The sequence below is a fragment of the Stenotrophomonas sp. 01N47 genome (assembly GCF_056399165.1).
Map to the genome: position 1 here is coordinate 1 of NZ_JBFTQU010000004.1, position 114996 is coordinate 114996.

Below are 114996 nucleotides of genomic sequence, written 5' to 3' on the forward strand. Positions count from 1 at the left end.
AAGAGAAAAAAGAAGAGCAAAAGCAAAAACAAACGCGGCCCGGTGGCCGCTTTTTTCATGCGCGCAGAACCCACGAGCGCAGCGACCCGCTGTTGCTCTTGATCTTCTTTTTTCTTCTCCGTGGGCTGGCCGCACACGGAAACTGTCAGGGGCCGGGCGGATGGGCTGGGCAGGGGACGCCGTGAACCCACCGCCCCCAGCCAAACCAGCGCTTTCTGCGACCAACCCACGAGGGGCTGCGCCGTTCGCAGGAACATCACTTCGCCGGCGACACCCACATGTCGATGACCGCACTGAACACTTCCGTGCCCGCGCGGTCGCGCACGCTCACCGTCACCGGCAACGCGTAGCCTTCCGCTGCCACCACGATCGGCTGCGCCGGCAACGCCACCGCGTGCAGCGTGCCGCGCGCCTTGGCCAGGTACTGCACCTGCATGCCCTTAGGGATCCAGCGCATGCCCTTCGGCAGCGACGCGTCGACCATCAGCCCGGCGGTCAGCTCGGCCAGGTTGCACATCGCGATCGCGTGCACCGTGCCGATGTGGTTGCGCACCCTGCGGCGGTCGGCCAGCGTGCCCTCGCAGCGGCCGATCTCCAGGCGCGTGATGCGCGGGGCGATGCTGGCGAAATAGGGCGCCTTGAAGCACACCGCGCGCGAGAACAGCCAAGTACCGGCAGGCCAGCGCTGCAGGCGGTGATAGAGCGAAAGCAGGGGCGTGGACATGGCGGTTTCCGGTCGGCGGACAAAGCGACGGCGGGCCAGGCCCGCCGTCGAGGCAACGCGTGTCGCGGGCGATCAGGCCGCCTGCGAGTGCGGGTCCTTGTTCTGGCGGTCGTAGTAGCTGGCCGCGCGCAGTTCGTGGGTGTCGAAGTCGTCCACGGTGATGGTGTCCAAGGTCAGCGTACGCAGCTCTTCCAGCAGGCTGCGCTCGTCCTGGGTGATCACGCCTTCGGCCACGGCCTCGTCGAGCTGGCTGTTGAAGTCCAGCGCCTCGATGCCCTTGCTCTTCAGCGCCTTCAGGAACTTGCGCTCCACCGGCTCGGCCATGATCGCCTTGCTCAGGTAGCTGTTGATGCGGCCACCCGGGTTGTTCTCGCACGGGGTCAGGAACACGCCGCTGGCGAGGCGGTCGCGGGCTTCGTTCGGGGCCATCAGCAGCGCAGCCACGCGACGGCTCAGGCGGTCGCCGGGGGCCTCGGCACGACGGCCCAGCGGGAAGATCAGTGCCCACATCAACCAGCCGATCGGACGGATCGGGAAGTTGCGCAGGGCGGCCGACAGCGATTCCTCGATCTTGTGCACGCTGTCATGGAAGGCCCAGGCCAGCAGCGGCTGGTCCGCCTGCGGCGCGCCTTCGTCGTGGTAGCGCTTGAGCATGGCGCTGGTCATGTAGACATGGCTCAGCACGTCGCCCAGGCGGCCGGACAGCGATTCCTTGAATTTCAGCTTGCCGCCGAGCGTCATCATCGAGATGTCGGCCATCAGCGCCAGGTTGGCCGAGTAACGGTCCAGCTTGCGGAAGTAACGGCGGGTATAGGCATCACCCGGGGCAGCGCCGAAGCGTGCGCCGGTCAGGCCGAACCAGAACGAACGAACGGCGTTGGAGATGCCGTAGCGGATGTGGCCGAACAGGCTGCGGTCGAAGTCCTGCAGGCCGGCACGGGTGTCCGGATCCTGCGCGGCCTTCATTTCCTTCAGCACCCACGGGTGGCAGAGGATCGCACCCTGGCCGAAGATCAGCAGGCTGCGGGTCATGATGTTGGCGCCTTCCACCGTGATGGCGATCGGCGCGGCCTGCCAGCTGCGGCCGGCGAAGTTGCGCGGCCCCAGGATGATGCCCTTGCCGCCGATCACGTCCATCATGTCCGAGATCACTTCGCGGCTCATGTTGGTGCAGTGGTACTTGGCGATCGCCGACGGCACCGACGGCACGTCACCGCGGTCCACAGCAGCGGCGGTGGCCTGCGACAGCGCGCTGATCTTGTACGCCTTGCCACCGATGCGGGCCAGCGCTTCTTCCACGCCTTCGAAGCGGCCGACCGACAGGCCGAACTGCTTGCGGATGCGCGCATAGGCACCGGTGACCGCGGCACCGGCCTTGGCACCGCCGCTGGCGGTGGAGGGCAGGGTGATCGAGCGGCCCACGGCCAGGCACTCGTTGAGCATGTTCCAGCCCTTGCCGGCCATCGCAGCGCCACCGATCAGCTGGGTCAGCGGAATGAACACGTCCTTGCCGCGGATCGGGCCGTTCTGGAACGTCGAGTTCAGCGGGAAGTGGCGACGGCCGATTTCAACGCCGGCGGTCTCGCGCGGCAGCAGGCCCAGGGTGATGCCGATGTCGCGGGTCTGGCCGATCAGGCCATCCGGATCGTACATGCGGAAGGCCAGGCCGATCAGCGAGGCGACCGGCGCCAGGGTGATGTAGCGCTTGTCGAAGGTCAGCTTGACGCCGAGCACCTGCTCGCCGTTCCACTCGCCCTTGCAGACGATGCCATAGTCGGGAATCGAGGTCGCGTCGGAGCCGGCGAACGGACCGGTCAGGCCGAAGCAGGGCACTTCACGGCCATCGGCCAGACGCGGCAGGTACTGGTCCTTCTGTTCCTGGGTGCCGTAATGCACCAGCAGTTCACCCGGGCCCAGCGAGTTGGGCACGCCGACGGTCGAACTGACCACCGAAGACACCGAGGCCAGCTTCTGGATCACCTTGTGGTGGGCCAGCGCGGAGAAGCCCAGGCCGCCGTATTCCTTCGGAATGATCATGCCGAAGAACTTGTTCTTCTTGATGAAGGCCCACAGTTCCGGCGGCAGGTCGGCATGGACGTGGGTGATTTCCCAGTCGTTGACCATCGTGCACAGCTGTTCGACCGGGCCATCGAGGAAGGCCTGTTCTTCGGCTGTCAGCTGCGGCTTGGGGTAGTTCAGCAGGATGTTCCAGTCCGGATCACCGGTGAACAGTTCGCCTTCGAAGCCGACCGAGCCGGTTTCCAGGGCGATGCGCTCGGTCTGCGACAGCGGCGGCAGCACCTTGCGGAACACCTTCATCATCGGGCCGGTCAGCAGCGGCTTGCGGATGAACGGCAGCAGCAGCGGCACGACGATCACGGCCAGTATCGCGGCAGCGACGATCGTGGCGGTCTGGTTGACGTAGGGGATGAACCAGCAGGCCACCAGCAGGGCCACGCTGATCAGCGTCCAGGTCAGCAGGCGCATGCGGTGGTAGGCGACGAACGCGCCTGCCAGCAGCAGGGCGAGGAAGGGAATGACGAGGCTCATGAGCGTGCTCCGGTGACGTGCTCGTTTATGGCGGACGAAGCTGCAGCATCCGCTGCGGGCAACACGTCCAGATAGTCCAACACAGTAGCGGTAAAGGCGTCGTTGTCATCACCGGCGACCATGTGCGTGGCCTGCGGCAACTGTACGTGGCGTGCGTGTGGCGCCAATGCCAGGAATTCGGCCACCGTCTGCGGGGTGACCAGGTCGCTGCGGCCACCGCTGACCAGCAGCAGGGGGCACTTCACCTGGCGCGCGGCCTCGGCCAGTGCATCCTGGTGCTGCTCGCTGTCGCGGGCCAGCTCGGCCACCAGGCGGGGGTCCCAATGCCAGCGCCAGCGGCCATGGCCATCTTCGCGCAGCAGGGCGCGCAGTGAATCCTCGGATTTGCGCGGGCGGTGCGGCACATAGGCCGAAATCACATCGGCAGCCTGCGACAGCGAGGCGAATCCTTCCGGGTGCGCGGTCATGAAGGCGAGGATGCGTTCGACGCCAGCGGTATCCCAGCGCGGGGTGATGTCCACCAGCACCATGGCCGAGAACAGCCCGGGCCAGCGCGATTCGGCCAACAGGCCGAACAGGCCCCCCATCGAGGCCGCCACCAGCACCGGCGGTCGCGGCTGCTCGCCGGCAAGCACGATCAGGTCATCGGCGAACTGCTCGCCGTGATAGGCCAGATCGGCTGCATTCCAATCGGAATCGCCATGACCGCGGGCGTCGTAGGCCAGCGTCTGCAGGCCAGCGGCCGACAGTGCTTTGGCCGTGGTTGTCCAAGCATGGCGGGTCTGGCCAAAGCCGTGTGCGAACAGCACGCGCCCGCGACGGCCGGAGGTGCTGGCAGTTGCAGCCAGCGAGGCGCCGTGGGCAGCCTCCAGGCGCAGGTCATGGAATGCAGCGGGAGTAGGGGACATAACCATACTCGTTAGTATGGATTGCTTCTGCAGGAAGTCAATACTGCACGGTATGGTGCGCTGCAGGAATCCCTTCTGGCCCGGTTGTCGACGGTTTCGGCCGCAACCGCGTACTGCAACGAACCCCGGCGTATGGTTAAATCAGCAAATGAATCAACCTGACGCTTCCGCCGGCGAACCGCGTGCCGGCCGCAACAGCCGCCTGAGTGCCGAAGACTGGGCCCAGGCGGCCCTCGATCTGATTGCCGAGCAAGGTGTCAGCGCCGTCGCGGTGGAGCCGCTGGCGCGCCGCCTTGGCGTGACCAAAGGCAGTTTCTACTGGCACTTCCCCTCGCGTGATGCGCTGCTGCAGGCCGCGCTGGAACGCTGGGAACTGTTCGAGCAGGAACAGGTGTTCGGCAGCCTGGAAGACGTGCCGGACCCGCGCGTGCGCCTGCGCCAGCTGTTCCAGATGGTGGCGCACGAAGTACAGCCGCACATCATCTACAGCGAGTTGCTGAAGGCGCTGGACCATCCGATGGTGCGGCCGGTGATCGACCGCGTGTCGCAGCGGCGGCTCGATTACCTGATCGCCTCGTTCCGCCAGGCGGGCCTGAGCTCGACCGATGCACGCCATCGCGCACGCCTGGCCTATGCGGCGTATGTGGGCTTCCTGCAGTTGTCGTTGCAGCTGCAGCAGCCCAAGCAGGCGCGCGAGGACTTCGAAGCGTATGTCGAACACCTGATCGACACGCTGATTCCGAACGGCTGAGGCGTTCTTCATCGCTGGATGCAGAAAGGCCGCGGCAATGCCGCGGCCTTCTTCTTTGGTGTTGACGCCAGCAACGTACGTACAAAAAACAACGGCCCCTTTCGGGGCCGTTGCTGCATCAGCTGATCACTGGATCGATCAGAACTTCTGCTTGTACTGCATGTACATGTAGCGGCCCGGCAGGTCGTACTGCGGGTCGAACATGTTGTACGAGGTCGAGTACGAGACCGGCGGCTGCTTGTCCCATGCGTTGTTCAGACCCAGCATGATCGTGCCCTTCCACGGGGTGTTGTAGCGCACCTGGATGTCGTGGTAGGTGGTCGATGCCATGTGGTTCTTGCCGTTCTGGCCGTCGGAGCAGTAGCCCACCAGGTCGGAGTCGCGCACCGGATCGAACGGACATTCTTCGGTCATGCCCGACTTGTAGCGCAGACCGTAGTTCACGCCGAAATCACCGTAGGACCAGTCGACGTACAGGTTGGAACGGATGCGCCAGTACGGATCCTGGTCGAGGTAGCGACCGGCACGGCCGTCGACCGGAGCATCTTCGGTGGACTTGGTGTCCCACTTGGACAGATAGGTGCTGTCCCAGCTGACGGTGAACTGGCCGAACGAGGTTTCCGGCAGCTTGTACAGGACGCCCACATCCCAGCCTTCCACCTTGTACGAGGACAGGTTCTGCAGCGGCATGTCGACGTTGGTGATGGTATAGCGCTGGGTCGCGGTGCCGTAGGTCGGGTCGCGGGTGATCAGGCCGCAGTAGGCTGCCTGTTCCTGCGGTGAACCACCGTAGCAGCGATCCATGATGTCGCCGATCGCCGGACGGGTGATGGCGTCTTCGACCTCGATCTGCCACCAGTCCACGGTTACGTTCAGGCCGGTAACGAAGCTCGGGCTCCACACCAGGCCCAGCGTCTTGCTGGTCGAGGTTTCCGGCTTCAGATCAGGGTTGGACTTCCAGGTGAACGCTTCCGGCGTCTGCTTGTTGGCGCCGCTGCCGGCACCCGGCTGCTGGAAGTTCGCCGGTACGCCTTCAGCAGCGCACTGCGCAGCCACCGCACCGGTGCGACGACCGCTGGAGGCCGAGCACGGATCGGCATAGGTTTCGAACGAATCGGCGTCGCCGCGATACAGGTTGTTGATGCTCGGCGCACGGAAGCCTTCGGAGTAGTTACCACGCACCATCAGGTCATCGATCGGCTTCCAGCGGAAACCGAACTTGTTGTTGGTGGTGTTGCCGAAGTTGCTGTACTTCGAGTAGCGCGAAGCCACGCTGAAGTCGAGCAGCTTGGCACCCGGCAGGTCAGCCAGCACCGGGATCGACAATTCCAGGAAGAACTCGTCCAGGTCGTAGGCGCCCTTGGTCGGTGCCGCGCCGTTGCCGGTGCTCAGGCCAGCGGCAATGAACGCGTCCGGATCGAACTGGCCACTTTCCTTACGGCCTTCATAACCTGCTGCGAAGCCCAGCGCACCTGCCGGCAACTGCACGATTTCACCGGAGATGTTGGCGTAGTAGCTCTTGGAAACCAGGCTGGCCGAGTCATGCGCGGTGAAGGAGGCGTAGTCCAGTGCTTCCTGCGAGATCGAGCCCAGCCCGCCCAGCGGATTCATCGGCACACAGCCCGGAATGACAGCGCCGGCTGCGGTCAGACAGACGGCCTGGCCACCCTGCATTGCCGACGGGCCATAGGCTTCGTTCAAGCGCTGGACGTTGAACAGGCCGTAGGTCAGGTCGTTCTGGTCGGTCTTGTCGTAACGGTAGCCGACGTCCCAGTCGAAGTTGCGGTCGGCGAATTCGAAGAAGCCCTCGAAACCACCGTAGAAGTGCCAGTTCTTGACGTTCTGGTTGAACGAACGGCCGCCGGTTTCATTGAAGCGGCGATTCACGCCGGTCAGGTCCTCGCCGAACGGGTTGTACATGCTGCTGGCGCTCAGGCGACGGCCGGTCACCGGCATCGCCGCGAGCAGCTGCTCGGACTTGCGCTCGTTGTACATCGCCTCGGTACGGAAGGTGATGTTGTCGGTGACGTTGTAGGAACCGGTGGCGAACAGCGAGGTGCGTTCCTGCGGGGTCAGCAGGTAGTTGTCCGGCGAGGTGTTGTAACCATGCACGTCGCTGTCGAACGGGGTCTGCACGCCGTTGATGAGTACATAGCGCTCGTCATCGCGGATGTAGGAGCCCGGGATACCGGTGCTGCTCTGGCCGCCGAAGAACGGCGGGCCACCGGCTGAGATCTTGCGATCACCAGCCATCACGGTGCCTTCCTTCACGTAGGACACGCCGAGCACCAGCGACGCGCGGTCGGTGGTGGTGCCGATGGTGAAGTCGGCCGCTTCGCGCTCGCCGTCGCCCTGGCTGTACTGGCCCTTGTAGAAGTTCGCTTCGGCGCCGTCGAAGTTCTGCTTGGTGATGATGTTCACCACGCCGGCGATGGCATCCGAACCGTAGATGGTCGAAGCGCCGTCCTTCAGGACGTCGATCCGCTCGATCATCGCAACCGGGATGGTGTTGAGGTCGACGCTGCCATCCAGGCCGGTGGTCCAGCGACGGCCGTTGACCAGCACCAGGGTGCGTTCGGCACCGAGGTTGCGCAGGCTGATGCCGGACGTACCGTCGCCGCCATTGTTGAAGGTACGGTTCAGTGCGGCACCGTTGGCGGCAACGCGCTGCAGGATGTCGGCGACCGAGGTCACGCCCTGCTTCTCGATGTCGGCGCGGGTCAGGCTCAGGACCGGCTGCGAGGTTTCGATATCGGTGCTCTTGATGCGCGAACCGGTTACCGAAATGCGATCCAGGTTGGTCGCTTCCTGCGCCTGGGCTGTTACGGACGTCGCCGCACCGGCGATCAGCGCGACGACGACAGCGTCACGCAGCTTGTTGGACTGGAAATTCATTGGCTCTCTCTCTCCAAGAAATCTTGGCTGGGGTAGTGCCTGCGCGGCGGGGCCAAAAAAGAAGGCTCCAAAATCGCGAGGCTGAATCGATAGTAACGGCCCTTCGCCAAAAATTAAAGCTGTGTTAATTCACACTGTGGTTACACATGAATGCGCCTTGATTTCTTTTATTTCAACGAGTTATCGGGATGTGCGAAGAGGCGCAACCGCGCCTGCCTGCCCTTGAAGCACAAAAAAGTTTCAGTTGATGCATGTCGTGATGTATCCGTTTGTAACGGATGAGTGCTTTTCGCACTTGACAGATGCGTCCAGAAACAATTCGGGCGCCCCAGGGCGCCCGATGTTGAACACTGCTTGTTACCAGTCGATGAGCGGCTACAGATCCTGCTCGTAGCGCACGTACGGCACGGTGCCGTCATCGTTGCTTTCGTTGCGCGGGGAGAACGGGTTCTTGCCGCGGCTGATGACGTTCTCCGCGCCGACGGTGAGCTGGCCGGACCACGGGGTGCGCCAGGTCAGGCCGATGCCCAGGCCTTCCCATTTGCCGGGCTTGCCGGGAACGTCAACCACGCGACCGATGATGCTGCCACTGAAATTGCCGTAGCCGGCGCCCAGGCTCAGGCTCTTGCTGTCCCAGCGGTCGACGATGGCCGGCGAGGCGTCAGCCAGGGGTACCAGGCGTGCCTTGGCATACGTGCCGGCGATGGAGACAAAGCCTTCGCGACCGATGTTCTTCTGTGCGAACACCGTCAGGTCATTCTGTTCGGCGCGCAGCGAGGGAGTCTTGCTGGGCGTCGCCAGCCAGGCGGGCAGGGTCTCGCGGCCAGTGCCGGCAGTGATTCCCAGGCGGCCGGTGCCACGGTTGAGCGCGGCGGTGCCGGTCAGGCGCCGGTTGGAGCCGATGGCGTCGTCCTCGTCGCCCAGGCTGGCCAGCATGCAATGGCTGGCCAAGCCGCTGATGCTGGAGCCGCTGCTGCTGTTGCACAGCAGGCCCAGCGAGTCGCCCGAGGAAAGGCCGAACGCAGCATCGAGCGAATTGCGGCCGAAATGCCAGCGTGCGCCGACGGCCTGTTCACCGGTCGGTTCCAGATACAGCAGGGCCTCGACCTTGCCACTGCCCTTGTTCCAGACCGGAATCACGGTGCGGGTGTCCTTGCTCTGCGCATGCACGCCCGTGATCGCGCCAAGGGCGATCAGCAGGGCCAGCGGTAGACGCAGGAAGGTACGCATCGGACCAGTTCAGACAGGGACGGACAGTGAAAGTTCCCGCTGGGACGGGAACTCGATCCTAGGGTGTTTATGAATTCTTAACAAGCCTTGTTCCTCCCCAGATACAAGACTCATTCGTTTTTACTGAAGACGTTCAGGTGCCGGTACAGCCCCCTGGGCACCGTGGAACAGTATGCCGAACTCCGTCAACGGAAAGTGATACTCCTGTCCGCAGAATTCGCAACGTACGTCCACCGCGCCGGTGTCTTCGGCAGCGGCACGGGCCTCTTCCTCGCCCAGCGAGAACAGCATCGAGGCGACCCGTTCACGCGAGCAGGAGCAGGCGAAGGACAGGGCCTTGTCACCCACCAGCTCTGCCTTCTCCTCGTGGAACAGGCGGTGCAGCAGTTCCTCGGCAGGGGTGGCCAGCAGCTCGGCCTTGCCCAGGGTGTCGAACAGTGCGCTGGCGCGGGCCCAACCGTCGTCGTCGCCCTCGTCGCCAGGCAGCTTCTGCAGCAGCAGGCCGGCAGCGCCGTCGCGGCCGGCGGCCAGCAGCAGCCGCGTCGGCAACTGCTCGGACTGGCGGAAGTAGTCCTCGAACGCTTCATCCAGTTCCGGCGCGGTCAGCGCGACCAGGCTCTGGTAGCGCTGCGGTTCGCGCGGATCCAGGCCCGGATTCTCGATGGTGATGGCCAGCAGGGCACCCTGGCCCAGATCGGTCAGGTCGCGGGGGGCGTCACCGCCCTCGGCCAACTGGACGATGCCGCGCAGGGTGCCGGCGGCGGTGCATTCGGCGAACAGGGTGCGCAGCGCGGTATTGCTGCGCAGCTGGATCGACAGGCGGCCGTCCACCTTGGTGTGGCCGGTGAACAGCGCCGACGCCACGCAGGCCTCGCCGAGCAGCTCGGTTGCACTGTCCGGATACTCGCCGTGGGACTGGATGTCCTGCCAGGTGGTCTGCAGGCGCACGTGGACGCCACGGACACCGGCGTCGGGGAGCAGGAAACGGATAAGGGAATCGGATTGGGCGGTCATCGGCTCACATCGCGCGGAAACAGGGATGGTTGCCGGATAATGCGCCGACAACCAGGCATAAGAAGGATGCACCAGTAATGGGGGCAGGGGGAGAGCAGGACAAGGTAGTGGCCGCCGCCGACACGGCGCCGCGCAGGCGCTGGCGCTGGAAGCGGCTGCTGTGGCTGCCGGTGCTGTTCGTGGCTTTCAGCTGCCTGCAGGTGCTGGTGCTGCGTTTCATCGATCCGCCGCTGTCCACGGTGATGGTCTGGCGTTTCGGCGAGGCACTGGGTGAAGGTGACTGGTCCTACCGGCTGCACTACCAGTGGCGGGACCTTGACCAGATGGCGCCGAGCCTGCCCATCTCGCTGGTGGCCGCCGAGGACCAGCGCTTCCCTGACCATAGCGGATTCGACCTGCAGGCCATTGAAAAGGCGCGCGACCACAACGCGCGGGGCGGACGCCTGCGCGGGGCCAGCACGATCAGCCAGCAGGTGGCCAAGAACCTGTTCCTGTGGCAGGGCCGCAGCTGGATCCGCAAGGGCCTGGAGGTCTGGTACACGGTGCTGATCGAAGCCTTCTGGCCGAAGCAGCGGATCCTGGAGATGTACGCCAACATCGCCGAGTTCGGCGACGGCGTGTATGGCGCACAGGCGGCGGCGCAGACATTCTGGGGCAAGGACGCCGTGCGGCTGAGCCCTGCGGAGAGTGCACGTCTGGCGGCCGTGCTGCCGGCGCCGCGCCGCTACAACGCGGCCAAGCCAGGCCCCTACGTGCAGCGGCGTGCGTCGTGGATCCAGCGCCAGGCAAGGCAGCTGGGTGGAGCGGGGTATCTGGCGGAAGACTGAGGGGCACGAGCGGTGCTGGTGGTACCTCGGTATTCGTACGGCAAGCAGGTGCCTGGAACCGTTGACTGACGGGCTGCGCGCCCGTCAACCACGTACAATCGCGCGATGACTCGCGAACGCCTTACTTTCGTCATCGCCGCGCACAACGAGGAACTGGCACTGCCCCAGCTGCATCCGCGGCTGTGCGCGGTACTGGATGGCCTGGTCGGAATCGATGGGCACATCCTGTACGTGGATGATGGCAGCAGTGACACGACCTGGTCGTTGATCACGTCGCTGGCCCAGACTGACCCGCGGGTATCGGCCCTGAAGCTGTCGCGCAACTTCGGCAAGGAGGCCGCGCTGACCGCCGGCCTGGACCAGGTGCGCGAAGGCGCGGCGATGATCCTCGACGCCGATGGCCAGGACCCGCCGGAACTGGTGCCGCAGTTCGTCGAGCGTTGGCGGGAGGGCTACGACAACGTCTACGGCACCCGCCTGGTGCGCGACGGTGAAAGCTGGAGCAAGCGTGCGACCGCGTCGATGTTCTACCGGGTGATAGGCCGCCTTTCGCGCACGCCCATTCCGGCCGATACCGGCGATTTCCGTTTGTTGTCGCCGCGCGCGCTGAGCGCACTGCGCGAGATGCGCGAACGCCACCGGTTCATGAAGGGGCTCTTCAGCTGGGTTGGTTTCCGCCGCGTGGCGGTGCCGTACCACCGGCACGCCCGCTTGGCCGGCACCAGCAAGTTCAGCCTGTGGCGGCTGTGGAACTTCGCACTGGAAGGCATTACCGGTTTTTCGACGGTCCCGCTGCGGGCGGCCACCTACATGGGGCTGGCCACAGCGGGCGTTGCCTTCGTATTTGCCATCTGGGTGATCGCGAAGGCGGCGATGTACGGCGACCGTGTGGCCGGGTGGCCGACCATGATGGCGGTGATCCTGTTCCTGGGGGGCGTGCAGTTGATCGCGCTGGGGCTGATCGGTGAGTACCTGGGGCGTCTCTACGAGGAATCCAAGCAACGGCCGTTGTACCTGGTTGACGCATGGTTGGCCCCTTCCGTGGCAGACTCGGACCTGCAACCCACCCTGGGAGGGCAGGCAGATGACGTCGGTACGGCAACTGTTGGACGGCAAGTCCCCTGAAGTGCATGCGGTCGCGCCTGGCGCGGCGGTGATCGATGCGATCCGGCTGATGGCGCAGAAGGGCATCGGTGCGGTGCTGGTGATGGACGGACCCCGGCTGGTCGGGATCCTGTCCGAGCGTGATTACGCACGCAAGATCGTGCTACACGATCGTTCGTCGCGCGATACCGCTGTGTCGGAAATCATGACCGCGAAAGTAGTGACAGTGAGTCCCGCTGAGCAGGTGGAACACTGCCTGCAACTGGTGACCGATTACCGCATCCGCCATCTGCCGGTGGTCGAGGGCGGGCAGGTACTGGGGGTGATTTCCATCGGTGACCTGGTGAAGTCGGTGATCGATGCGCAGCGGCGCGAGCTGGATCAGCTGCAGCAGTACATCGTGGCGGGGTGAGTTCTGTCGCTGGCGGGCCTGCGGCCCGCCGGCCCGCTTTTTCAAGCAACTGCCAAAGCCAAAGCCAAAGCGGCGCCTTCCTGATACGCCGGGGAGGCGTCGGGTGCGGCTGGGCAGGACACGCCGTAAACCCATCCCTGGGGGCTCGGTCGGCGCATCCATGCGCCTCACGGTCCTGCCCAGCCGCACCCGATGCCTCTGGACACGTTCCTGCGAGCGCGGCGGTATCTGCCGTTGGTAGATGCCAACCTTGGTTGGCACTGCTTTTGATTCTGCTTTCTTCTTTTGATCTTGAATGCCTGCTCTCGTTTCGCGCGCGCAGGAAACTGTCGGGAGGGTGACGGGTGGCCCAGGCAGGACCGTTGGCGCCATGGATGGCGCCATCGAGCCCCATGGGTGAGGGCGCTTTGCTTGCGAAGCACTGCTTCGCAAGCGGCCGAACGCACAGCCGCCAGCGGCTGGGCCGGACCGCGGAGCGGGGTTTACGGCGTGTCCTGCCTGTCGCCTTGCTCCGGCTTGCCGCATTGAAATTCAAGGCGCCGAACACCCGCTCTACTTCGCGTAGTGCCCACCGCAGTCGGCATCCTTGCCCGGCCCCAGTTCGATGGTGGCCAACAGTGCCGCCGGCGGCGCGATGCTGCCCAGCGTCAACGCCACCGCACCCCGGATACCCAGAGCCTTGAAGTCCGGGCGGAACGACGGGTCCTTGAAGGTGCCGCCGATGCGCAGCGGCGAGCGCAGCACCAGGATGCTCCTGTCCTTCGGCCGTGGCTTCAGCAGCAGGTCCAGTGTTTCATCGCGCAGGCTGACATCGCCCTCGCCGAGGATGATCGTATCGGTGGTGTCCACTGCCATCGACCGGGTATGCATCAGGCCCTCGCGCACGCCGAAGTCGGCGAAGGCGCAGCGCAGCGGAATCTGTTTGTCGCCAGTGAACAGGAATTTCAACGACTCGGTGATGTCCAGTCCCGCCACTTCCATCAGCAGGTTGCCGACATGACCGCGGCCCATGCCCAACGCCACGTTGCCGCTGCTGCTGCCGAGCATCGCCGCGATCGAGTTGCCGTTGCCGGTCAGATCAATGGCGCCACTGATCCCCCCCTTGGCCTGCTCGGCCAGCTTGGCATCGGGGAACAACTGGCCCAGCTGCACGCCGCGCACGCTGGCTTTCAACGAGGTTGCGATCTGCGGGCGACGTGCGTCCATGCGGATCGTGCTGCGGATGTCGCCGCCAGCAACGCCGAAGTTCAGCGGGTCCAGCCGCAGTACACCATCATCCAACAGCAGGTGTGCATCCATGTCGTCCAGCGGCAGCTTCGGCGCATTGATGCGCTGGGCCTTCCAGCGTACGTCGGCATCCATCGCGCGAAGCTTGCCGAGGTTGTACGGGGTGGCAGGCAACACCTTTGCGCTGGCGGCCACACGTGCGGCCTCGGCCCGCTGTTCTGCATTGGCGGTCTCGCCGCCACCGGTCTTCGGGGGGGCACCGATGAAGCCTGCAAGGTCATCGAAATCGAGGCGGCGCGACACCAGGTTCGCGGTCATCCGGGGGCGTTCCCTGGAGACATCGAACTGCACATCGCCGCCCAGGTCGCTGTCGCCGACTTTTCCGGTGAAGCGCTCGTAACGCCACACCTGTTGATCACGCTTCAGCCGGCCATCCAGTGCGTAGGGCGGGGAGGGCGGAATGGCGATGCCCAGCAATGGATACAGATCGGCCAGGTCTTGCCCGCTCAGCGCGAACTGCAGGTCGAACACCTGCAGCTGGAACGGGTTGGTCAAGGTGCCAGTGGCGACGGCATGGGTCGCGCCAGCGCGGCCATCCAGATGGATGCGGAAAGGATGGGCGCTGTCGGTCAACTCCAGCGGCGATTCGGTGCCGCCGCTCAGGATGAAGGGATTGCCCCGCCAGCGGCCCTTGCCGGCCACCAGCAACGGTGGTGCAGCGTCGACCTGTTTCGGTTGCCCGCTACGCACGTTCACCAGGATGTCGGTGCGGCCGAGTGCGTCGAGGAACTGCAGGCGACCATCGTCGATGTGCAGGCGCTTGAGCTGCGGTGTGGTGCCGCCCCTGCTCTCGCCGAGGAAGTTCCAGTTGCCCGGGTCGCCCTTGCGTGGAGCCGTCTCGAGCAGCACGTCAGGGCGGGTCAGGCGGATCTCGGGCAGTTGCACGTTGCCGCGCAGCAGGGGCCACACCCGCACGTCGATCTCGACCCGGTCTGCGCTGGCCATGCTCGGCTGTTTCGCCCAGGGCGCATTGGCGAAAGTGAGGGTATCGGCGCGCACGGTGGTGATACGGCCGAGGTCGACATCCAGGTTGCCGATGTGCAGGGCGCGCCCGGTGCGCGCCTGTACCGCACGTTCGACCGGGCCCTTGAACCAGTTCCAATCCCAAAGGGCGATGAGGACCAGGATCGCCGCGAGCAGGAACACCAGCACGGCCAGCCAGCGCTGCCCGCGTGGGCCGGGGCGACGCAGACGCCAGCGCGACGCCTTGGAATCAGCAGGAGCAGAGGCAGCATTCACACCACCATGGTTGCCCCGTCGGGGTGGACGGGGCGCGAAGCGATCATATGCATCGTGTGCAGAGCCGGTGCCTGCTCGCCGGCCAGGGGCCTGGCGTTACCCTCAATACGGGATCACAGCACCTGTCGGGTCACGGCGACGAAGTGGCAGACGCTGCCACCGATCACGAACAGATGCCAGATCGCGTGCGAATAGGGGATGGATTCGCGGTGGTAAAAGTACGTGCCCAGCGTATAGGACAGGCCGCCGCCGAACAGCCAAGCCAGGGTGCCACCATCGATCGAGGCCCACATCGGCTTGATGGCCACCACCACCAGCCAGCCCATGGCGATGTAGATCACCGTGGACAACAGCTTGAAGCGGCCGGTGTAGAACAGCTTGAACACCACGCCGCCGAGCGCCAGCGCCCAGATCGCGGTGAACATGCCCCAGCCCCAGGGGCCGCGCAGGCCGATCAGGGTGAACGGGGTATAGGTACCGGCGATCAGCACATAGATCGCGCAATGGTCGAACACCTTCAGGCGGCCCTTGGCCTGCGGGTGCTGGATGGCGTGGTACAGCGTGGAGGCGGTGTACAGCAGCAGCAGGGCGATGCCGAACACGATCGCGCTGGCCAGCTGCCAGCCATCGCCGTAGATCGCAGCCAGGGTGATCAGTACCGCGCTGGCGGCCAGGGCAAGCACCGCGCCCAGCCCGTGGGTCAGGGCGCTGGCAATTTCTTCACGGATCGAAACAGCGGAAGTCGTGGACATGGCATGGGCATCGTCTGCAGGGAGGGGGACCTGCACCCCCCTATCATCGCCGCGATGGCGGGCGCGTGCACCCCCGCCACCGTATGGTCGCTGCAATCAGTTACCGGTGACCGTATGCGCGGCTTCGCGGGTCGCCGAGAAACGCACGTCCGGCGCACGTTCCTGCGCCAGCTGCAGGTTGACCCGGGTCGGCGCCAGGTAGACCAGGTGGCCGGCGGCATCGAGGGCCAGGTTCAGCGCGTTCTTCTCGCGGAACTCCTCCAGCTTCTTCTCGTTGCTGCAATGGACCCAGCGCGCCGTGGTCACGCTGACCTGCTCGAAGGTGGCTTCCACGCCGTATTCGTCCTTCAGGCGGTAAGCGGCCACATCGAACTGCAGCACGCCCACCGCACCCAGGATCAGGTCATTGCTGGTCAGCGGACGGAAGAACTGGGTGGCGCCTTCCTCGGACAGCTGTGCCAGGCCCTTCTGCAGCTGCTTGAGCTTGAGCGGATCGCGCAGGCGGGCGCGACGGAACAGTTCCGGGGCGAAGTTGGGGATGCCGGTGAAGGTGATCGCCTCGCCTTCGGTGAAGGTGTCGCCGATGGAGATCGTGCCGTGGTTGTGGATGCCGATGACATCGCCCGGCCACGCCTCGGCGGCGATTTCACGGTCGCTGGCCATGAAGGTCAGCGCATTGGCCAGCTTCATGTCCTTGCCGGTACGCACGTGCAGGGTCTTCATGCCGGCAGTGAACCGGCCCGAGCAGACGCGCATGAAGGCCACGCGGTCACGGTGCTGCGGATCCATGTTGGCCTGGATCTTGAACACGAAGCCGGTCAGCTTCGGCTCCTGCGGGGCGACTTCGCGGCCGGTGGTGGAGCGCGCCTGCGGCGACGGTGCGTGCTCGACGAAGAAGTCCAGCAGCGGCTGCACGCCGAAGTTGTTCACGCCCGAACCGAAGAATACCGGGGTCTGCTTGCCGGCCCGGTAGGCCTGCAGGTCGAACGGGTGGCTGGCACCCTGCACCAGTTCCAGTTCGTCGCGCAGGTCGGCCAGCATGCGCTCGCCGATCTTCTCGGCCAACCCGGGCGAATCGATCGACGGGAAGATGGTCGAATCCTGACGGGTGAAGTTGCGGCCCTGCTCGTACAGATGCACTTCGCCGGTGATCAGGTGGACCACGCCCTTCAGGCGCTGGCCCATGCCGATCGGCCAGGTGACCGGTGCGCACTGGATGCCGAGCACGCTTTCAACCTCATCCAGCAGGTCGATCGGCTCCTTGCCCTCGCGATCGAGCTTGTTGATGAAGGTCATGATCGGGGTGTCGCGCAGGCGGCACACTTCCATCAGCTTGATGGTGCGCTCTTCCACGCCCTTGGCCACGTCGATCACCATCAGCGCCGAGTCCACCGCGGTCAGCACGCGGTAGGTGTCCTCGCCGAAGTCGGCGTGGCCCGGGGTGTCGAGCAGGTTGATGATCTTGCCTTCGTACGGGAACTGCATCACCGAGGAGGTGACGGAGATGCCGCGCTCCTTTTCCAGCGCCATCCAGTCCGAGGTGGCGTGGCGGGCAGCCTTGCGGCCCTTCACCGAGCCGGCCATCTGGATCGCGCCTCCGAACAGCAGCAGCTTTTCGGTCAGCGTGGTCTTGCCGGCGTCAGGGTGGGAAATGATGGCGAACGTGCGGCGACGCGACGCTTCGGTGGCGACTTCGGACATGGCAGTGGCGCCCGCACGGGGCGCTTTTCAAAGAGATAAGCGCCCGATTATACCGGCCTGCCGGCGTCGGCGGGTCAGCGCCCGGCGCTGGCGTCGCCGCTGCCCTCACGGGCGAAGTGCAATTCGCCCTGCGGGGCGAGGATGCGCACCGGCACCGAACGCAGGCCCATGCCCCGGTTGAGCTGCACCACGAAGTGCAGGTGCGGGGCGGTGCTGTAGCCGCTGTTGCCGGACAGGCCGATCGGCTGCCCAGCCTGCACGGCCTGGCCGGGACGCACGCGCATGCCGCCGGCCTGCAGGTGGGCGTACATCGCCATGCTGCCGTCGCTATGCAGGATACGAACGAAGTTGGCGCGTCCGGCATCGCGTTCACGGTCCAGGCCATTGCCGCGGAAACCGTCCTGTACCTGCATCACCGTACCCTCGCGGGCGGCCAGGACCTGCGTTGCTTCGGACAGGGCAAAGTCGATGGCGTCGCGGTTCTCCTCGTCATCGTGGCTGAACCGGCCCTGCGGCGCCTGGTCCACGCGCAGCTGGGCAGCCTCGAACGGCAGGCGATAGGCGACGTCTTCGGCGCGCGCGGCCGGATTGCCCGGCACCGACTGCAGACGAAGATCCAGTGCCTTGCCGTTGGCAGGAGAGGGAAGATGGCCCACTACCAGGCTGCCGGTGGCCTGCACCAGTGACTGCAGCGGCAGGCCCTCGACCTGTGTGCCGGGGGCCGCGCGCAGCTCGATCTGCACCGGGCCGGACAGCGGATTGTCGATCCGCGCCTGCCACTGGTCGCCCAGCGACTGCAGGCGGAGATGGGCCATCGGCGCCGCTTGCGGCGCCGCCTCGGCACTGGGCGCAGCTGCAGTCGTTGGCACCAGTCCCCAGCCCTGGCGCCAGTCGGCGGCGTTCGCGGGGGCGCTCGCCAACAGGGGCAGCAGGAGGCAGGACAGGGGCAGGCGGCGCATCGGAGGCTCCAGCGACATGGACCGACGGGACTCTACGCAAGCTGTCGGGACGGGGGAAGCGTGGGGGCTTCGCATTCATCCATCTCTTTATCCGTATGAAGGGATTGACATGCCCGAAAAGGACTGGCATCGTGGCTCCACCATCGAGACCGGCAGAGGGACAGGCCCTTTGAAGCCGGGGCAGCCCGCAGACGCGAAAGCGCCTGCGTAGGTGCCAAATCCTGCGGGGACCGTGGCGTCCACCGAAAGATGGTTCGAACCTGCACCCAACGTGCACTTCGAACGCGAGCCCCGCGAAGGCTCGATGGCCGATTTCCCTACCGGAACCCGCCATGAGCTTCGCCACCAGCACCGTGCTTCGCCCCGAACCCTTTGTCCCCGTCAGCGTGCCGGTCGATGACCGCGTGCACGCCGAGCGCGGCGAGTTCGCCGCTGTGCTGTCGATGCGTCATGCCGGCCCTTGCCCGGTACGCCTGCGCTACGAGTGGGTCGGTCCCGTCAACGCACCGGTGGTGGTGCTGGCCGGCGGCATTTCCGCGCACCGCCATGTGGCCTCCAATGCGCAGTTCACCGAGAAGGGCTGGGCCGAAGGCCTGGTCGACAGTGGCCGCGCACTGGATCCGCAGCAGCTGCGTGTGCTCGCGTTCGATTTCATCGGTGCCGACGGCGCGCTGGATGTGCCGATCGATACCGCAGACCAGGCCGATGCGTTGGCACTGCTGCTGGACCACCTCGGCATTCGCGCGCTGAAGGCATTCGTCGGCTATTCGTATGGTGCGCTGGTCGGCCAGCAGTTCGCGATCCGGCATCGTGCCCGGGTACGCCAGCTGGTGCTGGTCAGCGGCGCACATCGCCCGCATCCGTATGCAGCTGCCTGGCGTGCGCTGCAGCGCCGTGCCGTGGCGCTGGGCCAGCTGCAGTGTGGCGAAGACCACGGCCTGGCACTGGCCCGCCAGTTCGCGATGCTCAGCTACCGCACGCCGGAAGAATTCGGCGAGCGCTTCGACGCAGCACCGGAAGTGGTCAATGGCCGCGTCCGTGTCGCCGCCGAAGATTACCTCGACGCCGCTGGCGCGCAGTACGTGGCGCGCACGCCGGTCAATGCCTACCTGCGCCTGTCCGAGTCGATCGACCTGCACCGCGTGGACCCTAGCGCGATCCTGCCGCCGACCGTGGTGGTTGCCGTTGAAGGCGACCGCCTGGTTCCGCTTGCCGACCTGGTCGGTCTGGTCGAGGGACTGGGCCCACGCGGCAGCCTGCGCGTGCTGCGCTCGCCCTACGGTCACGACGCCTTCCTGAAAGAAACCGATCGCATCGACGCGATCCTCGCCACCGCCTTCCGCACTTCTGGAGAGTCCGCATGAGCCTGCACGCCGCTGAACCGTCCTGTTGTCGCACCACCGCCGCCGTCCGCGCCGGCATCGATAGGGATACCGCCCATGGCGCGGTCACTCCGCCGATCGTGCTGTCGTCGAACTTCAGCTTTGAAGGCTTCGGCAACAAGCGCCAGTACGACTACACCCGCAGTGGCAATCCCACACGCGACCTGCTGGGTGAAGCGCTGGCAGAACTGGAAGGCGGCGCTGGCGGTGTGGTGACCGCCACCGGCATGGGCGCGATCAACCTGGTGCTGAACGCACTGCTGCAGCCCGGCGACACCCTGGTGGTGCCACACGATGCGTACGGCGGCAGCTGGCGCCTGTTCAACGCGCTGGCGAAGAAGGGCCATTTTGAACTGGTCACCGCCGACCTGACCGACCCGCGCGCGCTGGCCCAGGCCCTGTCCACGCAGCCGAAGCTGGTACTGGTGGAAACCCCGTCCAACCCGCTGCTGCGCATTACTGACCTGCGTTTCGTGATCGACGCGGCGCACAAAGCTGGTGCGTTGGTGGTGGTCGACAACACGTTCCTGTCGCCGGCATTGCAGCAACCCCTGTCGTTCGGTGCGGACCTGGTGCTGCACTCCACCACCAAGTACATCAATGGCCACAGCGACGTGGTCGGCGGTGCGGTGATTGCCCGCGATCCCGCCGTGCACGAACAGCTGGTGTGGTGGGGCAATGCACTGGGCCTTACCGGGTCGCCGTTCGATGCGTTCCTGACCCTGCGCGGCCTGCGTACGCTGGATGCACGCCTGCGCGCGCACCAGGAAAACACCGCCGCGATCGTGGCGCTGCTTGATGCGCATCCTGCGGTGGCCAAGGTCTACTACCCGGGCCTGGCCGATCATCCGGGCCACGCCGTTGCCGCGCGTCAGCAGAGTGGTTTCGGCGCGATGCTGTCCTTCGAACTGGCCAGCTGTGCCGGCGATGATCCGCATGCTGCTGTACGTGCGTTCGTCGATGGCCTGCGTTACTTCACGCTGGCCGAGTCGCTGGGAGGCGTGGAAAGCCTGATCGCACACCCGGCGACCATGACCCACGCCGCAATGACTGCCGAAGCACGCGCGGCTGCGGGCATCAGCGAAGGCCTGCTGCGGCTGTCGGTTGGCATCGAAGGCGAGCGTGACCTGCTGGCGGATCTGGGCGCTGCACTGGCACGCGCCGAGGCGGTGATCGATGCGGTGGCGCGCGGCAAACAGGTGGCAGACGCATGAGCGCTTTGCCTGTCGAGATTCCGCTGCTGGGGACCGGCCGCCTGGCGCTGCTCGGAACCGGCACCGTCGGTTCCGCCTTCGTACAGCGCTACCAGGCGCTGCAGGCGCGTGGGCTGGAACTGCCCAGCGTGCAGTGGCTGGCCAATTCACGCACGGCGCTGGCGATCGACCGGGATCTGGCGTTGCCGCTGGAACTGGCACGCCGTGCGCCGCGTGATGGGCAGAGTTCGCCACCGTGGGCCAGCGCTGAAGGGCTGGAGCGTGGTGACGTGGTGGTCGATGCCACCGCCAGCGAAGATGTAGCGGCGCGCCACGTGCAGTGGTTGGCGCGCGGTGTGCACGTGGTGACCGCCAACAAGCTCGGCCGTGGTGCGCAGCTGTCACGCGCGCAGGCCATCGCCGATCGTTGCGCCGACAGTGGCGCGCGTTACGGCGACAGCGCCACCGTCGGCGCCGGCCTGCCGTTGCTCAGCAGCCTGCGCGCGCTGGTTGCCGGTGGCGACCACATCCATGCCATCGAGGGCGTGCTTTCCGGCTCGCTGGCGTGGCTGTTCAATCGCTATGACGGCCAGTCGCCGTTCTCGGCGGCGGTGCGTGAAGCGCTGGCGGCCGGCTACACCGAGCCGGACCCGCGGCTGGATCTTTCCGGCGAGGATGTGCGCCGCAAGCTGTTGATCCTGGCCCGCAGCAGCGGATTGGCGCTGGACGCGTCGCAGGTGCAGGTCGATTCACTGGTGCCGGATACGCTGGCTGCGCTGCCGCTGGAAGATGCAGTGAATGCGCTGGAGCAGCTGGATGCACCGCTGCAGGCGCGTTGGCAGCAGGCGCGCGACAACGGTCGGGTGCTGCGTTTTGTCGGGCGCGTCGATGGCCAGGGCGCGCAGGTGGGCCTGCGTGAGCTGGCTGTCGACCATCCGCTGGCGCAGGGCGCGGGCACCGACAACCGCGTGGCCATCCACAGCGATCGCTATCGCGCACAGCCGCTGTTGATCCAGGGACCGGGCGCTGGCGCGGAAGTGACCGCAGCCGCGCTGCTGGATGACGTGCTGCGGATCGTGGGGTGAGCGGCTGATCGACGCACTGCAGCCAGGCATGGCCTGGCTCTACCGAGGGCGTGTGTAGCGCCGGGCCATGCCCGGCGGTTATGGAACCTCAACGCGCTTTGAGCACCTTCAACAACGCCGCATTGAACTGCTTCGGGTCCTGCACCTGCGGCGAATGGCCCAGTGCTGCGAACTCGACCAGGGTCGAGCCGGGTATCGCCGCCGCTGCCGATTTGCCCAGTGCCGGGTAGTTGCCCAGCGTCGCCTTCAGTTCGGGCGATGCCTGGTCACGGCCGATCGCCGTGCGGTCCTTCTGGCCAATGAACAAGGTGGTCGGCACCTGCAGGTTCTTCAGTTCGTAGACGACGGGTTGGTTGAACACCATGTCCGACGTCAGCGCCTGGCTCCAGGCCACCTGCTGCTTGCCCGCGCCTTCGTACATGCCCGACTGCATGCGCGCCCACGGTTCATACGCCGGCTTCCACTTGCCGTCGTAGTACACCTCCAGCTGGTAGCGGCGGATGCTGTCATAGCTGATGTTCATTTCGCCGGCATACCACGCGTCCACGCTGCGCCAGGGCACGCCCAGCGCCTTCCAGTCTTCCAGCCCGATCGGATTGACCAGCGAAAGACTGCGCATGTCCTGCGGATACATCAGCGCATAGCGGATGGCCAGCATGCCACCCATCGAATGCCCGACTACGTGCACCGGCACGTCACCCAGTTGCAGCTGCTGCAGCAGCGCATGGGTATTATCGGCCAGCTGCCCGAAGGAATACTGGTAGCGCTCGGGCTTGCTCGATTTGCAGAAGCCCACCTGGTCCGGCGCGATCACCCGGTAGCCTGCCGCCACCAGCGGTTTGATCGTCTCCTTCCAGGTCGCTGCGCAGAAGTTCTTGCCATGCAGCAGCACCACCACGCCGATCGGCTTCTTCTTCGGCGCGACATCCAGATAGGCCATTTCCAACGCCTGGCGCTGCGATTCCAGCGCAAGGGTCTTCACCGGATAGCCGTAATCGAACCCCTCCAGCCGCGGCCCGTAGGCTGGCGCAGCGAGAGCGGACAACGGAACGCAGGCAAGCAAGGCAGCAGCAATCACGCGCATGGGACATTCCGGGGCAGGGGATGTCTGAGCCTAACCGGAAAGCGGGGACGGTGTTGTCCGACAAGGAAGCACTCTGCAGAGCCAGGTCGATGCCCGGCCCTGCAGTGGAGCCAGGCCATGCATGGCTGCGCCAATCATCAGCACTCGATGACGTTCACCGCCAGCCCGCCGCGGCTGGTTTCCTTGTACTTGTCCTGCATGTCGCGGCCGGTATCGCGCATGGTCTTGATGACCTTGTCCAGCGACACCTTGTGCTTGCCGTCGCCGCGCATGGCCATGCGCGAGGCATTGATCGCCTTCACCGCACCCATCGCGTTGCGCTCGATGCACGGAATCTGCACCAGGCCGCCGATCGGATCGCAGGTCAGGCCCAGGTTGTGCTCCATGCCGATTTCCGCCGCGTTCTCGATCTGGCTAGGGTTGCCGCCCAGCGCCGCGACCAGGCCACCGGCGGCCATCGAACAGGCCACGCCGACCTCGCCCTGGCAGCCCACTTCGGCGCCGGAGATCGAGGCGTTTTCCTTATACAGGATGCCGATCGCCGCCGAGGTCAGCAGGAAGTCGAACACCCGCTGTTCGTTCGCGCCCGGGCAGAAGCGGTCGAAGTAGTGCAGCACCGCCGGCAGTACGCCCGCCGCGCCGTTGGTGGGTGCGGTGACCACGCGGCCACCGGCGGCGTTTTCTTCGTTCACGGCCAGCGCGTACAGGTTGACCCAGTCCAGCGTGGTCAGCGGGTCGCGCATCGCCGCTTCCGGCTTCGACGACAACTCGCGGTACAGCGCCGGTGCGCGGCGGCCCACTTTCAGGCCACCCGGCAGCACGCCTTCCTCACGGATGCCGCGCGCCACGCAGGCCTGCATCGCGCTCCAGATCTCGCGCAGGTTGTCGCGGATCTCGTCTTCGCTGCGCCAGCATTTCTCGTTCTCGAACATCAACTGGGCGATGCTCAGGCCGCTGCGGGCGGTCTGCGCCAGCAGCTCGTCGCCGCTCTTGAACGGGTAGGGCAACGGCGTTTCATCAGGCACGATACGGTCATCGGCCGCGTCGTCCTGGTTGACCACGAAGCCACCGCCGACCGAATAGTAGTCGCGGGTGGCCAGCACTTCGTCATCGGCGTTGTACGCGGTGAAGCGCATGCCGTTGGTGTGGTAGGGCAGCTTCTGCCGCTTGTTCAGGCCGAGGTCGCGCTTTTCGTCGAAGGCGATCTCGTGCTGGCCCATCAGCATGATCCGCTTGCTGCTGCGGATGCGTTCCAGCGTGGACGGGATGATGTCCGGGTCGATCAGGTTCGGGCGCTGCCCTTCCAGTCCAAGCAGGATCGCCTTGTCGGTGCCGTGGCCGCGACCGGTCAGCGCCAGCGAGCCGTACACATCGGCACGGATGCGCGCGACCTCTCCAAGCTTGCCCGGGTCGAGCAGCCAGCGATGGATGAAGCGCTCGGCGGCCCTCATCGGCCCGACGGTGTGCGAGGAGCTCGGGCCAATGCCGATCTTGAAAACGTCGAACGTGCTGACAGCCATGGTTGCCGTACTGCGGGTACCGGGAGAGACCGCTATTCTAGCGGTTCACGCCGCACTTCCATGACTGCGGCGCAGCATTTCCGCCAAGGGAGCAAACCCCGGTGTTGACCCTGTTCCAGCGTGACGACTGCCATCTGTGTGACATGGCCCTGGCCGAACTGGCCAAGGCACGGGCGCCAGAGTTCGAATCGGTGTTCCTCGATGACCAGCCGGCGCTGGAGGCGCGCTATGGGGCGCGGGTGCCGGTGCTGCGCGATGAGCGCGGTGGGTGGGAGCTGGACTGGCCATTCGATGCGGCCACGGTGCAGGCCTGGCTGGCCACCGAGCGGTAGTGCCGGCCGCTGGCCAGCGGCTGCCTGGGTCCATGTAGTTGCCGGCCAGCGGCCGGCACACTACAGGAGGTGGCCGGGGCCGTGCCCCGGCCCGTTGCTCATTTCGCGTCGAACTTCACGATCGTGCTGATCGCGGTTTCGTCCGGGATGGTCTTGGTATCGGCCCAGTCGCCGCCGCCGACACCGAAGTCCAGGCGCTTGACCGTGGCTTTGCCGGTCAACACAGGCTGCGCGCCGGGCTTCCAGGTGAAGGTGAAGGTGACCGGCTTGCTCACGCCGCGCAGTTCCAGCGTGCCATCGGCGGCGAACTGGTCGTTGCCGAGCGCGCGGAAGCCCTTTGCGGTGTAGCGCGCGGTAGCGAACTTGCCGACGTTGAAGAAGTCCGCTTCCTTCAGGGTCGAGTCGCGGTCGCTGTTGCCGCTCTTGGCGCCGGCCAGGGGAATAACCACGTCCAGCGAACCTGCGGACGGATTGGCCGGGTCGAAGCTGAGCTTGGTGGCAAAGCCCGGGAAGCTGCCGGTGAACACTTCACCATCGTATTTGGTGGCAAAGGCGAGGAACGAACCGGCACCAGGTGCCTGGGTGTAATCGGCGGCGAGCACCGGTGCGGTGGCGAGCATGCCGGCAAGGGCGGCAGCCACGGCGGCCGGGGTGGTCAGTTTCAGGTTCATTGGTCAGTCCTTCTGGGGAGGGGCAAGCCAGCCACGCGGCAGCATCCGGGACAGGGTGGCATCGCGCTGGAACATGTGGTGGTAGAAGGCAGCGCCGGCATGGGCCAGCACCACCGCGATCAACAGCCAGAAGCCGTATTCGTGCAGGGTATGGGAAACCGCCACGACCTGCGGGTCCGGTCCGCTCAGCTTGGGCACGTCGACCAGCCCGAACCAGCGGAACGGGCGCAGGCCACTGGCCGAGTCGTACAGCCAGCCCGACAACGGGATGGCGAACATCAGCACGTACAGCAGCACATGGGTGGCGCTGGCGATGCGCTCCTGCCAGCTGGGCACGCCCGGTACCGGCTTGGGGGCACCGGCATACAGGCGCCAGCCCAGGCGCAGCACCACCAGTGCCAGCACGGTGATGCCGATCGACTTGTGCGCGGTATAGACCCAGAAATACTTGGGCGTCTTGGGCAGCTCGCCCATGGTCAGGCCGACGATGCCCAGGGCGAGGATCAGCAGTGCGATCAGCCAGTGCAGGGTCTGGCTGACACTCCCCCAGGCGGCAGGGGTGTTCTTGGCGGTCATGAAGGGTCCTTGGTGGCCGTCTGGCTGTCGGAGTGGGGTTGAGGCATGGGAGTTCCCGGAGCGTCGCTGCGGTCGAGGGTGGCTTCAGCCTCGATCCGCACCTGCACCGCATCGCCGATCACGCCAGGCCAGGCGGTGATGCCGAAGGCGCGCCGGCTCAGCGTCGTCGTAGCGGAAAACCCCGCAGTACGCCGGAACGGTGGTAGCGGGTAGCGTTTGATCTGGTTCAACGTCACTTCCAGCGCGACCTCCTGGCTGACCCCGCGCAGGGTCAGGGTGCCCAGTACGCGTGCATGGCGGGCGTCGATCGGTTCGACATGGCGGGAGACGAAGCGGGCGGTGGGGAAGCGGTCGCCATCGAGCAGGCTGCGCGCCAGCGTGGCCTGGTTCCACTTGGCATCGCCAAGGTCCAATCGCGCTACCGGAATCTCGACGTCCAGCGTCGCCTCGCGCCAGTTGTCGCTATCGAAGTGCAGTTGGCCCTGGCTTCCGGAGATCGTGCCCAGTGCCTGCGAGTAACCGGCATGGTCGATCGCGAACAGCACCCGGGTGTGCACCGGATCGATGCGGTAGGCATCGTTGCCCGCCCAGGCGGGGGCGATGGCAAGCAGCATCGGCAGCAGGGCCAGGCAGTGGCGCATCGGCGGGGGCTCCGGGAAAAAGACCGTTCGATCATACCCACAGCCCCTGCGCAACGCTGTGTGCACGGCTGCAACAGTTCGTGGTGCCGATGTGGCCGGAAACAGGCTGTTGCAGCGATGGCTGCAGCCCTGTGTGACAATCGGCACAGGACAGGGGGTTCAGGATGACGAGCGGCTGGCGCCGGTGGTGCCAAGGCATTGCAGGAGCAGGTCTGGTGCTGTTGGCGCTTTCGGCTGCAGCGGCGACCTTGGACATGGCCGGTGAAACACCGCGCCTGCGCCGTTTCGGCGCGGCCGAGGGATTGCCCTCGCGCATGGTGGTGGCGCTGGCCGAAGACCGACAGGGCCGCGTGTGGGCCGCCACCGACGGCGGCCTGGCCCGCTATGACGGTGGGGAGCTGCGGGTCTGGCAGCACGACCCGGCACAACCGGATTCACTGCCCGGCAACGAGATCGAAACCCTGCTGATCGACCCGCTCGACCGGGTGTGGGTTGGCATCAACGGCAAGGGAATGGCCCGCCTGGATGCCGACCGCGAGCGCTTCAAGACCTTCGAGTCCGTCACCGAAGGCTGCCAAGGGCAGTTCTGGACCTTGGCCTATGCCGAGAACGCGCTGTGGATCGGCAGCAGCAGCCATGGGGTCTGCCGCTTCGGCGAAGACGGCTCGTTGCGCCATTTCCAGCATGATCCGGCACAGTCCGGCGGACTGCCGAGCAACACGATCTTCAGCAGTCTGGTCGACGCGCAGGGACGGCTGTGGGTGGGAACCGAAGCCGGTGTGGCGCGTTGGAACGGCCACCTCTTCGAGGCCGTGGCACCGCGGGAACTGAAAGCGGTCAGTGTGCTGCGGCTGAGCCGCGATGCCGATGGCGCGATCTGGGTCGGTACACAGAACGACGGCCTGTACCGCATCGATGCGCAGGATCGGGTAACGCGACCGGCCTGGTCCGACAGTGCCCGCCTGCGCTCGGCACTGGTCCTGGCCGACAGCCACGGAGGCTACTGGGCGGGAACCTCCGATGGCCTGCTGCGTGGTGACGGCGAGGTGTTGCGCAGGCTGGAAGGGGACCGTGGCAGTGGCTTCCTGACCGGCCATAGTGGCGTGCTCGACCTGCTGCAGGACCATGAGGGCGGGCTCTGGGTAGCACTGTTGACCCAGGGTCTGGCTTACCTGCCGCCCGACTGGCGACGCTTTTCGACCTGGTACCAGTTCGACGGCAAGCCGCTGGACAGCCAGTACCTGTTGAGTGCTGCCAGCGACGGTCGCAGCTACTACGTCGGATCTGCCCATGGCGTTTACCAGATCGATGCACAGGGGACGTTGAGCCTGCTGGCCAGCGACCGCGAACTGGGCAGCGGCGCGGTGTGGTCGGTACTGCCGCGTCCCGACGGCAGGCTCTGGCTCGGCCGCGCGGGGCGCATCAGCGTCTACGATCCGGCCACCGGTGTGCTGCGCGACTGGCGCATTGGCGGCGGCGCCGATCTTCGGCAGCGGATCGACCTGATGCGGCAGGCGCCCGATGGCACGGTATGGGTCTCGGTAATGAACCTGGGCCTGCAACAGCGAAGTGCCGATGGCCGCCTGTTGCGCAGTTTCGACGGGGCTACGCTGCGAGGCAGCACTGATGCGCCGGTCGAGCAGATCCGCTTCGATGCTGCCGGGCGGGCCTGGGTGGTCGGGGAGATGGGCATCTGGCGCGAACAGGGGGAGCGCTTCGAAGCAGTACCTGGCGTTTCCAAGGGGCCCATCTACGATCTGGTATGGATCGATCCCCGGCAGATGTGGATCGCACGCCAGGGCGCGTTTGAGCGTTACCAGTGGGATGGCCTCAGCCTGCGCCTTATCCAGCGCGTCGATGCCAGTGCCGGCGTGCCGCCGGTCAGCATGGGAGGGCTGGCCCTGGCCGGCAACGGGCAGTTGTGGGCGACGACGCCCCGTGGCCTGCTGCGCTGGGATCCGAAACAGCGTCGCCTGCAGATCTTCAACGAGCGCGACGGCCTGCTCGATGCCGAGTTCACCGGACGCCCGCCGGCGATCGCTGCCGATGGCCGGGTACTGGCCGTTACCCAGACCGGTATGGTGGGCTTCGATCCGAATGCCGCCGACGCCGAACTGCCACCGTCGCAACTGGTGATCGCGCAGGTTCGCGTCCGTCGCGATGATGCGCGCGGCTGGCAGCCCCTGCCGACCTCCGGTCTGCTGTTGCTGGGGCCCGATGACCGTGATCTGCAGATCGATGCGCGGCTGCTGTCCTACGCCAGCCCGCAGGGCAACCGCTATCGGTTCCGGGTGGAGGGATACGACCAGAACTGGGTCGAACAGGGCGGGGATGGCCAACGCACGTTGTCGCGGCTGCCACCCGGGGCCTATTCGATCGAGGTGCAGGCCGCATCGGCCAGTGGCCCGTGGACGCCCTCGCAGCAGCTGCACATAAAGGTATTGCCCCCCTGGTGGCGCAGCAGCATGGCGATCTTCGGCTATGTGATGCTTGGCTCGCTGTTGCTGTTGGCACTGCTGTGGTTGATCCGCAGGCGGTTGCGGCGGCGGCAGCAGTGGCAGTTGACGGTGCACAAGCAGCAGATCGCCGAGCAGGCATCGCAGGCCAAGAGCCGCTTCCTGGCGACCCTTGGCCACGAGGTTCGCACGCCGATGACCGGCGTACTGGGCATGAGCGAACTACTGCTTGCCACCGAACTTGACCCGGTGCAGCGCAGCTATGCCGGCTCGATCCAGCAGGCCGGCAGCCATCTGCTGCGCCTGGTCAACGACGCGTTGGACCTGGCACGGATCGAGGCCGGCCGACTGGAACTGGACATCCGGCCGTTCGACCTGGGCGGACTGCTGGACCAGGTGCAGGCGCTGATGCAGCCGATGGCGCAGCAGCGCAGGCTGGCCTTCCAGCGTGAGGGGGACCTGCCAGGCCCGATCTGCATCAGTGGCGATGAGATGCGCATCCGCCAGATCCTGCTGAACCTGCTGGGCAATGCGATCAAGTTCACCGAGCGCGGCCATGTCGGTCTGGCGGCGCGCCTGGACGAGAACGGCGGCATGGTGACCTTCGAGGTCAGCGACAGCGGGCCGGGCATCAATGCCGAGCAGCAGCAGCGCCTGTTCCACCGCTTCGAACAGGCGGATGGCCCGCGTACCGCCTCGCGCTATGGCGGCAGTGGGCTGGGCCTGGCGATCTGCCAGGAGCTGGCGGTGGCGATGGGCGGCCGCATCGATGTCGACAGCCAGCCGGGACGTGGTGCACGTTTCGCCGTGCGGCTGCCGCTGCCATGGAGCAGGCAGCAGGCCTCCAGCGATGGCGAGGTGGCGTTGCCGACGCTGCCTGCACTGCGGATCCTGCTGGTCGAGGATGATGCAACCGTTGCCGAGGTCATTGCCGGCCTGCTGCGCAGCCGGGGCCATGAGGTGGTGCACGTGCTGCATGGCCTGGGCGCGCTGTCGGAGATTTCCACCGAGGGCTTCGATGTCGGCCTGCTCGACCTCGACCTGCCTGCACTCGACGGCACCGCCATCGCCCGCCAGCTGCGCGCGCTGGGCTACGAGTTGCCGTTGGTGGCCGTTACTGCGCGCTCGGACACCTATGCCGAGACGCAGGTGCTTGCGGCCGGATTCGATGGTTTCCTGCGCAAGCCAGTGACCGGCGATCTGCTGGTTGCGGCGATCGCCCAGGCGCGCAGTAAACGCCAGATCATCAGCTGAGTACGGCATCCTGCGGCGTGAATCCCGCAACTTTCGGTTTACCATGCCGACGCCCACGGCGTGGGCATCATCAACAGCAGCGTGAGGAGGCCATCGGTGGTGTATCTGCGGGCAGTGACGCTGCTGATGCTGCTGCTGTGCTGCCTGGCGCCCGCTGCCGCGCAGCCGGTGCCGCCTTCGCCGCGGCAGGTCACCGTGTTCGATGGGTTGCCATCCAACACCGTCAACCGCATGGCCGAAGACCGCTACGGCTACCTGTGGATTGCCACCAACGATGGCCTGGCCCGCTACGACGGGCGCAACTACCGCATCTGGCGTTCCGAGGACGGCCTGCGCGACAACCGCATCTGGAGCGTGCTGGTCGATGCCCGCAACGAGCTGTGGATCGGCACTGAAAATGCCGGCCTGGTGCGGATGTCGGCCGACCGCCGACAGCTGCGCTTCTATGACCGCAGCAGCCAGCCGCTGATGGGCAGCAACACGATCTGGAGCCTCGCTGCGACGCCGGATGGCGCGATCTGGTTTGGCACCCACGAGGGCGGCCTGTATCGACTGGACAACAATGATCGTCTGCAGCGGTTCCTGCCCGAAGCGAACAACCCGCGCAGCGTACCGGCCGCATCGGTACCCTACCTGGCCACGCTTGCCGACGGCAGCCTGTGGGTCGGCACCAAGCATGGCGTGGCGCGCTGGACCGGCACCGATTTCGAACGCATCGGCGGCGATCTGGTGCCCAGCCTGCTGATCAATGGACTGACCGCCGAACCGGATGGCAGCCTCTGGATCAGCACGCTGGCCGGGGCCACCGTGCGGCGCCCGGATGGCCGTTTCGAATCCGTGCCCTGGACATTGCCGGCCGGCGACCAGGTGCTGGGCATGATGCTGCGCGACGAGCAGGGCGGGCACTGGCTGGATACGCGCAGCGGCCTGGGCCGAGGCATCGATGGCCGGTACCAGACAGTCCCGCTGTACAGCGCCATCGCCCGCGGCCTGGTGCGGCCGAACTGGACCGGCGCCTATGAGGACCGCGAAGGCGGCATCTGGCTGGCCAGTACCAATGCCGGCCTGTGGCACCTGCTTCCGCGCTGGTGGCAGTTCTCGGTGTTCTCGCGGCTGGAGGACGATCCGTCCTCGCTGCGCAATTCCTATGTGCTGGGTACCAGCCCCTCCAGCAATGGTGACGTGTGGACCGTCGGCAGCCATGGCGCGCTGGATCGTTTTAATCCACGCACGGGCGTGATCGAGCAGCACCGCACCTTCGTCAACGGCATGCACTGGCTGACGTCGGTGCGCGAAGACCGGCAGGGACAGGTATGGGTGGGTTCGACCGACGCCTTGATTCGCTACGACCCGCGTCGGGGCGAGCTGCGGCGCTGGGGGCGGGATTCCGGTGCGGATGCGACCATGGAGGGCAACATCGAGGCGATGATGACCTGCGATGGCGACAGCCTGTGGTTGATGCTGGCAGCGGGCCTGCAGCAGCGTGACCTGGATGGGCATGTGCGCCGGCAGCTGGAAAACGGCCGGGATGGTCTGCAGGCCGGTCAGCTCAATCTGGACGTGGAGTGCGGTCCGCAGGACCGGATCTGGCTGGCAAGCAGTCGCGGCCTGCTGCAATGGCAACCGGATGCGCAGCGCTTCCAGCCGGTGCCTGGTGCGCCGGCCACGGCGGTGTATGCGCTGCACGTCGGCAAGGACGGGCAGGTCTGGTTGTCCGAGGATGGTCGCCTGTCGCGGTATCTCTGGAGCCAGGGCCGGCTGGAAAGGCAGGCGGTGGTGGGCGCCGAGCAGGGCTATCCGGCGATTTCCGCTACCGGCCTGGTGGTCGACGCGCAGGGCGTGGCGTGGGCCACCAGTGCCCGTGGCCTGGTGCGGGTGAGTGCCGATGGCGAAAGCGTGCGTCTGTACGGGGTGCACGATGGGCTGCCCAGCCAGGAGTTCCGCGAGCACACCCTGATCGCCACCGCCGCTGGGCGCATGGTGGCGGGTACACCCGCCGGTGTGGTGGTGTTCGATCCCGAGCAGGTGCGGCCTTCCACCCGGCGCGCGCCGCTGGTGATCGAGCGGGTGGAAGTGCGCCGCAACGAGCAGCTGCTGGACCTGACCCATGACACGCCGCTGCAGATCGCCGATGGTGACCGCGACCTGCGTATCGTCGCGCGCTTGTTGTCCTTCGCCGATTCGGCTTCCAACACCTACCGCTACCGGTTGGCCGGCTACGACCCGGATTGGGTCGAGGTGGGCCCGGCAGGCGAGCGCCTGTTCTCGCGCCTGCCACCCGGCGCCTATCGGCTGGAAGTACAGGCGCGTTCGGCCGACCACGTGTGGTCGCGGGTGCAGACCCTGGAATTCCACGTGCAGCCGCCATGGTGGCGCAGCTTGTCCGGCCTGCTGGTGCTGGCCTCGATCGGGTTGCTGCTGACCAGCTGGTTTGCCTGGTTGTACCGGCGCCGGCTGCAGCGCCAGCACGCCTACCAGCTCGCCCTGCACAAGCAGGATCTCGCCGAACATGCATCGGCGGCCAAGACGCGCTTCCTTGCCAATCTCGGCCATGAAATCCGCACGCCGATGACCGGGGTGCTGGGCATGAGTGAACTGTTGCTGGCCTCGCCGCTGGATCCGCAGCAGCGCGGTTACACCCAGTCGATCCGGCATGCGGGTGAGCACCTGCTGCATCTGGTCAACGATGCGCTGGACCTGGCGCGGATCGAATCGGGGCGCCTGGAGCTGCAGTCCAATGCGTTCGCGCTCAATCGCCTGCTGCAGGATCTGGCCGCGCTGATGGGGCCGCTGGCTGCACAGAAGGGCCTGCGGTTCGTCCTCGACAACCAGTTGCCTGCAGGGCTGCAGGCGACCGGTGATGCGATGCGGGTGCGGCAGATCCTGCTCAACCTGCTGTCCAACGCGGTCAAGTTCACCAGCCGCGGCAGCATCACGCTGCACGCGCGTTGCGAGGAAGGGCCGCGTGGATTGCATTTCGAGGTGCGCGATACCGGTCCGGGCATCAGCCAGGAGCAGCAGCAACGGTTGTTCCGGCGCTTCGAGCAGGCTGACGGCGCGCGCACTGCCGCGCAGTACGGTGGCAGTGGCCTGGGCCTGGCGATCTGCCGCGAGCTGGCACTGGCCATGCAGGGCCGGATCCGGGTGGAAAGCCAGCTGGGCAGCGGTACCTGCTTCGGTGTCAGCCTGCCGTTGCCGCTGCAGCAGGTTGCCGCCGGCGAAGATGGTGCCGGCAGTGATGCCGCCGCTGCTGTGGTCAACATGCCGCCGCTGCGGGTGTTGCTGGTGGAGGACGATGCGACCGTGGCCGATGTGATGTGTGGCCTGCTCACCACCCGCGGCCATGAGGTGATCCACGCTGCCCATGCGCTGGCCGCACTGCGTGAAATCAGCGCGGGTGATTTCGACGTCGGTCTGCTCGATCTGGATCTACCGGGCCTGAGCGGTTTCGAACTGGCCCAGCATCTGCGCAACCAGGGTTACACGCTGCCGCTGCTGGCGGTGACCGCGCGCACCGACCCTGATCTGCAGCAACAGGTGGAAGCAGCCGGCATCGGGGGGTTCCTGCGCAAGCCGGTGACCGGTGAGCTGCTGGTGGAAGCGATCGCCCGCGTGCTGGGGAGGTAGGGGTTCGGCAGGGCTGCGCCCTGCACCCGCCGAATCAACGGCAACGGCAACGTCAAAAGCGGGCGATCCGTGGGATGGCGGGGTGGGCCCGGTGGCGGGGGACGCTGCAAGTACGTCCCTGTAAGCTCGGTCGCGCCATCCATGGCGCTCACGCCCCCGCCACCGGACCCACCCCGCCTTCGACAGATTTTTGCGATCTGTCGGAACGGCGTTCTGTGTTGCTGTTGGTGGGCGGCACGGGAACGGCATGGGGTCAGATCCGTTTCCCGCAGGAAAACGGACCTGACCCCAGAATTATTTCGATATCTGACAGAGATTCATCCACGCATGGCGTGGATCTACCAGACGTCGGGAAACTGTCGGAGGTGGGGCGGTGTCGGATTGCGGGGTGTCAGCCGCATGGATGCGGCTGCCAAGCCCCCATGGATGGGTTTACGGCGTCCCCGCAATCCGACACCGCCCCGCCATCCCACGGAATACCCGCTGTTGCTGTTGTGCTGTTGCCGTCGCCCTTGCTTCGGCCTCTGCAGGTGCAGGGCGCAGCCCTGCCGAACCCTCTACTCCGCTACTTCTTCTACCTGGCGCGGCTCGGGCTTGGTGTCGGGCAACTGCCAGAAGATCAGCGTCGACGTGAGCGTGATCGCGCCCACGCACAGGAACGTGGCATGCAGTGCCGCCGTCGCGCCATGGCCTTCCAGCTGCGTGCCGAACGCGGCCAGGAGGCTGCCCGCAGCGGCGGCACCGAAGCCGGCGGCGAGCATCATCACCATCGACAACAGGCTGTTGCCGGAACTGGCGAACTCGCGGTCGAGGTCGCGCAGGGTGACGGTGTTCATCACGGTGAACTGCAGCGAATTGACCGCACCGAAGAAGGCCAGCTGCAGCAGGCGCACGGACAGGTGCTGGCCCGGTGTCATCAAGATGAAGCTGGCCATCGCCAGGCCGACCAGCACGGTGTTGGTCATCAGCACGCGGCGATAGCCGTAGCGTTCAACCAGTTTCACCGCCAGCTTCTTCGACACCATGCCTGCGGCGGCCACGGGCACCATCATCAGGCCGGCGTTCATCGGCCCGAGGCCAAGGCCGACCTGCAGCAGCAGCGGGATCAGCATCGGCATGGCACTGCTGCCGATGCGTGAGAACAGGTTGCCGAGAATGCCGATGCGGTAGCTGGGCACGCGGAACAGTGCCAGGGAGAACAGCGGCGCCGTTGAGTTTGCTGCGTGCAGCCAGTAGCCGACCAGCGCGGCCAGGCCGGCCACGGTCATCAGCATCACCAGCGCGTGTGGTGTGCCGAGCCCGGAAATTCCATCCAGTGCCAGCGACAGCACCACCATCGCAAAGGCCAGCATGGCGTAGCCGCGAAGGTCGAACCGGGTGCGGTGGCTGGCGTAGTGGTCGGGCATGATCTTCATCGCCGCGATGAAGCCGATGACACCGATCGGCAGGTTGATCAGGAACACCCAGTGCCACGAGGCGATCTCGACCAGCCAACCGCCCAGCGTGGGGCCGATCAGCGGACCCACCAGTGCGGGAATGGCGATGAAGCTCATCGCACGCAGGAAGTCCTCGCGTGGCACCGATCGCATCACCGCCAGGCGCCCGACCGGCAGCAGCATCGCGCCGCCGATGCCCTGCAGTACGCGCGCGGCCACCAGCTGATGCAGCTGCTGCGCCATCGCGCAGGCCAGCGAGCCGAGGGTGAACAGGATGATCGCCACCAGGAAGGTGCGACGGGTGCCGTAGCGGTCGGCGATCCAGCCGGAGGCGGGAATGAAGGTGGCCACTGCCAGCGCGTAGCTGAAGACCACCGACTGCATCTGCAGCGGGCTTTCGCCGAGGCTGGCCGCCATCGCCGGCAAGGCCGTGTTGACGATGGTCGAGTCCAGCATCTGCATGAAGATCGCCAGCGAAACCAGCCACAGCAGGGGACGCTGGCGGGTGTAGGTCGATGGCGCTGTGGACATGGGGCGTGGCCGGTGCAACGTGGGGGCGCCATGATCGCGCACTGCGGGTCACGGCGCGATCAACATCGCGCCGTGACCGCATGCGGGATGTTCAGCGTTGGCTGTGCGCGTGCACCGCGTCGACCAGCACCTGTACATGGGCCGGGTCCATGTCCGGCGACATGCCATGGCCGAGGTTGAACACATGGCCCTCGCGCGAACCACCGTTGCCGGCGGCATAGGTGTCGAGCACACGTGCGGCCGCTGCGGCGATCGCATCGGGCGTGGCATACAACGTGGTCGGGTCCAGGTTGCCCTGCAGGGCTACGCGGCCACCGGTGCGGCGCAGCGCTTCGTCCAGGTCCAGCGTCCAGTCCAGGCCGAGCGCATCGGCGCCGGTCTGCGACAGCGCTTCCAGGTGCAGGCCGGTGCCCTTGCCGAACAGGATCAGTGGCGTGCGCTCGCTGCCTTCGCCGCGCTCCAGGCTTTCGGCGATACGCTGCAGGTAGCGCAGCGAGAACTCGCGGTACATCGCCGGCGACAGCACGCCGCCCCACGTGTCGAACACCTGCAGTGCCTGCGCACCGGCGGCGCGCTGCGCGCCGAGGTAGGCAATCACCGCGTCGGTGGTTACCTCCAGCAGGCGGTGCAGGGCCTGCGGATGGTTCAGCGCCATCGCCTTGATGCGCGCGAAATCCTTGCTGCCGCCGCCTTCGACCATGTAGCAGGCCAACGTCCACGGGCTGCCGGAGAAACCGATCAGCGGCACCTGGCCATCCAGTTCGCGGCGGATCAGGCGCACCGCGTCCATCACATAGCCCAGATCCTGCTCCATGTCCGGTACCGCCAGCTTGGCGATGGCCGCTTCATCGCGCACCGGGTGACGGAACTTCGGGCCTTCGCCTTCGACGAAGTACAGCTCCAGGCCCATGGCATCGGGAATGGTGAGGATGTCCGAGAACAGGATGGCCGCGTCCAGCGGGAAGCGGCGCAGCGGCTGCAGGGTGACTTCGCAGGCGATCTCCGGATTCTTGGCCATGGCCAGGAAGCTGCCGGCCTTGGCCCGGGTGGCGCGATACTCCGGCAGGTAGCGGCCGGCCTGGCGCATCAGCCAGACAGGGGTGCAGTCCACCGGTTCGCGGCGCAGGGCGCGCAGCAGGCGATCGTTGCGGAGAGGGCTGGTCACAGTGGGCATTCCTTGGGCGAAATGGGCAGCGGCGCAGTCAGTCGCCGTGCGAAAGAATCTGGAAGCCCCGATGCAGTTCGGCATCGCGGGCCTTGTCGTAGGCGTGGCGGGCTTCGTCGGCCGTCAGGTACAGCTCGCGCCGCAGCTGCGAGCGGGCGCCGACGCGGCCGGATTCACGCAGCAGTTCCCAGCCGCCGAACAGGTCCGGGACCAGGGTCAGGCGCAGGAAGCGCGGTGCCTGGGCACCGTCGGCGGGTTGTTGCAGGTGGACGTGCATGGTGTCGATTGTAGCGGGGGTGGTGTGACCCCTGCCGCAACGCTGACCTGGTAGTGCCGGCCGCTGGCCGGCAACGTCATGAAGGTCGGCGGTGTAGCGTGGATGCCGGCCAGCGGCCGGCACTACCGCTCAGTGGCCGCCCAGCACCTTCAGTACCGCCGCTTCATCCACGTCCGGTACGACTTCGGCGCGGCCCATGCCACGCCACAGCACCAGGCGCAGGCGGCCGGCTACATTCTTCTTGTCCAGGCGCATGCGGCCGAGCAGGGCCTGCGGGTCCAGCCCGGCGGGAATTGCCACCGGCAGGCCAAGCTGTTCAAGCAGCGCCTGCAGGCGCACCCGGTCGGCGTCGTCGGCCAGGCCCAGGTGGGTGGAGAGGCGCGCCGCCAGCACCATGCCCACTGCTACGGCTTCACCGTGGTTCAGTGCATCGCGTCCCGGTGCGGAGTAGCCCTGTTCGGTTTCGATGGCGTGGCCGAAGGTATGGCCAAGATTGAGCAGGGCGCGCTCGCCCTTCTCGAAGGGATCGCGCTCGACGATGGCGGCCTTGTGCCGGCAGCTGCGGGCGATGGCCTCGGCGATGACCGCATCCTCGCCGGCCGCCAGTGCCTCGGCATGCTGCTGCAGCCATTCGAAGAACACCGCATCACCCAGTGCGCCGTACTTCACCACTTCGGCCAGGCCGGCGCGTAGCTCGCGCGGCGGCAGGGTGGCCAGCACGCGGGTATCGGCGATCACCGCACGCGGTGGGTGGAACGCACCGACCAGGTTCTTGCCGGCCGGAATATCCACGGCGGTCTTGCCGCCCACCGAGGAGTCGACCATCGCCAGCAGCGTGGTTGGCAGCTGCACGCAGTCGACGCCGCGCATCCAGCAGGCCGCGGCAAAGCCGGCGAGGTCGCCGACCACACCACCACCGAGGGCGAACACGCAGGCATCGCGGGTCGCGCCGAGCGCGGCCAGCGCCTCGATGACCGAGCCGAACTCGGCCAGGGTCTTGGAGGCTTCACCGGCGGCCAGCACATGCTCACCCACGATCAGGTCCGGGCGTGCGGCCAGCAGCGTCTGCCTGACGGCATCCAGATAGCGCGGAGCAACCTCGCTGTCGCTGACCAGCAAGACATGGCGGCCACGCACATGGTGGGCCAGTGCGGCGCCGTCGGCCTGGGCGCCGGCACCGATGGTGATGGAGTAGGGACGGTCGCCGCCAACGGCGACCTGCAGCAGGGCAGGGGAGGTCATGCAGTGGGGTCCTGTCGCTGCCAGTGCGTGGCCAGCTTGACGACAAGCTGGGCAGTGGCATCGGCGGCGGTAAACGGGTCGGTATCAAGAGTGACATCGGCGAGGTCGCGATACAGCGGGTCGCGATGCGCGGCCAGATCATGCAGCACCTGTTCGCGGTCCGGCCGCTGAAGCAGTGGCCGGGCCTTGTCGCGTGACAGGCGCTCCAGCTGGGCTGCGACGCTGACCCGCAGGTAGACGACAAAGCCTCGCTTGGCGATCAGGGCGCGATTGTCCGGGTCAAGCACGGCACCGCCACCGGTGGACACCAGCTGGCCACGGCCGGCCAGCACCTGCGCCAGCGCCTGGCGCTCATGGGCGCGGAAGCCTGCTTCGCCGGAATGCTCGAAGATCGTGGGGATGCTGGCCCCGGTCGCATCGACGATGGCCTGGTCGACGTCGACGAAGTCCAGCGTGAAGCGCTCGGCGAGGCGGCGGCCGATGCAGGTTTTACCGGCGCCCATCGGGCCGATCAGGATCAGGTTCGGAGCGGGATTCATGCCCTCTGATGCTAACACCTCCGTGCCTTGGCCTTTACGTTCTTCACGTCAGGGTGGAGGTTCCTGCGGGGTTTCCCGCGCCTGAAGGAGTGCCTGCCATGTCGGTTGCCAAGGTCATCGAAATCAATGCGTCCTCGCCCAAGAGCGTGGAGGACGCAGTGCGCAGCGGTTTGAAGAAGGTGTCCGGGACGGTCAAGGGCATCCAGGGCGCCTGGATCAACGAGACCAAGGTGGTCACCGACGGCAACGGTGAGATCACCGAATGGCGGGTGAACCTGCGGGTCACCTTCCTGGTGGAGTGAGGCTGCTCAGCGCAGCCCTTGCACCTGGCGCTGGGCATCCAGCGCCACTACCCGGTCGGCAATGGCCGGCAGCGCACGCAACGCCTGCCGGCTGACCCGCTCGTAGTACTGCACGAAGCGCTCCAGCTGGGGCCGGTTCATACCGTGCCGCCCCGGCTGGGCCGCCTGCAGGTTCTGCTCCTGCTGCCAGCGCCAACGCGGCACCACCGAAAAATCAGGGGGTTGCAGGAACCACAGGCGGTCACAGCGCTGCCACAGCGCCGGATAGTCGCGGGCCAGCGCCTGGTTGCACCAGCGCCGCCAACGGCCATCGGCATCGGCCTCGCGCTCCAGGGCGTTGAGCGGGACATCCAGTTCGGCATCGTCCTGCGCCGGGGTGCCCAGGAACCAGCCTTCGAACACCAGCAGGTCCAGCGGCGTTTGCAGCTGCGGCCACTGCGCTTCGGGCAGGCGCTCGTCGGCCAGCTTGTCGAAGCGGGGCAGGGCCAAGGGCTGTCGTGCTGCCACTGCGTCCAGTGCCGCATGTGCCAGCGGCAGGTCGTGGGTGCCCGGTGGGCCACGGGTGATCAACAACGGATGTACTTGCCGGGCCAGACGCTGGCGTTGTGCGCGGGTCAGGTAGACATCGTCGATGGACAGCGTTGCGGCGTTCAGGCCACGCGCCTGGGCACGGGCAACCACCTGCGCGGCCAGCGTCGATTTGCCGCTCCCCTGCAGGCCGCTGATCGCCAATACTGGAACGGCTGTGCTGCTGCCCAGCGCGTCATCCAGCGCCTGCTCGACCACTGTTTCGGGGAATCCTTTCACCTGGGGCATGTACGCAGCGGCGACCATGCCGCCACAATAGCCCAAACCGTGTGAGAAGAATGCTGTCATGAGCGACCTGTACGCCGAAGCCCTGTCGACCTTTGCCGCCCTTTTCGAAGAAGCGAAACAGAGCCGCGAAGTCGAGCCCAATGCGATGACCGTGGCGACCGCCGATGTGCAGGGCCGGCCATCGGCGCGCACCGTGCTGTTGAAGGCGTTCGACGAGCGCGGCTTCGTGTTCTACACCCACCTGGACAGCCACAAGGGCAACGAGCTGCAGGCCAATCCGCAGGCGGCGCTGCTGTTCCTGTGGCGCAGCCTGCGCGAGGCCGGCATCCAGGTGCGCATCGAGGGACGCGTAGAGCAGGTGGCCGATGCCGAGGCCGACGCGTATTTCGCCAGCCGTCCGCGCATGAGCCAGATCGGCGCGTGGGCGTCGCTGCAGTCGAAGACGTTGAACACGCGCGAGGAGTTCGACGCACGCGTTGCGGAGGTCGAGGCGCGCTTCGAGGGCAAGGACGTGCCGCGCCCGGACGGCTGGAGTGGACTTCGGGTGGTGCCTGACCGCATCGAGTTCTGGTACGGCGCGCAGTTCCGCCTGCACGAGCGCTGGTGCTACGAAGCCGGTGCCGAAGGGCGCTGGAGCAAGCGCTTGTTGTACCCGTAAGGCACCGTGATGCAACGCGTGCCGCTGTATCGCGTGGTGGTGTTCGTACCGGTGCCTGCCCTGGAGGCGGTGAAGCAGGGCATCCTTTCGGTGGATGCACTGGTGGCCGGCGATTACGAGCACGGCATGTGGTGGTCCGCGCCGGGGTTCGAACAGTTCCGGCCACGCGTGGGTGCCATCCCCACGCGGGGCGAGGTGGGGCAGACCGAGGTGGTCGACAGCGTGCGGCTGGAGTTCTGCCTGCCGCGCGATCCGCAGCGGCTACAGCGTATCCTCGAGCACGGCATCGTGCCGCATCACCCGTGGCAGGTGCCGGTGGTGCAAGTGGAAGAGATCGAGCTGCTGCTGGCCAGGTAGATCCACGCCATGCGTGGATGGAAAGGTCGGTATACCTGCATCGTAGGGTCGAGCCTGTACGACTGCCATTGTTCCAACGCGTACCACTGCGAGAGCCGTTTGTCGCGAACGGACCGGCCCGCTTCATCTGCGAGCAGGCCAGCAAACGTCACACTCGGACTGATGCCCTCGATTTCCGGAGTTGCCATGTCCCCTTGGCGTTGCCTGTTTGCCGTGCCATCGCCGCGCCAAGGCGTGGAAGCGTTCCTGTTGCTGCTCGCCCGCATCGTGGCCGGCGTGATGTTCTGCGTATCCGGCTGGAACAAGCTGTTCACCGACGCCGGGCGCGAGCGCATGGTGCACACGCTGGTCGATGCGGGCATTCCATTTCCGGTACTCAGCGCGCCGGTGCTCGGGGCCATTGAGTGGATTGCCGGTGGCCTGTTGGTGCTGGGCCTGTTGACCCGCCCTTCGGCATTGCTGCTGGTGGCGATCTGCGCGGTAGCGGCGCTCACCGATGGCATTGCGCGCATTCCTGCGGGGCTGAGCGTGCCGGATTGGCTGAGCTGGTTCTTCTACCTGAGCGAAGTACCGCTGGGCGTGCTGCTGCTATGGGTTGCGGCCGTGGGCAGTGGACGGTTCGCCATCGAAGCGCGCGCGGTGCTCCAGTAGATCCACGCCATGCGTGGATGGGGTACTCGGGAAAAAGCGGTGCGAACCAAGGTTCGCACCCACCAGAGATCGGTTGGCACCCACCGGGCATCGGTTCTGCACCAACCAGACGGCAGGATGTTACAACCCCTCCGCGCGCAGCCACCGCCACAGCGTGGTGCGTGACACACCCAGCGCCTGCGCCATGCCTTCGCGGTCATTGCGGTGTTCCTGCAGCAGCGCTTCCATCTGCGCACGCGGCGGGCGCTTGCCGTTGCTTTCCACTGGCAGTGTGGCGGCGCCTTCGCTCACCAGCTCCGGCGCCAGCTGCAACAGGCGTGCTGCATCGATCAGTCCTTCACCGGGCTGCCAGTGGATGCGCAGCCTATCCACCAGGTTGCGCAGTTCACGCACATTGCCCGGCCAGTCGGCAGCGCTGAGCAGGGCCAGCGCTTCTGCATCCAGCGGTGCATCGATGCCGCGCAGTTCGCGGAAGAAGTGGGTGGTCAGCAGCGGGATATCGCCTCGACGCGCACGCAGAGTGGGCAGTGCGATGCGCAGCGCGGCCAGCCGGTAATACAGGTCGCGGCGGAAGCTGCCAGCCGCCGCGCGCTGCTCCAGCGATTGCAGGGTGGCGGCGACCACGCGCAGGTCGACCGGGGTCGGTTCGGTGGCGCCCACGCGCAGCACTTCGCGTTCTTCCAGCACCCGCAGCAGGCGGGTCTGCAATGGCAGCGGCAGTTCGCCTATCTCGTCCAGGAACAACGTACCGCCATCGGCCGCCTCGACCAGGCCGACGCGCCCCCCGCGACGCGCACCGGTGAAGGCGCCGTCGCTGTAGCCGAACAGCTCCGCTTCCAGCAGTGATTCGCTGATCGCGCCGCAGTTCAGCGCAACGAAACGACCGCGACGACCGCTGGCGGCGTGCAGCTGGCGTGCAACCAGTTCCTTGCCGGTGCCGGTCTCGCCGGTAACCAGTACGGTGCTGTCGTGCGGGGCGTACAGTGCGATCTGTGCGCGCACGTCGGCCATCGCATTGCTGTCGCCGAGCAGGGCATGCGCATCGTTGCGTGGGGCGGTGCGGCGGCGCGGAGCCGGCCGGTTGCCGCCGGAGCGGGCCATGGCCTGGGTCAGCTCCAGCGCATGCTCGAACGCCTGCCGCACCGAATCGGCCGAGTACAGCAGCACGCCGGGCAGTCCGGCCTGTTCGGCATGGTCGATGGCCATGCCGGTGCCGACGATCACTTCGATGCCGTTGGCGCGCAGGTCGGCGATGCAGTCGCGGGCATCTTCGCGGGTAACGAAGCGGCGGTGCTCGATGTCCAGGCCGAAGCTCTGCTGGAAGCTGCTGAACACCGGCACGTCGCTGGCATGGGTGACCAGGCCGATGCGTGGGGCGATGCGGCGGGCGCGCGCCAGCGCTTCCATCAGGTCGAAGCCATTGGCGTGGATCGGTACCAGCGGCAGGTCCAGGCGACCGCGCAACCAGGCCGCGTTTGAGCCGCCGGCAATCACCACGTCGCAGTGCTCGCGGCGCAGGCGCTGGCCGATCACTTCCACGGCTTCCTCGAAGCCCAGGTTGATCTGCTCGATGCGTGCGCGGCGGTCGAACTCGGGAATGACATCGCCAAGCAGGCCGGTCAGGCGCGAGACGCTGACCGTCCAGATCACCGGGCGGCCGGGGTCGGCATCGGCGTGGCGCAGGGGTGAGCGGGGCAGGTACATGCAACGGAGACCGGGAGGCGATGTTTCATGATACATCCGTTTCAATGTTTCATATGTTTCAGTGTTGCGGGCCGGTCATCCCCGTGAAATCAATCGCTTGCAGGTTGGCATGGTGTTTGCGCTTACCCCTGTGTCCTTCAACCTGGATCGCCGCATGACCGTTTCGACCCTCTCTTCCGCCGGTGCCCGCTTCCGCGAGGCGCTGGCTGCCGAATCGCCGCTGCAGGTGATCGGCGCGATCAACGCCAACCATGCGCTGCTGGCAAAGCGCGCGGGTTTCCGTGCCATCTACCTGTCCGGCGGTGGCGTGGCCGCCGGCTCGCTGGGCCTGCCGGACCTGGGCATCAACACCCTGGAAGACGTGCTGGTGGACGTGCGCCGCATCACCGACGTCTGCGACCTGCCGCTGATGGTCGACATCGACACCGGCTTTGGCCCCAGCGCGTTCAACATCGCGCGCTCCGTGAAGTCGCTGATCAAGGCTGGCGCGGCCGCCTGCCATATCGAAGACCAGGTCGGCGCCAAGCGCTGTGGTCATCGCCCGGGCAAGGAGATCGTCTCGCAGGGCGAAATGGTCGACCGCGTGAAGGCCGCAGCCGATGCCAAGACCGATCCGGACTTCTTCCTGATCGCGCGCACCGACGCCATCCAGGTGGACGGCGTGGACAAGGCCATCGAACGTGCCATCGCCTGCGTCGAAGCCGGTGCCGACGGCATCTTCGCCGAGGCCGCTTATGACCTGGATACCTACCGCCGCTTCGTCGATGCGGTGAAGGTGCCGGTACTGGCCAACATCACTGAATTCGGCGCGACCCCCTTGTTCAGCCGCGACGAGCTGGCCTCGGCCGGCGTTGCCATCCAGCTGTTCCCGCTGTCGGCGTTCCGCGCCGCCAACAAGGCCGCCGAGAACGTCTACCAGACGGTCCGCCGTGAGGGCCACCAGCGCAACCTGATCGACAGCATGCAGACCCGCGAGGAGCTGTATGACCGTATCGGCTACCACGCCTTCGAGCAGCAGCTCGATGCGCTGTTCGCCGCCAGGAAATAAGCAGTACCCTGCACCATCAAGTTTCGGAGGGAAACATGAACGATACGACCGCAACCCCGACCTTCAAGCCGAAGAAGTCCGTCGCCCTGTCCGGCACCGCTGCCGGCAACACCGCGCTGTGCAGCGTCGGCCGCAGTGGCAACGACCTGCACTACCGTGGCTACGACATCCTGGACCTGGCCAACACCAGCGAGTTCGAGGAAATCGCCTACCTGCTGGTGCATGGCAAGCTGCCGACCCGCGCCGAGCTGGTTTCGTACAAGGCCAAGCTGAAGTCGCTGCGTGGCATTCCGGCCGCGGTGAAGGCCGCGCTGGAAGAACTGCCGCCGTCGGCGCACCCGATGGATGTGATGCGCACCGGCGTGTCCGTGCTCGGCTGCGTGGCGCCGGAGAAGGACGATCACAATCATCCGGGCGCGCGCGACATCGCCGACAAGCTGATGGCCTGCCTCGGTTCGATGCTGCTGTACTGGTACCACTGGAGCCACAACGGCCGTGCGATCGACGTGGAAACCGACGATGACTCCATCGGTGGCCACTTCCTGCACCTGCTGCACGGCGAGAAGCCGCAGGATTCGTGGGTGAAGGCGATGCACACCTCGCTGATCCTGTACGCCGAGCACGAGTTCAACGCTTCGACCTTCGCCTGCCGCGTCATCGCCGGCACCGGCAGCGACATGTACAGCGCGATCTGCGGTGGCATCGGCGCGCTGCGCGGCCCCAAGCACGGCGGCGCCAACGAAGTGGCGTTCGAAGTGCAGAAGCGCTATGACAATCCGGACGAAGCCGAGGAAGACATCAAGGCCCGCGTCGAGCGCAAAGAAGTGGTGATCGGTTTCGGCCACCCGGTCTACACCGTCTCCGATCCGCGCAACAAGGTGATCAAGGACGTCGCCCGCGAACTGTCCGAAGAGCAGTCGAGCATGAAGATGTACGACATCGCCGAGCGCCTGGAAACGGTGATGTGGGACATCAAGAAGATGTTCCCGAACCTGGACTGGTTCAGCGCCGTCAGCTACCACATGATGGGCGTGCCGACCGCGATGTTCACCCCCCTGTTCGTGATCGCCCGCACCGCCGGCTGGAGCGCGCACATCGTCGAACAGCGTATCGACGGCAAGATCATCCGCCCGAGCGCCAACTACATCGGCCCGGAAGATCGCGACTTCGTGGCCATCGACAAGCGTTCCTGATCATCGCCACTGTTGCACTGCTGCATGCATCCGGCCGGCCCCGTGCCGGCCGGATGCCGTCACCGCCGTATTGCCGGCACCCGGCCCGCCACGAGCATTCCGCCAGCCCATGAATACCGATTACCGCAAGACCCTCCCCGGCGCCTCGCTGGACTATTTCGACGCGCGCGCCGCCGTCGATGCGATCCAGCCCGGTGCCTACGCCACGCTGCCGTACACCTCGCGCGTGCTGGCCGAAAACCTGGTGCGTCGCTGCGACCCGGCCACGCTGACTGATTCGCTGAAGCAGCTGATCGAGCGCCGTCGTGACCTGGATTTCCCGTGGTTCCCGGCGCGCGTGGTATGCCATGACATCCTCGGCCAGACCGCACTGGTCGATCTGGCGGGCCTGCGCGATGCGATCGCCGACAAGGGCGGTGATCCGGCCAAGGTCAACCCGGTGGTGCCGGTGCAGCTGATCGTCGATCACTCGCTGGCAGTGGAGTGCGGTGGTTTCGATCCGCAGGCGTTCGAGAAGAACCGCGCCATCGAGGACCGCCGCAACGAGGACCGCTTCCACTTCATCGACTGGACCAAGCTGGCCTTCGAGAACGTGGACGTGATTCCGCCGGGTAACGGCATCATGCATCAGATCAACCTGGAGAAGATGTCGCCGGTGATCTACGTGCAGGACGGCGTCGCCTTCCCCGATACCTGCGTGGGCACCGACAGCCACACCCCGCACGTGGATGCGCTGGGCGTGATCGCCATCGGCGTGGGTGGCCTGGAAGCAGAGAACGTGATGCTGGGCCGTGCGTCGTGGATGCGCCTGCCGGACATCATCGGTGTCGAGTTGACCGGCCGGCCGCAGCCGGATATCACCGCCACCGACGTGGTGCTGGCCCTGACCGAATTCCTGCGCAAGGAGCGCGTGGTCGGCGCCTGGCTTGAATTCTTCGGCGAAGGTGCCGCTGCACTCACCATCGGTGATCGCGCCACCATCTCCAACATGTGCCCCGAATACGGCGCAACCGCCGCGATGTTCTACATCGATGGCCAGACCATCGACTACCTGCGCCTGACCGGTCGCGAGGAAAAGCAGGTCGCACTGGTTGAGAACTACGCACGCAGCACCGGCCTGTGGGCCGATGACCTGGCCACTGCGGAATACGAGCGCGTGCTGCGCTTCGATCTGTCGACGGTGGTGCGCAACATGGCCGGCCCGAGCAATCCGCATCGCCGCCTGCCGGTATCGGAACTGGTCGAGCGCGGCATCGCCGATGCCGCCAAGCTGGAAGCCGGCAAGGCCGAGCAGGCACAGGGCCTGATGCCTGATGGCGCGGTGATCATCGCTGCCATCACCAGCTGCACCAATACCTCCAACCCGCGCAACGTGATCGCCGCCGGCCTGCTGGCACGCAAGGCCAACGAGCGCGGCCTGCTGCGCAAGCCTTGGGTGAAGTCGTCGCTGGCACCCGGTTCCAAGGCAGTGCAGCTGTACCTGGAAGAAGCGGGCCTGCTGCCGGACCTGGAGAAGCTGGGCTTCGGCATCGTTGCCTTCGCCTGCACCACCTGCAATGGCATGAGCGGCGCGCTGGATCCGAAGATCCAGCAGGAAATCATCGACCGTGACCTGTACGCCACGGCGGTACTGTCGGGCAACCGCAACTTCGACGGCCGCATCCATCCGTATGCGAAGCAGGCGTTCCTGGCCTCGCCGCCGCTGGTGATCGCCTACGCCATCGCCGGCACCATCCGCTTTGACATCGAGAAGGATGTGCTGGGCGTGGACAACGACGGCAACGAAGTGCGCCTGAAGGACATCTGGCCGAGTGATGCCGAGATCGATGCGGTGGTGAAGGCGGCGGTGAAGCCGGAGCAGTTCCGCAGTGTCTACAACCCGATGTTCAACGTGCGCGTCGAACACGGCGCAGCGGTGAGCCCGCTGTACGACTGGCGCCCGCAGAGCACGTACATCCGTCGTCCGCCGTACTGGGAAGGTGCACTGGCCGGTGAGCGCTCGCTGGCCGGCATGCGTGCGCTGGCGGTGTTGCCCGACAACATCACCACCGACCACCTGTCGCCGTCCAACGCGATCCTGGCCTCGAGTGCGGCTGGCGAATACCTGGCGAAGATGGGCCTGCCGGAAGAGGACTTCAATTCCTACGCCACCCACCGCGGTGACCACCTGACCGCGCAGCGTGCCACCTTCGCCAACCCGAAGCTGTTCAACGAGATGGTGCGCAACGACGATGGCAGCGTGAAGCAGGGCTCGCTGGCGCGCGTCGAGCCGGAAGGCAAGGTGATGCGCATGTGGGAAGCGATCGAGACCTACATGGAGCGCAAGCAACCGCTGATCATCATCGCCGGTGCCGACTACGGGCAGGGCTCTTCGCGTGACTGGGCCGCCAAGGGCGTGCGCCTGGCTGGCGTGGAGGCCATCGTTGCCGAAGGCTTCGAGCGCATCCACCGCACCAACCTGATCGGCATGGGCGTGCTGCCGCTGGAGTTCAAGCCGGGCACCACCCGCCTGACGCTGGGCATCGATGGCACCGAAACCTTCGACGTCATCGGTGAACGCACGCCGCGCGCCGAGTTGCGCGTGGTCATCCACCGCCGCGATGGCCAGGACGTGATCGTACCGGTCACCTGCCGCTTGGACAGTGACGAGGAAGTGGCGATCTACGAGGCCGGCGGCGTACTGCAGCGCTTCGCGCAGGACTTCCTGGAAGGCGCCAAGGTGGCGTAAAGCAGCGAATAGCTTGCTTGCGTCGAGTTGCCGCCATGCTGGCTTCGGCCCGCATGGCGGTGGTGATGGAGGAGAGGGGCGTTGCCCCATCTGCATGGGAACTGCGTTCTACAACATCGCCGGCATAGTCAATACTGCCTTCATTCTGCTGAGCCTCTTGGGCGTGGGCGCGCAATTGCGGTTGGTGCGCCTCCGCCGCGGACGCACGGACGCGACTGACACCGCCACTGCGGTGCTGTCGCTGAACCAGTTTACGGTCAGCTTCCTGGCTTACCTCTCCTTCTTCATCTATGGCTACAGCGTCACACCATTCAATCATTTCATTGTCTGGCCGCGGTTGCTCGCCTCGGTGCTGGTGATGGCCATCCTGGTGGAGGTCTGGCGTGACCGCCGGAGCCGCTCCGCGACGACCAGCCTGCTGACAGCCGTGCTGCTGTTGATCTGCGCACTGGCTGGTCTGGCTTGGGGCGATCGTCATGTGGATGAAGGCAGGGTGGTGGCCAGTGCGGTGATCGTGGTCATTACCGCGTTGTTGGCCCAGGGCTACGCTCATCAGATTCTGCTGATTCTGCGCAATGGCCATACCGGTGCGGTGTCGCTGCGGATGAGTCAGCTGATCCTGCTGATGGACCTGTCCACGATTGTGTTTGCCTTCGCCATGGGCCTGCGGCTGGGCTGGCCGTTGCTCCTGCTGGCTGTGGTGAGTGGCAGCACCAAGCTGGCCATCCTGTATCTGTTCCGTTGGCAACGCAGTGCGCAGGCTGACAGCCGCCGGCGGCGGCTGGCGTTGCAGTCCTGATGCTCCCTCCTTTTATTCTGTCGAGATGTCCACCATGACGTTCCTCCCGCAACTCCGTATTCCCGCTACCTACATGCGCGGTGGTACCAGCAAGGGCGTGTTCTTCCGCCTGCAGGACCTGCCCGAGGCCGCTCAGGTGCCTGGTGCCCCACGCGATGCGCTGCTGATGCGCGTGATCGGCTCGCCCGACCCGTATGGCAAGCAGACCGACGGCATGGGTGGGGCCACCTCCAGCACCAGCAAGTGCGTGATCATCTCCACCGCCTCGGTGCCGGATCACGACGTGGATTACCTGTATGGCCAGGTGTCGATCGATACCGCATTCGTGGACTGGAGCGGCAACTGCGGCAACCTCAGCACCGCCGTTGGTCCGTTCGCGATCGCCAACGGCCTGATCGATCCGGCCCGCGTGCCGCGCGATGGCCTGTGCACCGTGCGCATCTGGCAGGCCAACATCGGCAAGACCATCATTGCCCATGTGCCGATGCGCGATGGGCAGGTGCAGGAGATCGGCGATTTCGAGCTGGATGGCGTGACCTTCCCGGCTGCCGAGATCCAGCTGGAATTCCTCGATCCGTCCGACGATGGTGACGCCGGTGCGATGTTCCCCACCGGCAACTTGATCGATACGCTGGACGTGCCGGGCGTGGGTAGTTTCGAGGTGACGATGATCACCGCCGGCATCCCGACCATCTTCCTCAACGCCGCCGACCTCGGTTACACCGGCACTGAACTGCAGCCGGCGATCAATGAAGACAAAGCGGCGCTGGAGCGTTTCGAGAAGATCCGTGCCTACGGCGCCCTGCGCATGGGCCTGATCCAGAAACTGGAAGACGCGGCGACCCGCCAGCACACGCCGAAGGTGGCCTTCGTCGCCCCTGCGCAGGACTACGTTTCCTCCAGCGGCAGGGCGATCCCGGCCGCGGACATCGATCTGCATGCCCGCGCGCTGTCGATGGGCAAGCTGCACCACGCGATGATGGGCACCGCTGCAGTAGCGATCGGTACCGCCGCGGCGATCCCCGGCACGCTGGTCAATCGTGCTGCTGGCGGCGGCGAGCGCGAGGCCGTGACCTTCGGGCATCCGTCGGGCACGTTGCGCGTGGGTGCGCAGGCCGCACTCGTTGACGGCCAGTGGACGGTGTCCAAGGCCATCATGAGCCGCAGCGCCCGCGTGCTGATGGAAGGCAAGGTGCGCGTGCCGGCCGAGTGATGGGCTGGTAGTCGCCAACCTTGGTTGGCATGGAAGCGGCATCGCGCGGGTAAGGCCCAGTGCCAACCAAGGTTGGCGACTACCGATTTTTCGCAGCGTGCAACCCCACGAGGAGATCAATGATGTCCGACAGCCACACCCCATCCAACGCGCGTGCAGCCTGGGATGTGCTGCTGGTGGACATCGTCGACTACGTGCGTGACACGCGCATCGACTCGCCGCTGGCGTTCCAGACCTCGCATCACTGCCTGCTCGACACGCTCGGCTGCGGGTTGGAGGCGCTGTCCTTCCCCGCCTGCAGCAAGCTGCTGGGCCCGCTGGTGCCGGGTATCAGCGTGGTCAACGGCGCGCGCGTTCCCGGTACCAACTTCGTACTCGATCCGGTGCAGGCGGCTTTCAACATCGGCGCGATGGTGCGCTGGCTGGATTTCAACGACACCTGGCTGGCCGCCGAATGGGGCCACCCCTCGGACAACCTCGGTGGCATCCTCGCCGTGGCCGACTGGCTTGGCCGCAACGCGGCGGCGTTGCGACGCCCGCCGCCGACCGTGCATGACGTGCTGCTGGCGATGATCAAGGCGCACGAGATCCAGGGCGTGCTGGCGTTACGCAACTCTTTCAACCGGGTCGGTCTGGACCACGTGCTGCTGGTCAAGGTGGCCACCACCGCCGTCGTCGCGCAGATGCTGGGGCTGGACCGCGAGCGGATGCTCAATGCGGTGTCGCTGGCCTGGGTGGATGGGCAGGCGCTGCGCACCTATCGGCATGCACCCAACACCGGTTCGCGCAAAAGCTGGGCGGCCGGTGATGCGACCAGCCGTGGCGTACGCCTGGCGCTGATGGCCGCCACCGGCGAGATGGGCTACCCCAGCGTGCTCAGTGCACCGACCTGGGGCTTCGAAGCGGTATCGATGCATGGCCAGGCGCTGACCCTCGGCCGCCCCTTCGGCAGCTACGTGATGGAGAACGTGCTGTTCAAGATCAGTTTCCCAGCCGAATTCCACGGGCAGACGGCGGTGGAGGCGGCGATCATCCTGCACCAGCAGCTGCGCGCGCAGGGGCGAACGGCCGAGGACATCGAGCACATCGCGATCCGTACCCAGGAAGCCTGCATCCGCATCATCGACAAGCAGGGGCCGCTGCACAACCCGGCCGACCGCGATCACTGCGTGCAGTACATGGTGGCCATCGCGCTGCTGCATGGGCGGCTGGTGGCCGAGGATTACGAGGACGACATGGCGGCCGATACGCGCATCGATGCGCTGCGCGCGAAGATGACCTGCCATGAAGACCCGCAGCTCAGCGCCGATTACCTGGACCCGGACAAGCGCAGCATCGCCAACGGGCTGACGGTGCGCTTCAACGACGGCAGCGCGCTGCCGGAGGTGCTGGTGGAGTACCCGCTGGGCCACGCACGCCGGCGCGCAGAGGGTATCCCGCTGCTGATGGACAAGTTCCGCCGGCACCTGGCGCACCGCTTCCCCACCGCCCAGCAGCAGCGCATCCTGGCCGCCTCGCTGGACCCGGTGGCCCTGGCGGCGATGCCGGTGACCGACTACGTGGACCTGTACCTGCCGGGGTAGGAAGCGCTCTGGTGGGTGCCAACCTTGGTTGGCATGGGCCCAACGCCAACCGGGGGCGGCTACCCCGCCGGGCATGGCCCGGCGCTACCGTTCCGATGCATTCCTGCCGAATCCGCGTCAACGCCTTGACGCGACGCGCCTATAATGGCCTCCTCGATCAAGGAGTGACGACATGAGCGGTCCGGCACGGCGGATGCGGTGGGGATGGACGGCAGCATTGCTGGCAGGAGGCCTGTTGCTGGGCCTGGCCGGTTGCCGCAACGACAGCGGGCAGCTGCCAAAGGCCAGCGGCGAAGCCATCGCCACCAAGGCCGAGCAGGTGAAGGAGTTCACCCTGCTGCGTGCCTACCCGGACCAGAAGAGTGAAGGCCTGTCGCTGGCGCTGGAGTTCTCGCGCCCGTTGGTCGGCACCCAGGACTTCGACAAGCTGGTGCGCTTCGAAGAGAAGGTCGGCAACGATGACAGCAGCTGGACCCTGTCCGATGACGGCCTGACCCTGCGCTATCCCTTCGTCGAAGCCGGCAAGGAATTCAGCCTGGTGGTCTCGCCGGACCTGCTGGCCGCTGATGGCAGCCGCTTGGGCAAGGAACTGAAGCAGAAGGTCTTCAGCGGCGAGCTGAAGCCGGTGGCCGGTTTTGCCTCGCAGGGCAGCGTGCTGCCGGCCAAGGACAGCCGCGGCCTGCCGGTGGTGTCGGTGAACGTGCCGGAGGTCGATGTCGAGTTCCTGCGCGTACGCGAAAAGGATCTGCCGACCTTCTTCAGCCAGTACCAGCGCGGTGGTCGCCGTGGCAGCTGGGAACTGAGCAGCGACTACGAGCGCAGCCCGATCAACAAGCTGGCCGAGCCGGTCTACGTCAACCGCTTCATCCTGGGGGGCAAGCAGAACGAGCGGGTGCTGACCTACCTGCCGACCCAGGACATCAAGGAACTGCAGGAGCCGGGGCTGTATTTCGCCCTGCTCAAGCGCACCGGTGACTACGAAGGTGAGTTCGATACCGCGTTCTTCTCGGTCAGCGACATCGGCCTGCACACCCGCGCTTACAAGGACAAGCTGTTCGTCCATACCGCCGCGCTGAAGGACGGTGCATCGCTGAAGGGCATCGACCTGCGCGTGCTCGATGCCAAGGGCGAAGTGGTGCTGAAGGGCAGTACCGACAGCAACGGCAATGCGCTGCTGAACTACACCCTGGATGCCACCCACGTGCTGGTGGCAAGCAGCGGCAAGGACACCAGTTTCCTGCCCTTCAACCAGCCGGCGCTGGACCTGAGCGAGTTCGCCGTGGCCGGCCGTGACAACGCCTGGTTCGATGTCTATGCCTGGTCGGGCCGCGACCTGTACCGCCCGGGTGAGACGGTGCGCCTGTCGGCGCTGCTGCGCGACAACGACGGCAAGCCGATCAAGAGCCAGCCGGTGTTCCTGCGCCTGAAGCAGCCCGATGGCAAGACCTTCCGCGAAACCCGCGTGCAGCCGGGCGAGCAGGGCTACATCAACTTCGAGCAGACCATTCCCGCCGAGGCGCCGACCGGGCGCTGGCAGGTGGAGTTCCGCACCGACCCGGCCAGCAAGGAAGCGATCCAGGGCATGACCCTGCGCATCGAAGAGTTCCTGCCCGAGCGCATGAAGCTGGACCTGGACAGCGCGCAGAAGACGCTGAAGCCGGGTGAAGACCTGCGTCTGCAGGCCAACGGCGCCTATCTGTACGGTGCCCCGGCCGATGGCAACCGCTTCACCGCGCGCATGGCGGTGGCCGCCGAGCAGAAGCCGGTGGAGGGTCTGCCGGGCTACTTCTTCGGCGACCCGACCCTGCAGCTGCCGCGCGAAGCCAAGGATGTCATCGACACCACGCTGCCGGCCAATGGCCAGCTGCGCGAAGACGTGTCGTTGCCGGAAGAGGCGACCAAGGCGAAGGCGCCGATCGCGGTAGTGCTGTCCGGCAGCCTGTATGAAACCGGTGGCCGCACGGTCACCCGCACCCTGAAGCGGGTGGTATGGCCGGCCGCCGCACTGGTCGGCGTGCGCCCGTTGTTCAATCCGGACGACGGCGCTGATTCCAACGGCAACGCGCGGTTTGAACTGATGCGCGTGGATGCGGCCGGCAAGCCGCAGCCGGCCAAGGGCCTGAAGATCACCCTGGTGCGCGAGCTGCGCGACTACCACTGGACCTTCAACGACAACCGCTGGGACTACGATTTCACCCGCCGCTTCGAAAACAAGGAAACCCGTACCGTCGATGCCGGCGGCAGCGCGGTGGCCTTCGACTTCCCGGTGGAGTGGGGCGAGTACCGGGTGGACGTGTTCGATCCGTCCACCGGCCTGACCAGCCGTTATCCGTTCCGCGCCGGCTGGAGCTGGGGCGATGACAACCGTGGCCTCGATGCCCGCCCGGACAAGGTCAAGCTGGGCCTGGACAAGACCGGCTACAAGGCCGGCGATACCCTGGAAGTGACGGTGACCCCGCCGCACGCCGGCAAGGGCGTGCTGATGGTCGAGACCGACCGCATGCTGTACGTGCAGGATATCGACGCCAAGCCCGGTGCCACCTACAAGATCCCGGTCACCGCCGATTGGGAGCGCCACGACGTCTACATCACCGCGCTGGTGTTCCGCGGTGGCAGTGCGCCGAGCAAGATCACCCCGGCCCGCGCGGTGGGCGTGGTGCACGTGCCGATGGACCGCAAGGGCCGCACCGTGGCCGTCGGCCTGGCCGCGCCCAAGCAGATGCGACCGGAGCAGGACCTGCCAGTGACGGTCAGCGCACCGCAGCTGGCCGGCAAGGTCGCGCACGTCACGGTGTCGGCCGTGGACGTGGGCATTCTCAACATCACCCGCTTCCCGGTGCCCGATGCCGGCGCGCACTTCTTCGCCCAGCGCCGCCTCGGCATCGATGCCTATGACATCTACAGCCGGGTGATCGAGAGCTTCGACGGCGGCAGCGGCAAGCTGAAGTTCGGCGGCGACATGGCGCTGCAGGCGTTGCCGCAGGCCAAGCGGCCGACCGCGCGCGTGCAGACCGTGGACCTGTTCTCCGGCCCGGTGCAGCTCGATGCCAAGGGCATTGCCCGCATCCGCCTGAAAGTGCCGGATTTCAATGGCACCCTGCGGGTGTCGGCGCTGGTCTACAGCGATGACCAGTACGGCAAGCGCGATGTGGAAACCGTGGTGCGCGCACCGATCCTGGCCGAGGCCAGCATGCCGCGAGTGCTCGCCCCGGGCGACCGCAGCACGGTGACGCTGGACGTGCAGAACTTCACCGGCAAGCCCGGTCAGTTCAACGTGCGCGTGGACAGCGAAGGCCCGCTCAGCCTGGGCGAAGGCACGCGCAGCGTGCAGCTCAATGCCGATGCCAAGACCACGTTGAGCTTCCCGTTGTCGGCGCGCGAGGGCCACAGCGTGGCCAAGGTGCGCGTGCGTGTGGATGGCAACGGCTTCAAGGCCGACCGCCGCTACGATCTGCCGGTACGCGCGGCGTGGCCGCAGGTACTGCGCTCGCAGGTGCGCACGCTCGATCCGCTGGCGGCGGTGAGCCTGGATGGCAGCCTGATGGACGGGCTGATGTCCGAATCGGTCAATGCCCGCCTGCTGGTCAGCCCGCTGCCGCCGATCCCGTTCGCCAGCGCGCTGCAGGGCGCGCTGAACTACCCGTACGGCTGTGCCGAACAGACCACCAGCAAGGGCTACGCCGCGCTGATCCTGGACCAGGCCACGTCGTCCATGCTCGGCGCTGACGGCCTGGACGCGAAGACCCGTCGCGAGCGCATGGAAGGTGCGTTCGGTCGCCTGGCATCGATGCAGGTGGCCAACGGCAACTTCTCGATGTGGGGTGACGACGGCTACGTGAACCCGTGGCTGACCCCGTACATCGCCGAGTTCCTGCTCGATGCCAAGGACGGTGGCTTTGCGGTGCCGGACAACGTGCTGCAGAAGGCGCTGAACCGCCTGAGCGAAGACCTGCTGTCCGGTGGCAACCAGTTCTACGGCCAGGAAAAACGCGAAAGCCTGAAGTTCGCCAACCAGGCGTACTCGGGTTACGTGCTGGCCCGCGTCAACCGCGCGCCGCTGGGTACCCTGCGCACGCTGTACGACAACGAACGCAGCAAGGCCGTGGGTGGTCTGTCGCTGGTGCACCTGGGCGTGGCGCTGTCGCTGCAGGGCGATGCCAAGCGCGGCCAGGCGGCCCTTGCGGCGGGCTTTGCCAAGTCCAGCAGCGAGCGCCCGTCCTACTTCGGCGACTACGGCAGTGCCGTTCGTGATGATGCGCTGATGATCGCGCTGACCCACGAAAACAAGCTGGCCAAGCCGGCATGGGATGCACGCGCGGTTGATCTTGGCCGTGGCCTGGATGCGCGCCGCAACAGTGGCTGGATGTGGCTGAGCACGCAGGAACAGGTGGCCATCGCCCGCCTCGGCAAGGCACTGGCCGCCAACCAGAAGGCGCTGGTGGCCGGTGAGCTGGTGATCGGTGGCAACAGCGAGGCCATCGGCGAGCGCAAGCTGTTTGGCCGCAACTTCGATGCAGGGCAGCTGGCAGCGGGCGTGCGCTTCACCCCGCAGGGACAGCCGCCGATGTTCGCCAGCATCGACGTGGCCGGCATTCCGCGCAGTGCGCCGGCGCCGGACAACAGCGTGATCGGCGTGGAGCGAAGCTACTTCGGCACCGATGGCAAGCCATGGTCGCCGCGTCCGCTGAAGGAGGGCGAAGCGCTGATCGTGCGCGTCACCATCACCGCCGACAGCGAGATGCCCGATGCGCTGCTGACCGACCTGCTGCCGGCGGGCCTGGAGATCGAGAACCTCAACCTGGGCGATGCCAAGCAGTGGGCCGATGTGGTGGTGGATGGCATCACCATCAGCGACCGCAGCGAAGCGGCCGATACCAAGCACGAGGAGTTCCGCGATGACCGCTACGTGGCGGCGCTGAAGCTCTCGCGTGGCAGCAAGGCCAACGTGTTCTACCTGGTGCGTGCGGTCACTCCGGGTACCTACACGGTGCCGCCGTCGCTGGTGGAGGACATGTACCGGCCGCAGCTGCGTGGCGTCGGCCGCAGCAACCCGACCACGTTGACGGTGGTACAGCCGTGACCGTGCGGACGGGCCGCGACGGCGCGGCCCGTCCCACTGGATGCCGTGGATGAAGGTGGGATTGCTGAAAACGCGGCTGCCGCGCCTGCGGCAGCGGCTGCAACCGCTGTGGCCTTGGCTGCGCTGGGGCACGGCGAGCTTGCTGGCGCTGCTGCTGGTGCTGGATTTCGCCTTCCCGCCGCCGTTGCCCCGGCAACGCGACACCAGCACGCTGGTGGTCGCCGCTGACGGCAGCCCGATGCGGGCGTTCGCCGATGCCGAGGGCGTGTGGCGCTATCCTGCGTCGGTCGACAGCGTGTCGCCGCTGTACCTGCAGGCGCTGCTGACCTACGAGGATCGCTGGTTCTGGCAGCACCCGGGCATCAATCCGCTGGCGATCCTGCGTGCCAGTGGGCAGCTGCTGCGGGGTGGCCGCATCATCTCCGGAGGCTCGACCCTGACCATGCAGGTGGCGCGCATTCTCGATCCGCATACGCGCACGCCCTGGGGCAAGCTGAAGCAGATGCTGCGTGCGGTGCAACTTGAGGTGCACCTGTCCAAGCGCGAGATCCTCGCGTTGTATCTGGAGCGCGCGCCCTACGGTGGCACCATCGAAGGCGTGGAGGCGGCCAGCTGGGCCTACCTGGGTAAGCCGGCCGCGCAGCTTTCGCATGCCGAGGCCGCACTGCTGGCGGTGCTGCCACAGGCACCCAGCCGTTTGCGCCCGGATCGTCATCCCGAAGCCGCGCAGAAGGCACGCGACAAGGTGCTGGCGCGCATGGCCGAGCTCGGCGCATGGACGCCGGAGGAAGTGGAAGATGCGCGCATCGAGAACGTGGTCGCACGCTCGCTGCGTCCACCGCTGCATGCGGCACTGCTGGCCCAGCGCCTGCACTCGGCGCATCCGGGGCAGGCGCGGATCCAGAGCAGCATCGACATCGGCCTGCAGCGCACCCTTGAAGAGCGCGTGGCCAGCTATTTCTCCACGCTGCCCGAGCGCACGTCAGCCGCACTGCTGGTGGTCGACAACCAGACCCTGCAGGCGCGTGCGTATGTCGGCACGCTGTCTTTCGGTGATCGGCAACGGCTGGGCCACGTGGACATGGTGCAGGCCTGGCGCTCGCCGGGCTCCACGCTCAAGCCGTTCCTGTATGCGATGGCACTCGATGATGGCCTGATCCATTCCGAGAGCCTGCTGGTGGATGCGCCGCAGAGCTTCGGCAGCTATCGGCCGGGCAACTTCGACATGGCCTTCAACGGCCCGGTCAGTGCTGCCAGTGCGCTGCGCCTGTCGCTGAACGTGCCGTCGGTCGACCTGCTGCAGCGGGTAGGTGCGGCACGCTTCGCCGCGCGCCTGTCGCACGCCGGCATCCAGTTGCGCTTCCCGCCGGGCAGTTCACCCAATCTGTCGCTGATCCTCGGCGGCACCGGCGCGCGGCTGGAAGACCTGGTCGGTGCGTTTGCTGCACTCAACCGCAACGGCATTGCCGGCCGCGTGCGCTACACCGATGACGAACCGATGATCGAGCGGCGGCTGGCTTCGCCCGGTGCCAGCTGGATCGTGCGTGAGATGCTGGAATCGAACCCGCGCCCGGGTTACGGCGTTGGCACGTTCGACGTTGGCGGGCGGCCGCGCGTGGCCTGGAAGACTGGCACCAGCTATGGCTACCGCGATGCGTGGGCGATCGGCAGTACCCGCCACTACACCGTGGGCGTGTGGGTGGGGCGCCCGGATGGCACGCCGTTGCCGGGGCAGTACGGCGCGGTCACCGCCTTGCCGTTGATGTTCGAGGTGGTCGACAGCCTGCCGCGCCAACGCGGCGATGCGGCGGCCGCGCCGATGCCGGCCAGCGTGACCCAGGCAGACATCTGCTGGCCAACCGGAGAACTGGCCGAAGGGTTGCCAGCGGCACTCTGCCAGCGACGCCTGTCGGCCTATCTGCTGGACGGTGCGGCACCGCCGACGTTCCCCGAACGCGAGGCACGGCGATGGCAGCCTGGCCGCCAACGCTACCTGGCTGACGCGCGCACCGGACTGCGCGTATCGGCAGACTGCAGCGCGCCGCATGAGGAAGTCGCGCGGGAAATCGCGCGATGGCCGGCGCTGTTGTCACCCTGGCTGCCCAAAGCCACGCGCGATGCCTCACAGCTTCCCGCGCTGTCGCCGGACTGTCGCGATGATGGTCGCGAGGCTAGCGTGGCCCTGCATATCGATGGCCTCAACGAAGGCGCGACGCTGGCGCGTGCACCCAATGCCGAACACGGCGTACGCCTGCAGCTGCGCGCATTGGGCAGCGAACAGGCCGTGGACTGGCTGCTGGATGGTCGATGGATCGCGCAGACACGCGGTGCGCAGCTGATGCAGCGCGAGTTCGCCGATCCGGGCGCGCATACGTTGACCGCGCTGGCTGCTGACGGCGCCTGGACGCAGGTACGGTTCAACGTGCTGCGGTAGCGCCGGGCCATGCCCGGCGGATGTCACGTGATCGGGCACCAACCCGCCGGGCATGGCCCGGCGCTACCGGTCCACCATGAGCCGGTAGGTGCCAACCTTGGTTGGCACGCGCGGAAGCTGCCCACCAAGGTGGGCGACTACCGGGGTGTTCGCTGGCACGGTGCGGCGCTACTCCCCGATCCAGCCATCCAGCAGGTCGGCGAACTCATCGGCGTGCTCCTCCTCCTGCGCCAGGATCTCTTCCAGGATGCGCTTGGTGGTGGTGTCACTGTCGCCGATGAAGTTGATCATCTCGCGGTAGCTGTCGATGGCGATGCGCTCGGCCACCAGGTTCTCGCGGACCATGTCGCGCAGGTCGCTGCCTTCCTTGTATTCGGCGTGCGAGCGTGCGGTCAGCGTGTCCGGATTGAGGTCAGGCTCGCCGCCCAGCTGGACGATGCGCTCGGCCAGTTTGCCGGCATGTGCCTGCTCCTGCTGCGCGTGTTCCAGGAACTCGCCCTTGACTGCGTCGGCCAGCATGCCCTTGGCCATGAAGTAGTGCCGGTAGTAGCGCAGCACGCACACATATTCGGTGGCCAGCGCGTCGTTGAGCAGCTTGATCACCACCTTGCGGTCGGCGCTGTAGCTGTCGGTGATCGCTCCGTCTTCGATGTTCTTCCGTGCCCGCTCGCGCAGGGTCTGACGATCGCTGATGCCAGCGACCTTGGCGGAAGGGGAGGTGTTGCTGGCTTTGGCTGGCTTGTTGGACATGGCTGGCCGGTTTCCTCTGCAGTCAGGGTTTCAGGTGGGCAGGTGATCCAGTACGTAGTCGGCTGATGACACCTCGAACTGGCCGGGTTCCTCGATCCAGGCCGCGCGTACCGTGCCGTCCACCACGTACAGGGCAAAGCGACGCGAACGCGTGCCCATGCCGGATGAACTTGCATCCAGCTCCAGGCCAAGTGCACGGGTCAGTTCGGCGTTGCCGTCGGACAACATCAGCAGGCCGTCGGGCACGTGCTGGTCGGTGGCCCAGGCCTTCATCACGAACGGATCGTTGACCGCCACGCAGTAGACATCGATGCCTCGATGGCGGAACGCCTCGAACTTTTCCACGTACCCGGGCAGGTGGCGGGCCGAGCAGGTGGGGGTGAATGCACCGGGCACGGCGAACAGCACCACCTTGCGCCCGTCGAACAGGGCGTGGGTATCGAGGGTCTCGATGCCTTCGCGGATGCGCTTGAGGGTGACTTCCGGAATACGGTCGCCGACATGGATGGTCATGGGAACTCCTTGCTGGGTGAGGGTAGGGGCCAGGAGGGGACGGACGCGTCAAGACATTGGAAAACCCATGTATAGACCCCATCTCCGTCGTCCGCGGCGGGCTGTCAGCCACAGCATGCGGCCGGGCGATGGCAGGCGCATTGCGCTGGATCAGTCGGCCTCACCGTTGCCGCACGACCGGCGGCGTAGCATCGCCGGCGCGTAGAATGAACCCGGGGCGGCGCCACCGGCGCCGCCGAAGCGAATCGAGGTAGCTGGATGGAATTCAAGGATTATTACGCCACCCTTGGGGTGGAGCCGAGCGCGGGCGAGGCGGAAATCAAGACCGCTTATCGTCGATTGGCACGCAAGTACCACCCGGACGTCAGCAAGGAGGCCGGGGCCGAGGACAAGTTCAAGGCCATCAACGAGGCCTACGAGGCGCTGCGCGATCCCGAGAAGCGCGCGGCGTATGACCAGCTGCGCGCTCAGGGCTATCGCCCGGGCGAGGAATTCAACGTGCCGCCGAACTACGGCGGTGGCGGTTTCAATTTCGAGGAAGTGTTCGGTGGTGGTGGGGGTGGCCCCAACGGTGGCTTCAGCGACTTCTTCGAGAGCCTGTTCGCGCGCCAGCGCGGCGGCCAGGGCGCGGGCCCCGGTCCGGGCTTCAGCAGCCACGGTCATGCGCCCAACCGTGATACCCGGGCCAAGCTGTCGGTACCGCTGGAGGCGGCCTACAACGGCGACAGCCTGCGCATCACCGTCAATGGCAAGCAGCTGGACGTGCGCGTGCCCAAGGGCATCCGTCCTGGGCAGGTGATCCGCCTGGCCGGGCAGGGCAACCACGGCGGCAACCTGCTGCTGGAAGTGGAGTACGCCGCGCATCCGCAGTTCGAGGTCGACGGTCGCAACATCCTGTACACGCTGCCGGTCACCCCGTGGCAGGCGGCGCTGGGCACCAGCATCAGCGTGCCGACCCTGGGCGGAGCGGTGGAACTGAAGATTCCGGCCGACTCCGATGCCGGTCGCAAGCTGCGCCTGCGTGGGCGTGGCCTGCCGGGCAGCCCGGACGGCGACCAGATCGTCGAGCTGGAGATTGTCGCCCCGGCGGCGACCGACGAGGCGCAGAAGAAGGCCTATCGGAATCTGGCCAAGGCGTTTGGCGAAACGATCTGAAATCTGCTTCGGTGGGTGCGGGCCTCGGTCCGCACACCTTGCGGTAGCGCCGGCCGCTGGCCGGCAAAGGCGTGCCAACCAAGGTTGGCACCTACCAGAGCGGTGTGCCAACCAAGGTTGGCACCTACCAGAGCGGTGTGCCAACCAAGGTTGGCATCCACCAGAGCGGTGTGTCAGCCCTGCCCGGCGAACACCCGCTCCAGCACCTCGGACAGCTCGTCTTCCGAGAACGGCTTGGTGATATAGGCCTTGGCACCCTGGCGCATGCCCCACATGCGGTCGGTGTCCTGGTCCTTGGTGGTCACCAGGATCACAGGAATGTGCCGGGTCGCCTCATCGCGGGCGAGCGTGCGGGTCGCCTGGAAGCCATTGAGGTTGGGCATCACCACGTCCATCAGCACCAGGTCGGGCAGCTCGGCCTTCGCGGTTTCCACCCCGGCCGCACCATCGGTGGCGGTCAGGATCTGGTGCCCGAGCTTCTCGACGATGCGCTGTATCCCCAACAGCTGCGACGGTGAGTCGTCGACGATCAGAATGCGTGCCATGTTGTTCCCCGTGTGATGCCGGAAGTGTAGTGCCGGCATCCCGTTGGCGGGAGGGCGACTGCTGCCGTCCGTCGCCTGCCTGCGACGTTCAGTCGATCCGCACCACCGTGCGGCCAAGCGAGCCGCCCGCCAGCATGCGATCGAACACCGCAGGCAGGCCGTCCAGACCGACTTCGGCGGTGCAGATGCGGTCCAGGTGCTGCGGCTTCCACGCGTCGCCCAAGCGTGCCCACACTTCTTCGCGCAGCGCGCGCGGGGCATTGGCCGACGAAACGCCGAGCAGCGAGACACCGCGCAGGATGAAGGGCATCACGGTCATGTCCAGCGTCGGGCTGGCGGCCAGTCCCGCACTGACCACGCTGCCGTAAGGTACGGTCTGTGCCAGCAGGCTGGCCAGCATCGGCCCGCCGGCGTTGTCCAGGCCACCGCCAAAACGTGCCGACTGCAGCGGCCCGGTGTCGGCAAGGGCGTCACGCGGCAGCACCTCGGCAGCACCGATGCCGCGCAGGAAGTCGATCTGCTCCGGTTTGCCGCTGATCGCGTGCACGGCATAGCCGGCGCGGCTGAAGATGTCCACGGCCAGAGCGCCGACCCCACCGCTGGCGCCGGTAACCGCCAGTGGCCCAAGCTCGGGTGTCTGCCGGTTGTCCTGCAGGCGCAGCAGCGCCAGTGCGGCGGTGAAGCCGGCGGTGCCCAGTACCATCGCCTCGCGTGGGCTCAAGCCCGCCGGCTGGGCGATGACCGCGCTCGATTCCAGTCGCACGTACTGGCTGTAGCCGCCATCACGGGTTTCGCTGAGGCCACAGCCGGTGGCCAGTACCGCATCGCCCTCGCGCCAGGCCGGATCGGTGGAGGTGACCACCGTGCCGGCCACGTCTATCCCGCCCACCAGCGGGAAGCGACGCAGTATCCGGCCTTTGCCGGTGCCAGCCAGGGCATCCTTGTAGTTGACCGAGGACCAGTGGGCGCGGATCAGTACCTGGCCGGGGTTGAGGTCGTCCAGACGCAGCGGGACCAGGCCGCTGCGGTAGCCGGCGTCGTCTTTTTCGATGCGGAAGGCGGTGAACGGGGTGGTGGGGGCCATCGGCGTTGCCTGACTTCGAGGAAAACGCCACCTTACCCGGTCCGACCCCTTTCAATCCTGCCGGTCCGCCCCATCTTGTATGATCGGTAGTGGTTAACGGCTGGCGTTGCGGGAAGGGCCCGCGTCGCAGCCCACATCTTGATGGAGCGTGCATGGCCTGGAATACACCCGGCGGCAACAAGGGCGGACAAGGCCCCGAGGACAATCGACGCGGGCCGTTCGGGTCGCGCGGCGGTGGCAATGGTGGCGGCTGGGGCGGATTGCCCGGACCGCTGAAGGATCTGTTCGACGGCGGCATCCTGCGTTGGGTGGTGGCGGCAGTGGTCCTGCTGGTGCTGTTCTCCAGCTTCCAGCTGATCGGCGAACAGCAGCGTGGCGTGGTGCTGCGCTTCGGCCAGTTCTCGCGCATCCTGACCCCAGGCCCGAACTTCAAGTTGCCCTGGCCGATCGAATCGGTCACCAAGGTCAACGCCACCGAGATCAAGACCTTCTCGATCCAGGTGCCGGTGCTGACCCGCGATGAGAACATCGTCAATGTCTCGTTGAACGTCCAGTACCGCATCGATGACCCGCAGCAGTACCTGTTCGGCACCGTTGATGCCAACCAGGTGCTGGAACAGTCGGCGCAGAGCGCGGTGCGCGAGGAAGTCGGTCGCGCCGACCTCAACGCCGTATTGAACAACCGTGGCCCGCTGGCCGTGGCCGCCGAAGAGCGCCTGCAGACATTGCTGCGTGCCTTCAAGACCGGTCTGACCGTGACAGGCCTGACCCTGCAGGACGCCCGTCCGCCGGAGGAGGTCAAGCCGGCCTTCGACGAGGTCAACGGTGCCCAGCAGGTCAAGGAGCGCCTGATCAACGAAGCCCAGGCCTACGCGGCCAAGGTCGTGCCTGAAGCGCGCGGCCAGGCCTCGCGTGCCCGTACCACCGCCGAGGGCTACAAGCAGGCCGTGGTGTCCAAGGCCGAGGGTGATGGTCAGCGCTTCAGCCTGCTGCAGGCCCAGTACAAGGACGCACCGGAAGTCACCCGCAAGCGCCTGTGGCTGGAAACGGTGCAGCAGGTTTTGAGCGAGAACCGCAAGGTCATTGGTGGCGATGGCCGCCAGCTGATCTACGTGCCGATGACCGGTGATACCCGTGCCAGCACCTCGGCACCGGCGCCGGTGCCGAACCCCGATGTGGTGATGCCGTCGCTGCCGGGTACCACCGCAGTGGAAGCTTCCCGTGATCCGGGCCGGCCGGTGGGCCGCCCGACCGGGCGTTCGAGCGGCCGTGAGGAGGGCAGCCGATGAGAAATTCAATCTGGATCGCCGTTGTCGTAGCGGTGCTGCTGGGCCTGCTGGGTTCGGTGTACGTGGTCCGCGAGGACCAGACCGCCATGGTCCTGAACCTGGGCAAGGTGGTGCGTTCGGACATCAAGCCGGGCCTGCACTTCAAGCTGCCGGTGGTGGAAACGGTGCGGGTGTTCGACCGCCGCTTCCAGGTGCTGGACACCGCGCCGGCCCGTTACTTCACGGCCGAGCAGAAGGACGTCAGCGTCGACTTCTTCGCCATCGGTTACATCTCCAACGTGGGTGATTACTTCCGTGCCACCGGCGGCGATCCGCGCATCGCCAACGCCCGCCTGGCGCCGATCATCACCGACTCGCTGCGCAACCAGATCAACTCGCGCACCCTGCAGCAGCTGGTCTCCGGCGACCGCAGCGAGCTGATCGCCGAGCAGCTGAAGGGCATCAACGAAGCCGTTGCCGGGCTGGGCATGCAGATGATCGACCTGCGCATCAAGCAGGTGGACCTGCCCACCGACAGCCAGGTGATCAATGACGTGTACGAGCGCATGCGCGCCCAGCGCAAGCAGGAAGCCGCGAAGCTGCGCGCCGAGGGCGAGGAGCAGTCGCTGACCATCCGCGCCCAGGCCGACCGTGACAGCACCGTGCTGATCGCAGAAGCCGAACGCGATGCCCAGCGCCTGCGTGGTGAAGGCGATGCCGAGGCCGCACGCATCTACGGCAAGGCCGGTTCGGCTGACCCGTCGTTCTACGCGTTCTACCGCAGCCTCGAGGCCTACCGTGGCTCGATGACCGACGGCAACGGCGTGATCGTGCTGGACAAGAACGACCCGTTCCTGCAGTACCTCAAGAACGATCGCTGAGTCCGCACGGCAGTACCTCACGGGGCCCGGCCATACGCCGGGCCTCGTGCTTTTCCGGAGTTCCCCCATGAAAGATCTGTTCGCCGCCGTCTGTCTGGTCGCGGTGCTGGAAGGCCTGTTGCTGTTCGTGGCCCCCGTGGCCTGGAAGCGCATGGCCGAACGCCTGCTGGACCTGCCCAGCCCGGCCCTGCGCAGCTTCGGTGGCCTGGTCCTGCTGGCCGGGTTGAGCCTGCTGTGGTGGGTACGGCACTACCGGGGCAGGGTGGCTGACCGGCTGGTGAAGCCGCCCGTCGGAAAGGTGGCACCGGACCCCGGAAACCCGGATAATGCACAAAAGCCGGACGGGCCTCCCCGTTCGGCTTTTTCCGTGTCTGGGCCTTCCATCGCCGGCCGCTCCCCGTTTGGAGCCGCCACCCAAGCGCTGGCCAGCCCCGCTGCGGTTTACCCGTCCGCGGCCCCGATGGCCGCAACAAATAGAGGAACCCGTCATGGGTCAGTCTGTCGTAGTGCTTGGTGCCCAGTGGGGCGATGAAGGCAAGGGCAAGATCGTCGATCTGCTCACTGAGGAAATCGGCGCCGTCGTGCGCTTCCAGGGCGGCCACAATGCCGGCCACACCCTGGTCATCAACGGCAAGAAGACCGTCCTGCACCTGATCCCGTCGGGCATCCTGCGTGACGATGCGCTGTGCCTGATCGGCAACGGCGTGGTGATCTCGCCGGCTGCGCTGCAGAAGGAAATCGCCGAGCTGGAAACCTCCGGCGTGGAAGTGCGTTCGCGCCTGAAGATCTCCCCGGCCGCGCCGCTGATCATGCCGTACCACATCGCCCTGGACCAGGCGCGCGAACGCGCTGCCGGCGGCAAGGCGATCGGCACCACCGGCCGTGGCATCGGCCCGGCCTACGAAGACAAGGTGGCGCGTCGCGGCATCCGCATCGCCGACCTGCATTACCCGAAGCAGTTGGAAGAACTCCTGCGCACGGCGCTGGATTATCACAACTTCGTGCTGACCAACTACCTGAAGACCGACGCGGTCGATTTCCAGAAGACCTTCGACGAGGCGCTGGCCTTCGGCGAGTACGTGCAGCCGATGAAGTCGGACGTTGCCGGCATCCTGCACGACCTGCGCAAGCAGGGTAAGCGCGTGCTGTTCGAAGGCGCGCAGGGCGCCCTTCTGGACATCGACCACGGCACCTACCCGTACGTCACCAGCTCCAACACCACCGTGGGTGGTGCGCTGGCCGGTGCTGGCGTCGGCGCTGACGCGATCGACTACGTGCTGGGCATCGCCAAGGCCTACGCGACCCGCGTCGGCGGTGGCCCGTTCCCGACCGAGCTGGACGATGAAATCGGCCAGGGCATCCGCGACCGCGGTGCCGAGTACGGTGCCTCGACCGGCCGCCCGCGTCGTTGCGGCTGGATGGACATCGTCGCCCTCAAGCGCGCGGTGGCCATCAACGGCATCAGCGGCCTGTGCATCACCAAGCTGGACGTGCTGGACGGCATGGAAAAGCTGAAGGTCTGCATTGCCTACGAATACAACGGCAAGCGTACCGAGTACGCGCCGCTGGACGCGCAGGGCTGGGAAGAGTGCACCCCTGTGTACCTGGAGTTCCCGGGCTGGACCGAGAACACCCACGGCATCACCAACTGGGAAGACCTGCCGCCGGCCGCACGTGCCTACCTGCGTTCGCTGGAAGAGCTGGCCGGCTGCCCGATCAGCATCGTCTCCACCGGCCCGGACCGCGACCACACCATGGTCCTGCAGGATCCGTTCGCCTGAGCGACCGCTCGCTGACGTGAAGGAAAAGCCCCGCGAAAGCGGGGCTTTTTCGTTAGTGTGTACGTAGTGCCAGCAGGGAAGCGGACCGATGACCGGCGATGTCAGCGTGAAAGGGACCAGGGTGCTGCGGATCACCCTGTGGGTGTTCTGGGGCCTGTGGGCAGCCGCTTGTGTGGTGCTGGCGGTGGGCGCTGTGGCCAACCACTTGGCCTCACGCACGCAGACACTGCCGCTGGTGCTGAGCCCCGGTGCGAGCGCGGAGATCGCGGTCTACCGCTTCATTGATGATCGCCTGCGGTTGCGGCTGCGCTACGCGCCCAACGCTGCCGACCCGGCCCTCGATCCCGACGTGCTGATGCGCATCGAAACGCCCAACGAGCATGCGGATTTCCGCGCAAGCGTGCGATCTGGCCCGCCCGCGACGGAGGTCGTGCGCAGAGTGGAAACCGTTGAAACGGCGGGGTTCACCGCCGCGTACTTCGGCTATGGCCGCGGTGACGCATTGCCCCGTGGCCGTTCCTGGCTACGGGTAACCGTGCTGGAGGTGGAGCCGGCGCTGGTGGGCAGGCCGGCGACGGTCGAGCTGCAGCCGCCGCTGGATCTTCTGAAGCTGACCGACCTGGACTACATCTGGTTGTGGCCGTTCTTCTTCTGGAAACTGGCGGCACTGTTGCTGCTGATTCCAGGCATCGCACTGGTGATCTTCACCATCGCGCTGCGCAGGCAGCGCCCGCGCGTGGCGCAGGCGCCCTGAAGCAATCGTGCGGGTTGCGACTTAATCCCCTCCGTCCCCTTTTTTCAGCAGCGGATAGGGGTTGAGCGATTCGCCCTTCCACCATTGTTTTTCCGGTCCCAGCGCGTGCACTTCGAAATGCAGGTGCGGGGCTTCTGGGTTTGCGTTGCCGGTGCTGCCGACGTAGCCGATCACGTCGCCGCGCTTGATGGTCTGCTTCTCGGCCAGGCCGTCGGCGTAGCGCTGCAGGTGTGCGTAGTAGTAGCACCAGCGGCCGCTGGGTTCGAACTGGTAGACGGTCAGGCCGCCGCGCTCGCTGTCGAACAGCTTCTCGACATGGCCATCGGCCACCGCCAGTACCGGTGTGCCGGCAGCAGCCATGATGTCGATCGCATCGTGCACGCGGCCTTCGCTGCGTGCGTCGGTGAAGGTGTCCTGCAGTTGCGAGGGCGTGATGCCCTGTACCGGCAGCAGCAGGCCGGAGGGTGTGTCGCCCGTTGCTGCTGGGGCGGGCGCAGCGATTGCCGTTGTCGCCTGCTCCACGGGTACAGCACGGGCGCTGTCGGCCGCAGCGGAGGTCTGCGCCACTGCAAGGGGGCGTATACCCGCATCAGCGGACGGCGCGCCATCACGCTGCAGCCACCATCCGGCTGCCACGCCCATCACCAGCCCCAGTACGATCAGTTGCGCTAGTCGCATCGGCTCACTCCTGCATGATGACCGGTACCGACGTATCCACGGCTGCAGCCACGCGCAGCGCATCCCAGTTTGTCATGCGCACGCAGCCGTGCGATTCGGTCTTGCCGACATGGCCGGGCACCGGTGTGCCGTGCAGGCCGTAATGGGGTTTGGACAGGTCGATCCAAACCCGGCCGACCGGATTGTTCGGGCCGGGCGGGATCGTGGCCTTGCGATCGCCCTTCCTGGCATCCCAGAACAGCTTCGGGTTGTAGTGGAATGGCGGGGCCGGGTAGACGCCGAGGATCTTCCACTCGCCGATCGGCAGCGGGTCGTGCTCGCTGCCCGACGATACCGGTACCTGCGCGATCACCTTGCCCTGCGCGTCCAGCAGCTGCAGGGTGGAGTCGGATTTGTCGACCACCAGTTTGGCGGCCTTGGGCAACGCAGCGGGCGCAATATTGGGCACCTGGATGCGGCTGCCGGCCTTGCTCAGATCCACACCGGGATTGAGCGCCTTCAGCAGCTCCGGTGCAGCATGGAAGCGCTCGCCCAGCGATTCCTCCACGCTGCTGAAGCCCAGTGCCTTCAGCTTGGCCTGGTCGGCGGGCTTCTTTGGAATCGCGACGAACGGACCGGCCACGTCTTCTGCGGTCAGCGTGTAGCTGGCAAGGGGGCCGACCGAGTCGGCCTGCAGGGCCTTCCAGGTGGCGTCGTCCAGTTCGCCACTGACTGTCAGCCCGTGCGCTGCCTGGAAGCCGGACACCGCGCGGCGTTGATTGCTGCCCACTTCGCCATCGATCTCGCCCGGAGAGAAGTTTGCGCGGTCCAGAAGTACCTGCGCGTGCAGGGGCGAGCGCGCTGCCGTGTCAGGGCCGGCCTTTTCGGCGACGGGTGCTGGCAGGCCGGCGGGCGGGGGCGTCTGCGCAAAGGCGGGCGACATCAGCAGCGACAGGGCGAGCAGGGCGGGGCGGCATACGGGCATGGGCATCTCCAGGCAGATCACGCCTCCACCCTGCCCGTAGACGCTGCGCAGCCGCCGTGAAAGAAAACTGATGCCAGCATGAGCAGTGGGGCCGCGCCGCCGGGCCATCCTCCCGCCGCAGAAGCGGGAGGCCGGGTCTCACCAAGGTGAACGGCTTCCGACGCAGTCGAGCGGGAGGCGATCAAGATTCCCGGCTGGCGGGCCGATATGGGCGCATCCCCCCCGTTTTGGATTCACCCCATGAACTACTTGAGGAACGTCAGGGTCGCCTGGCGTCTTGGGCTTGGCTTTGGCCTGTTGTTGCTGCTGGTTGCCGCCGTGGTCGCCACCGGTGCCACCGCCACCATGGTGCAGAAGCGCGCGATGGAGCAGGTGGTCGAGGTCGGCGTAGCCAAGGTGCGGCTGCTGTCGGAGATGCTTGATGCCAACAACCAGATGATGGTCGTGCGCCGCGAGATGCTGATCCGCCAGGGCGAAGACCGTGCCAACGACGAGCAGCGCATCGCCGCTCTGGTCAAGCGCTACGAGGCCAGTTGGACGGCCTACCAGGCCCTGCCCGGCGATGCCGAAGGCGAGGTGATCGGCGAGACCATCGCCGCCAAGCGCGCGCTCGCCCGTCCGCTCAACAAGCAGACCAGCGAACTGATGGAACAGGGCGATTTCCCCGGCGCCGTGGCGCTGACCCTGGGTCCGGTGCAGGAAGCGGCCAATGGCTGGAACAAGGCACTGGCCGATGGCGTGGCCTATGAAGAAAAGGAAAGCCGCGAGGCCGCTGCCGAGGCGATCCGCCTGGGCGAGCGCAGCCTGCTGCAGCTGCTGGTGCTGGGTGGCGTGGCGCTGCTGGCAGGCATCGCCGCATCGGTGCTGATCGGTCGCAGCATGACCGGCCCGCTGGCGCGTGCAGTGCAGCTGGCCGAGCGCCTGTCCAAGGGCGAATTGGACCAGGAATTCCGCCTGGGTGGCCGTGACGAGCTGACCCAGCTCGGCGAGGCCATGGCCAGCGTGCGCCAGAGCGTGCAGGCCGCCATCGGCGCGCAGCTGCAGATGGCCGAGCAGCATGAAGCCGGCGCGATCCGTTACCGGATGGACGCCAGCGCGTTCCCCGGCGACTTCGGTCGCATGGTGCAGGCCACCAATCACCTGGTCGAATCGCACGTGCAGGTGCAGCTGCTGATGGCCGAGGTGATGCAGCGCTATGCCATCGGCGACCTCAGTCGCGATCTGCCCGAGTACCCGGGTGAGAAGGGCACGCTGACCCGTACCCTGGCGGCGGTGAAGCAGAGCCTGATGGCGATCAACGCGCAGATCGATGAACTGGCCCGTGCCGCGCGTGCTGGCGATTTCAGCGTGCGTGGCGACGCCGCAGCATTCCAGTACCAGTTCCAGGCGATGGTGAACCACCTCAACGGCATGATGGCCAGTTCGCAGGCCAGCATCGCCGATGTCTCCGACGTGCTGCGCGCCATCTCGCATGGCAACCTCACCGCGCGCATGGAGGGCGAGTACGAGGGCGTGTTCGCGCGCATGCGTGACGATGCCAACGCCACCACCACGCAGCTGACCGGAATCGTGCGTGGCATCCAGGTGGCCGCCGACAGCATCAACAACGCGGCACAGGAACTGGCGGCCGGCAACAACGATCTGTCGCGCCGTACCGAACAACAGGCCGCGAATCTGGAAGAGGCTGCCGCCTCGATGGAAGAGCTGACCTCGACCGTGCGCCAGAACGCCGAGCTGGCACGCCAGGCCGACAGCGAAGCGCATGCGGCCGGCGTTGCCGTGCGCGAGACCGAGCAGGCCATGGCGCAGATGGCCGCGGTGATGGGCGAGATCGACCAGTCTTCGGCGCGCATTTCGGAAATCTCCACGGTGATCGATGGCATCGCCTTCCAGACCAACATCCTGGCGCTGAACGCTGCAGTGGAAGCGGCGCGTGCCGGCGAACAGGGCCGCGGCTTTGCGGTGGTGGCCAGCGAAGTGCGTACGCTGGCACAGCGTGCCGGTGTCGCTGCCAAGGAGATCAAGGAGTTGATCGAGGACGCCGCTGCCAAGGTGCAGAGTGGTCTAGCCGTGACCGTCGAATCGGAAGCCGCCATTGCCCGCGTGGCCCAGGCGAGCTCGCGTACCACACAGCTGATGAGCGACATCGCCGCCGCCAGCAAGGAGCAGGCGGCCGGCATCGAACAGGTCAACCAGGTGGTGGTGCAGATGGACCAGGTGACCCAGCAGAACGCTGCGCTGGTGGAGGAGGCGACCGCAGCCAGCCGCGCGCTGGAAGAGCAGGCGCATGCGCTGACCACGTCGGTGTCGGTGTTCCAGCTGGAGCAGGGGGCACGCATGCCCAGCCTGCCTGCACGCGCGGCGTAAGCCAACGACAGCGCGATGTTGGATGGCGCCCTGCATGCGATGACCCGCATGCGGGGCGTCGATGCACGCAACGGTTGAGGGCCGCTAGCGCCCGCGTGCCGAGCGTTCGATCAACCAACCGGCCGCGTACAGCAACAGCAGGGTTGGCGGAACCAGCACCGCATACGCGGTCGACCAGGGCTTGCCGTACAACAGGCTGCCTGCGCCGATGGCATCAAGCGCGGCGGACTGCAGGGTGATGGGGAGTGCCATCAGGATGTAGGTACCCTTCGGGTCGGCGTCTGTCTGCGCGCCGTGGACCAGCCACGTGGTCAACAGCAGGTAGACCACGCACAGCGCAAGGCCTGTCCAGCTCAGCAGTCGTCGCATCTTCATCTGCAGGCCTCCTGTCAACGGACGTCGAAGCGGGCCTGCAGGGGCAGGCTTACATTCCGCAACAGATCCCTGACCACCACCTGCGCGGTCCAAGTGCCCTTCGGGTCACCTGCCTCGGCGACGAACTTCAGCTGCACACTGGTCATGTACAGCAGGGTTGGCGGGCCGGGCAGGGCGGCAGTGAAGCAGGGAACATCGCGTTCGTCGACACTGGTACTGCCGTCCGGGCGAAGCATGCGCAGATCGCAGTGCACCTTGGGTACGCGGTTCTCATCCAGTTGCGGGTTGGACAGGAATGTCAGCAGGAACAATTCTCCGCCCAGGTGGACTTCGCTGGCCTCGGTAAAGCTGGGAGTGCTCTCCGGTGGAGTTTCCCACTTGGCCCGCCAGTCGGCGTCGGAGGTGACCAGCAGGGATGCCGCAAAGCCATCGCTGGATTTCATGGCATCGGTCTGCGGCACCGCCTTGCCGTCGCCATTTATCCAGCCATCGCTGGCAAAGGTGGTCATTGGCAGCATCAGGGCCATCATGGCCAGTGCGTAGGTCCCTCGCATCAACGCTCTCCTTGGTAGCCGCATCCTGCGGCGGAGCCGGCAGTATCGCGCAACCTTGGCCGGCACAGCAGAGGGAGAGCCAGGAAGAGGTTCCTTCGCCTGCCGATCCGGGCGATGCTTGCCAGCAAAGGAGCTGGCATGGGAACGGGACGTGAGGAAAAACAGGGCTGTGATGCCGCGTCGGCCGCGCCGCTGCACGTACTGATGCTGCCAGGCCTGGATGGCACCGGCAGCATGTCGACCCCGTTGCTGTCCGCACTGCAGGCTCATGGGCTGACGACGCAGGCGATCGCGCTGCCTGCGCAGGGCGGGCAGGATTACGCCACGCTTGCCAGATGGCTGTGGCCGCAGCTGCCCCGCCCCCCCCTTCATCCTGCTTGCCGAGTCCTTCTCGGGGCCGTTGGCAGTCGAGCTGGCCGCGCGCCAGCCCGCAGCGCTGCGCGGACTGGTGCTGGCCGCGACCTTTGCGCGCCGGCCCGTGCCATTGCCGGCAGCCGGCGCGGCACTGCTGTCACCGGCCTGGCCGGTGCCTCCCGTGGCGATGCTGGCGCGCCTGCTGCTGGGGCGGTGGCGCACCGGCGAGCACATGCCGATGCTGCGCGCTGCGTTGGCTCAGGTTCCAGCGACCACGTTGCGGCAGCGCGCCGCAGCGACCCTGCGGGTGGACGTACGCGCATTGCTGCCGCAGATCGGGGTGCCGACGCTGTGCCTGCAGGCGGGTCATGACCGGCTGCTGTGGCCGCCGAGCGTAGCCGAGCTGCAGACCCTGCTGCCGGACGCGCGGCACGTGGCCCTGGACGGGCCGCATCTGCTGCTGCAGGCCTGTGCCGAACCGGCCGCCGCGGTGGTGGCCGGTTGGGTGAGGGCGCTGCCCGCTACCGGCTAATTGCCGGCGCGGGTGCGTGCGGCCTTCTTCGCCGCGGTCTTGCGTACCGCCTTTTTTGCTGCACGGGTCTTCGCGGCCTTCTTCGCTGCGGTGCTGCGTGAGGCGCTCTTCTGCGTTGCCTTCCTGGCGGCCGCCTTCTTTGCAGGGACCTTCGCAGGCGCCTTCTTCACCACCTTCTTTGCAGCAGTCTTCCTGGTGGCGGCCTTCTTCGCAGGCGTCTTCTTCGCAGCGGTCTTATTCGCCACCTTCTTCGCCGGCGCCTTGCTTGCGGAAGCCTTCTTCGCCGTTGTCTTTCTGGCCACCTTCTTCGTTGCCTTGCGCGCGCTGCCGCTGCGCTTGCCACCACCATCCTGCTTGTTCACGGTGGCCCAGGCGATGCGCTCGGCGGTGCCTTCACTGGCACCGCGTTCGCGCTCACTCTCTTCGATATGCTCGGCCTGGCGCTTCTGCTTGTCGGTATAGGCGGATTTGTCACCACGGGGCATGGGGATTCTCCTGTCGGATGGTCAGGCCAGCAGGCGCAGCTTCGGCTCGCGTGCCCACTGGCGGGTGGCGGCAGCGGTGAGGAAGGCCTTGCTGTCCTCGGCCTCGACGGTACCGGCATCGTTGCCGACGCGCGCTGCCTTCAGCAGGGGCTGTGCGCCTTCGTCACTGGCGATGGCTTTCAGGTGCGCCCAGGCATCGCTGACAAAGCCCACGGCTGCCGCTTCCTTGGCCAAGGCCTTGCCGGCGTCGGCACTCAGCACGACCGCCACTGCGTCGAACACCACCGACGGGGTACCGGCCAGCTGTCCATCGGCGGCCTGCGTTTTGCCGTCGCTGAGTGTGGCACCGCCAATTTTCGGCGCGACCAGCTTGACGCTGGCGCCGGCCTTTTCGGCGGCCTTGCGCAGAGTGGCGATCACCCGTGCATCGGAGCCCTCGTCGAACAGGATGCCGATGCAGCGCCCCTGCAGCAGGGGCTTGTTGCGGCCGATCACGCGCACCTCGGGTGCGGCGGGCAGGTCCTGTGCAGGGGTTGCCGTCGGTGCCGGGGCGGGCAGGGTGCCCAGTGCCAGCCCGTCGGCCACGCGCTTGGCCAGGCCTTCGTCGATGTTGCGCAGATGGCTGACGGTGCGCACGCGCACCTTCTCGGTTTCCACCTTCGACAGCTCGAACACCAGCGCCGAGGCCAGGTGCGCCTGTTCCGGTTTTTCCAGGCTGCGGAAGAACATCCGCGCCTGACTGTAGTGGTCGGCAAAGCTCTCCGCGCGGGTGCGGCCCTTGCGCCCATCATCGGCGCTGGCGTGGCTGCGGAAACCGGCGGGCGTCTCGCGCGGGCTGTCTTCCTGCAGCGAGCTGGGGTCGTAGGCCACGCGCCCCTTCGGCACCTGCATCTGCATGTGGCCATCGCGTTGGTGGTTGGCGAACGGGCACTTCGGTGCGTTGATCGGAATCTGGTTGAAGTTCGGTCCGCCCAGCCGGATCAGCTGGGTATCCAGATAGGAGAACAGCCGCCCCTGCAGCAGCGGGTCGTTGCTGAAATCGATGCCCGGCGGCACGTTGGCCGGGCAGAAGGCGACCTGCTCGGTCTCGGCGAAGAAATTGTCCGGCCAGCGGTCCAGCACCATGCGTCCGATCACCTGCAGCGGCACCAGCGACTCGGGAATGATCTTGGTCGGGTCCAGGTGGTCGAACGGGAAGCCATCGGCCTGTTCTTCGGTGAACAGCTGCACGGCCAGCTCCCACTCGGGGAAGTCGCCGCGCTGGATCGCCTCGAACAGGTCGCGGCGGTGGAAATCGTTGTCGGCGGCCTGCAACTTCAGCGCCTCGTCCCAGACGGTGGACTGCAGCCCCAGCTTCGGCCGCCAGTGGAACTTGACGAAGGTGGAGTTCCCTTCCTCATCCAGCAGGCGGAAGCTGTGGATGCCGAAGCCTTCGATGGTGCGCAGCGAGCGCGGAATCGTGCGGTCGCTCATCGCCCACATGATCATGTGCATCGATTCGGGCATCAGCGAGACGAAATCCCAGAACGTGTCGTGTGCGCTGGCCGCCTGCGGGAAGGCGCGGTCCGGTTCCATCTTCACCGCATGGATCAGGTCGGGGAACTTGATCGCGTCCTGGATGAAGAACACCGGAATGTTGTTGCCGACCAGGTCCCAGTTGCCTTCCCTGGTGTAGAACTTCACCGCGAAGCCGCGCACGTCGCGCGGGGTGTCGACCGAGCCGGCGCCGCCGGCAACGGTGGAGAAGCGGGTGAACACCGGCGTCTTCACCCCGACCTCGGTGAGGATCTTCGCCCGGGTCACCTTGCCCAGCGAGCGGGTCAGTTCGAAGAAGCCATGGGCGGCCGAACCGCGTGCATGGACGATGCGCTCGGGAATACGCTCGTGGTCGAAGTGGGTGATCTTCTCGCGCAGCAGGAAGTCTTCCAGCAGGGTGGGTCCACGCGGTCCCTGGCGCAGGGAGTTCTGGTTGTCTGCAACCGGAATGCCCTGGTTGCTGGTCAGTACCGGATGGGCGCCTCCTGCGAGCTGATGCAGTTCATCGCCCTGGCCGCGGCTGTCACGGTCGGCGGAGGTGGTGGCGGGAGCGCGCTTGCCGGTCGGCTTGCTGGCGGCCATGGAGGATCTCCTGGAGCGGGTAGGGGGCAGACCCCAGACAGTGGCGCCGCTGGCGTTAATGCACGGTCCCGTGGGAGTGAACGCGCAGACAAATCGGCGGCTCGGGTATGCTTGCCGCATGCGAGTCGAACCCGCCGACATCGAAGCCCTGTTCGACGCCATTCCGGACGTGCTGTTCTTCATGAAGGACCGCCAGGGCCGCTACACCTACGTCAACCAGACCATGCTGCGACGGCTGGGCCTGCGTGCGCGCAAGGACGTGATCGGACGCACCGCGGCCGAGATCTATCCCACCGGCCTGAGTGCGGACTATGTCGACCAGGACGCACGCGTGCTGTCCGGCGAGGTGATCGAGAACCTCATGGAGCTGCACCTGTTCGCCAACCGCGAACCGGGCTGGTGCCTGACCTGCAAACGCCCGCTGCTGGTGGACGGGCAGGTCGAGGGGCTGATCGGCATTTCCCGCGACCTCGGCCAGAAGGACAGCCTGGGGACCCAGTACGAGCAGCTCCGTCTGGCCTTGGCCCACCTCAATACGCACTACGCCGAGAACGTGCGGATGCAGACGCTGCTGGACATCACCGGGTTCTCGTTGTCCAAGCTGGAGCGCAGCTTCCGCAAGGTGTTCCAGATGACGCCGCAGCAGGTGCTGACCCGGCTGCGGATCCAGATGGCCATGCACCTGCTGCATGGCAACGAGAGCATTGCCTGCATCGGCCAGGCCTGCGGTTTCAGCGACCAGAGCGCGTTCACCCGCAAGTTCAAGGCTGAAACCGGTTTCTCCCCGCGCGCCTACCGCGCCCGTATCGGCGGCAATGTCGGCGAGCTGGTACCGGCCTGAGTTTCCTGCTGCGCTGTGCCTATCCCCGCGGCGGCTGGACACGGTAAGGTGTCGCCCTTGTAGCCGCCGCCAGCCCTGCCGATGCCCGCCACCCCCGATACGACCGCTTCGCCCTCCCGCCTCGGCCATTCGCTCAAGCCACGCCAGCTGATCATGATGGGGCTGGGCAGCGCCATCGGCGCCGGCCTGTTCCTCGGCTCCGGCGTGGGCGTGCAGGCGGCCGGTCCGGCGGTGCTGGTGTCCTACCTGGTGGCCGGTGCGCTGGTGATCATCGTGATGAACGCGCTGGGTGAAATGGCCGCGTCCAAGCCGACCAGCGGTGCGTTCTCGGTGTATGCGGCCGATGCCATGGGCGCCACCGCCGGTGCCACCGTGGGCTGGCTGTGGTGGGTGCAGCTGGTCATCGTGATCGCCGCCGAGGCGGTGGGTGCGGCCGGGTTGCTGGCCACGGTCTGGCCGGTGGTGCCGGTGCCGATGGCGGCATTGGCCTTCATGCTGTTCTTCACCGCGATCAACCTGCTCGGGGTGAAGAACTTCGGCGAGTTCGAATTCTGGTTCGCCATCCTCAAGGTGGCGGCGATCCTGGCCTTCATCGCCGTGGGCGTGGCGCTGCTGATGGGCTGGCTGCCGCAGGTGGCCTCGCCGGGCCTGAGCAACTTCACCGAGCACGGTGGCTTCGCACCGAAGGGCTTGGCCGGCATCGGCGCGGCGCTGCTGGTGGTGGTGTTCGCCTTCGGTGGCACCGAAATCGTGGCCGTCGCTGCGGCGGAGACCGAAGACCCCGAGCGCAGCATCGCCCGTGCCATCCGCACCGTGGCCTGGCGCATCCTGGTGTTCTACATCGGTTCGCTGAGCGTGATCATCGCCGTGGTGCCGTGGACGAGCGAAGCGCTGAAGTCGCCGTTTGCCGCGGTTCTCGATGTCGCCAATATTCCGGGTGCGGCCACCGCCATCACCCTGATCGCGGTGATCGCCCTGCTGTCAGCGCTCAATGCCAACCTCTACGGCGCCTCGCGCATGATGTATTCGCTGGCGCAACGCCGCGAAGCGCCGGCCGTGCTGGGCTGGACCGATCCGCGCCAGGTGCCGGTGATCGCGGTGCTGGCCAGCGTCCTGTTCGGCTTTGCTGCCACCATCATGGAACTGCTGTTCCCGGACAAGGTGTTGCCGGTGCTGCTGAACATCGTCGGCTCCACCTGCCTGTTGGTGTGGACGTTGTCGCTGGTCTCGCAGCTGGTGCTGCGCCGTCGCGCCGACCGCCTGGGCACGCGCCTGCCGTTCCGCATGGCGGGCTTCCCGTGGCTGACCGTCTGTGCGCTGGCGATCCTGGCGCTGATCTTCGGCCTGCTGCTGAGTGAAGCGCATACGCGCCTGCAGTTCCTGTCGATGGTGGCGCTGACGGCGACCATCGCGGCCAGCAGCGCCATCGCCCGGCGCATGCGCGAGGCCTGATCGGCGTTGCCGGCCAGCGGCCGGCACTACCACGGGGGCTGCACATCCGCCGTGCCATCCTGATCGGGTGGGCCATCACCGGCCCGACGAACGGGAGCACCGCATGCTGCGCAGCCGTCCCTTCCTGATGTTCACCGGCCAGGCCGAAGCGGCGCTGGCCCTGTACGCCGAAGCCTTCGCCGAATTCCGCCTGCTGGCCCTGCAGCGCCACCCGGACGGGGCGGGCCCGGGCGCGCCCGGGCAGGTCCGCCAGGCCATTTTCCTGCTCGGCGGCACCCACTACCTGTGCTTTGACAGCCTGGATGTGCACGACTTCACCTTCACGCCCTCGATGTCGCTGTTCGTCGAGTGTTCCGGCGCCGAATCATTCGAGCGTGCCGCGCGCGTGCTGGGTGACGGCGGGCACTGGCTGATGCCGGTGGGCGAGCAGGATTTCAGCAGCCGCTACGGCTGGGTGCAGGACCGCTTCGGCGTGTCGTGGCAGTTGAGCCTGGGGCAGATGCCCGACCCATGACGGCAAAGCATCCACGCATGGCGTGGATCTACTGGAAAACGAGAACGGCCCGCTTGCGCGGGCCGTTCTCATTTCCGATGCCGCGATGGCTTACGCCTCGACTTCATCATCCTTGTAGGCATCGACCGGGATGCAGGCACACATCACGTTCTTGTCGCCGTACACGTTGTCGACGCGGGCTACCGGCGGCCAGTACTTCTGCAGCTTCAGGCTCGGCAGCGGGAAGGCGGCCAGCTCGCGCGGGTAGGCGTGGGTCCACTCGCTGGCGGTCACGGCCGTGGCCGTGTGCGGGGCGTTCTTCAGCGGGTTGTCCTCGCGGTCCAGGCGGCCGTCTTCGATCGCGGTGATCTCTTCGCGGATCTGGATCATCGCGTCGATGAAGCGGTCCAGCTCGTGCAGCGATTCGCTTTCGGTCGGTTCGACCATCAGCGTGCCGGCCACCGGGAAGCTCAGGGTCGGAGCATGGAAGCCGAAGTCGATCAGGCGCTTGGCCACGTCTTCGGCACCGATGCCGCTGGTCTTCTCCAGCGGACGCACGTCCAGGATGCACTCGTGCGCGACCAGGCCGTTGCGACCGGTGTACAGGGTCTTGAAGTGCGGGGCCAGGCGCTTGGCGATGTAGTTGGCGTTGAGCTGGGCGACCTGGGTGGCCTTGCGCAGGCCCTCGGTGCCCATCATCGCGATGTACATCCAGCTGATCGGCAGGATCGAGGCGCTGCCGAAGCTGGCGGCGCTGACCATGCCGACCGGACCGTTGTCACCCAGCTTGCCCGGCAGGAACGGGGCAAGGTGCGACTTGACCGCACACGGGCCAACGCCCGGGCCGCCGCCGCCGTGCGGGATGCAGAAGGTCTTGTGCAGGTTCAGGTGCGAAACGTCCGAACCCCACTTGCCCGGCTTGGCCACGCCGACCAGGGCGTTCATGTTGGCCCCGTCGGTGTACACCTGGCCGCCATGCTTGTGGATGATCTCGCAGATCTCCACCACCTCTTCCTCGAACACGCCGTGCGTGGACGGGTAGGTCATCATGATCGCGGCCAGGCGGTCGCTGTACTTCTCGGCGTTGAGGCGGATGTCTTCGACGTCGACGTTGCCGTTGGCATCGGTCTTGGTGACCACGACCTTCATGCCGCACATCTGCGCCGAGGCCGGGTTGGTGCCATGCGCCGAATCCGGGATAAGGCAGATGTCACGGTGATCTTCGCCACGCGAGCGGTGGTAGGCGCGGATCGCCAGCAGGCCGGCGTATTCGCCCTGCGCACCGGAGTTCGGCTGCAGGCTGACGGCGTCGTAGCCGGTGCACTCGACCAGCATCGCTTCCAGCGAATCGATCAGTTCCTTGTAGCCCAGCGCCTGCTCGGCCGGCACCAGCGGGTGGATCTGCGAGAACTCCGGCCAGGTCACCGGAATCATTTCGGCGGTGGCGTTGAGCTTCATGGTGCACGAGCCCAGCGGGATCATCGTGCGGTCCATCGCCAGGTCCTTGTCGGCCAGCGAACGCAGGTAGCGCAGCAGTTCGTGCTCGCTGTGGTGGGTGTTGAACACCGGGTGGGTCAGGAACGCGGACTGGCGCAGCAGGCCGGCCGGCAGCGCATCGGCGGTGCTGGCATCAAGCGCGTCCACATCAACGGTGGCACCGAACAGCGCGCCTACGGCGACGATGTCGGCGCGGGTGGCGGTCTCGTCCAGGCTGACGCCGACCGAACTGCTGTCGATCGCACGCAGGTTGTAGCCGGCGGCACGGGCCTTGGCATGGATCGCGCCGGCGTCGACACCGGTGACGTGCAGCGTGTCGAAGAAGTCGGCACCGACCTGCACACCGGCAGTGCGCAGCGCGCTGGCCAGGATGGCGGCCAGGCGATGGGTGCGGCGGGCGATGCGGGTCAGGCCTTCCGGACCGTGGTAGACCGCATACATCGAGGCCATCACCGCCAGCAGCACCTGTGCGGTGCAGATGTTGGAGGTGGCCTTCTCGCGGCGGATGTGCTGTTCGCGGGTCTGCAGGGTCAGGCGGTAGGCCGGGTTGCCCTGTGCGTCGATCGAGACGCCGATCAAGCGGCCCGGCATCGAACGCTTGTAGGCGTCACGGCAGGCCATGAACGCAGCATGCGGGCCACCGAAGCCGAACGGCACGCCGAAACGCTGGCTGTTGCCGACCACGATGTCCGCACCCCATTCGCCCGGGGCCGCCAGCAGGGTCAGTGCCAGCAGGTCGGTGGCCACGGCCACCAGGCCGCCGCGCGCGTGCACGGCATCGACCAGTGCCTTGTAGTCGCCCACCTGGCCGAAGGTGTCCGGGTACTGCAGCAGCAGGCCGAAGGCTTCCGCTTCCAGCGCTTCGGCCGGGGTGCCCACGCGCAGCACGATGCCCATGGGCTCGGCGCGGGTGCGCAGCAGTTCCAGCGTCTGCGGGTGCACGGCGTCGTGCACGAAGAAGGTGTCCGACTTCGACTTGGCCGAGCGCTTGGCCAGGGTCATCGCTTCAGCGGCGGCCGTGGCTTCGTCCAGCAGCGAGGCGTTGGCGATTTCCATGCCGGTCAGGTCTGCGCACAGGGTCTGGAAGTTGATCAGCGCTTCCATGCGGCCCTGCGAGATTTCCGCCTGGTACGGGGTGTAGGCGGTGTACCAGGCCGGGTTTTCCAGGATGTTGCGCAGGATCACGTTCGGCGTGTGGGTACCGTAGTAGCCCTGGCCGATGAAGCTCCGCAGCACGGTGTTCTTGTCGGCGATCGCGCGGATCTTCGCCAGCGCCTGCACTTCGGTGATCGACTCCGGCAGCGCCAGCGGTGCCGGCGACTTGATCTTGGCCGGCACGATGGCATCGGTCATCGCATCCAGCGATGCGTGGCCGATGACGCCGAGCATCTGCGCGATCTCGGCATCGTTGGGGCCGATGTGGCGCTCGACGAACGCCGAATGGTGCTCGAGCTCACGCAGGGAAGGGGTGTTCTGGGACATGGCGAAGGATCCGTCAGGAAAGGGCACACGCACGGGCACAAGCCGCCGGTCGGCGGTCTGCGGGCGCCCCTCTGTCCTTTTGCCTGAGAGTTTAAAAGCGCGGAAAACCGCAGCTTCGTGCCCCTTCGGCGCCGGATCGAACCGGTCTCTCCAGAGTTCTGTTACGGGTGGTATCGGGCCTGAGCGATTACGGGCGTTGCGCCTTCGGCAGCGGTGACCTGCTTCTCCCACCGTGTTGCCCGCCGATTATAGCTCGTTGCCGGCGCCTGACGGTGGCCCGGGCGGGCCTCACGGGGCTGAATGGCCGATGGCCCGGGCGTGCGTTCTGTGCATCCGTGCATGGCATCGCGCGCATTCCCCACCTATGATGGTGGGATTCTCGTATTCATCTGGCGCCGTCCCTGCTGCAGGGGATCGGCGCCCGCCGTGCGTGTCATGCATGGCCCTGCCGGACGCTTGCCCGATGACCGCCGCCGTTGCTCCTTCCACCCGCCGCATGGCCCTGTTGCTCGCTGGCCTGGCCATGTTCGGTCCGTTCTCGATCGACACCATCTTTCCTGCGTTTCCGCAGCTGGCCCAGCGCCTGGCGGTGGACGAGGTGGCGGTGCAGCAGACCATCAGCGTCTACCTGCTGTTCTACGGCCTGATGAGCCTGGCCCATGGCCCGCTGTCCGATGCGTGGGGGCGCAAGCGGGTGATCCTCGGCGGCCTGGTGATCTTCGTCGGCGCCTCGGTGGGCTGTGCGTTGTCTACCGACCTGACCACGCTGCTGGCGTTCCGCGCACTGCAGGGCCTGTCGGCCGGCGTGGGCATGATCGTCGGCCGCGCGGTGATCCGCGATCTGTACCACGGCCACGACGCGCAGCGGCTGATGAGCCAGGTGTCGATGCTGTTTGGTATCGCCCCGGCCATCGCGCCGATCATCGGTGGCTGGATCCTGCTCAGCGGTGCCGGCTGGCCGCTGATCTTCTGGTTCCTGGTGGTATTCGCGCTGGTGCTGCTGGCGGCCACCGCGCGCTTCCTGCCGGAAACCCATCCGGTGGAGGCGCGGATCGCCCTGTCGCCACGCACGTTGCTGCGCGATTACGTGCGCATCGGCTTCAATCCGCGGTTCCTGCGCCTGGCCCTGGCCGGCAGCATCGGGTTCGGCGGCATCTTCCTGTACATCTCCTCGGCGCCGGCCATCGTGATGCAGCACCTGCATCTGGGTGAAGGTGGCTTTGCGTGGTTGTTCATTCCCACCATCGGCGGCATGACCACCGGTTCGTTCCTGTCCGGGCGCATGGCCGGGCACAGCACACCGACCCGGCAGGTCGCGCTCGGATTCACCCTGTGTGCGGTCTCTGCCGTGCTGAACATCGGCTACGTCACCCTGGCGCCGCAGTTCGCGCTGCCGTGGGCGGTGATGCCGATCTTCCTTGGCGGCATGGGCATGGCGCTGATCTTCCCGATCCTGGCGCTGGCGGTGCTGGACATGTATCCGCTGCAGCGCGGCCTGGCGTCGTCGCTGCAGGCGTTCGTGCAGCTGATGATCAGCACCGTGGTGGCTGGCGTGGTTTCGCCGCTGCTGCACAACAACCCGCTGCACCTGGCACTGGGACAGGCGGGCTTCTTCGCGGCTGGCTTCGTGTTCTGGTACTGGGAGCACCAGCGCGAGCGCGCATCAGAGGCAGCCGGCACGGCGCATTGAGCGTCGCGCAGGGGTAGGGCGCGTCATCACGCGCGGATCCGTTGTGGCGCTGCGGGCAGGGAGTAGGCTGGGGTTTCCAGCGAGCCGGTTCGTGGGTGCACGGCAGCCAGCCATTCCGATGTCGTCGCATGAGGTACCCGCATGGCTGCGCAGCAGACCTACCGCCTGTTCGAGGTGGCGCTGAAGGAGCGCCGCGTTATTTCTCCTTCCCTGGACCGCATGGTGTTCACCGGCGCCGACGTGGCGCGCATGAAGACCGAAGGCCCGGACCAGCGTATCAAGGTGTTTTTCCCCTTGCCCGGCCAGGACGCGCCGGACGTGCCCGGCGGCGAAGACTGGTATGCCCGTTACCGGGCACTGCCCGATGAGGCGCGGCCGCCGATGCGCACCTTTACCCTCCGCCAGCTGCGTGCCGGCGAGTGCGAGGTCGACGTCGACTTCGTGCTGCATGGCCAGACCGGACCGGCCTCGCGCTGGGCCACGCATGCACGGCCGGGCGACCGCGTGGTGCTGCTGGCCCCCGATGCCGACTGTGCGGACAGCAGCGAGGGCTGGGAATGGAAGCCGCCAGCCGGGGTAGGCCAGGTGCTGCTGGTGGCCGATGAGACCGCATTGCCGGCGGTGGCCGGCATCCTCGAGGAACTGGCCGGGCTGGCCGATCCGCCGCGCACGCTGGCCCTGCTGGAGATCGCCCAGGCCGGTGATGCGGTGCCATTGAAGGCCCCGGCCACGGCCGAACTGGTGTGGTTGCCACGCGGGCAGCAGGCCCATGGGCAGCGGTTGCTGCAGGCGGCGCAGGCGCGGCTGGCGGCGGCCTCGACCATGGCCGAGGCCGCCGAACTGGACGACATCGACGTCGACGCGCAGATCCTGTGGGAGCAGGCTGACACCAGCGCGGAGGGCGCGCTGTATGCCTGGGTAGCGGGCGAGGCCGGCGCGGTGATGGCGATCCGCCGGTATCTTCTGAAGGACTGTGGCCTGGATCGCCGCGCGATCACCTTCATGGGGTACTGGCGGAAGGGGCGGGTGCTGGACTGAGCCGCTACCGCACCGGCGTGAACCGGCATGCAGGGGGTGTGGGTTATCCTTGCGCCCCCGCAATGCAAGCCCCACTGATGTCGACCTCTTCCAAATCCCGCCGCGACCAGCGCCGTCGCCAGGAACAGCAGGCTGCCAACAAGGCCGCCGCCACCGCCTCGCCCGTCGAGCCGCATGCCGAACTGCGCGACACGCAGCGCACGCTGCTGGCCGGCGTCGTCCGCCGCGATGGCGAATGGGTGCTGGGCATGGATGGCCGCATCGCCGGCCAGAGCGAAAGTGCCGCCCAGGTGCTGGCGCTGATCATGCAGGCCGGTGAACTGCACGAACGGCAGGGCACACCGGTGCGTTTGATCTATTCGGATGCGCTGCGCGATGCGGCGCAGGCCGAAGCCAACGAGAAGGGGCAGACCTTCGAGGAATTCAAGGCCGCGCTGGCCGCGCAGCTGGCGGCGAAGAAGAGCAACTGATCGTCATCGCGGTAGCGCCGGGCCATGCCCGGCGGCTTTTCATTACGCGGCTGCGCTCGCCGGGCATGGCCCGGCGCTACCGAAACGGAAAAGGGCGGATCCTCGCGGATCCGCCCTTTTTTCATTTCGCCGCCGGTGCCGCGCTGGCCTGCCAACCGCACATCTGGCCTTCGTTCTGCTGTTTCAACCAGGCGTTGACCGGGCTGAAGTACTCGATCATCGGGCCGGCATCGAGCTTGTCCGAGCCGGTCAGTTCCTTCAGCGTGGCCTGCCACGGCTGGCTGGCGCCCTTGCTCAGCATCGCCCAGTACTTCTGGCCGGCTTCCTTGTTGCCGTAGAAGGTGCACTCGTGCAGCGGGCCCTTGAAGCCGGAGGCATCGCACAGGCCCTTGTAGAACTGGAACTGCAGGATGCGCGCCAGGAAGTAGCGGGTGTACGGGGTGTTGCCCGGCACGTGGTACTTGGCACCCGGATCAAAGAACTCCTCGCCACGGGCGCTGGCCGGTGCCACGCCCTGGTACTTGGCCTTCAGGTCCCACCAGGCCTTGTTGTAGTTGTCCGCGGTGATCGAACCATCGAACACGCCCCAGCGCCAGCGGTCGATCATCAGGCCGAACGGCAGGAACGACACACCCGACAGCGCCATGCGCATCTGGTTGTTGATGACCGCTTCGCGGCTCTCGGTCGGCGCGTCGACCAGCCCGATCGAGCTGAGGTACTTCGGCGTCATCGCCAGCACGATGGTGTCGCCGATCGCTTCATGGAAGCCATCGTTGGCACCGCCCTGGAACAGCGGCGGCAGCGGGTTGTAGGCCAGGTCGTAATAGATGTGGCCCAGTTCGTGGTAGATGGTGGTGAAGTTCTCTTCGTTGGGCTTGATGCACATCTTGGTGCGCACATCGCCTTCCATGTTCATGTCCCACGCACTGGCGTGGCAGACCACGTCGCGGTCATCGGGCTTGATGAACTGGGTCTTGTCCCAGTACGACTGCGGCAACGACGGCATGCCCAGCGATACGTAGAAGTCCTGTGCACGCTCGGTCATCTGCTTGGCGGTGCGCAGTTCGGCCTCGCGCTGCGCCTTGTACTGCGCGGCCACGTTCGCATCCTTGCCGGCCTTGGCCAGCGCCGCGCTCAGGTTGGTCTGGTACTGCTTCTCCAGCGCCGCGGTGATGTCCAGGCTGCCAGCGCCCGGGTACGGTTCCAGCTGGTCCCACAGGTTGGACCAGTCCTGCTGCCACATGTTGCCCATCAGGTGCGCGGCGATCAGGCCGTTGCCCACCTCGGCCTTGTCCTTGCCATAGGTCTTGTCCAGCTTGCCGCGCGCATAGCAGTGCAGCTGCTCGTACATCGGCTTGACCTGTTCCCACAGGCGATCGGTTTCCGGTCCGATCTGCTCCGGCGGCATGTCATAGCCACTGCGCCACATCTGCCCGGCATCGGTGAAGCCCATGCCCTTGGCACCTTCATTCACCAGGCCGACGAACTTCTGGTAATCACCGCGCATGCTCTTGGTGGTGCTGTGCCAGCCCTGCCAGGCATCGAGCTGCTGGTCATAGTCGCGGCTGCGCGCCAGCACCTGCTCCAGTTCGCCCAGCTGGCGGCAGGAGTTGGGATCGTTGGCGTCGGTGCAGTACTTGCCTGCGCCGTAGCTGCCTTCCATGCGGGTGGCGATCTGGGTCAGTTCGGCCAGCTTGGCCGGGTCGCGCGGCGCCGGCATCGACGACATCAGCTTCAGCAGGTGGATCGCGCGCTTGCTGTCTTCGCTCATCGGCTTGCCATCGAACTTGCCGGCCTGCTCGATCCAGCTGTTGAGCTGGGTCAGCGAACGCTCGTTGGCCTTGGCTGCGATGCGCTCTGAATCGCTGTTGATGTAGGTGGAGGACAGCCACTGCGCCGAGGTCATCTCCGGGTAGGCCGCCTTGAATTCGGCATTGATGCGGGCCACGAACTGGTCGGCGGTTTCGCCGGCCGGTGCGCTGCTGCTGGCGGTATCGGTGCCTGGGGCAGCTTCCTTCTTGCAGGCGGCCAGGGCCAGCGTAGCGGCGGCGACTGCCGCGGCCAGCAGGAGATGACGGTGTTTCACGGGCGATCCTTGGGTGGTGAACGACCGCCGAAGGCTAGTGGGCAGGCGTTGCCACCGCAAGTGGCGGAAGTCGGCCGGGCGGCGCCCAGGGACCGCGACATCGCATGCGCGCTGTCGCTCCCACGCTTCGCTGCGCGAAACGTGGGCCCCACTTACCAGCTCCCAGACCCCCGCCGCTTCGCGGCCGCCCCCTGACTCAGGGGGCTCTGCCCCAGACGCAATTCGGTGATGGCAGTAGATCCACGCCATGCGTGGATGAGATCTGTCAGAAATCGAGACTCAAATTCGGATCCGACCCCGTGCCGACCAACGGTCGGCACCCACCAACAGCAGCGGAAATCTGTCGAAGGCGGGGTGGGTCCGGTTGCGGGGGCGTGAGCGCCATGGATGGCGCGACCGAGCCTCCATGGACGGATTTACGGCGTCCCCCGCAACCGGACCCACCCCGCCTACCCACAGGAACCCCGCTGTTGCTGTTGCTTCGGCCGTTGCCGTTGCCTCTGCAGGTGCAGGGCTGCAAGCCCTGCCGAACAACCCTAACTCTCGCAGTTGGCGAACAGGTCGCGATCCCGCTCGTACAGCGAGGTCTTCACCTGCATCAGCCCCAGCACCGACGGGAACAGGTTGTCGTGGTCGGTGTAGCTGGCCGAGCGCTTGCGCACGCACTGCAGGTCCAGTCCACGGCTGCTGGCGAAACCCGGCGAGAACCACATCGTCATCGGCACCCGGGTCTGCTCGGCCGGTGCGATCGCGTACGGCACACCGTGCAGGTACAGGCCCTTTTCGCCTAGCGATTCGCCGTGGTCGGACAGGTAGATCATCGCCGTGTCGTAGTCCTGCAGGCCCTGCAGCGTGCCGATGGTCTTGCTCAGGAAATGATCGGTGTACAGCACGGCGTTGTCGTAACTGTTGGTGATCTCTTCGCGCGAGCAGCGACCAATGTCCTGGGTGTCACAGGTCGGGGTGAAGCGGCGGAAGGCGGCCGGGTAGCGCTCGAAATAGGCCGGGCCATGGTTGCCCAGCTGGTGCAGCACCACCACCCGGTCGCCCGGGCGCGCACGCACCTGCGTCGCCAGGTCCTGCAGCAGGATCTCGTCCATGCAACGGCCATCGGCACACAGCCCCGGCGTGGTCGCGTCCGACAGCGACTGGAAGTCCAGGCCCTCGCATACGCCCTTGCAACCGGACTGGTTGTCGCGCCACAGCGGCGCGATGCCCGCGCGGTTCAGTACATGCAGCAGCGACTGGTGCGCACGGATCTTCTTCTCGTCGTACTCGTGGCGTCCCCATGGCGAGAACAGGCAGGGCAGCGAGACCTCGGTGCTGGTACCGCAGGAGTGCATGTCCGGGAAATTGACCACCGCCGCCTGGGCCAGCTCCGGCGTGGTATTGCGGCCACCATTCAGGCCCCAGTTCTGTGCGCGCACCGTTTCGCCCATCACGATCACCAGCAGGCGAGGCTTGCTGGTCGCTGCGCGCGGGGTCGCCTTGGCATCGGTACCGATCGGCAGCTTCGGCGCGCGTTGCACCGGGTTGTCGCCGCGCAGGGCACGCGGCAGCCCCAGCAGCACATTGGCCGGCGTGGCCAGGTAGCGCACTTCGCGCTGGTTGCGCATCAGCGCCGACACATCCTGGAAGGACACCAGCGCGCCACCGAGTACGGTGACCGCAGCGACCAGCAGGAAGCCGATGCGCCACAGCAGGCTGCGGCCCCAGCTGCGGCGGCGCAGGTCAACGCGCCACAGCACCACCATCGGCAACACAGCCAGCAGCAGGACCGGCCACAGCAGCGACACCGTCATGAGTTCGCGGCTTTCCTTGGGGTCGGTAGCCAGCACGTTGCGCAGCATGTCCGCATCCAGATAGATGTGGTAACGGCTCATGTAGTGCGCGGCAAACGCGGTGACCAGCAGCAGCACGCTGATCACCACCTTGGCATTCCAGCGCCACACAAGGATGCCCAGCAGCACACCGTGCGCGCCCAGCAGCAGCAACAGCAGTGAAAGTGCATAGCGCAGGCTGCCCGGATGGCTGGCCATGGCGCTGTGCCAGAACAGGCCATTGCCGGCCACAGCGAAGAACAGGCTGGTCAGCACGATCAACGCTTCGGTGGACAGCTGTGGCCGCCATGCGCGGATGTTGGCCAGCGTGGGCAGACGGAAGGAGCGTTGGACCGATGCGTTCATGCAATCGCCTCCTGGCGGGCCGAGCGATCCAACTGGCGGCGGACCATCAGGTACAGGCCCAGCGACAGCAGCCAACAGATCAAGGCGGTGGCAACGTCATGCGAAAGGAAGTGGGCGCCGCGCAGCTGTTGGCCGATGCCGAACACCAGGCCGCTGCCGAGGCCGATCCACAGCCCAGCCCAACGCCAGGCGGGGCGCCACAGCAGCGCGAAGAAGTACAGGCACATCCATGCGTATCCCGCGCTTGCGTGGCCGGCGGGGAAGCAGGCGCGTGCGGCCATGCCGGTTGGGCGGCTGCTGAGAAGACCGACGAACGGGTCGTGTCCGCCATAGCGCAGCAGATCCCACGGGCAGTCCATCGGCACCAGCGACTTCAGCAGCGAGATCAGCCCGGTGCCGAGTGCCACGGCCACCACCACATACAGCAGCGCCCAACGCAGCGTGCGATCGTGGCCGCGGCGCCAGTGGTGGAAGCACAGCAGCATCGCCACCAGTGCCGCAGCGGTGCTCAGCCACTTGCCGGCCTTGTGCACCACCGAACGCGTCAGCCATGCATCCTGCAGCGCCCAGCGGCCGCCTTCCAGCCGGAACAGATGGTCGGCCAGCCACTGGTCGCCACCCAGGCCCATCAACACGGTGAACACCGCAATGCCGATGACAGAAGGCAGCCAAAGATGGGTAACGGCAAAACGCGACGCCAGCAGCGAGGGCGCAAAGGAGACTGCCGGGACAAGAGGGCGAGCGGGCATGCAGGGAAGGGGCCGTTACGGGAATCCGCGGCCATGCTCGTCACTGGCATGTCGGAGAAGGGTCGTACACGCGTTTGCGCCGGGTTAATCCGTGCCCGGCGCGCATCATCGTTCAGTCTTCTTCGTCGTTGGCGCCTGCACGCTCGGCATGGCAGGCCGCATCCCAGGCGGTGCCCGGAAGCAATTGCCAACGATTGCGATTGGCAACACCGATGTCGATGACCTGGGCCGGATCGACACAAGGGCTCATGGCCTTGTCCAGCACCAGCAACCAGCGCTTGTCCGGCGCCTCGGCCAACCATGGACCGGCGTCGTGCCACTGCTCTGCCCACGGCCGCTTGAAGCCGAACTCGCGCACCGGCCGGTCGGCCTGCAGCAGGTTCTGTTCGCGCCAGGCCACCAGCGCCAGCTCCGCATCGGGCCCGATCCGCGTGCCCACCCGGCGCATCACCGCCGAAGCCGAGGCGTAGGGGTCCAGCGCGGGTATCAGCACCAGTCCGTACAGCATCCACAGCAGGCCGTGGGTGAGAAGTACCAGCGTGGCCGCGCGTCGTATCCGCAGCCACACCGCCAGCGTCGCCACGGCGATGGCGAAGGTCAGCAGGCCATCGCCGAACACGGGCAGCAGGGTGTCGGGCATCGCCCGCCGTGCCAGCTGCGCCTGCGCCCAGGGGCTGTCGGTCAGCATCATCACGCCAAGCGCGCCGGTGGCCAGCATCAGCAGCAGGCTGTAGCCGAACAGGTAGCGGCGCACGCACAGGCGACGCAGCAGGCCGGGCAACAGCGGCGCCACCGCCAGTGCCATCGCCGGCAGCATCGGCAGCACGTACACCTCGCGCTTGCCGGGGCTGGCAGTGAAGAACAGCAGGACCAGCGCGGCCCAGCCCAGCAGCAGCCACTGGCGCTGGTCGCCGCGACGCAGCCGGCGCCACCACGGCTTGACCATCAGCGGCAGCAGCAGCGCACCCGGCAGCCACAGCGTGGCGATCACCTGCAGGTAGTACCAGACCGGCTGGCGATGGTGCCAGGCATTGGCATAGCGGGTGCCGGTCTGCTTGAACAGCAGTTCGTGTGCGTATGACTGCAGCGATGCACTGGGTTCATGCAGCAGCGCCCAGGCCAGCGGCGCCAGCCACACCGCTGTACCCAGCAGGAAGGCCGGAATCAGCCACAGCAGGCTGGCGGGGTGGGGGCCGTCCACCGGCCGGCCGCGACGGCGCTGGTACAGCCGCCAGCCCAGCCAAGGCAGCACCATCAGCAAGGGCAGGAAGCCCACCCCCTTGGTCACCGTGCCGACGCCGGCGGCGAAGCCGGCCAGCCACAGCGCCGGCAGGTTGCGGCGCTCGCAGAGGTGGCGCAGCAGGCCCCACAGGGCCAGCGTGGTCATTCCCACCAGCACCATGTCGATCTGCGCGCGCTTGGCCATCAGGCCGAACTGCAGGGTGCAGAACAGTGCGCCAAGCGCGTACAACGAATGCCGTGGCGACCATAGCCGGCGTGCCAGGTCGGACACCAGCCACAGGCTGAGCAGCGCAGCCAGCAGCGACGGCAGCAGGAACGACCATTGCCAGCTGCCGACCACCTGGTGGGCAGCGGCCTGCAGCCACATGAACACCGGGGGCTTCTCGGCGTACAGCTCGCTGCCCCGGTGCGGCAGCAGCCACTCGCCGCTCTCCACCATGGCACGTGCGGCCAGCACGAAGCGTGGTTCGTCCGGTGGCTGCGGCTGGCGCATGCCAAGCCCGGCCGCCAGCGCCATCACGATCAACAACCACAGCATCGGCAGGTGCCAACGGCGGGGCAGGGCAACGGGCACGGGGGGCTCCGGCAGCAAAACAGCCATTCTGATGAGCGGCACGTGGGAAAGCCGTCGGAGTGGCCGGCATGGCGACCGCATTCCGACATCCGCAGCGCTACCATGGCATGAACTTCCGTGGATGTTTCGTGCATGCGCCTGTTGGTGATCGAGGACAACCGCCAGTTGGTGGCCAACCTGTTCGACTATTTCGAGTCGCGCGGGCATGTGCTCGACGTGGCCCCGGATGGCATCACCGGCCTGCACCTGGCCGGCAGCCACCCGTATGACGCGGTGATCCTGGACTGGATGCTGCCGCGCATGGAAGGCCCGGAGGTGCTGCGGCGGCTGCGCTCCGAGCATGCCTCGGAAGTGCCGGTGATCATGCTGACCGCACGCGACGAACTGCCGGACAAGATCGCCGGCTTCCGTGCCGGCGCAGATGATTACCTGACCAAGCCGTTCGCCTTGCCGGAACTGGAAGTGCGCCTGGAGGCGCTGCTGCTGCGCGCGCAGGGCCGCAATCCGCGCAAGCGCCTGCAGGTGGGCGACCTGGTGCTGGACCTGGCCAGCCTGGAAGCGCAGCGCGCCGGCCAGGTACTGCACCTGTACCCGGCCTGCCGCAAGCTGCTGGAAGTGCTGATGCGCGCCAGCCCGGGCGCGGTCACCCGGCAGCAGCTGGAATTCGCCCTGTGGGGTGATGAACCACCGGACGGCGACCTGCTGCGCTCGCATGTGTACGAGCTGCGCCGCAGCGTGGACGGCCCCTTTGCCGACAAGCTGATCCACACCCTGCCACGGGTGGGCTACCGGCTGGCGTCCACCGCAGGCGCGGACGCACGGAACGATGACGATGGCGCGTAAGCCCGGGCCGCTCTACCGCCGGGTGGTGTGGTGGCTGCTGGGCTACCTGGCGCTGATTTCGCTGGCGGTGTTCAGTGTGGGCAACTACGTGCACGAACACGCCGAGCACGCGGCGTGGCGCGCGCTGCTCAATTCCGAACTGGACAGCATCGTCGAGCACACCGAGCACGAACCGCACTATCGCTGGCAGGACTCGGACACGCTGAGCCTGTTCCGCTTCAATGAAGCCAACATGCCCGCCAGCCTGCGCACCCTGCATCCGGGGTTGCATGATGGGGTGATGATCGGCGAGCGCGAGACGGCGGTGATGGTGCGCGATACCGGCTCGATGGGACGGGTCGCGTTGGCCCTGGACATCTCCGATTTCCACGACCTGGAACAATTCGCAACGCGCTGGGTGATGCTGGCCGGCATCATCATGATCTTCGTCACCGTGTTGATGGCCTCCTTCGGCATGGAGCGCATGGTGCGCCCCTTGAGCCTGCTGGCCCAGCACATCGGTGCACTGCGGCCCGGCGTGCAGGGCCAGCGCATTGACGTCGATCCGCGCGGCAGTTCCGAGCTGCACACCATCGCCGATGCGCTGAACGATTACCTTGATCGCAACGAGCAGTTCGTCGAGCGCGAGCGGGTGTTCATCAGCACCGCAAGCCATGAACTGCGCACGCCGATCGCAGTGATGACCGGTGCCGCCGAACTGGCGCTGGAGCAACCCGGCCTGCCTGAGCGCGCACGACAGCAGATGCAGCGCGTGCTGCGTACCGCGCAGGGCGTTGAGCAGCTGATCGAGCTGTTGCTGGTGCTGGCGCGTGATCCCGCCCGCCTGGCTGCCCGTGCCGAGCGCATCGCGCTGGACCAGCTGCTGCCGGAGATCGTCGACGACCATCGCCACCTGCTGGGCGACAAGGACCTGAGCATCGGCATCCAGGCCGCGCCGGTCGACATCGTCGCGCCGCTGGCGGTGGTGCAGGCAGCGATCGGCAACCTGCTGCGCAATGCCATCGAGAACAGCGGCCGCGGTCATATCGAGCTGCGCCTGACCTCGGCAGCGGTGTTGACCCTGCAGGACCCCGGCCATGGCATGAGCCCGGAGGAGATCGCAGCGATCCACGCGCGGATGGCCCGCGGTGAGCGCGGCGACCGCGGCGGCATCGGCCTGGAACTGATCGCGCGGTTGTGCGAGCACCTGGGCTGGACCCTGCAGCTGCAGCCCTGCCAGCCGCGCGGTACCCTGGCCTCGCTCGACTTTGGTACATCGCGGCCAGGCTGACCTCTCCCTCGACCAAGGCCGACGCCTACCAGGCAATGGCCGCGTGCGTTCTGGTAGGTGCCAACCCTGGTTGGCACGCTGGCCGCATCACCGCCCCGTTGGCCGCGCCACGTGCTGGTCGATCAGGATCACGTTGCCATCGGGATCGGTCAGCTGCAGATAGGCCGGACCTTCGCCATCGGGATCGGCACGCGCCGTGAGTGCGATGCCCTTGGCATCCAGCTCGGCCTGTACCTCGCGTACGTCCTGGAAGGACGCCAGTTCCTGCTTGTGCTGGTCCCAGCCGGGGTTGAAGGTCAGCAGGTTGCCCTCGAACATGCCCTGGAACAGGCCGACCACGATGCCGTTGTTGCGCAGTACCAGCCAGTTCTGCGCCGCATCACCACCGGTCACCGAGAACCCCAGCGCTTCGTAGAACGCACGTGAGGTGGCCAGGTCCTTCACCGCCAAGCTGACTGAAAAAGCGCCGAGTTGCATGGGGCAGGCTCCAGTAAGGAATGCAGCGATTCTCGGCAGGCCCACGCGCTGCCGCAAGCAGCGCAGCATGACCCTGCGTGAAGACTATGTTAATTTCGACCCGCGCCGCTTATGCGGCGCTTTTCTTTTCCGCTCTTTCGATCGACAGAGGATCCCATGCCGACCGAACCCGCTACTGCCCTGATCAGCAACGACATCGTTGGCCTTGGTCTGATCGCTGCCACCCTCGCCTTGATCTTCTGGGCTGCCAGTGGCCCAACGCCCTTGCTGAAGAAGATCTTCGCCTGGGTACCAGCACTGCTGCTGTGCTATTTCATCCCCGCCATCTACAACACCGCCGGTGTCATCGATGGCCACAACACCTCGCTGTACAACCCGGTCGCACGTGATGTGCTGCTGCCGGCGGCACTGGTCCTGCTGACCCTGTCGATCGACCTGAAAGGCATCGCCAAGCTGGGGCCGAAGCTGCTGCTGGTGTTCTGCGCCGGCACCGCCGGCATCATGCTCGGCGCCATCGTCTCCTTCCAGGTGATGAAGCTGATCCACCCGGAAACCGTGGCCGGTGACACCTGGGCCGGGATGGCCGCATTGGCGGGCAGCTGGATCGGGGGTGGCGCCAACATGGTTGCCATGCGCGAAGTGTTCGGCACCGATGCCACCACCTTCGGCCAGTTCGCTGTGGTCGACGTGGCCTGCGCCAGCCTGTGGATGGCGATCCTGCTGTTCATGGCCAACCGCGCCCAGCAGATCGATGCACGCAACGGTGCCGACACCCGCGCCATCGATGAAATGAAGGCGCGCATCAGTGCCTACGAGGCACAGAACGCGCGCATCCCCAGCATGACCGACCTGATGGTGATCGTCGGCGTGGCACTGGGCGGCGTCGGCCTGGCCCATGCCATCGCCGCACCGCTGTCGGACTGGTTCAAGGCCAATGTCAGCTGGGCCAGCCAGTTCAGCCTCGACAGCCAGTTTGTGTGGGTGATCCTGCTGTCCACCGCGATGGGCCTGACGCTCAGCTTCACCCGTGCACGCCGGCTGGAAGCGGCAGGCGCCTCGCGCCTGGGTACCGTGTTCCTGTACTTCCTGATCGCCTGCATCGGCATGCAGATGAACCTGCTCTCGCTGCTGGATCGTCCGTGGTTGTTCCTGCTGGGGGCCATCTGGATGGCCACCCACGTGCTGGTGCTGTGGATCGTGGCCAAGCTGGTGCGTGCGCCGCTGTTCTTCTTCGCGATCGGTTCGCAGGGCAACATCGGCGCCGCCGCCTCGGCACCGGTGGTGGCGGCAGCATTCCATCCGACGCTGGCGCCGGTGGGCGTGCTGCTCGGTACGGTCGGTTACGCCACCGGTACCGGCCTGGCGTATGTCACCGGGCTGATCCTGAAGTGGATGGCGGGCGCGTAGTCCGGAATGCGTATTGCGGTAGTGCCGGCCGCTGGCCGGCTCCTCTTTCGTCGTGGTGTGCCGAGCGCTGGCCAGCGCTCGGCATCACACCTGGGAGATACGTGTGACACCTCATTGTTCTTCGTTCATTGCTGTCAGCCTGGACGGTTGCATCGCGCGCGCGGATGGCAATCTGGACTGGCTCGACCACGCCAATCAGAGCGTGCCGGCCGGTGAAGATTGTGGATACGCTGCCTACATGGCACCGATCAAGGCGATCGTCATGGGACGGGGCACCTTCGAGAAAGTGCTGTCCTTTCCCGAATGGCCGTATGCGGATCTGCCGGTCTATGTGCTGAGCCACTCCCTGCAGGCCGTTCCCGAGGAGGCACCGACCACGGTGCGGCTGCATGCGGGGGCGTTGTCCACGTTGATGGAAGAGGCGGCAGCGTGTGGTCTGGACCGCCTCTACATCGACGGCGGAGGCACGGTGCAGTCCTTCCTCGCCGAGGGGCTGTTGCAGGAGATCACCGTGACCACGATTCCGGTGCTGGTCGGTGGTGGCCTGCGGTTGTTCGGCGAGACGGGGGCCGAAGCGCTGCTGACGCATCGTGCCACCGTGGTGTATCCGTTCGGATTCGTGCAGACGCGTTACACCGTCGGCAGCGCCGGCTAGGGCGGCGGATCGGCCAGGAGTCGGTCTGCCGGGCATTCAAAGCAACGGCGGCGCTTTCGCGCCGCCGTTTTTTCATCGGTGTCCCAACCCATGGTCAGGGACGTGCGAACGCTGCGGCTTCAGCAGCAGCGACCCCCGTTCTTGCCGCTGTAACGCGCTTCCTGGCGCTCACGGAAGAACGTCTTGTAGTCCATCGGTTCCTGATCCGGATGCTTTTCCAGCATGTGCCGGACGTAGTTGTCGTAATCAGGAATCCCGCAGCACAGCCGCGCCGTCTGCACCAGGCGCCGCCAGATGCGGCGGTGCGCCTGGTACTGCCCCACCGGAACCAGTTGCGTACTCATTACAGGTCCACCATTTCATGCGGCTTCAGCGCCACGTACGGGGTCTCGCGGTCGCTGCGCTGCGGATTGCGGCGCGCCGCCACGATCGTCTTGATCGAATACACCAGCACTGACGCCACCACCAGCAGGAACAGCGCGGTCAGGCCGGTGTTGACGTAGGCGTTGACCACGATCTGCTGCATCTGTGCGACCGACTTCGCCGGTGCGGTGATGGTACCGCTGGCCAACGCGTCCTGGAACTTGTGTGCCTGTGCCAGGAAGCCCTGCGCCGGATTGCTGTCGAAGATCTTGATGAAACCGGCATAGGTGGTGCAGATCAGCAACCACACCGCAGGCACCGCGGTGACCCACGCGTAGCGGTCACGCTTCATCTTGAACAGCACCACCGTGCCCAGCATCAGCGCGATGCCCGCCAGCATCTGGTTGGAGATGCCGAACAACGGCCACAACGTCTGGATGCCGCCGAACGGATCGACCACGCCGGTGTACAGCAGGTAGCCCCACAGCGCCACGCAGCCGGCAGTGCCGATGATGTTGGCGGTCCACGACTCGGTCTTCTTCAGCGCCGGCACGAAATTGCCGAGCAGGTCCTGCAGCATGAAACGACCGGCACGTGTGCCCGCATCCACAGCGGTGAGGATGAACAGTGCTTCGAACAGGATGGCGAAGTGGTACCAGAACGCCATCATCGCGTCGCTGCTGCTGGGGATCGCCTCATGCAGGATCTGCGCGATGCCCACCGCCAGGGTGGGTGCACCACCGGCACGATGCAGGATGGTCGGTTCACCGATTGCTGCCGCCGTGGCGGTCAGCTGTTCGGGGGTGATGGTGAAGCCCCAGGTATTGGTGATGTAGTGTGCGGCCGAGGCGGCATCGGCACCGATCACCGCCGCCGGGCTGTTCATCGCGAAGTAGATGCCCGGATCGATGATCGAGGCCGCCACCAGCGCCATCACGGCCACGAACGATTCCATCAGCATGCCGCCGTAGCCGATGTAGCGCATGTGCGCTTCATTGGCCAGCAGCTTGGGCGTAGTGCCCGAGGAGATCAGTGCATGGAAACCCGACACCGCGCCGCAGGCGATGGTGATGAACAGGAACGGGAACATGCCGCCTTTCCACACCGGGCCGTCGCCGCTGGCCGCGAACTGGGTCAGCGCCGGCATCTTCAGTTCCGGCATCACCACCAGGATGCCGATGGCCAGCGCGATGATCGTGCCGATCTTCAGGAAGGTCGACAGGTAGTCGCGCGGTGCCAGCAGCAGCCAGACCGGCAGCACCGAGGCGACGAAACCGTAGCCGATCAGCATCCAGGTGATCTGGGTGCCGGTGAAGGTGAACGCCGGGCCCCAGGTCGGGTCTGCCGCCACCTTGCCACCGAACCAGATCGCGGCGAGCAGCAGCACCAGGCCCACCACCGAGATCTCACCGATCTTGCCCGGCCGGATGTAGCGCATGTAGACGCCCATCAGGATCGCGATGGGCATCGTCGCGATCACCGTGAACATGCCCCACGGGCTTTCCGCCAGTGCCTTGACCACCACCATCGCCAGCACGGCCAGGATGATGATCATGATCAGGAACGCACCGAACAACGCGATGGTGCCGGGCACCTGGCCCATCTCCTCGCGCACCAGGTCACCCAGTGAACGGCCGTTGCGGCGGCTGGACAGGAACAGGACCATGAAGTCCTGCACCGCACCGGCCAGCACCACGCCGACCACCAGCCACAGCAGGCCGGGCAGGTAGCCCATCTGCGCGGCCAGCACCGGGCCGACCAGCGGGCCGGCACCGGCAATGGCGGCGAAGTGGTGGCCGAACAGCACGTGCTTGTTGGTCGGTACGTAGTCCAGGCCATCGTTGTTGATCACCGCCGGGGTGGCCCGGGTCGGATCGAGCTGCATCACCTTGTCGGCGATGAACAGGCTGTAGAAGCGGTAGGCGACCAGGTACAGCGATACCGCCGCGACCACGATCCACAACGCGTTGATGTGCTCACCGCGCCGCAGCGCAACCGTGCCCAGGCAGAACGCGCCGAGCAGGGCGAGGGCCGCCCAGCCTATTTTGGAAAAACCTTTCATGAGGTGCTCTCTCCCGGAAAGACAGGCAAAGAGTCCCGCGTGCCCTTGGCAGGGTCAATGTGCACGGGACCATTCGGCGGTAGTACTTTGGTCGTACATGGGTGTGGCAGGTGGCGATGTTCCCTCGCAGCCGACAACGCAGGCGGTGCCGGCGTGCGGACATGACGTGCGGCGAACACCAGGGATGGAACAATCGGTTGCGACGGCATCCATTGGCGTTGCGCGCTGCAGCGTCCATTTTTAGCGGCATCCATCCAACAGGAGTCACCATGAGCCTTCCCGAGCCGGTCCGCGTCCTGCGTACCATCCGTGGCATGCCCACCTCCGACGGTGCCGGTGTTCGCCTGACCCGGGTCATCGGCGGCCCCTCGCTGCCCGACCTCGATCCGTTCCTGCTGCTCGACGAATTCGGTACCGATCGCGCCGAGGACTACATAGCCGGTTTCCCCGAGCATCCGCATCGTGGTTTCGAGACCGTCACCTACATGCTCGATGGCCGCATGCGGCATCGCGACAATCACGGCAACGAGGGCCTGCTGACCCCGGGCAGCGTGCAGTGGATGACGGCAGGCCGTGGCTTGGTGCATTCGGAGATGCCCGAGCAGGAAAGCGGGCAGATGCGCGGCTTCCAGCTGTGGGTGAACCTGCCGGCGCGCGACAAGATGACCGCGCCGAAGTACCAGGAATTCGCTCCCGAAAAGATCCCGGTGGTGCAGCCGGCCGAAGGCGTGCAGGTCAAGGTGATCGCTGGCACGGTCGAGGGCACGGCGGGGCCGATCGCGCAGCCAGCCACCGATCCGCTGTATCTGGACATTGCACTGGAGGCCGATCGTGCCTGGACCTACTCCCTGCCCGAAGGCCACAACGCGTTCGTCTACGTATTCGAAGGCGGGTTGACGGTGGGCGAGCAGGATGCGGCGCGCGACGTGGCGCGGCAGGAACTGGCGGTGCTGGGCGGCGGCGAGCAGTTGCATCTGTCTGCAGGCAGCGACGGTGCGCGGTTGATCCTGGTGGCGGGTCGTCCGCTGCGCGAGCCGGTGATGCGTCATGGCCCGTTCGTGATGAATACCCGCGAAGAGCTGATGCAGGCCTTTGTTGATTTCCAGGAAGGCAGGTTCTGAGGTGGGGGTGCCGGCCGCTGGCCGGCAACCTCCTGCAGTGCGCGCCGATCGGGTTGCCGGCCAGCGGCCGGCACCTCCCGCGGATCGGTCCATCGGGTGGGGACGCTGCAAGGCAGTCATCCCCACAACCCCTCAGCGGCCGTCGGCCACGGCAGAGGGCGTCAGGTTCATGCCCTGCGCAAGCTGCTGCAGCGTGCCCAGTTCCTGGGAACTGTCGGGATACAGCGCGATCTGCGCGTAGCGGCCCTTGTCCAGCTTGACCACGCTGATGCGGCGCTCGGCATAGCCCGGCGGCTCCTGGCCGCCCAGATCCGGCTGGTACCAGTACATCGATTCACCGGCAAAGCTGCCCTTTTCCTGGCGCAGCGAGCGGGTCAGTGGAATGCCCGGATCGCGCTGGCTGAGCATCAGGCTCAATACTTCGCGCCCGTCACTGGTGGCCGCGCGGCAGACCAGGAAGCCGGACTGTGCCTGCTGCTGCCATTGCAGGCCGCTGCTGGCGGGCAACGAAGGACAGTCGAGCGGGGCCTGCGCGCAGGCGGATGCCGCAACGAACAACAGGCTCGACAGAACAACAGGCGCAAACTTCATGCATCCCCCAAGGTGGCGTGTCGTTGGCACCGCCGGTGACACCGGCGGTCGAGGCATCCCATCCCCGGATGCCGTCCTGCCCGGCGAAAGCACGGGCGGATGACCAGACCTTAACGGAACGTGAGCGATCGCACAAATCGCGGTTACATCCGTAACCATTGCGGCCGAGGGTCGGCCGCAATGGCACGGTCATGGCTCAGCGGTCGTTGCCGATCCACTTGTAGATGAGGCCGCCGATCGCACCGCCCAGCAGCGGGGCGACCCAGAACAGCCACAGCTGGCCGGTGGCGCCGCTGCCGGCGAAGAAGGCCACCGCCGTGGAGCGGGCCGGGTTAACCGACGTATTGGTCACCGGAATGCTGATCAGGTGGATCAGGGTCAGGGCCAGGCCGATGGCCAGCGGCGCGAAGCCCGCCGGCGCCTTGCCATGGGTCGCGCCCATGATCACGATCAGGAACACCGCCGTGAGCACCACTTCGCACAGGAACGCGGCCGCCACGCTGTAGCCACCGGGTGACAGCGCACCATAGCCGTTGCTGGCGAACGCACCGGCCTGGCTGCCATCAATGGCGAAGCCGCTGGCACCGGAGGCGATCTGCAGCAGGATGAAGCCGGCCAGCAGGCCGCCGGCCACCTGGGCGATGATGTAAGGCACCAGATCCTTGGTCGGGAAGCGGCCGCCGGCCCACAGGCCCACGCTGACCGCTGGATTGAAGTGCGCACCGGAGATATGGCCGAACGCGTAGGCGCCGGTCACCACGGTCAGGCCGAAGGCCAGGGCCACGCCGAGGAAACCGATACCCAGCGGATTGCCGTCGCCACCGAACTTGGCGGCCAGCACCGCACTGCCACAGCCACCCAGAACCAGCCAGAACGTGCCGAGGAACTCGGCGGACAAGCGTTTACCCATGCTCATGTGTTGCACTCCTTTGACGGTCTAAAGCGTGATTTATGTCACATTTCAGTGATCAGCGGGTGACTGTAGCGTCAACGCCGGGTGCAGGGATACACCTTCGGATGTATGCAACACGCGATGCTCAGTACTGGGGCAGGGGAATGAATTCCTTGTCGTCGCCGGGAATGGTGCCGAAACGGCCGGCTTCCCAGTCGTGTTTGGCCTGCTCGATGCGTTCCTTCGAACTGGACACGAAGTTCCACCACAGATGGCGCGGGCCATCCAACGGCTCGCCGCCGAACAGCATCGCCTTCACCGGCGTCTTCGCGCGCAGGCGGCCTCGCGCCCCGGCTTCGGGAATCACCAGGTGCTGGGCAGGAATGTCCACACCATCCAGCTGCGCTTCGCCCTCGAGGATGTACAGCGCACGTTCGCGGTGACCATCATCGATGTCGATCTCTGCATCCGGATCCAGGTCGATCGCCACGTTGAGCGTGTCAGCGAACACCTTGACCGGCGACTCCTCGCCATAGGCGCGTCCCGCGATCACCCGCAGCCATGCGCCGTTGCGGCGCTGCTCGGGCAGGGTGGCAGCCGCATGGTGGTAGAACGCCGGTTCGATTTCCTCATGCGACTTCGGCAACGCAACCCAGGTCTGCATGCCGTGGATCGGGTTGTCATGGTCGCGGTCCGGTTGCGGCGTGCGCTCGGAATGGGCGATGCCGCGGCCGGCGGTCATCCAGTTAACGTCACCGGGACGGATCACCTGGTCCGAGCCCAGCGTATCGCGGTGGCCGATGGCACCGGACCAGAGGTAGGTGACGGTGGCCAGGCCGATATGCGGGTGCGGGCGCACGTCGATGGCGGTACCGGGGTGCATGAGTGCCGGGCCCATCTGGTCGACGAACACGAACGAACCGATGCTGCGGGCCTGCAGGGTGGGCACGGCGCGGCGCACTTCCAGGCCGCCGATGTCGTGTACGCGCGGGGCGATGATGGTGGTCATGCGGGCGTTCTCGCTGGCAGGGATCAAGGCGGTCAGCATCGCATGCGGTGGTTGCGGTGACATTCCCCGTCCGGGTAACAGGTTGTTCCAGCCAACGGCGCAGCCCCTCGTGGTTGTGGGTTGGTCGCTGAAGGCAAAAGCAGAAGCCGCGCTTGGCCGGGCGGGTGGGTGGCGCAGGACACGCCGTAAACCCGTCCATGGGGGCTCGATGGCGCCATCCATGGCGCCAACGGTCCTGCGCCACCCACCCGCCCGGCCTCTGACGGTTTCCGTGTGCTGTCCAGCCACGGAGAAGAAAAAAGAAAATCAAAATCAAAATCAAAATCAAACGCCGGTCGCTTCGCTCGCATCCACGCATGGCGTGGATCTACTGTCGACCAGGGTCGACACCTGCCAGCCATCGCAGTTCACCAGCCGTCACCGGGAAACTGTCAGGGGTGGGGCGGTGTGGGTGGGCAGGACCGTTGGCGCCATGGACGGCGCCATCGAGCCCCCATGGATGGGTTTACGGCGTGTCCTGCCCACTCACACCGCCCCGCCCAACAAACAGAAAAGCCAGAGCCGGCTGTTGCTCCGGCTCTGGCTTTTGCTGTGGATTGAAACGCGGGTGCCGGGCCGCAGGCCCGGCTGATCACATCAAACCACTGGTTCGCGCAGGACCGGGTTGTCCCAGCCCGGGCGCGGTGCGAAGCGATCACCGTGACGCTGCTGCAGCGCCTTCAGGCGCTCCACGATGGCATCGGCACCCACCGCACGGATGTGCTGGATCGGACCGCCGCGGAACGGTGCGAAGCCCGTACCGAAGATCACGCCCGCGTCCAGCAGGTCCGCGTCGGCCACCACGCCTTCGTGCAGGCACGCCACCGCCTCGTTCAACAACGGCAGGATCAGGCGATCTTCCAGATCGGCAGGCGCTTGGTAGTCGCGCGCCACGTCCGGCTTCTTGGCCCGGCCGTTCTCCCAGGTGTAGATGCCCTGGCCATCCTTCTTGCCGCGCTTGTCCGGTTCCACCGTCTGCAGCGCCGCCGGAATCTGCAGGCCCAGGAACGGGGCCAGTTCCTTGCCCACGCCAGCGGCCACGTCCAGGCCCACGGTGTCGATCAGTTCGATCGGGCCCATCGGCATGCCGAACTTCACCGCCGCCTTGTCGATCACCGGGCCCGGAATGCCTTCAGCGTACGCGGTGGCCGCTTCCAGCATGTACGGGAACAGCACGCGGTTGACCAGGAAACCGGGAGTGCCGGCCACCGGCACCGGGAACTTGCCCAGCGCCTTGCAGAAGGCTGCCAGGCGACGCTCGGTTTCGGCCGCCATGCCGTCGTGATGGATGATCTCCACCAGCGGCATCTGTGCCACCGGGTTGAAGTAATGCAGGCCGGCGAACTGCGCCGGGCGCTGGATGTGATCGCGCAGTTCCACCAGCGGAATCGACGAGGTGTTGGTGGTCAGCAACGCGTCGAGCTTCATCTTCGGCTCCAGCGTCTGGTACAGCGCACGCTTGGCTTCCGGGTTCTCGATGATCGCTTCGATGACCAGATCGGCCTGCGCCACGCCATTGCCTTCCAGGTCCGCACGCAGGCGCGCGGCGACGGCCGGACGCTTGCTCTCGTCACGCACCTTCTTGGCAAACAATGCCTGCGCGCGTTCCATGGCCGGGTCGATGAAGCGCTGCTCGCGGTCCTGCAGGGTCACGTCGAAGCCCTTGTAGGCCGCCCACGCCGCGATGTCACCGCCCATCACGCCGGCACCGACCACGTGCACGTGGCGGATGCCGGAATCGCCACCGCCCAGGCCCTTCAGGCGTTCGGTGAGGAAAAAGATGCGGATCAGGTTGCGCGCGGTCGGCGTGCTGGCCAGCTTCACCACGGCGCGTCGTTCGGCATCCAGGCGTGCCTGCACCGGCTTGCCGCCGCTGCGCTGCCAGGTGCTGATCAACGCATACGGCGCCGGGTACTGGTCCTTCTTCGCCTTGCGTGCGACCTGCTTGACCATCTGCGGGGCCAGCAGCTGGCGCGCCGGCCAGGTATTGGTCGCCCAGGCCAGCGCACGCTGCTTGAACGGGCGGGTGGTGCCGGACAGTGCCAGCGCCACGGCGGTATCGAGCACGACGGCCGGTGCCACCACCTTGTCGACCAGCCCGATGCCGCGTGCGGCCGAGGCCGACAGCGTGCGTCCGGTCAGCATCATGTCCATTGCCGCCGGTGCGCCGACCAGCTGTGGCAGGCGCGCGCTGCCGCCCCAGCCCGGGAAGATGCCCAGCTGAGTTTCCGGCAGGCCGATGCGGGTGGAACTGTCATTGGATGCAACGCGATAACGGCAGGCCAGGGCCAGCTCGGTACCGCCGCCCAGGCAATGGCCATGGATGGCGGCCACGGTCGGGCAGGGCAGTTCTGCCAGCTTCTGGTAGGTCGACTGGCCGCGGCGGATGGCGTCGTTGACGGTGCCGCGGCGATCGAACTCCTGGAACTCCTTCAGGTCGGCGCCGGCGATGAAGCCTGCCTTCTTGATGGACTGGATCACCACGCCCTTGGGTGGGTCCATGGCGATGCGTTCAAGCAGATCGCCCAGCTCCAGCAGGACATCCTGCGACATTGCGTTGACACTGCTGTCCTGACGATCCAGGGAGAGGACCACCACGCCATCGTCGCGGATCTCGGGGTGCCAGTGGCTGAAGCGGAGACCATCGAAGCTTGAGAGCATGGACGTTCCATCCGGTTGTGTATGGAGAAGGGGGCTATGATCCAGAGGTTGTTTCCCCCGCGTCAAATCCCAATAGCAGGGGTGTGGCGCCCCGGATCGCAGGCCTTGGACCGGAACGTTAACGGAACGGTGGTTAAAAGCTGGTGCGGCGCCAGGTGATCGGCGACTGAACTTTTCCCGGGATTGGCAGTCTCATTGCCCGACGTCGGTTGGGCTGACAGGAGTGCGGCCCCTCATGGCCGATGTTGATACACCTCAGGAGCTGGATCTGGAACTGGTCCGGCGCGTGCAGCACGGCGAGGGTGCCGCCTTCGATGTCCTGGTGCGCAAGTACCAGCATCGGGTCGTGGCCCTGGTCGGTCGCTACATCGCCGACTGGAGTGAATGTCAGGACGTGGCCCAGGACACTTTCATCCGTGCATACCGTGCGATTGGAAGCTTCCGCGGCGACGCCCAGTTCTCAACCTGGTTGCATCGGATCGCCGTGAACACCGCCAAAAACCATCTGGCTTCGCACAATCGCCGCCCGCCGACCGATGACATCGACATCGGCGACGCCGAGCAGTTCGACACCGGCACACGCCTGCGCGACACCGACACGCCCGAGCGTGAGTTGATGCGCCAGGAACTGGAACAGACGGTGATGAAGGCCGTCAACGCGCTGCCGGAAGAACTCCGGTCGGCGATCACCCTGCGCGAGGTGGAAGGCCTGAGCTACGAGGAAATCGCGCAGAAGATGGGGTGCCCGATCGGCACCGTGCGTTCACGGATCTTCCGGGCGCGCGAGGCGATCGACACCGAACTCCGGCCGCTGCTGGACATCGGCAGTGCCACCCGCGAGAAGAGCCGTATATGACCCGCATTCCGAACAACGAATCGCACAACCACCAGTCTCCCGCCGGGCAACGCCTGGACGAACGCCATCGCCAGCAGTTGTCGGCGCTGGTCGACGGCGAGCTGGGGGCAGACGAGGCGCGCTTTCTGGTGCGCCGCATGGAACACGATCCGGAACTGGCTGGCTGCCAGGAACGCTGGCAGCTGCTGGGTGATGTCATGCGCGGCCAGGCGTCGCTGCTGGCACCGGCCGGTTTCAGCGCCGCCGTGGCTGCCGCCATCGCCGCTGAGCCCGCACCGCTGGCCGAGCCGAAGCGTCAGGCCCGCCGTAGTGGTTGGCGTGCATGGGGCGGCGGTGCGCTGGCCGCTTCGGTTGCTGCCGTAGCGCTGTTCGTCGGCCGCGAAAAACTGCAGGAGGCGCCGCCTGTGGATGTCTCCGCACCGCAGGTGATCGCCAGCCAGGCGCAGTTGCCGCCGGCATCGGAGCAACCGGCTGCCGTTACCGAGGCGTCGGTGGACACTGCTGCGATGGCCGTGGCCAGCGTGCCGGCGGTGGCCATGGCCGCTGCCAGCCGTCGCCAGGATGTGCGCCGCGCCAGCGCCACCCGCAGCCAGCAGGCCGCACGCGTGGCCCAGCGCGATGACGCGCCGCTGCGCGCGGTTGCCAGCCAAGCACCGCTGACCCCGACCATGCCCGCCGGTAGCGCGCGCAATCTGCCCTTTGGCGAGGTCGGCAACCTGCAGGCTCGGCCGTGGCCGCGCTCCAGCCTGGCGCCCGCCGCCGGTGGCGCCCTCAATGCCAGTTTCCCGGCCCATGCCGGTGGCGCTGCGTTCTATCCGTTCGAGCCACGCCTGCAGGACGACCTGCCGGCGTCGCAACGCCCGCGCGACTGAGCCGGGTACCGTTCCACGCCCCGCCGTCGGCGGGGCGCTTCCTTCCCTTTCCATCCGACCCGGAGGTTGCCGTCCGATGACTCCCCGACTCCGCACGCATGCCATTGGCCTGTTCGCCCTGACCCTGCCGCTGGTGGCCTGTGCCCAACCGGCGGCGCCTGCCGCTCAGCCGCAGGCCGCCGCCGCCTCGGCGGCGCCACGCGCACCGGCGCAGCCGTTGGTCAGCGGTCTGCCTGACTTCACCAACCTGGTTGAGCAGGTCGGCCCCGGTGTGGTCAACGTCGACACCACCATTGTCCGCAGCAACCGCCAGGCGCGGGGCGGCATGGGCCCGGGCGATGACGAGATGCCCGAGTTCTTCCGCCGCTTCTTCGGCCCGGATTTCCCGATGCCCGGCCAGGGGCCCGGCGGGCAGGACGGCGGCCCCAGCATCAAGGGCCGGGGCATGGGCTCGGGCTTCATCATTTCGCCTGACGGCTACGTGCTGACCAATTACCACGTGGTCGCCGACGCCAGCGAAGTGAAGGTCAAGCTCGGCGATCGTCGCGAGTTCACAGCCAAGGTGGTCGGCAGCGACCAGCAGTACGACGTCGCCCTGCTGAAGATCGACGGCAAGAACCTGCCGACCGTGCGCGTGGGTGATTCCAACAGCCTGAAGCCCGGTCAGTGGGTTGTCGCGATCGGCTCACCGTTCGGCCTCGACCACTCGGTTACCGCTGGCGTGGTCAGTGCCCTCGGCCGCAACACCGGTGGACCGGACCAGCGCTACGTGCCGTTCATCCAGACCGACGTGGCGATCAACCAGGGCAATTCCGGCGGCCCGCTGCTGAACACCCGTGGTGAGGTGGTCGGCATCAACTCGCAGATCTTCTCGGCTTCGGGTGGCTACATGGGCATCAGCTTCGCGATCCCGATCGACCTGGCGATGAGCGCGGTCGAGCAGATCAAGAAGACCGGCAAGGTCACTCGTGGCCAACTCGGCGCGGTGGTCCAGGAAATCGACGGCCTGAAGGCACAGGCGATGGGCCTGCCCGACAGCCGCGGCGCGCTGGTCAACCAGATCGTGCCGGACAGTGCCGCGGCCAAGGCCGGGGTCAAGATCGGTGACGTGATCCGCACGGTTAACGGTGCGCCGGTCAACAGCTGGTCCGATCTGCCGCCGCTGATCGGGGCAATGGCGCCGGGCAGCCGCATCACCCTGGGCGTGATCCGCGATGGCAAGCCACGTGACCTGAGCGCGACCCTGACCGCTCTGACCGAGGATACGCAGGGCAATGCCCGCAGCCCGTCCGCAGGCAATGACACCGCAGCTCCGCAGACCGGCGCCAATGCCCTGCTGGGGTTGGACGTTGCCGACCTGACTGCGCCGCAACGCAAGCAGCTGGGCCTGGAGGCGGGCGAGGGTGTCCGTATCACCGCCGTGAAGGGCGAGGGCGCCCGTGATGCCGGCCTGTCCGGGGGCATGGTGATCCTGCAGGTGGCCAGTACCCCGGTCGGCAGCGTTGAAGCCCTGAACCGCGCGCTGTCCGGCTATAAGAAGGGCGATGTGGTCATGCTGCTGGTCCGTACCGGCAGCGGCAACAGCGCCTTCGTCGCGGTCAAGGCCGGCCCGTAACAACCGATGGCCGCCTTCACGGCGGCCCTCGTGGTGTCCCCGAAGCCCCGCCCTGGCGGGGCTTCGGCCATTCCGGGGCCGTGCCGGCAGGCCAACCACGCGGCGGCCCTCCGGGCATGCGATAATCGACCGTTACCCTGACGACGCCGCGCGCCGCCGCCACCTCTCTATGTCCTCTGATTCGATGCGGAACATCCGCAACTTCTCCATCATCGCCCACGTCGACCACGGCAAGTCCACGCTGGCCGACCGCATCATCCAGCTCTGTGGCGGCCTCCAGGCCCGCGAGATGGAAGCGCAGGTGCTCGACTCCAACCCGATCGAGCGCGAACGTGGCATCACCATCAAGGCGCAGTCGGTGTCGCTGCCGTACGTGGCGAAGGACGGCCAGACCTACCACCTGAACTTCATCGACACCCCGGGCCACGTCGACTTCTCCTATGAAGTCAGCCGCTCGCTGGCCGCCTGCGAGGGCGCGCTGCTGGTGGTCGATGCGGCCCAGGGCGTGGAAGCGCAGTCCGTCGCCAACTGCTACACGGCCGTTGAGCAGGGGCTGGAAGTGGTGCCGGTGATCAACAAGATCGACCTGCCCACCGCCGATATCGAGCGCGCCAAGGCCGAGATCGAGGCCGTGATCGGCATCGATGCCAGCGACGCCGTGCCGGTCAGCGCCAAGACCGGCCTGAACGTGGTCGACGTGCTGGAAGCGATCGTGCATCGCATTCCGCCGCCGGTGCCGCGCGATACCGACAAGCTGCAGGCGCTGATCATCGACTCGTGGTTCGACAACTACCTGGGCGTGGTCTCGCTGGTGCGCGTGATGCAGGGCGAGATCAAGGCCGGTGACAAGCTGCAGGTGATGTCCACCGGCCGCAACCACCAGGTCGACAACGTCGGCGTGTTCACCCCGAAGCGCAAGGTGCTGCCGGCACTGCGCGCGGGCGAAGTGGGCTGGGTCACCGCCAGCATCAAGGACGTGCACGGCGCTCCCGTCGGCGACACCCTGACCCTGGCCGGCGATCCGGCACCGAAACCTCTGCCCGGCTTCCAGGAAATGCAGCCGCGCGTGTTCGCCGGCCTGTTCCCGGTCGATGCCGAGGACTACCCGGACCTGCGCGAAGCGCTGGACAAGCTGCGCCTGAACGATGCCGCGCTACGCTTCGAGCCGGAAAGCTCCGAAGCGATGGGCTTCGGTTTCCGTTGCGGCTTCCTCGGCATGCTGCACATGGAAATCGTGCAGGAGCGCCTGGAGCGCGAATACAACCTGGACCTGATCAGCACCGCGCCGACGGTGGTGTATGAAGTCCTGAAGACCGATGGCACGATCATCAACATGGACAACCCGGCCAAGCTGCCGCCGGTGAACCATGTGCAGGAGATCCGCGAGCCGATCATCCGCGCCAACGTGCTCACTCCCGAGGAGTACATCGGCAACATCATCAAGCTGTGCGAAGAAAAGCGCGGCAGCCAGATCGGCATCAACTACCTGGGCAGCCAGGTGCAGATCAGCTACGAGCTGCCGATGGCCGAAGTGGTACTGGATTTCTTCGACAAGCTGAAGTCGGTCAGCCGTGGCTATGCCTCGCTGGACTACCACTTCGTGCGCTTCGATGCCGGTCCGTTCGTGCGCGTGGACGTTCTGATCAACGGCGACAAGGTCGATGCGCTGTCGCTGATCGTGCATCGCAGCCATGCCGATCGTCGTGGTCGCGAGCTGTGCGAAAAGATGAAGGACCTGATCCCGCGCCAGCAGTTCGACGTGGCCATCCAGGCCGCCGTCGGCTCGCAGATCATCTCGCGCACCACGGTCAAGGCCATGCGCAAGAACGTTCTGGCCAAGTGCTATGGTGGCGACGTTTCGCGCAAGAAGAAGCTTCTGGAAAAGCAGAAGGAAGGCAAGAAGCGCATGAAGCAGGTCGGCCGCGTGGAAATTCCGCAGGAAGCCTTCCTGGCCGTGCTGCAGATGGACAACAAATAAGCCCCGAAACCGGCCTTCGGGCCGATCGTCCGGTGACGTTGCAAAGGACCCTGAATGAAACTGTTTGAGATCCTCCTGGTCGTGCTGACCCTGGCCTCCGGCCTGATCCTGCTGGCCGACAAGCTGTACTTGGCCAAGCGTCGCGCCCAGCGCGCCGGCCTGCTCGACACCGAGCCGGTGCTGGTGGACTACTCGCGTGCGTTCTTCCCGGTGCTGGCGATCGTGCTGATCGTGCGCAGTTTCATCGCCGAGCCGTACAAGATCCCGTCCAGCTCGATGATGCCGAACCTGCTGATCGGCGATTTCATCCTGGTCAACAAATTCTCCTATGGCCTGCGCCTGCCGATCACCAATACCCGCTTCGTGCCGGTCGGCGATCCGGCCCGTGGTGACGTGGTGGTGTTCCACTTCCCCGGCCATGGCGACAACGACCCGGCCAAAGGCGAGAACTTCATCAAGCGCGTGATCGGCGTGCCGGGTGACACCGTCGTGTTCGAAGGCGACGGGGTGATCCTCAACGGCGAACCGCTGAAGTACGACAACAAGGGCATCTACGCCGGCCACAAGGGCCAGGGCGAGGGCGCCAACCTGCTGGTCGAGCACCTGCCGGGCCGTACCCACACCGTGCTGGAGACCGATTATCCGCGTGGCCAGGGCCAGTGGACCGTGCCGGCGGGCAAGTACCTGGTGATGGGCGACAATCGCGACAACAGCGACGACGGCCGTTTCTGGGGCCTGCTGCCGGAAGAGAACCTGCGCGGCAAGGCATTCCTGATCTGGCTGAACTGCCAGGGCTGGTTCTGCAAGGACGGCTTCGAACCGTCGCGGATCGGCTCGAGCATCAACTGACTTCACATCCACTCGCGTATCTGGGGAGAACGCAATGAAGACGATGAACACGCAGCGCGGCATGACCCTGACCTCGTTCCTGACGGTCCTGATCGTGGTTGGCTTCTTCCTCTACATCGGCATGAAGCTGTTCCCGATGTACCAGGAGTATTACGCGGTGCGCTCGGCGATGAAGAGCCTGGCCAAGGAGCCCGGCATCGGCAGCATGGCGCCGGCCAACATCCAGGATCTGTTCTTCAAGCGGCTGTACATCAACTACTCGGACAACGTGAAGCCGGCCAACGTCAAGTTTGATCGCCGCGACAATGGCTGGACCCTCAAGGTCAACTACGAAGTGCGCCGCCAACTGGTCGGCAACCTGGATGTGGTTGGCAAATTCGATTCTTCCCAGGACCTGACCCGTAGCGGTGCCGAATAAATCTTTCCAACGTGAAGACCTGATCGGTCACGCCTTCCGCGATCCAGACCTGCTCAAGCAGGCGCTGACCCATCGCAGTGCCGGCGCGCCGCATAACGAGCGGCTGGAGTTCCTTGGCGACAGCATCGTCAACATGATGGTCGCCGAGGCGTTGTACCTGCGCTGGCCCAAGGCGGACGAAGGCGCGATGACCCGCGCCCGCGCCGAGCTGGTGCGCGAGGGTGCGCTGGCAGTGATCGCGCGTGCCCTGCAGCTGGGTGACCGGCTGACGATGGGGCCTGGCGAAATGAAGTCCGGCGGCCATCGCCGCGACTCGACCCTGGCCGATGCATTCGAGGCTGTGGTCGCAGCGATCTACCTGGATGTGGGTTTTGAAGCCTGCCGGGCGCTGGTCCTGCCCTGGTTTGCCGCCTCGATGGAGGCGCTGCCGGCCACCGGGCGACCGGAGAAGGACCCCAAGACCCGCCTGCAGGAATGGCTGCAGGGCCGACAGAAGGCGTTGCCACAGTACGAACTGGTGTCAGAATCCGGTGACGACCACGCCAAACACTTCCGGGTACGCTGCAACGTAGCCGACCCCGCCGCCAGCACCGAGGGCGAAGGCTCCTCGCGGCGGATTGCCGAACAACAAGCGGCTGCGGCCGTCCTTGAACAACTGGATTCCAAGTGAGCGAACAAACTCCCCATCATTGCGGCAGCGTGGCCGTCATCGGCCGCCCCAACGTGGGCAAATCGACCCTGACCAATGCCTTGGTCGGGGCCAAGGTCAGCATCGTGTCCAACCGGCCGCAGACCACCCGTCACCGCCTGCTGGGCATCGCCACCTACCCGGAAGGGCAGCTGGTGCTGGTCGACACGCCCGGCCTGCACAAGGTGCAGAAGCGGGCGATGAACCGGGTCATGAACCGCGCTGCCCGCGGCTCGCTGGAAGGCGTCGACGCCGGCCTGCTGGTGATCGAAGCCGGTCGCTGGGACGAAGAGGACAGCCTGGCCTTCAACGTGCTGCGCGACGCCGGTATCCCGGTGGTGCTGGTGGTCAACAAGATCGACCGCATGAAGGACAAGGGCGCACTGCTGCCGTTCCTGCAGGAAGTGACCGCCGGCCGTGATTTCTCGTCGGTGCATCCGATTTCGGCGCAGAAGCGCAACGGCCTGGAAGCCCTGGTCCGTGACGTGCTAGCGCTGTTGCCGGAAGCCCCGCCGATGTTCGGCGAAGACGAGATCACCGACCGCAGCCAGCGCTTCCTGGCCGGCGAACTGGTGCGTGAACAGCTGATGCGCCAGTTGGGCGAAGAGCTGCCGTACGCCACCACGGTGGAGATCGAGCGCTTCACCGAGGACGGCAACCTGCTGCGCATCGGTGCGGTGATCTGGGTCGAGCGCGAAGGCCAGAAGGCGATCGTGATCGGCAAGGGCGGCACCCGCCTGAAGGAGATCGGGGCCAAGTCCCGCCTGCAGATGGAGCGTCTGTTCGGGGCCAAGGTGTTCCTGGAAACCTGGGTGCGCGTGCGTGAGGGCTGGTCCGATGACGAGGCCGCGCTGAAGGCCTTCGGCTACGAATAAGCCGCGACGGTCGCTTCGATGCTGATCGAGGACGACACCGGCTTCGTGCTGCATGCGCGGGCCTACCGCGAGACCAGCTTGCTGGTAGAGGTATTGAGCGCCGAGCATGGCCGTATCGGCCTGCTCGCGCGTGGAGTTTCCACGGCCAAGGGCCAGGTGCTGCGAGCGGCCCTGCAGCCCCTGCAGTGGATCCGCTTCAGCGCGTTGCAGCGTGGCGAACTGGCCCAGCTGCGCGGTGCTGAAGCGCTGGATGTGGCGCCGCGCCTGCTCGGCCAGGCCATGCTGGCCGGGTTCTATCTCAGTGAACTGACCCTGCGGCTGGCACCGCGCCAGGATCCGTTGCCGGAGTTGTACCTGGCCTTTGGTGAGGCGCGTGCGCGCCTGGCCGTGGGGGCAGGACTGGCCTGGACCCTGCGCCGTTTCGAACGCGAGCTGCTGGCGGCGCTGGGCGTGGGCTTCGATCTGGAAACGGCCAGCGATGGCCAGCCGATCGACCCGGCCGCCCGCTATGAACTGGACCCGCAGGAAGGGCCGCAGCGCCTGCTCAGCGAGCGTGGCGGCGAGCGT

94 protein-coding genes, 1 pseudogene and 2 riboswitches (1 of these 97 only partly in view) are annotated in these 114996 nt (G+C 66.5%); of the genes and pseudogenes, 51 read left to right on the forward strand and 44 right to left on the reverse strand.

The genetic code is table 11. The features are described from left to right. Positions 1-185, forward strand: a 185-nt coding sequence (locus AC1DKR_RS08175; RefSeq protein ID WP_478032194.1) for a hypothetical protein, incomplete at its 5' end; no start/stop codon positions are given. 71 nt (positions 186-256) lie between these two features. Here AC1DKR_RS08175 and AC1DKR_RS08180 read toward each other — a convergent pair. The 3 genes from AC1DKR_RS08180 to AC1DKR_RS08190 form a co-directional block, all read right to left on the reverse strand. After that, positions 257-724: a hotdog fold domain-containing protein gene (locus tag AC1DKR_RS08180; protein ID WP_478032196.1), complete on the reverse strand. Its 468-nt coding sequence runs from the start codon at positions 722-724 to the stop codon at positions 257-259. Between the two features lie 72 nt (positions 725-796). After that, positions 797-3274: an acyl-CoA dehydrogenase gene (locus AC1DKR_RS08185; RefSeq protein WP_025877803.1), complete on the reverse strand. Its 2478-nt coding sequence runs from the start codon at positions 3272-3274 to the stop codon at positions 797-799. Further along, positions 3271-4188 (reverse strand): alpha/beta fold hydrolase, encoded by a 918-nt coding sequence (locus tag AC1DKR_RS08190; RefSeq protein ID WP_033831779.1) that lies wholly within the window; start codon positions 4186-4188, stop codon positions 3271-3273. The genes AC1DKR_RS08185 and AC1DKR_RS08190 overlap by 4 nt, the downstream gene beginning before the upstream one ends. A gap of 142 nt (positions 4189-4330) precedes the next feature. On the opposite strand from AC1DKR_RS08190, the gene AC1DKR_RS08195 reads away from it, so the two are divergent. Next, positions 4331-4933 (forward strand): TetR/AcrR family transcriptional regulator, encoded by a 603-nt coding sequence (locus tag AC1DKR_RS08195; protein ID WP_025877807.1) that lies wholly within the window; start codon positions 4331-4333, stop codon positions 4931-4933. Between the two features lie 138 nt (positions 4934-5071). Here AC1DKR_RS08195 and AC1DKR_RS08200 read toward each other — a convergent pair whose 3' ends face one another. From AC1DKR_RS08200 to hslO, 3 genes are all read right to left on the reverse strand, one after another. Then, on the reverse strand, positions 5072-7828 hold the full coding sequence (locus AC1DKR_RS08200) for a TonB-dependent receptor plug domain-containing protein (protein ID WP_363732100.1): 2757 nt from the start codon (positions 7826-7828) through the stop codon (positions 5072-5074). 375 nt (positions 7829-8203) lie between these two features. Continuing rightward, positions 8204-9058, reverse strand: coding sequence for an XOO1806 family protein (locus tag AC1DKR_RS08205; protein ID WP_230113202.1), 855 nt, complete (start codon positions 9056-9058; stop codon positions 8204-8206). Between the two features lie 120 nt (positions 9059-9178). Then, positions 9179-10072: an Hsp33 family molecular chaperone HslO gene (hslO, locus tag AC1DKR_RS08210; protein ID WP_478032205.1), complete on the reverse strand. Its 894-nt coding sequence runs from the start codon at positions 10070-10072 to the stop codon at positions 9179-9181. Between the two features lie 77 nt (positions 10073-10149). Here hslO and mtgA point away from each other — a divergent pair, with 77 nt between their 5' ends. The 3 genes from mtgA (at position 10150) to AC1DKR_RS08225 (ending at position 12415) form a co-directional block, all read left to right on the forward strand. Beyond that, entirely contained in the window at positions 10150-10899 is a 750-nt protein-coding gene (mtgA, locus tag AC1DKR_RS08215; protein ID WP_478032208.1) for a monofunctional biosynthetic peptidoglycan transglycosylase, read from the forward strand. A 105-nt stretch (positions 10900-11004) separates the two neighbouring features. Continuing rightward, on the forward strand, positions 11005-12024 hold the full coding sequence (locus AC1DKR_RS08220; protein ID WP_223496197.1) for a glycosyltransferase family 2 protein: 1020 nt from the start codon (positions 11005-11007) through the stop codon (positions 12022-12024). Further along, a complete protein-coding gene (locus AC1DKR_RS08225; RefSeq protein WP_223496196.1) occupies positions 11984-12415 on the forward strand; it encodes a CBS domain-containing protein in 432 nt (143 codons plus the stop codon). Before AC1DKR_RS08220 ends, AC1DKR_RS08225 begins: the two co-directional genes overlap by 41 nt. A 552-nt stretch (positions 12416-12967) precedes the next feature. Here AC1DKR_RS08225 and AC1DKR_RS08230 read toward each other — a convergent pair. From AC1DKR_RS08230 to AC1DKR_RS08245, 4 genes are all read right to left on the reverse strand, one after another. Continuing rightward, on the reverse strand, positions 12968-14941 hold the full coding sequence (locus AC1DKR_RS08230) for an AsmA family protein (RefSeq protein ID WP_478032211.1): 1974 nt from the start codon (positions 14939-14941) through the stop codon (positions 12968-12970). 113 nt (positions 14942-15054) lie between these two features. Further along, positions 15055-15693 (reverse strand): PAQR family membrane homeostasis protein TrhA, encoded by a 639-nt coding sequence (trhA, locus tag AC1DKR_RS08235; RefSeq protein WP_312107132.1) that lies wholly within the window; start codon positions 15691-15693, stop codon positions 15055-15057. A 96-nt stretch (positions 15694-15789) separates the two neighbouring features. Then, a complete protein-coding gene (locus tag AC1DKR_RS08240) occupies positions 15790-17394 on the reverse strand; it encodes a peptide chain release factor 3 (RefSeq protein WP_089236493.1) in 1605 nt (534 codons plus the stop codon). A gap of 74 nt (positions 17395-17468) precedes the next feature. Next, positions 17469-18353: a M23 family metallopeptidase gene (locus tag AC1DKR_RS08245; RefSeq protein ID WP_363732110.1), complete on the reverse strand. Its 885-nt coding sequence runs from the start codon at positions 18351-18353 to the stop codon at positions 17469-17471. Between the two features lie 137 nt (positions 18354-18490). After that, positions 18491-18609, forward strand: a riboswitch (SAM riboswitch). 76 nt (positions 18610-18685) lie between these two features. Between AC1DKR_RS08245 and metX the strand changes: the two genes are divergently transcribed. Genes metX through AC1DKR_RS08260 form a run of 3 tightly spaced genes read left to right on the forward strand, consistent with a single transcriptional unit; the run spans position 18686 to position 22013 of the window. Further along, entirely contained in the window at positions 18686-19717 is a 1032-nt protein-coding gene (metX, locus tag AC1DKR_RS08250) for a homoserine O-succinyltransferase MetX (RefSeq protein ID WP_478032219.1), read from the forward strand. Further along, positions 19714-20949 (forward strand): O-succinylhomoserine (thiol)-lyase, encoded by a 1236-nt coding sequence (locus AC1DKR_RS08255; RefSeq protein ID WP_478032221.1) that lies wholly within the window; start codon positions 19714-19716, stop codon positions 20947-20949. The genes metX and AC1DKR_RS08255 overlap by 4 nt, the downstream gene beginning before the upstream one ends. Then, the gene (locus AC1DKR_RS08260) at positions 20946-22013 is read left to right on the forward strand and encodes a homoserine dehydrogenase family protein (protein WP_394198027.1); all 1068 of its coding nucleotides are present in this window, start codon (positions 20946-20948) and stop codon (positions 22011-22013) included. Before AC1DKR_RS08255 ends, AC1DKR_RS08260 begins: the two co-directional genes overlap by 4 nt. An 88-nt stretch (positions 22014-22101) precedes the next feature. On the opposite strand, the gene AC1DKR_RS08265 is transcribed toward AC1DKR_RS08260, so the two are convergent. Both AC1DKR_RS08265 and AC1DKR_RS08270 read right to left on the reverse strand, forming a co-directional pair. Next, on the reverse strand, positions 22102-23097 hold the full coding sequence (locus tag AC1DKR_RS08265) for an alpha/beta fold hydrolase (protein WP_363732117.1): 996 nt from the start codon (positions 23095-23097) through the stop codon (positions 22102-22104). 137 nt (positions 23098-23234) lie between these two features. Beyond that, the gene (locus AC1DKR_RS08270) at positions 23235-24617 is read right to left on the reverse strand and encodes an L-serine ammonia-lyase (protein WP_100460060.1); all 1383 of its coding nucleotides are present in this window, start codon (positions 24615-24617) and stop codon (positions 23235-23237) included. A gap of 101 nt (positions 24618-24718) precedes the next feature. Between AC1DKR_RS08270 and AC1DKR_RS08275 the strand changes: the two genes are divergently transcribed. Further along, complete coding sequence (locus tag AC1DKR_RS08275; RefSeq protein WP_312108388.1) at positions 24719-24949, forward strand: glutaredoxin family protein; 231 nt, start codon at positions 24719-24721, stop codon at positions 24947-24949. 98 nt (positions 24950-25047) lie between these two features. Here AC1DKR_RS08275 and AC1DKR_RS08280 read toward each other — a convergent pair whose 3' ends face one another. Genes AC1DKR_RS08280 through AC1DKR_RS08290 form a run of 3 tightly spaced genes read right to left on the reverse strand, consistent with a single transcriptional unit; the run spans position 25048 to position 26837 of the window. Then, positions 25048-25620: a YceI family protein gene (locus AC1DKR_RS08280; RefSeq protein ID WP_223496185.1), complete on the reverse strand. Its 573-nt coding sequence runs from the start codon at positions 25618-25620 to the stop codon at positions 25048-25050. 3 nt (positions 25621-25623) lie between these two features. Next, positions 25624-26196: a cytochrome b gene (locus AC1DKR_RS08285; RefSeq protein ID WP_312108391.1), complete on the reverse strand. Its 573-nt coding sequence runs from the start codon at positions 26194-26196 to the stop codon at positions 25624-25626. Further along, a complete protein-coding gene (locus AC1DKR_RS08290; protein ID WP_223496183.1) occupies positions 26193-26837 on the reverse strand; it encodes a YceI family protein in 645 nt (214 codons plus the stop codon). Before AC1DKR_RS08290 ends, AC1DKR_RS08285 begins: the two co-directional genes overlap by 4 nt. A 164-nt stretch (positions 26838-27001) precedes the next feature. Here AC1DKR_RS08290 and AC1DKR_RS08295 point away from each other — a divergent pair, with 164 nt between their 5' ends. Both AC1DKR_RS08295 and AC1DKR_RS08300 read left to right on the forward strand, forming a co-directional pair. Beyond that, positions 27002-30547, forward strand: a complete 3546-nt coding sequence (locus AC1DKR_RS08295; protein WP_478032228.1) for a sensor histidine kinase — start codon at positions 27002-27004, stop codon at positions 30545-30547. A 96-nt stretch (positions 30548-30643) separates the two neighbouring features. After that, positions 30644-34174, forward strand: a complete 3531-nt coding sequence (locus AC1DKR_RS08300) for a two-component regulator propeller domain-containing protein (protein WP_478032231.1) — start codon at positions 30644-30646, stop codon at positions 34172-34174. 557 nt (positions 34175-34731) lie between these two features. Here the strand turns inward: AC1DKR_RS08300 and mdtD are convergent. From mdtD to AC1DKR_RS08325, 5 genes are all read right to left on the reverse strand, one after another. Then, the gene (gene mdtD, locus AC1DKR_RS08305; RefSeq protein ID WP_312106583.1) at positions 34732-36141 is read right to left on the reverse strand and encodes a multidrug transporter subunit MdtD; all 1410 of its coding nucleotides are present in this window, start codon (positions 36139-36141) and stop codon (positions 34732-34734) included. Between the two features lie 91 nt (positions 36142-36232). Then, the gene (gene hemE / locus AC1DKR_RS08310; protein WP_312106585.1) at positions 36233-37315 is read right to left on the reverse strand and encodes a uroporphyrinogen decarboxylase; all 1083 of its coding nucleotides are present in this window, start codon (positions 37313-37315) and stop codon (positions 36233-36235) included. A 28-nt stretch (positions 37316-37343) separates the two neighbouring features. After that, positions 37344-37583: a WGR domain-containing protein gene (locus AC1DKR_RS08315; protein WP_025876992.1), complete on the reverse strand. Its 240-nt coding sequence runs from the start codon at positions 37581-37583 to the stop codon at positions 37344-37346. A gap of 129 nt (positions 37584-37712) precedes the next feature. Continuing rightward, positions 37713-38825: a 3-dehydroquinate synthase gene (gene aroB / locus AC1DKR_RS08320; protein WP_478032236.1), complete on the reverse strand. Its 1113-nt coding sequence runs from the start codon at positions 38823-38825 to the stop codon at positions 37713-37715. Continuing rightward, the gene (locus tag AC1DKR_RS08325) at positions 38822-39364 is read right to left on the reverse strand and encodes a shikimate kinase (protein ID WP_032976596.1); all 543 of its coding nucleotides are present in this window, start codon (positions 39362-39364) and stop codon (positions 38822-38824) included. Before AC1DKR_RS08325 ends, aroB begins: the two co-directional genes overlap by 4 nt. Positions 39365-39462: 98 nt before the next feature. Between AC1DKR_RS08325 and AC1DKR_RS08330 the strand changes: the two genes are divergently transcribed. After that, positions 39463-39666: a dodecin family protein gene (locus tag AC1DKR_RS08330; protein WP_025876997.1), complete on the forward strand. Its 204-nt coding sequence runs from the start codon at positions 39463-39465 to the stop codon at positions 39664-39666. A gap of 6 nt (positions 39667-39672) precedes the next feature. On the opposite strand, the gene AC1DKR_RS08335 is transcribed toward AC1DKR_RS08330, so the two are convergent. After that, entirely contained in the window at positions 39673-40500 is an 828-nt protein-coding gene (locus tag AC1DKR_RS08335; protein WP_442244601.1) for a kinase, read from the reverse strand. Positions 40501-40540: 40 nt separating this feature from the next. Here AC1DKR_RS08335 and pdxH point away from each other — a divergent pair, with 40 nt between their 5' ends. From pdxH to AC1DKR_RS08350, 3 genes are all read left to right on the forward strand, one after another. Continuing rightward, positions 40541-41140 (forward strand): pyridoxamine 5'-phosphate oxidase, encoded by a 600-nt coding sequence (gene pdxH, locus AC1DKR_RS08340; RefSeq protein WP_447945450.1) that lies wholly within the window; start codon positions 40541-40543, stop codon positions 41138-41140. 9 nt (positions 41141-41149) lie between these two features. Continuing rightward, a complete protein-coding gene (locus tag AC1DKR_RS08345) occupies positions 41150-41497 on the forward strand; it encodes a YqfO family protein (RefSeq protein ID WP_312785887.1) in 348 nt (115 codons plus the stop codon). A 186-nt stretch (positions 41498-41683) separates the two neighbouring features. After that, the gene (locus AC1DKR_RS08350; RefSeq protein WP_478032240.1) at positions 41684-42148 is read left to right on the forward strand and encodes a DoxX family protein; all 465 of its coding nucleotides are present in this window, start codon (positions 41684-41686) and stop codon (positions 42146-42148) included. Positions 42149-42268: 120 nt separating this feature from the next. Here AC1DKR_RS08350 and prpR read toward each other — a convergent pair whose 3' ends face one another. Beyond that, on the reverse strand, positions 42269-43852 hold the full coding sequence (gene prpR / locus AC1DKR_RS08355; protein ID WP_478032242.1) for a propionate catabolism operon regulatory protein PrpR: 1584 nt from the start codon (positions 43850-43852) through the stop codon (positions 42269-42271). A 154-nt stretch (positions 43853-44006) separates the two neighbouring features. Here prpR and prpB point away from each other — a divergent pair, with 154 nt between their 5' ends. The 8 genes from prpB to pbpC all read left to right on the forward strand — a co-directional run bounded on the left by prpB (position 44007) and on the right by pbpC (position 59930). Beyond that, positions 44007-44900 carry a methylisocitrate lyase gene (gene prpB / locus AC1DKR_RS08360; RefSeq protein WP_478032244.1) on the forward strand — a complete coding sequence of 298 codons (894 nt, stop codon included), beginning with the start codon at positions 44007-44009 and terminating at the stop codon, positions 44898-44900. A gap of 35 nt (positions 44901-44935) precedes the next feature. Then, the gene (gene prpC, locus AC1DKR_RS08365; RefSeq protein ID WP_025877010.1) at positions 44936-46093 is read left to right on the forward strand and encodes a bifunctional 2-methylcitrate synthase/citrate synthase; all 1158 of its coding nucleotides are present in this window, start codon (positions 44936-44938) and stop codon (positions 46091-46093) included. 109 nt (positions 46094-46202) lie between these two features. Next, positions 46203-48821 (forward strand): Fe/S-dependent 2-methylisocitrate dehydratase AcnD, encoded by a 2619-nt coding sequence (acnD, locus tag AC1DKR_RS08370; RefSeq protein ID WP_336031097.1) that lies wholly within the window; start codon positions 46203-46205, stop codon positions 48819-48821. A 94-nt stretch (positions 48822-48915) separates the two neighbouring features. Next, positions 48916-49620: a hypothetical protein gene (locus AC1DKR_RS08375; RefSeq protein WP_223496172.1), complete on the forward strand. Its 705-nt coding sequence runs from the start codon at positions 48916-48918 to the stop codon at positions 49618-49620. A 34-nt stretch (positions 49621-49654) separates the two neighbouring features. Next, on the forward strand, positions 49655-50833 hold the full coding sequence (prpF, locus tag AC1DKR_RS08380; protein ID WP_478032249.1) for a 2-methylaconitate cis-trans isomerase PrpF: 1179 nt from the start codon (positions 49655-49657) through the stop codon (positions 50831-50833). A gap of 122 nt (positions 50834-50955) precedes the next feature. Further along, positions 50956-52416 (forward strand): bifunctional 2-methylcitrate dehydratase/aconitate hydratase, encoded by a 1461-nt coding sequence (locus AC1DKR_RS08385; protein ID WP_478032251.1) that lies wholly within the window; start codon positions 50956-50958, stop codon positions 52414-52416. Between the two features lie 172 nt (positions 52417-52588). Then, entirely contained in the window at positions 52589-57496 is a 4908-nt protein-coding gene (locus AC1DKR_RS08390) for an alpha-2-macroglobulin family protein (RefSeq protein ID WP_223482756.1), read from the forward strand. 49 nt (positions 57497-57545) lie between these two features. Beyond that, positions 57546-59930 carry a penicillin-binding protein 1C gene (gene pbpC, locus AC1DKR_RS08395; RefSeq protein WP_447945444.1) on the forward strand — a complete coding sequence of 795 codons (2385 nt, stop codon included), beginning with the start codon at positions 57546-57548 and terminating at the stop codon, positions 59928-59930. 168 nt (positions 59931-60098) lie between these two features. Here the strand turns inward: pbpC and AC1DKR_RS08400 are convergent, their stop codons facing one another. After that, a complete protein-coding gene (locus tag AC1DKR_RS08400) occupies positions 60099-60680 on the reverse strand; it encodes a ferritin-like domain-containing protein (protein WP_033831761.1) in 582 nt (193 codons plus the stop codon). A gap of 30 nt (positions 60681-60710) precedes the next feature. Then, positions 60711-61193 (reverse strand): peroxiredoxin, encoded by a 483-nt coding sequence (locus AC1DKR_RS08405; protein ID WP_025877032.1) that lies wholly within the window; start codon positions 61191-61193, stop codon positions 60711-60713. Between the two features lie 258 nt (positions 61194-61451). On the opposite strand from AC1DKR_RS08405, the gene AC1DKR_RS08410 reads away from it, so the two are divergent. Beyond that, entirely contained in the window at positions 61452-62348 is an 897-nt protein-coding gene (locus AC1DKR_RS08410; protein WP_108266796.1) for a DnaJ C-terminal domain-containing protein, read from the forward strand. 173 nt (positions 62349-62521) lie between these two features. Here the strand turns inward: AC1DKR_RS08410 and pilH are convergent, their stop codons facing one another. Both pilH and AC1DKR_RS08420 read right to left on the reverse strand, forming a co-directional pair. Further along, positions 62522-62893, reverse strand: a complete 372-nt coding sequence (gene pilH, locus AC1DKR_RS08415; RefSeq protein WP_005410644.1) for a twitching motility response regulator PilH — start codon at positions 62891-62893, stop codon at positions 62522-62524. An 88-nt stretch (positions 62894-62981) separates the two neighbouring features. After that, positions 62982-63977, reverse strand: a complete 996-nt coding sequence (locus AC1DKR_RS08420; protein ID WP_442244608.1) for a YhdH/YhfP family quinone oxidoreductase — start codon at positions 63975-63977, stop codon at positions 62982-62984. 152 nt (positions 63978-64129) lie between these two features. On the opposite strand from AC1DKR_RS08420, the gene hflK reads away from it, so the two are divergent. The 5 genes and pseudogenes from hflK (at position 64130) to AC1DKR_RS08445 (ending at position 68661) form a co-directional block, all read left to right on the forward strand. Continuing rightward, complete coding sequence (gene hflK / locus AC1DKR_RS08425; RefSeq protein ID WP_223496164.1) at positions 64130-65266, forward strand: FtsH protease activity modulator HflK; 1137 nt, start codon at positions 64130-64132, stop codon at positions 65264-65266. Then, a complete protein-coding gene (hflC, locus tag AC1DKR_RS08430) occupies positions 65263-66126 on the forward strand; it encodes a protease modulator HflC (protein ID WP_025877040.1) in 864 nt (287 codons plus the stop codon). The genes hflK and hflC overlap by 4 nt, the downstream gene beginning before the upstream one ends. A gap of 67 nt (positions 66127-66193) precedes the next feature. Beyond that, positions 66194-66376: pseudogene (locus tag AC1DKR_RS08435) on the forward strand (DUF2065 domain-containing protein); the annotation flags it as partial. A gap of 238 nt (positions 66377-66614) precedes the next feature. After that, positions 66615-67907 carry an adenylosuccinate synthase gene (locus AC1DKR_RS08440; protein WP_089236458.1) on the forward strand — a complete coding sequence of 431 codons (1293 nt, stop codon included), beginning with the start codon at positions 66615-66617 and terminating at the stop codon, positions 67905-67907. 106 nt (positions 67908-68013) lie between these two features. Next, positions 68014-68661: a hypothetical protein gene (locus AC1DKR_RS08445; protein WP_230112286.1), complete on the forward strand. Its 648-nt coding sequence runs from the start codon at positions 68014-68016 to the stop codon at positions 68659-68661. 21 nt (positions 68662-68682) lie between these two features. Here the strand turns inward: AC1DKR_RS08445 and AC1DKR_RS08450 are convergent, their stop codons facing one another. Together AC1DKR_RS08450 and AC1DKR_RS08455 are read right to left on the reverse strand one after the other, a co-directional pair. Next, the gene (locus AC1DKR_RS08450) at positions 68683-69339 is read right to left on the reverse strand and encodes a M23 family metallopeptidase (protein ID WP_478032258.1); all 657 of its coding nucleotides are present in this window, start codon (positions 69337-69339) and stop codon (positions 68683-68685) included. A gap of 4 nt (positions 69340-69343) precedes the next feature. Then, positions 69344-70309, reverse strand: a complete 966-nt coding sequence (locus AC1DKR_RS08455) for a L,D-transpeptidase family protein (protein WP_478032260.1) — start codon at positions 70307-70309, stop codon at positions 69344-69346. 234 nt (positions 70310-70543) lie between these two features. Between AC1DKR_RS08455 and AC1DKR_RS08460 the strand changes: the two genes are divergently transcribed. Continuing rightward, on the forward strand, positions 70544-72670 hold the full coding sequence (locus AC1DKR_RS08460) for a methyl-accepting chemotaxis protein (protein ID WP_478032263.1): 2127 nt from the start codon (positions 70544-70546) through the stop codon (positions 72668-72670). Positions 72671-72754: 84 nt separating this feature from the next. On the opposite strand, the gene AC1DKR_RS08465 is transcribed toward AC1DKR_RS08460, so the two are convergent. Both AC1DKR_RS08465 and AC1DKR_RS08470 read right to left on the reverse strand, forming a co-directional pair. Continuing rightward, positions 72755-73045: a hypothetical protein gene (locus tag AC1DKR_RS08465; RefSeq protein ID WP_428709695.1), complete on the reverse strand. Its 291-nt coding sequence runs from the start codon at positions 73043-73045 to the stop codon at positions 72755-72757. 14 nt (positions 73046-73059) lie between these two features. After that, positions 73060-73599, reverse strand: a complete 540-nt coding sequence (locus AC1DKR_RS08470; protein ID WP_312786341.1) for a hypothetical protein — start codon at positions 73597-73599, stop codon at positions 73060-73062. Between the two features lie 328 nt (positions 73600-73927). On the opposite strand from AC1DKR_RS08470, the gene AC1DKR_RS08475 reads away from it, so the two are divergent. After that, positions 73928-74485 carry an alpha/beta fold hydrolase gene (locus AC1DKR_RS08475; RefSeq protein ID WP_428709694.1) on the forward strand — a complete coding sequence of 186 codons (558 nt, stop codon included), beginning with the start codon at positions 73928-73930 and terminating at the stop codon, positions 74483-74485. Here AC1DKR_RS08475 and AC1DKR_RS08480 read toward each other — a convergent pair. Together AC1DKR_RS08480 and AC1DKR_RS08485 are read right to left on the reverse strand one after the other, a co-directional pair. Continuing rightward, the gene (locus tag AC1DKR_RS08480; protein ID WP_478032269.1) at positions 74482-74970 is read right to left on the reverse strand and encodes a hypothetical protein; all 489 of its coding nucleotides are present in this window, start codon (positions 74968-74970) and stop codon (positions 74482-74484) included. The genes AC1DKR_RS08475 and AC1DKR_RS08480 overlap by 4 nt on opposite strands. A gap of 21 nt (positions 74971-74991) precedes the next feature. Next, complete coding sequence (locus tag AC1DKR_RS08485) at positions 74992-77088, reverse strand: catalase (RefSeq protein ID WP_223496155.1); 2097 nt, start codon at positions 77086-77088, stop codon at positions 74992-74994. Between the two features lie 118 nt (positions 77089-77206). Here AC1DKR_RS08485 and AC1DKR_RS08490 point away from each other — a divergent pair, with 118 nt between their 5' ends. From AC1DKR_RS08490 to AC1DKR_RS08500, 3 genes are all read left to right on the forward strand, one after another. Further along, positions 77207-77929: a PAS domain-containing protein gene (locus AC1DKR_RS08490; RefSeq protein ID WP_478032271.1), complete on the forward strand. Its 723-nt coding sequence runs from the start codon at positions 77207-77209 to the stop codon at positions 77927-77929. A gap of 81 nt (positions 77930-78010) precedes the next feature. Next, complete coding sequence (locus AC1DKR_RS08495) at positions 78011-79381, forward strand: amino acid permease (protein WP_425518206.1); 1371 nt, start codon at positions 78011-78013, stop codon at positions 79379-79381. Positions 79382-79484: 103 nt separating this feature from the next. Beyond that, positions 79485-79895: a VOC family protein gene (locus tag AC1DKR_RS08500; RefSeq protein ID WP_478032274.1), complete on the forward strand. Its 411-nt coding sequence runs from the start codon at positions 79485-79487 to the stop codon at positions 79893-79895. Positions 79896-79985: 90 nt separating this feature from the next. Here the strand turns inward: AC1DKR_RS08500 and gcvP are convergent, their stop codons facing one another. Then, positions 79986-82853, reverse strand: a complete 2868-nt coding sequence (gene gcvP, locus AC1DKR_RS08505; protein WP_478032276.1) for an aminomethyl-transferring glycine dehydrogenase — start codon at positions 82851-82853, stop codon at positions 79986-79988. Between the two features lie 61 nt (positions 82854-82914). After that, a riboswitch (glycine riboswitch) is annotated at positions 82915-83017 on the reverse strand. Positions 83018-83316: 299 nt separating this feature from the next. Here gcvP and AC1DKR_RS08510 point away from each other — a divergent pair. From AC1DKR_RS08510 to AC1DKR_RS08520, 3 genes are all read left to right on the forward strand, one after another. Then, entirely contained in the window at positions 83317-84543 is a 1227-nt protein-coding gene (locus AC1DKR_RS08510; RefSeq protein ID WP_088100553.1) for a multidrug effflux MFS transporter, read from the forward strand. A gap of 141 nt (positions 84544-84684) precedes the next feature. Beyond that, complete coding sequence (locus tag AC1DKR_RS08515) at positions 84685-85581, forward strand: siderophore-interacting protein (protein ID WP_478032277.1); 897 nt, start codon at positions 84685-84687, stop codon at positions 85579-85581. A gap of 77 nt (positions 85582-85658) precedes the next feature. Then, positions 85659-86051, forward strand: a complete 393-nt coding sequence (locus AC1DKR_RS08520) for a hypothetical protein (protein WP_089236443.1) — start codon at positions 85659-85661, stop codon at positions 86049-86051. A 121-nt stretch (positions 86052-86172) separates the two neighbouring features. On the opposite strand, the gene AC1DKR_RS08525 is transcribed toward AC1DKR_RS08520, so the two are convergent. From AC1DKR_RS08525 to AC1DKR_RS08540, 4 genes are all read right to left on the reverse strand, one after another. Next, entirely contained in the window at positions 86173-88137 is a 1965-nt protein-coding gene (locus tag AC1DKR_RS08525) for a M2 family metallopeptidase (protein ID WP_478032279.1), read from the reverse strand. Positions 88138-88673: 536 nt separating this feature from the next. Continuing rightward, positions 88674-90323: a phosphoethanolamine transferase gene (locus AC1DKR_RS08530; RefSeq protein ID WP_478032280.1), complete on the reverse strand. Its 1650-nt coding sequence runs from the start codon at positions 90321-90323 to the stop codon at positions 88674-88676. Then, positions 90320-91072 carry a phosphatase PAP2 family protein gene (locus AC1DKR_RS08535; RefSeq protein WP_478032281.1) on the reverse strand — a complete coding sequence of 251 codons (753 nt, stop codon included), beginning with the start codon at positions 91070-91072 and terminating at the stop codon, positions 90320-90322. The genes AC1DKR_RS08530 and AC1DKR_RS08535 overlap by 4 nt, the downstream gene beginning before the upstream one ends. A gap of 112 nt (positions 91073-91184) precedes the next feature. Further along, entirely contained in the window at positions 91185-92888 is a 1704-nt protein-coding gene (locus tag AC1DKR_RS08540) for an ArnT family glycosyltransferase (protein WP_478032282.1), read from the reverse strand. 132 nt (positions 92889-93020) lie between these two features. Between AC1DKR_RS08540 and AC1DKR_RS08545 the strand changes: the two genes are divergently transcribed. Both AC1DKR_RS08545 and AC1DKR_RS08550 read left to right on the forward strand, forming a co-directional pair. Next, positions 93021-93731, forward strand: coding sequence for a response regulator transcription factor (locus AC1DKR_RS08545; protein ID WP_025877081.1), 711 nt, complete (start codon positions 93021-93023; stop codon positions 93729-93731). After that, the gene (locus AC1DKR_RS08550; RefSeq protein WP_032951976.1) at positions 93721-95001 is read left to right on the forward strand and encodes a sensor histidine kinase; all 1281 of its coding nucleotides are present in this window, start codon (positions 93721-93723) and stop codon (positions 94999-95001) included. Before AC1DKR_RS08545 ends, AC1DKR_RS08550 begins: the two co-directional genes overlap by 11 nt. An 87-nt stretch (positions 95002-95088) precedes the next feature. Here AC1DKR_RS08550 and AC1DKR_RS08555 read toward each other — a convergent pair whose 3' ends face one another. Beyond that, entirely contained in the window at positions 95089-95478 is a 390-nt protein-coding gene (locus AC1DKR_RS08555; protein ID WP_025877085.1) for a VOC family protein, read from the reverse strand. Between the two features lie 156 nt (positions 95479-95634). Between AC1DKR_RS08555 and AC1DKR_RS08560 the strand changes: the two genes are divergently transcribed. Continuing rightward, the gene (locus AC1DKR_RS08560) at positions 95635-96885 is read left to right on the forward strand and encodes a DUF819 family protein (RefSeq protein ID WP_478032283.1); all 1251 of its coding nucleotides are present in this window, start codon (positions 95635-95637) and stop codon (positions 96883-96885) included. Between the two features lie 103 nt (positions 96886-96988). Then, positions 96989-97540 carry a dihydrofolate reductase family protein gene (locus AC1DKR_RS08565; protein ID WP_478032284.1) on the forward strand — a complete coding sequence of 184 codons (552 nt, stop codon included), beginning with the start codon at positions 96989-96991 and terminating at the stop codon, positions 97538-97540. 119 nt (positions 97541-97659) lie between these two features. On the opposite strand, the gene AC1DKR_RS08570 is transcribed toward AC1DKR_RS08565, so the two are convergent. Together AC1DKR_RS08570 and AC1DKR_RS08575 are read right to left on the reverse strand one after the other, a co-directional pair. After that, positions 97660-97884 (reverse strand): YbdD/YjiX family protein, encoded by a 225-nt coding sequence (locus AC1DKR_RS08570; RefSeq protein WP_099843281.1) that lies wholly within the window; start codon positions 97882-97884, stop codon positions 97660-97662. After that, positions 97884-99965, reverse strand: coding sequence for a carbon starvation CstA family protein (locus tag AC1DKR_RS08575; protein ID WP_025877093.1), 2082 nt, complete (start codon positions 99963-99965; stop codon positions 97884-97886). The genes AC1DKR_RS08570 and AC1DKR_RS08575 overlap by 1 nt, the downstream gene beginning before the upstream one ends. 269 nt (positions 99966-100234) lie before the next feature. Between AC1DKR_RS08575 and AC1DKR_RS08580 the strand changes: the two genes are divergently transcribed. Then, the gene (locus AC1DKR_RS08580) at positions 100235-101086 is read left to right on the forward strand and encodes a pirin family protein (protein WP_032977239.1); all 852 of its coding nucleotides are present in this window, start codon (positions 100235-100237) and stop codon (positions 101084-101086) included. A 132-nt stretch (positions 101087-101218) separates the two neighbouring features. Here the strand turns inward: AC1DKR_RS08580 and AC1DKR_RS08585 are convergent, their stop codons facing one another. From AC1DKR_RS08585 to AC1DKR_RS08600, 4 genes are all read right to left on the reverse strand, one after another. Further along, complete coding sequence (locus AC1DKR_RS08585; RefSeq protein ID WP_363732202.1) at positions 101219-101677, reverse strand: hypothetical protein; 459 nt, start codon at positions 101675-101677, stop codon at positions 101219-101221. Between the two features lie 196 nt (positions 101678-101873). Further along, positions 101874-102593 (reverse strand): aquaporin Z, encoded by a 720-nt coding sequence (aqpZ, locus tag AC1DKR_RS08590; protein ID WP_312786562.1) that lies wholly within the window; start codon positions 102591-102593, stop codon positions 101874-101876. Between the two features lie 121 nt (positions 102594-102714). Continuing rightward, positions 102715-103578 (reverse strand): pirin family protein, encoded by an 864-nt coding sequence (locus tag AC1DKR_RS08595; protein ID WP_049427674.1) that lies wholly within the window; start codon positions 103576-103578, stop codon positions 102715-102717. Positions 103579-104214: 636 nt separating this feature from the next. Next, positions 104215-106278, reverse strand: a complete 2064-nt coding sequence (locus AC1DKR_RS08600) for a 3-hydroxyacyl-CoA dehydrogenase NAD-binding domain-containing protein (RefSeq protein ID WP_428705180.1) — start codon at positions 106276-106278, stop codon at positions 104215-104217. A 235-nt stretch (positions 106279-106513) separates the two neighbouring features. Between AC1DKR_RS08600 and rpoE the strand changes: the two genes are divergently transcribed. The 9 genes from rpoE to recO form a co-directional block, all read left to right on the forward strand. Beyond that, on the forward strand, positions 106514-107134 hold the full coding sequence (gene rpoE / locus AC1DKR_RS08605) for an RNA polymerase sigma factor RpoE (RefSeq protein ID WP_478032288.1): 621 nt from the start codon (positions 106514-106516) through the stop codon (positions 107132-107134). After that, complete coding sequence (locus AC1DKR_RS08610) at positions 107131-108006, forward strand: sigma-E factor negative regulatory protein (protein ID WP_033831736.1); 876 nt, start codon at positions 107131-107133, stop codon at positions 108004-108006. The genes rpoE and AC1DKR_RS08610 overlap by 4 nt, the downstream gene beginning before the upstream one ends. A gap of 76 nt (positions 108007-108082) precedes the next feature. Then, entirely contained in the window at positions 108083-109621 is a 1539-nt protein-coding gene (locus AC1DKR_RS08615; RefSeq protein WP_478032292.1) for a DegQ family serine endoprotease, read from the forward strand. Positions 109622-109805: 184 nt separating this feature from the next. Continuing rightward, positions 109806-111599, forward strand: coding sequence for a translation elongation factor 4 (gene lepA / locus AC1DKR_RS08620; RefSeq protein ID WP_032977135.1), 1794 nt, complete (start codon positions 109806-109808; stop codon positions 111597-111599). A gap of 54 nt (positions 111600-111653) precedes the next feature. After that, the gene (lepB, locus tag AC1DKR_RS08625; RefSeq protein WP_025877111.1) at positions 111654-112448 is read left to right on the forward strand and encodes a signal peptidase I; all 795 of its coding nucleotides are present in this window, start codon (positions 111654-111656) and stop codon (positions 112446-112448) included. A gap of 34 nt (positions 112449-112482) precedes the next feature. Further along, on the forward strand, positions 112483-112866 hold the full coding sequence (locus tag AC1DKR_RS08630) for a DUF4845 domain-containing protein (protein ID WP_089236423.1): 384 nt from the start codon (positions 112483-112485) through the stop codon (positions 112864-112866). Further along, positions 112856-113536: a ribonuclease III gene (gene rnc / locus AC1DKR_RS08635; RefSeq protein ID WP_312787113.1), complete on the forward strand. Its 681-nt coding sequence runs from the start codon at positions 112856-112858 to the stop codon at positions 113534-113536. The genes AC1DKR_RS08630 and rnc overlap by 11 nt, the downstream gene beginning before the upstream one ends. Continuing rightward, positions 113533-114429, forward strand: coding sequence for a GTPase Era (gene era / locus AC1DKR_RS08640; RefSeq protein ID WP_025877117.1), 897 nt, complete (start codon positions 113533-113535; stop codon positions 114427-114429). The genes rnc and era overlap by 4 nt, the downstream gene beginning before the upstream one ends. A gap of 18 nt (positions 114430-114447) precedes the next feature. Next, positions 114448-114996, forward strand: partial view of a DNA repair protein RecO gene (gene recO, locus AC1DKR_RS08645; protein ID WP_315828674.1) — the 5' portion only. The gene runs 171 nt beyond the window's last position; only the first 549 of its 720 coding nucleotides appear in the window; its start codon is at positions 114448-114450; its stop codon lies beyond the right edge, outside the window.

Excerpts from the sequence above, each read along its gene's own strand:
- AC1DKR_RS08225 (WP_223496196.1), top strand. The coding sequence starts at position 11,984 with ATGACGTCGGTACGGCAACTGTTGGACGGCAAGTCCCCTGAAGTGCAT.
- AC1DKR_RS08610 (WP_033831736.1), top strand. The coding sequence starts at position 107,131 with ATGACCCGCATTCCGAACAACGAATCGCACAACCACCAGTCTCCCGCC.
- AC1DKR_RS08440 (WP_089236458.1), top strand. The coding sequence starts at position 66,615 with ATGGGTCAGTCTGTCGTAGTGCTTGGTGCCCAGTGGGGCGATGAAGGC.
- AC1DKR_RS08510 (WP_088100553.1), top strand. The coding sequence starts at position 83,317 with ATGACCGCCGCCGTTGCTCCTTCCACCCGCCGCATGGCCCTGTTGCTC.
- AC1DKR_RS08420 (WP_442244608.1), bottom strand. The coding sequence starts at position 63,977 with ATGGCCCCCACCACCCCGTTCACCGCCTTCCGCATCGAAAAAGACGAC.
- mdtD (WP_312106583.1), bottom strand. The coding sequence starts at position 36,141 with ATGTCCACAGCGCCATCGACCTACACCCGCCAGCGTCCCCTGCTGTGG.
- hemE (WP_312106585.1), bottom strand. The coding sequence starts at position 37,315 with ATGCCCACTGTGACCAGCCCTCTCCGCAACGATCGCCTGCTGCGCGCC.
- AC1DKR_RS08205 (WP_230113202.1), bottom strand. The coding sequence starts at position 9,058 with ATGCGTACCTTCCTGCGTCTACCGCTGGCCCTGCTGATCGCCCTTGGC.
- lepA (WP_032977135.1), top strand. The coding sequence starts at position 109,806 with ATGCGGAACATCCGCAACTTCTCCATCATCGCCCACGTCGACCACGGC.
- AC1DKR_RS08600 (WP_428705180.1), bottom strand. The coding sequence starts at position 106,278 with ATGCTCTCAAGCTTCGATGGTCTCCGCTTCAGCCACTGGCACCCCGAG.
- AC1DKR_RS08560 (WP_478032283.1), top strand. The coding sequence starts at position 95,635 with ATGCCGACCGAACCCGCTACTGCCCTGATCAGCAACGACATCGTTGGC.
- AC1DKR_RS08535 (WP_478032281.1), bottom strand. The coding sequence starts at position 91,072 with ATGCCCGCTCGCCCTCTTGTCCCGGCAGTCTCCTTTGCGCCCTCGCTG.
- AC1DKR_RS08630 (WP_089236423.1), top strand. The coding sequence starts at position 112,483 with ATGAAGACGATGAACACGCAGCGCGGCATGACCCTGACCTCGTTCCTG.
- AC1DKR_RS08330 (WP_025876997.1), top strand. The coding sequence starts at position 39,463 with ATGTCGGTTGCCAAGGTCATCGAAATCAATGCGTCCTCGCCCAAGAGC.
- AC1DKR_RS08390 (WP_223482756.1), top strand. The coding sequence starts at position 52,589 with ATGAGCGGTCCGGCACGGCGGATGCGGTGGGGATGGACGGCAGCATTG.
- AC1DKR_RS08480 (WP_478032269.1), bottom strand. The coding sequence starts at position 74,970 with ATGCCCCGTGGTGACAAATCCGCCTATACCGACAAGCAGAAGCGCCAG.
- AC1DKR_RS08460 (WP_478032263.1), top strand. The coding sequence starts at position 70,544 with ATGAACTACTTGAGGAACGTCAGGGTCGCCTGGCGTCTTGGGCTTGGC.
- AC1DKR_RS08245 (WP_363732110.1), bottom strand. The coding sequence starts at position 18,353 with ATGCGCCGCCTGCCCCTGTCCTGCCTCCTGCTGCCCCTGTTGGCGAGC.
- AC1DKR_RS08580 (WP_032977239.1), top strand. The coding sequence starts at position 100,235 with ATGAGCCTTCCCGAGCCGGTCCGCGTCCTGCGTACCATCCGTGGCATG.
- AC1DKR_RS08470 (WP_312786341.1), bottom strand. The coding sequence starts at position 73,599 with ATGCGAGGGACCTACGCACTGGCCATGATGGCCCTGATGCTGCCAATG.
- AC1DKR_RS08595 (WP_049427674.1), bottom strand. The coding sequence starts at position 103,578 with ATGACCACCATCATCGCCCCGCGCGTACACGACATCGGCGGCCTGGAA.
- prpB (WP_478032244.1), top strand. The coding sequence starts at position 44,007 with ATGACCGTTTCGACCCTCTCTTCCGCCGGTGCCCGCTTCCGCGAGGCG.
- AC1DKR_RS08240 (WP_089236493.1), bottom strand. The coding sequence starts at position 17,394 with ATGTCCGAAGTCGCCACCGAAGCGTCGCGTCGCCGCACGTTCGCCATC.
- AC1DKR_RS08455 (WP_478032260.1), bottom strand. The coding sequence starts at position 70,309 with ATGCCCATGCCCGTATGCCGCCCCGCCCTGCTCGCCCTGTCGCTGCTG.
- AC1DKR_RS08495 (WP_425518206.1), top strand. The coding sequence starts at position 78,011 with ATGCCCGCCACCCCCGATACGACCGCTTCGCCCTCCCGCCTCGGCCAT.
- prpF (WP_478032249.1), top strand. The coding sequence starts at position 49,655 with ATGACGTTCCTCCCGCAACTCCGTATTCCCGCTACCTACATGCGCGGT.
- AC1DKR_RS08265 (WP_363732117.1), bottom strand. The coding sequence starts at position 23,097 with ATGCGCGTGATTGCTGCTGCCTTGCTTGCCTGCGTTCCGTTGTCCGCT.
- acnD (WP_336031097.1), top strand. The coding sequence starts at position 46,203 with ATGAATACCGATTACCGCAAGACCCTCCCCGGCGCCTCGCTGGACTAT.
- AC1DKR_RS08570 (WP_099843281.1), bottom strand. The coding sequence starts at position 97,884 with ATGAGTACGCAACTGGTTCCGGTGGGGCAGTACCAGGCGCACCGCCGC.
- AC1DKR_RS08465 (WP_428709695.1), bottom strand. The coding sequence starts at position 73,045 with ATGAAGATGCGACGACTGCTGAGCTGGACAGGCCTTGCGCTGTGCGTG.
- pdxH (WP_447945450.1), top strand. The coding sequence starts at position 40,541 with ATGAGCGACCTGTACGCCGAAGCCCTGTCGACCTTTGCCGCCCTTTTC.
- AC1DKR_RS08450 (WP_478032258.1), bottom strand. The coding sequence starts at position 69,339 with ATGCGACTAGCGCAACTGATCGTACTGGGGCTGGTGATGGGCGTGGCA.
- prpC (WP_025877010.1), top strand. The coding sequence starts at position 44,936 with ATGAACGATACGACCGCAACCCCGACCTTCAAGCCGAAGAAGTCCGTC.
- AC1DKR_RS08255 (WP_478032221.1), top strand. The coding sequence starts at position 19,714 with ATGAGCCTGCACGCCGCTGAACCGTCCTGTTGTCGCACCACCGCCGCC.
- rpoE (WP_478032288.1), top strand. The coding sequence starts at position 106,514 with ATGGCCGATGTTGATACACCTCAGGAGCTGGATCTGGAACTGGTCCGG.
- pilH (WP_005410644.1), bottom strand. The coding sequence starts at position 62,893 with ATGGCACGCATTCTGATCGTCGACGACTCACCGTCGCAGCTGTTGGGG.
- aqpZ (WP_312786562.1), bottom strand. The coding sequence starts at position 102,593 with ATGAGCATGGGTAAACGCTTGTCCGCCGAGTTCCTCGGCACGTTCTGG.
- AC1DKR_RS08490 (WP_478032271.1), top strand. The coding sequence starts at position 77,207 with ATGCGAGTCGAACCCGCCGACATCGAAGCCCTGTTCGACGCCATTCCG.
- AC1DKR_RS08190 (WP_033831779.1), bottom strand. The coding sequence starts at position 4,188 with ATGGTTATGTCCCCTACTCCCGCTGCATTCCATGACCTGCGCCTGGAG.
- trhA (WP_312107132.1), bottom strand. The coding sequence starts at position 15,693 with ATGTCCACGACTTCCGCTGTTTCGATCCGTGAAGAAATTGCCAGCGCC.
- AC1DKR_RS08315 (WP_025876992.1), bottom strand. The coding sequence starts at position 37,583 with ATGCACGTCCACCTGCAACAACCCGCCGACGGTGCCCAGGCACCGCGC.
- gcvP (WP_478032276.1), bottom strand. The coding sequence starts at position 82,853 with ATGTCCCAGAACACCCCTTCCCTGCGTGAGCTCGAGCACCATTCGGCG.
- AC1DKR_RS08400 (WP_033831761.1), bottom strand. The coding sequence starts at position 60,680 with ATGTCCAACAAGCCAGCCAAAGCCAGCAACACCTCCCCTTCCGCCAAG.
- pbpC (WP_447945444.1), top strand. The coding sequence starts at position 57,546 with ATGAAGGTGGGATTGCTGAAAACGCGGCTGCCGCGCCTGCGGCAGCGG.
- AC1DKR_RS08585 (WP_363732202.1), bottom strand. The coding sequence starts at position 101,677 with ATGAAGTTTGCGCCTGTTGTTCTGTCGAGCCTGTTGTTCGTTGCGGCA.
- AC1DKR_RS08180 (WP_478032196.1), bottom strand. The coding sequence starts at position 724 with ATGTCCACGCCCCTGCTTTCGCTCTATCACCGCCTGCAGCGCTGGCCT.
- AC1DKR_RS08405 (WP_025877032.1), bottom strand. The coding sequence starts at position 61,193 with ATGACCATCCATGTCGGCGACCGTATTCCGGAAGTCACCCTCAAGCGC.
- AC1DKR_RS08530 (WP_478032280.1), bottom strand. The coding sequence starts at position 90,323 with ATGAACGCATCGGTCCAACGCTCCTTCCGTCTGCCCACGCTGGCCAAC.
- mtgA (WP_478032208.1), top strand. The coding sequence starts at position 10,150 with ATGGGGGCAGGGGGAGAGCAGGACAAGGTAGTGGCCGCCGCCGACACG.
- AC1DKR_RS08575 (WP_025877093.1), bottom strand. The coding sequence starts at position 99,965 with ATGAAAGGTTTTTCCAAAATAGGCTGGGCGGCCCTCGCCCTGCTCGGC.
- AC1DKR_RS08335 (WP_442244601.1), bottom strand. The coding sequence starts at position 40,500 with ATGGTCGCCGCTGCGTACATGCCCCAGGTGAAAGGATTCCCCGAAACA.
- AC1DKR_RS08410 (WP_108266796.1), top strand. The coding sequence starts at position 61,452 with ATGGAATTCAAGGATTATTACGCCACCCTTGGGGTGGAGCCGAGCGCG.
- AC1DKR_RS08200 (WP_363732100.1), bottom strand. The coding sequence starts at position 7,828 with ATGAATTTCCAGTCCAACAAGCTGCGTGACGCTGTCGTCGTCGCGCTG.
- aroB (WP_478032236.1), bottom strand. The coding sequence starts at position 38,825 with ATGACCTCCCCTGCCCTGCTGCAGGTCGCCGTTGGCGGCGACCGTCCC.
- AC1DKR_RS08185 (WP_025877803.1), bottom strand. The coding sequence starts at position 3,274 with ATGAGCCTCGTCATTCCCTTCCTCGCCCTGCTGCTGGCAGGCGCGTTC.
- lepB (WP_025877111.1), top strand. The coding sequence starts at position 111,654 with ATGAAACTGTTTGAGATCCTCCTGGTCGTGCTGACCCTGGCCTCCGGC.
- AC1DKR_RS08285 (WP_312108391.1), bottom strand. The coding sequence starts at position 26,196 with ATGACCGCCAAGAACACCCCTGCCGCCTGGGGGAGTGTCAGCCAGACC.
- prpR (WP_478032242.1), bottom strand. The coding sequence starts at position 43,852 with ATGTACCTGCCCCGCTCACCCCTGCGCCACGCCGATGCCGACCCCGGC.
- AC1DKR_RS08295 (WP_478032228.1), top strand. The coding sequence starts at position 27,002 with ATGACGAGCGGCTGGCGCCGGTGGTGCCAAGGCATTGCAGGAGCAGGT.
- AC1DKR_RS08375 (WP_223496172.1), top strand. The coding sequence starts at position 48,916 with ATGGGAACTGCGTTCTACAACATCGCCGGCATAGTCAATACTGCCTTC.
- AC1DKR_RS08615 (WP_478032292.1), top strand. The coding sequence starts at position 108,083 with ATGACTCCCCGACTCCGCACGCATGCCATTGGCCTGTTCGCCCTGACC.
- hslO (WP_478032205.1), bottom strand. The coding sequence starts at position 10,072 with ATGACCGCCCAATCCGATTCCCTTATCCGTTTCCTGCTCCCCGACGCC.
- AC1DKR_RS08515 (WP_478032277.1), top strand. The coding sequence starts at position 84,685 with ATGGCTGCGCAGCAGACCTACCGCCTGTTCGAGGTGGCGCTGAAGGAG.
- AC1DKR_RS08550 (WP_032951976.1), top strand. The coding sequence starts at position 93,721 with ATGGCGCGTAAGCCCGGGCCGCTCTACCGCCGGGTGGTGTGGTGGCTG.
- AC1DKR_RS08385 (WP_478032251.1), top strand. The coding sequence starts at position 50,956 with ATGTCCGACAGCCACACCCCATCCAACGCGCGTGCAGCCTGGGATGTG.
- AC1DKR_RS08345 (WP_312785887.1), top strand. The coding sequence starts at position 41,150 with ATGCAACGCGTGCCGCTGTATCGCGTGGTGGTGTTCGTACCGGTGCCT.
- AC1DKR_RS08545 (WP_025877081.1), top strand. The coding sequence starts at position 93,021 with ATGCGCCTGTTGGTGATCGAGGACAACCGCCAGTTGGTGGCCAACCTG.
- AC1DKR_RS08500 (WP_478032274.1), top strand. The coding sequence starts at position 79,485 with ATGCTGCGCAGCCGTCCCTTCCTGATGTTCACCGGCCAGGCCGAAGCG.
- AC1DKR_RS08220 (WP_223496197.1), top strand. The coding sequence starts at position 11,005 with ATGACTCGCGAACGCCTTACTTTCGTCATCGCCGCGCACAACGAGGAA.
- hflK (WP_223496164.1), top strand. The coding sequence starts at position 64,130 with ATGGCCTGGAATACACCCGGCGGCAACAAGGGCGGACAAGGCCCCGAG.
- AC1DKR_RS08270 (WP_100460060.1), bottom strand. The coding sequence starts at position 24,617 with ATGGCTGTCAGCACGTTCGACGTTTTCAAGATCGGCATTGGCCCGAGC.
- AC1DKR_RS08195 (WP_025877807.1), top strand. The coding sequence starts at position 4,331 with ATGAATCAACCTGACGCTTCCGCCGGCGAACCGCGTGCCGGCCGCAAC.
- AC1DKR_RS08485 (WP_223496155.1), bottom strand. The coding sequence starts at position 77,088 with ATGGCCGCCAGCAAGCCGACCGGCAAGCGCGCTCCCGCCACCACCTCC.
- AC1DKR_RS08555 (WP_025877085.1), bottom strand. The coding sequence starts at position 95,478 with ATGCAACTCGGCGCTTTTTCAGTCAGCTTGGCGGTGAAGGACCTGGCC.
- AC1DKR_RS08260 (WP_394198027.1), top strand. The coding sequence starts at position 20,946 with ATGAGCGCTTTGCCTGTCGAGATTCCGCTGCTGGGGACCGGCCGCCTG.
- hflC (WP_025877040.1), top strand. The coding sequence starts at position 65,263 with ATGAGAAATTCAATCTGGATCGCCGTTGTCGTAGCGGTGCTGCTGGGC.
- metX (WP_478032219.1), top strand. The coding sequence starts at position 18,686 with ATGAGCTTCGCCACCAGCACCGTGCTTCGCCCCGAACCCTTTGTCCCC.
- AC1DKR_RS08325 (WP_032976596.1), bottom strand. The coding sequence starts at position 39,364 with ATGAATCCCGCTCCGAACCTGATCCTGATCGGCCCGATGGGCGCCGGT.
- AC1DKR_RS08280 (WP_223496185.1), bottom strand. The coding sequence starts at position 25,620 with ATGAACCTGAAACTGACCACCCCGGCCGCCGTGGCTGCCGCCCTTGCC.
- AC1DKR_RS08290 (WP_223496183.1), bottom strand. The coding sequence starts at position 26,837 with ATGCGCCACTGCCTGGCCCTGCTGCCGATGCTGCTTGCCATCGCCCCC.
- AC1DKR_RS08350 (WP_478032240.1), top strand. The coding sequence starts at position 41,684 with ATGTCCCCTTGGCGTTGCCTGTTTGCCGTGCCATCGCCGCGCCAAGGC.
- AC1DKR_RS08520 (WP_089236443.1), top strand. The coding sequence starts at position 85,659 with ATGTCGACCTCTTCCAAATCCCGCCGCGACCAGCGCCGTCGCCAGGAA.